76 protein-coding genes and 6 pseudogenes are annotated in these 115,343 nt (G+C 72.7%); 45 read left to right on the top strand and 37 right to left on the bottom strand.

Annotated elements, in window-relative coordinates; translation table 11 throughout:
• Window positions 1-97 precede the first annotated feature (97 nt).
• Entirely contained in the window at window positions 98-958 is an 861-nt protein-coding gene (locus tag AB0399_RS12300; protein ID WP_366411215.1) for an IclR family transcriptional regulator, read from the top strand.
• Entirely contained in the window at window positions 955-2,013 is a 1,059-nt protein-coding gene (locus AB0399_RS12295; RefSeq protein ID WP_366411214.1) for a serine hydrolase domain-containing protein, read from the top strand. The genes AB0399_RS12300 and AB0399_RS12295 overlap by 4 nt, the downstream gene beginning before the upstream one ends.
• A gap of 40 nt (window positions 2,014-2,053) precedes the next feature.
• Here AB0399_RS12295 and AB0399_RS12290 read toward each other — a convergent pair whose 3' ends face one another.
• On the bottom strand, window positions 2,054-3,001 hold the full coding sequence (locus AB0399_RS12290; RefSeq protein WP_329372486.1) for a YhfZ family protein: 948 nt from the start codon (window positions 2,999-3,001) through the stop codon (window positions 2,054-2,056).
• A gap of 199 nt (window positions 3,002-3,200) precedes the next feature.
• Here AB0399_RS12290 and AB0399_RS12285 point away from each other — a divergent pair, with 199 nt between their 5' ends.
• The 4 genes from AB0399_RS12285 (at window position 3,201) to AB0399_RS12270 (ending at window position 8,754) form a co-directional block, all read left to right on the top strand.
• Window positions 3,201-4,109, top strand: coding sequence for a hypothetical protein (locus AB0399_RS12285; protein ID WP_366411213.1), 909 nt, complete (start codon window positions 3,201-3,203; stop codon window positions 4,107-4,109).
• 50 nt (window positions 4,110-4,159) lie between these two features.
• Window positions 4,160-5,557, top strand: a complete 1,398-nt coding sequence (locus AB0399_RS12280) for an FAD-binding oxidoreductase (protein WP_366411212.1) — start codon at window positions 4,160-4,162, stop codon at window positions 5,555-5,557.
• Window positions 5,558-5,626: 69 nt separating this feature from the next.
• Window positions 5,627-7,126 (top strand): glycerol kinase GlpK, encoded by a 1,500-nt coding sequence (gene glpK, locus AB0399_RS12275; RefSeq protein WP_329372492.1) that lies wholly within the window; start codon window positions 5,627-5,629, stop codon window positions 7,124-7,126.
• On the top strand, window positions 7,123-8,754 hold the full coding sequence (locus tag AB0399_RS12270) for a glycerol-3-phosphate dehydrogenase/oxidase (RefSeq protein WP_366411211.1): 1,632 nt from the start codon (window positions 7,123-7,125) through the stop codon (window positions 8,752-8,754). Before glpK ends, AB0399_RS12270 begins: the two co-directional genes overlap by 4 nt.
• Before the next feature lie 7 nt (window positions 8,755-8,761).
• On the opposite strand, the gene AB0399_RS12265 is transcribed toward AB0399_RS12270, so the two are convergent.
• A complete protein-coding gene (locus tag AB0399_RS12265) occupies window positions 8,762-9,724 on the bottom strand; it encodes a LysR family transcriptional regulator (RefSeq protein WP_366411210.1) in 963 nt (320 codons plus the stop codon).
• Window positions 9,725-10,090: 366 nt separating this feature from the next.
• Here AB0399_RS12265 and AB0399_RS12260 point away from each other — a divergent pair, with 366 nt between their 5' ends.
• Together AB0399_RS12260 and AB0399_RS12255 are read left to right on the top strand one after the other, a co-directional pair.
• The gene (locus tag AB0399_RS12260) at window positions 10,091-11,203 is read left to right on the top strand and encodes an ABC transporter substrate-binding protein (protein ID WP_366411209.1); all 1,113 of its coding nucleotides are present in this window, start codon (window positions 10,091-10,093) and stop codon (window positions 11,201-11,203) included.
• Between the two features lie 309 nt (window positions 11,204-11,512).
• Window positions 11,513-12,880: a glycoside hydrolase family 43 protein gene (locus AB0399_RS12255; protein WP_366411221.1), complete on the top strand. Its 1,368-nt coding sequence runs from the start codon at window positions 11,513-11,515 to the stop codon at window positions 12,878-12,880.
• 82 nt (window positions 12,881-12,962) lie between these two features.
• Here the strand turns inward: AB0399_RS12255 and AB0399_RS12250 are convergent, their stop codons facing one another.
• From AB0399_RS12250 to AB0399_RS12230, 5 genes are all read right to left on the bottom strand, one after another.
• Window positions 12,963-13,469: a hypothetical protein gene (locus AB0399_RS12250; RefSeq protein WP_366411208.1), complete on the bottom strand. Its 507-nt coding sequence runs from the start codon at window positions 13,467-13,469 to the stop codon at window positions 12,963-12,965.
• Between the two features lie 50 nt (window positions 13,470-13,519).
• Window positions 13,520-14,350, bottom strand: coding sequence for a heavy metal-binding domain-containing protein (locus tag AB0399_RS12245; RefSeq protein WP_366411207.1), 831 nt, complete (start codon window positions 14,348-14,350; stop codon window positions 13,520-13,522).
• Between the two features lie 130 nt (window positions 14,351-14,480).
• Complete coding sequence (locus tag AB0399_RS12240; RefSeq protein WP_366411206.1) at window positions 14,481-15,491, bottom strand: heavy metal-binding domain-containing protein; 1,011 nt, start codon at window positions 15,489-15,491, stop codon at window positions 14,481-14,483.
• Window positions 15,492-15,622: 131 nt separating this feature from the next.
• A complete protein-coding gene (locus AB0399_RS12235) occupies window positions 15,623-16,966 on the bottom strand; it encodes an MFS transporter (protein ID WP_366411205.1) in 1,344 nt (447 codons plus the stop codon).
• A complete protein-coding gene (locus AB0399_RS12230) occupies window positions 16,963-17,184 on the bottom strand; it encodes a hypothetical protein (protein ID WP_366411204.1) in 222 nt (73 codons plus the stop codon). The genes AB0399_RS12235 and AB0399_RS12230 overlap by 4 nt, the downstream gene beginning before the upstream one ends.
• A gap of 333 nt (window positions 17,185-17,517) precedes the next feature.
• Between AB0399_RS12230 and AB0399_RS12225 the strand changes: the two are divergent.
• A pseudogene (locus AB0399_RS12225) lies at window positions 17,518-17,781 on the top strand (alpha/beta fold hydrolase); the annotation flags it as partial.
• Window positions 17,782-17,819: 38 nt separating this feature from the next.
• On the opposite strand, the pseudogene AB0399_RS12220 reads toward AB0399_RS12225, so the two are convergent.
• The 3 genes and pseudogenes from AB0399_RS12220 to AB0399_RS12210 form a co-directional block, all read right to left on the bottom strand.
• Window positions 17,820-18,032, bottom strand: a pseudogene (locus AB0399_RS12220) (IS1182 family transposase); the annotation flags it as partial.
• 52 nt (window positions 18,033-18,084) lie between these two features.
• Entirely contained in the window at window positions 18,085-18,654 is a 570-nt protein-coding gene (locus AB0399_RS12215; protein ID WP_329372504.1) for a GNAT family N-acetyltransferase, read from the bottom strand.
• 100 nt (window positions 18,655-18,754) lie between these two features.
• Window positions 18,755-19,393 carry a helix-turn-helix domain-containing protein gene (locus AB0399_RS12210; RefSeq protein ID WP_366411203.1) on the bottom strand — a complete coding sequence of 213 codons (639 nt, stop codon included), beginning with the start codon at window positions 19,391-19,393 and terminating at the stop codon, window positions 18,755-18,757.
• A 66-nt stretch (window positions 19,394-19,459) separates the two neighbouring features.
• On the opposite strand from AB0399_RS12210, the gene AB0399_RS12205 reads away from it, so the two are divergent.
• A complete protein-coding gene (locus AB0399_RS12205) occupies window positions 19,460-20,395 on the top strand; it encodes a zinc-binding dehydrogenase (protein WP_366411202.1) in 936 nt (311 codons plus the stop codon).
• Here the strand turns inward: AB0399_RS12205 and AB0399_RS12200 are convergent.
• The 5 genes and pseudogenes from AB0399_RS12200 to AB0399_RS12180 all read right to left on the bottom strand — a co-directional run bounded on the left by AB0399_RS12200 (window position 20,379) and on the right by AB0399_RS12180 (window position 25,034).
• Window positions 20,379-20,903: a hypothetical protein gene (locus tag AB0399_RS12200; RefSeq protein WP_366411201.1), complete on the bottom strand. Its 525-nt coding sequence runs from the start codon at window positions 20,901-20,903 to the stop codon at window positions 20,379-20,381. The two genes, AB0399_RS12205 and AB0399_RS12200, sit on opposite strands and share 17 nt — an antisense overlap.
• Window positions 20,900-21,281, bottom strand: a pseudogene (locus tag AB0399_RS12195) (TetR/AcrR family transcriptional regulator); the annotation flags it as partial. The pseudogene AB0399_RS12195 and the gene AB0399_RS12200, both read right to left, overlap by 4 nt.
• A 94-nt stretch (window positions 21,282-21,375) precedes the next feature.
• The gene (locus tag AB0399_RS12190) at window positions 21,376-21,855 is read right to left on the bottom strand and encodes an FAD-dependent oxidoreductase (protein ID WP_366411200.1); all 480 of its coding nucleotides are present in this window, start codon (window positions 21,853-21,855) and stop codon (window positions 21,376-21,378) included.
• A gap of 19 nt (window positions 21,856-21,874) precedes the next feature.
• Window positions 21,875-22,876 carry an acetylxylan esterase gene (locus AB0399_RS12185; protein WP_366411199.1) on the bottom strand — a complete coding sequence of 334 codons (1,002 nt, stop codon included), beginning with the start codon at window positions 22,874-22,876 and terminating at the stop codon, window positions 21,875-21,877.
• A gap of 196 nt (window positions 22,877-23,072) precedes the next feature.
• On the bottom strand, window positions 23,073-25,034 hold the full coding sequence (locus AB0399_RS12180) for a heparinase II/III family protein (protein ID WP_366411198.1): 1,962 nt from the start codon (window positions 25,032-25,034) through the stop codon (window positions 23,073-23,075).
• Window positions 25,035-26,064: 1,030 nt separating this feature from the next.
• Between AB0399_RS12180 and AB0399_RS12175 the strand changes: the two genes are divergently transcribed.
• The 9 genes and pseudogenes from AB0399_RS12175 to AB0399_RS12135 form a co-directional block, all read left to right on the top strand.
• On the top strand, window positions 26,065-26,763 hold the full coding sequence (locus AB0399_RS12175) for an HAD-IA family hydrolase (RefSeq protein ID WP_366411197.1): 699 nt from the start codon (window positions 26,065-26,067) through the stop codon (window positions 26,761-26,763).
• A gap of 147 nt (window positions 26,764-26,910) precedes the next feature.
• A complete protein-coding gene (locus AB0399_RS12170) occupies window positions 26,911-27,942 on the top strand; it encodes an acetylxylan esterase (RefSeq protein ID WP_366411196.1) in 1,032 nt (343 codons plus the stop codon).
• Window positions 27,939-29,360 (top strand): alkaline phosphatase family protein, encoded by a 1,422-nt coding sequence (locus AB0399_RS12165; protein ID WP_366411195.1) that lies wholly within the window; start codon window positions 27,939-27,941, stop codon window positions 29,358-29,360. The genes AB0399_RS12170 and AB0399_RS12165 overlap by 4 nt, the downstream gene beginning before the upstream one ends.
• A gap of 68 nt (window positions 29,361-29,428) precedes the next feature.
• Window positions 29,429-30,757 (top strand): ABC transporter substrate-binding protein, encoded by a 1,329-nt coding sequence (locus AB0399_RS12160; RefSeq protein ID WP_366411194.1) that lies wholly within the window; start codon window positions 29,429-29,431, stop codon window positions 30,755-30,757.
• Window positions 30,758-30,819: 62 nt separating this feature from the next.
• Complete coding sequence (locus AB0399_RS12155; protein WP_366411193.1) at window positions 30,820-31,812, top strand: sugar ABC transporter permease; 993 nt, start codon at window positions 30,820-30,822, stop codon at window positions 31,810-31,812.
• Window positions 31,813-31,823: 11 nt separating this feature from the next.
• Complete coding sequence (locus tag AB0399_RS12150; RefSeq protein WP_366411192.1) at window positions 31,824-32,732, top strand: carbohydrate ABC transporter permease; 909 nt, start codon at window positions 31,824-31,826, stop codon at window positions 32,730-32,732.
• A 22-nt stretch (window positions 32,733-32,754) separates the two neighbouring features.
• The gene (locus AB0399_RS12145) at window positions 32,755-34,479 is read left to right on the top strand and encodes a glycoside hydrolase family 16 protein (RefSeq protein ID WP_366411191.1); all 1,725 of its coding nucleotides are present in this window, start codon (window positions 32,755-32,757) and stop codon (window positions 34,477-34,479) included.
• Window positions 34,480-34,953: 474 nt separating this feature from the next.
• Window positions 34,954-37,500, top strand: a complete 2,547-nt coding sequence (locus AB0399_RS12140; protein WP_366411190.1) for a CBM35 domain-containing protein — start codon at window positions 34,954-34,956, stop codon at window positions 37,498-37,500.
• A 29-nt stretch (window positions 37,501-37,529) separates the two neighbouring features.
• Window positions 37,530-37,664: pseudogene (locus AB0399_RS12135) on the top strand (RICIN domain-containing protein); the annotation flags it as partial.
• A gap of 37 nt (window positions 37,665-37,701) precedes the next feature.
• Here AB0399_RS12135 and AB0399_RS12130 read toward each other — a convergent pair.
• Both AB0399_RS12130 and AB0399_RS12125 read right to left on the bottom strand, forming a co-directional pair.
• Window positions 37,702-38,139: a hypothetical protein gene (locus AB0399_RS12130; RefSeq protein ID WP_329372531.1), complete on the bottom strand. Its 438-nt coding sequence runs from the start codon at window positions 38,137-38,139 to the stop codon at window positions 37,702-37,704.
• 98 nt (window positions 38,140-38,237) lie between these two features.
• Window positions 38,238-38,813 carry a helix-turn-helix domain-containing protein gene (locus tag AB0399_RS12125; RefSeq protein WP_328460482.1) on the bottom strand — a complete coding sequence of 192 codons (576 nt, stop codon included), beginning with the start codon at window positions 38,811-38,813 and terminating at the stop codon, window positions 38,238-38,240.
• Window positions 38,814-38,883: 70 nt separating this feature from the next.
• On the opposite strand from AB0399_RS12125, the gene AB0399_RS12120 reads away from it, so the two are divergent.
• The 4 genes from AB0399_RS12120 (at window position 38,884) to AB0399_RS12105 (ending at window position 42,788) form a co-directional block, all read left to right on the top strand.
• Window positions 38,884-39,777, top strand: a complete 894-nt coding sequence (locus tag AB0399_RS12120; RefSeq protein ID WP_366411189.1) for an NADP-dependent oxidoreductase — start codon at window positions 38,884-38,886, stop codon at window positions 39,775-39,777.
• A gap of 344 nt (window positions 39,778-40,121) precedes the next feature.
• Window positions 40,122-40,835, top strand: coding sequence for an SDR family NAD(P)-dependent oxidoreductase (locus AB0399_RS12115; RefSeq protein WP_366411188.1), 714 nt, complete (start codon window positions 40,122-40,124; stop codon window positions 40,833-40,835).
• Window positions 40,836-40,954: 119 nt separating this feature from the next.
• Window positions 40,955-41,716 (top strand): isocitrate lyase/phosphoenolpyruvate mutase family protein, encoded by a 762-nt coding sequence (locus AB0399_RS12110; protein ID WP_366411187.1) that lies wholly within the window; start codon window positions 40,955-40,957, stop codon window positions 41,714-41,716.
• 64 nt (window positions 41,717-41,780) lie between these two features.
• Window positions 41,781-42,788 carry an RNA polymerase subunit sigma-70 gene (locus AB0399_RS12105; protein WP_366411186.1) on the top strand — a complete coding sequence of 336 codons (1,008 nt, stop codon included), beginning with the start codon at window positions 41,781-41,783 and terminating at the stop codon, window positions 42,786-42,788.
• Between the two features lie 64 nt (window positions 42,789-42,852).
• Here AB0399_RS12105 and AB0399_RS12100 read toward each other — a convergent pair whose 3' ends face one another.
• A complete protein-coding gene (locus AB0399_RS12100; protein ID WP_329372543.1) occupies window positions 42,853-43,977 on the bottom strand; it encodes a PhlD in 1,125 nt (374 codons plus the stop codon).
• A gap of 413 nt (window positions 43,978-44,390) precedes the next feature.
• Entirely contained in the window at window positions 44,391-45,251 is an 861-nt protein-coding gene (locus AB0399_RS12095; RefSeq protein ID WP_366411185.1) for a hypothetical protein, read from the bottom strand.
• Between the two features lie 503 nt (window positions 45,252-45,754).
• Between AB0399_RS12095 and AB0399_RS12090 the strand changes: the two genes are divergently transcribed.
• The 4 genes and pseudogenes from AB0399_RS12090 to AB0399_RS12075 form a co-directional block, all read left to right on the top strand.
• Complete coding sequence (locus tag AB0399_RS12090; RefSeq protein WP_366411184.1) at window positions 45,755-46,312, top strand: hypothetical protein; 558 nt, start codon at window positions 45,755-45,757, stop codon at window positions 46,310-46,312.
• A gap of 228 nt (window positions 46,313-46,540) precedes the next feature.
• Entirely contained in the window at window positions 46,541-46,837 is a 297-nt protein-coding gene (locus AB0399_RS12085; protein WP_366411183.1) for a CU044_2847 family protein, read from the top strand.
• Window positions 46,834-47,655, top strand: coding sequence for a serine protease (locus AB0399_RS12080; protein WP_366411182.1), 822 nt, complete (start codon window positions 46,834-46,836; stop codon window positions 47,653-47,655). The genes AB0399_RS12085 and AB0399_RS12080 overlap by 4 nt, the downstream gene beginning before the upstream one ends.
• 1,043 nt (window positions 47,656-48,698) lie before the next feature.
• Window positions 48,699-49,454: pseudogene (locus tag AB0399_RS12075) on the top strand (AfsR/SARP family transcriptional regulator); the annotation flags it as partial.
• Between the two features lie 178 nt (window positions 49,455-49,632).
• Here the strand turns inward: AB0399_RS12075 and AB0399_RS12070 are convergent.
• Both AB0399_RS12070 and AB0399_RS12065 read right to left on the bottom strand, forming a co-directional pair.
• Complete coding sequence (locus AB0399_RS12070) at window positions 49,633-51,027, bottom strand: DUF4157 domain-containing protein (RefSeq protein ID WP_366411220.1); 1,395 nt, start codon at window positions 51,025-51,027, stop codon at window positions 49,633-49,635.
• A gap of 417 nt (window positions 51,028-51,444) precedes the next feature.
• On the bottom strand, window positions 51,445-52,113 hold the full coding sequence (locus AB0399_RS12065; protein ID WP_329372553.1) for a TetR/AcrR family transcriptional regulator: 669 nt from the start codon (window positions 52,111-52,113) through the stop codon (window positions 51,445-51,447).
• A gap of 57 nt (window positions 52,114-52,170) precedes the next feature.
• Here AB0399_RS12065 and AB0399_RS12060 point away from each other — a divergent pair, with 57 nt between their 5' ends.
• Window positions 52,171-53,631, top strand: a complete 1,461-nt coding sequence (locus AB0399_RS12060; protein ID WP_366411181.1) for an MFS transporter — start codon at window positions 52,171-52,173, stop codon at window positions 53,629-53,631.
• The gene (locus AB0399_RS12055; protein WP_366411180.1) at window positions 53,628-54,092 is read left to right on the top strand and encodes a cupin; all 465 of its coding nucleotides are present in this window, start codon (window positions 53,628-53,630) and stop codon (window positions 54,090-54,092) included. The genes AB0399_RS12060 and AB0399_RS12055 overlap by 4 nt, the downstream gene beginning before the upstream one ends.
• Window positions 54,093-54,156: 64 nt before the next feature.
• Here the strand turns inward: AB0399_RS12055 and AB0399_RS12050 are convergent.
• Window positions 54,157-55,077, bottom strand: a pseudogene (locus tag AB0399_RS12050) (hypothetical protein); the annotation flags it as partial.
• 1,549 nt (window positions 55,078-56,626) lie between these two features.
• Here AB0399_RS12050 and AB0399_RS12045 point away from each other — a divergent pair.
• Window positions 56,627-57,382, top strand: coding sequence for a GntR family transcriptional regulator (locus AB0399_RS12045; RefSeq protein ID WP_366411179.1), 756 nt, complete (start codon window positions 56,627-56,629; stop codon window positions 57,380-57,382).
• A 364-nt stretch (window positions 57,383-57,746) separates the two neighbouring features.
• On the top strand, window positions 57,747-59,207 hold the full coding sequence (locus tag AB0399_RS12040; RefSeq protein ID WP_366411178.1) for an MFS transporter: 1,461 nt from the start codon (window positions 57,747-57,749) through the stop codon (window positions 59,205-59,207).
• Between the two features lie 19 nt (window positions 59,208-59,226).
• On the opposite strand, the gene AB0399_RS12035 is transcribed toward AB0399_RS12040, so the two are convergent.
• The 5 genes from AB0399_RS12035 to AB0399_RS12015 all read right to left on the bottom strand — a co-directional run bounded on the left by AB0399_RS12035 (window position 59,227) and on the right by AB0399_RS12015 (window position 65,151).
• A complete protein-coding gene (locus AB0399_RS12035; RefSeq protein WP_366411177.1) occupies window positions 59,227-60,519 on the bottom strand; it encodes a cytochrome P450 in 1,293 nt (430 codons plus the stop codon).
• Window positions 60,506-61,549, bottom strand: coding sequence for a cytochrome P450 (locus AB0399_RS12030; RefSeq protein WP_366411176.1), 1,044 nt, complete (start codon window positions 61,547-61,549; stop codon window positions 60,506-60,508). The genes AB0399_RS12035 and AB0399_RS12030 overlap by 14 nt, the downstream gene beginning before the upstream one ends.
• Window positions 61,550-61,620: 71 nt before the next feature.
• Complete coding sequence (locus AB0399_RS12025) at window positions 61,621-61,701, bottom strand: tryptorubin family RiPP precursor (RefSeq protein WP_218161885.1); 81 nt, start codon at window positions 61,699-61,701, stop codon at window positions 61,621-61,623.
• A gap of 515 nt (window positions 61,702-62,216) precedes the next feature.
• Window positions 62,217-63,722, bottom strand: coding sequence for an alpha-N-arabinofuranosidase (locus AB0399_RS12020; protein WP_366411219.1), 1,506 nt, complete (start codon window positions 63,720-63,722; stop codon window positions 62,217-62,219).
• A gap of 238 nt (window positions 63,723-63,960) precedes the next feature.
• The gene (locus tag AB0399_RS12015) at window positions 63,961-65,151 is read right to left on the bottom strand and encodes a LacI family DNA-binding transcriptional regulator (protein ID WP_366411175.1); all 1,191 of its coding nucleotides are present in this window, start codon (window positions 65,149-65,151) and stop codon (window positions 63,961-63,963) included.
• Window positions 65,152-65,462: 311 nt separating this feature from the next.
• Here AB0399_RS12015 and AB0399_RS12010 point away from each other — a divergent pair, with 311 nt between their 5' ends.
• The gene (locus AB0399_RS12010) at window positions 65,463-67,319 is read left to right on the top strand and encodes an arabinofuranosidase catalytic domain-containing protein (protein WP_366411174.1); all 1,857 of its coding nucleotides are present in this window, start codon (window positions 65,463-65,465) and stop codon (window positions 67,317-67,319) included.
• A 73-nt stretch (window positions 67,320-67,392) separates the two neighbouring features.
• On the opposite strand, the gene AB0399_RS12005 is transcribed toward AB0399_RS12010, so the two are convergent.
• The gene (locus AB0399_RS12005) at window positions 67,393-69,153 is read right to left on the bottom strand and encodes a hypothetical protein (RefSeq protein WP_366411173.1); all 1,761 of its coding nucleotides are present in this window, start codon (window positions 69,151-69,153) and stop codon (window positions 67,393-67,395) included.
• A 381-nt stretch (window positions 69,154-69,534) separates the two neighbouring features.
• Between AB0399_RS12005 and AB0399_RS12000 the strand changes: the two genes are divergently transcribed.
• Together AB0399_RS12000 and AB0399_RS11995 are read left to right on the top strand one after the other, a co-directional pair.
• The gene (locus AB0399_RS12000; protein ID WP_329372572.1) at window positions 69,535-70,383 is read left to right on the top strand and encodes an oxidoreductase; all 849 of its coding nucleotides are present in this window, start codon (window positions 69,535-69,537) and stop codon (window positions 70,381-70,383) included.
• Window positions 70,380-70,997 (top strand): TetR/AcrR family transcriptional regulator, encoded by a 618-nt coding sequence (locus AB0399_RS11995; RefSeq protein WP_366411172.1) that lies wholly within the window; start codon window positions 70,380-70,382, stop codon window positions 70,995-70,997. The genes AB0399_RS12000 and AB0399_RS11995 overlap by 4 nt, the downstream gene beginning before the upstream one ends.
• Window positions 70,998-71,094: 97 nt before the next feature.
• Here AB0399_RS11995 and AB0399_RS11990 read toward each other — a convergent pair whose 3' ends face one another.
• A complete protein-coding gene (locus tag AB0399_RS11990; protein WP_366411171.1) occupies window positions 71,095-72,006 on the bottom strand; it encodes a helix-turn-helix transcriptional regulator in 912 nt (303 codons plus the stop codon).
• 194 nt (window positions 72,007-72,200) lie between these two features.
• Between AB0399_RS11990 and AB0399_RS11985 the strand changes: the two genes are divergently transcribed.
• Both AB0399_RS11985 and AB0399_RS11980 read left to right on the top strand, forming a co-directional pair.
• Window positions 72,201-73,181, top strand: coding sequence for an aldo/keto reductase (locus AB0399_RS11985; RefSeq protein WP_366411170.1), 981 nt, complete (start codon window positions 72,201-72,203; stop codon window positions 73,179-73,181).
• A gap of 397 nt (window positions 73,182-73,578) precedes the next feature.
• On the top strand, window positions 73,579-77,049 hold the full coding sequence (locus AB0399_RS11980; RefSeq protein ID WP_366411169.1) for a phosphodiester glycosidase family protein: 3,471 nt from the start codon (window positions 73,579-73,581) through the stop codon (window positions 77,047-77,049).
• Window positions 77,050-77,295: 246 nt separating this feature from the next.
• Here AB0399_RS11980 and AB0399_RS11975 read toward each other — a convergent pair whose 3' ends face one another.
• Window positions 77,296-77,778: a MarR family transcriptional regulator gene (locus tag AB0399_RS11975; RefSeq protein ID WP_366411168.1), complete on the bottom strand. Its 483-nt coding sequence runs from the start codon at window positions 77,776-77,778 to the stop codon at window positions 77,296-77,298.
• A 62-nt stretch (window positions 77,779-77,840) separates the two neighbouring features.
• On the opposite strand from AB0399_RS11975, the gene AB0399_RS11970 reads away from it, so the two are divergent.
• Complete coding sequence (locus tag AB0399_RS11970) at window positions 77,841-78,752, top strand: alpha/beta hydrolase (protein WP_366411167.1); 912 nt, start codon at window positions 77,841-77,843, stop codon at window positions 78,750-78,752.
• Between the two features lie 18 nt (window positions 78,753-78,770).
• On the opposite strand, the gene AB0399_RS11965 is transcribed toward AB0399_RS11970, so the two are convergent.
• From AB0399_RS11965 to AB0399_RS11955, 3 genes are all read right to left on the bottom strand, one after another.
• Window positions 78,771-79,760, bottom strand: coding sequence for a hypothetical protein (locus tag AB0399_RS11965; RefSeq protein ID WP_366411166.1), 990 nt, complete (start codon window positions 79,758-79,760; stop codon window positions 78,771-78,773).
• A gap of 99 nt (window positions 79,761-79,859) precedes the next feature.
• Window positions 79,860-80,765, bottom strand: a complete 906-nt coding sequence (locus AB0399_RS11960; RefSeq protein WP_366411165.1) for a helix-turn-helix transcriptional regulator — start codon at window positions 80,763-80,765, stop codon at window positions 79,860-79,862.
• A gap of 118 nt (window positions 80,766-80,883) precedes the next feature.
• Window positions 80,884-81,108 (bottom strand): helix-turn-helix transcriptional regulator, encoded by a 225-nt coding sequence (locus AB0399_RS11955; protein ID WP_366411164.1) that lies wholly within the window; start codon window positions 81,106-81,108, stop codon window positions 80,884-80,886.
• A gap of 29 nt (window positions 81,109-81,137) precedes the next feature.
• On the opposite strand from AB0399_RS11955, the gene AB0399_RS11950 reads away from it, so the two are divergent.
• Window positions 81,138-81,686: a GNAT family N-acetyltransferase gene (locus tag AB0399_RS11950; RefSeq protein WP_366411163.1), complete on the top strand. Its 549-nt coding sequence runs from the start codon at window positions 81,138-81,140 to the stop codon at window positions 81,684-81,686.
• Window positions 81,687-81,781: 95 nt separating this feature from the next.
• Here the strand turns inward: AB0399_RS11950 and AB0399_RS11945 are convergent, their stop codons facing one another.
• Together AB0399_RS11945 and AB0399_RS11940 are read right to left on the bottom strand one after the other, a co-directional pair.
• Window positions 81,782-82,219: a nuclear transport factor 2 family protein gene (locus AB0399_RS11945; protein ID WP_329372591.1), complete on the bottom strand. Its 438-nt coding sequence runs from the start codon at window positions 82,217-82,219 to the stop codon at window positions 81,782-81,784.
• Between the two features lie 48 nt (window positions 82,220-82,267).
• Complete coding sequence (locus tag AB0399_RS11940; RefSeq protein ID WP_366411162.1) at window positions 82,268-83,212, bottom strand: zinc-binding dehydrogenase; 945 nt, start codon at window positions 83,210-83,212, stop codon at window positions 82,268-82,270.
• Window positions 83,213-83,325: 113 nt separating this feature from the next.
• Here AB0399_RS11940 and AB0399_RS11935 point away from each other — a divergent pair, with 113 nt between their 5' ends.
• Window positions 83,326-84,285: a LysR family transcriptional regulator gene (locus tag AB0399_RS11935; RefSeq protein WP_366411161.1), complete on the top strand. Its 960-nt coding sequence runs from the start codon at window positions 83,326-83,328 to the stop codon at window positions 84,283-84,285.
• A gap of 697 nt (window positions 84,286-84,982) precedes the next feature.
• On the opposite strand, the gene AB0399_RS11930 is transcribed toward AB0399_RS11935, so the two are convergent.
• Window positions 84,983-85,537 (bottom strand): cysteine hydrolase, encoded by a 555-nt coding sequence (locus AB0399_RS11930; RefSeq protein ID WP_366411160.1) that lies wholly within the window; start codon window positions 85,535-85,537, stop codon window positions 84,983-84,985.
• A 182-nt stretch (window positions 85,538-85,719) separates the two neighbouring features.
• On the opposite strand from AB0399_RS11930, the gene AB0399_RS11925 reads away from it, so the two are divergent.
• Complete coding sequence (locus AB0399_RS11925) at window positions 85,720-87,318, top strand: hypothetical protein (protein ID WP_366411159.1); 1,599 nt, start codon at window positions 85,720-85,722, stop codon at window positions 87,316-87,318.
• Here AB0399_RS11925 and AB0399_RS11920 read toward each other — a convergent pair.
• Complete coding sequence (locus AB0399_RS11920; protein WP_366411158.1) at window positions 87,254-88,030, bottom strand: hypothetical protein; 777 nt, start codon at window positions 88,028-88,030, stop codon at window positions 87,254-87,256. The two genes, AB0399_RS11925 and AB0399_RS11920, sit on opposite strands and share 65 nt — an antisense overlap.
• A gap of 268 nt (window positions 88,031-88,298) precedes the next feature.
• Here AB0399_RS11920 and AB0399_RS11915 point away from each other — a divergent pair, with 268 nt between their 5' ends.
• From AB0399_RS11915 to AB0399_RS11895, 5 genes are all read left to right on the top strand, one after another.
• Complete coding sequence (locus AB0399_RS11915; protein ID WP_329372603.1) at window positions 88,299-88,952, top strand: response regulator transcription factor; 654 nt, start codon at window positions 88,299-88,301, stop codon at window positions 88,950-88,952.
• Between the two features lie 174 nt (window positions 88,953-89,126).
• Window positions 89,127-89,780 (top strand): response regulator transcription factor, encoded by a 654-nt coding sequence (locus AB0399_RS11910; protein WP_366411157.1) that lies wholly within the window; start codon window positions 89,127-89,129, stop codon window positions 89,778-89,780.
• 1 nt (window position 89,781) lies between these two features.
• On the top strand, window positions 89,782-91,125 hold the full coding sequence (locus AB0399_RS11905; protein ID WP_366411156.1) for a HAMP domain-containing sensor histidine kinase: 1,344 nt from the start codon (window positions 89,782-89,784) through the stop codon (window positions 91,123-91,125).
• A gap of 220 nt (window positions 91,126-91,345) precedes the next feature.
• On the top strand, window positions 91,346-100,459 hold the full coding sequence (locus AB0399_RS11900; protein WP_366411155.1) for an amino acid adenylation domain-containing protein: 9,114 nt from the start codon (window positions 91,346-91,348) through the stop codon (window positions 100,457-100,459).
• Between the two features lie 260 nt (window positions 100,460-100,719).
• Window positions 100,720-115,343 (top strand): amino acid adenylation domain-containing protein (locus AB0399_RS11895; protein ID WP_366411154.1); only part of this gene is annotated, 14,624 nt, incomplete at its 3' end.

Below are 115,343 nucleotides of genomic sequence, written 5' to 3'. Positions count from 1 at the left end.
CCGGGCGATTGCGGTCCACGTTCCTCCCTTGACGATGTCGTTCCATTGGGCAGCACATCCGTTCCGGCAGATGGAATGATGGGCTAAGCTAGGCGACATGGCGAAGATGGTCAACACTCGGATCGGCGAGCAGGGCCGCGCGAAGGGGCCGATCGACAAGGCGATGGAAGTGCTGGAAGCGCTCGTCGAACCCGGTGGGCCGCACCGGTTGGGCGATCTCGCCCGGCGCACCGGCCTGACGAAACCGACCGTCCACCGCCATCTGCAGACCATGGCCGAGTTCGGCTTCGCCCAGCCCGTCGACGGCGGCCGCTACCGCGCCGGGCCGCGCCTGCTCGGCCTCGCCGCCGCCGCCCTGCACGACGGCCAGGACCTGCGGTCGGCCCGCCCGGTGCTCGCCGAACTGCACCGCCGCACCGGCCAGCTCGCCTGCTACGCCGTACGGCACGGGGACGACGCGGTCCACCTGGAGCACTCCGACGCGCCGCCTGAGTTCCGGATGGGCGTGCGGCCCGGCGGCCGTACGCCGCTGTACCGCAGCGGACCCGGCCTGGCGATGCTCGCCGCGCTGCCGCCGGGGGAGTGCGCCGACGTGCTCGACGGCGTACCGCCGCAGGAATGGGCCGCGCACCCGCTCGGCGGCGCCGACGCGCTGCGCGCGGTGCTGCGGGAGGCCGCCGAGCGCGGCTACGCCGTCGACGACGGATACGGCGAACCCGACGTGCGCTCGGTCGCCGCGCCCGTGCTCGACGAGACCGGGCAGGTGGTCGGCGCGGTCGGCGTCAGCGGGCTGACCTTCACCCTCGACGAGGAGAGCGTGCGGCTGTTCGGCCCGATGGTGCGTGCCGCCGCCCGCGCCGTCTCCGCCGGCCTCGGCGGACGCGCGCCGTCGCTCGGCGTGGTGGGCCGGGGCGCGGAGGACGAGCGGGACCGGGGCGCGGAAGGGGAGCGGGTATGAGCTCCCTGCGCGATCTGCTCGCCGCCGGCCGGGAGCGCGAGGTCTACTCCGCGGCGGCGTGGTCCGTCGGCGACGCGGCCGGAACCCGGGACCGGGGCTGGACCGGCACCAGGAGCTGGGGCGGCGAACCGCTGGACGGCACCGACCTGTGGGACCTCGCCTCCGTCACCAAGCCCGTGGTGGGGCTCGCGGTGATGGCCCTGGTCGACACGGGCGCGCTACGGCTGGCCGACACCATCGGCGACCACCTGCCGGAGTACCGGGACGGCGACAAGGCGGAGTTGACGGTCGGTCAGCTGCTCGCGCACACCTCGGGCATCCCCGGCCAGGTCCCCCTCTACCGCGAACACCCCACCCGCGCCTCACTCCTGGAGGCGATACGCCTGCTGCCGCTCACGGCCGCACCCGGGACGCGCGTGCAGTACTCCTCGCAAGGCTTCATCATCCTGGGCCTCATCGCCGAGGCCGCCGCGGGGGAGACCCTGGACGTCCTGGTGGAGCGGCTGGTGTGCGGCCCGCTCGGGATGACCGGCACCTGCTTCCGCCCGGCCGCCGAGGCCCGGCGGCGCGCGGTGGCCACCGAGGACTGCCCGTGGCGCGGCCGGGTCGTGGTCGGCGAGGTGCACGACGAGAACGCGGTGGTGCTCGGCGGCGTCGGCGGGCATGCCGGCCTGTTCGCCCCGCTCGCCGACATGGAACGGCTCGCCCTGTCCCTCGCCGGCGGCGCCCGGGAACTGCTGCGCCCCGACACCTTCCGGCAGATGACGTCCGTCCACTCCGAGGGCCTGGCGCTGCGGCGCTGCCTCGCCTGGCAGGGTCAGGACCCCGTGGACTCGCCCGTCGGCCGGTCCTTCGGCCCCCGCTCCTACGGCCACACCGGCTTCACTGGCACCAGCGTCTGGATCGACCCGGACACCACCCGCTACGCCGTCCTCCTCACCAACCGGGTGCACCCCTCCCGCACCACCGACGGCATCGTGGCGACCCGCCGCGCCTTCCACGACGCGGCGAGCCGACGAGCAGAGGCGACGCGGCAACCTGAGACGGCAACCTGACGCGGCGAGCTGATGCCGCGTCAGCTCACGTCAGCTCACGTCAGCTCGACTCGTCGCGCAGCCACTGCTGCTGCGCGCTGAAGAGGTTCGGCAGCCGGATCGAGGCGAGCACGGAGCGCAGTTCGCCGCGCTGCGTCCCGCCGACCAGGACGGCCGCCGACACCTCCCGCCAGTCCGTGACGGTGTCCAGCCGCTCCATGTCCGCGCAGCTCAGTCCGGCGAGGTCGAGGGGGATGACGGTATGGCTGAGGTGCCAGATGCCGACGTCGACCTGGCGCCGCAGCACCGCTGTCGGGACTTCCGGGAACCGGCAGTTGACGTAGGTGTACCCGCGGTCGGGGGGGAAGGCCGACTGCGTGAGGAGCACGTGGTCCGGTGAGTCGTCGTCGATCGCGACGCGGGCGCCGGGGCCGGGCGGGTCGTCGCCGGTGCGGGTGACCGCGACGAGGCGGTGGGGCGCGTAGTACGTGCCCGGCGCCAGCGTCAGCGAGGGCGCCGCGTCGGAGGCCTGGGTCGCACCGCGAAACGCTCCCGACGAGACGACGGCGAGGTCGTACGCGCCCGCGTGCAGGGCGGCGAGGCGCCGGGTGCCGCCTCGCTGGTGGCGGATGGTGTGGGGCACGCCCAGTTCGGTGAGTTCGCCGGCGAGGGCCTCGGTGAGGGCGTCGATCTCGGCCGGGCCGCTGGGCGGGAAGAGCAGCCGCAGCGGGGACAGTCCGGCGATGTGCCAGGCCGCGCCGACATGGAGCGACCCCACGGTGCGGCCCTGGTGGCCGTGTGACGCGGTGACGAGTGCTTCCTGGTCGGCGAGCGTCTTGATGGCCCGCTGGACCGTGCCCGCGCTGGCTCCCACGGTGCGCAGGTAGTGGCTGTTGGTGGGGAGCGTCTCGCCGACGCCGACCCGCAGCGCGTCCACCACGATCGCGCGCAGCACCTGGTCCAGCGGCCGACGGGCGGCCGGCGCGGGCAACTGGTTCGTGCCGTGCACCTGGGAACTCCCGCTTCTCTCGCTCGCGCGACAGGACCGCGCGGTACGGCCCCCGACTGGTCACGTTACAGCGGGCCCGTGATCACGCTCCAGCGCACACAGCGTTGACACCTCGGCTCCTCGCCCGTACCTTTGCTCCGAAATTCGAGTACTCCAAATATGGAGTACTGTGGAACGGTCATCGGCCGAGGGAGTCCGGATGCATCTCACACTGGAGGCGGTGGCGGCCGCCGCCGCGGGCGGCCTGTTCGCCGCCGCTGTCGGAGCCCTGGCGGCATTCGTGCTGTGCGGGCTGATGATCCTGGTCGGTGTCGCCGCCGTGATCGGCGCGGGGAACCCCTGGTTCCTGGAGCACGTCGCGCTCGGGGAGTGGTTCGGACCGCACATCGCCTTCGCCGGCGCGGTCGGCGCGCTCGCCTACGCGGCGCGGCGCGGCAAGGCCGCCACCGGTCGGGACATCGTGCCCGGGCTGCTCGGCCTCGCGGACCCGGGCACCCTGCTTGCGGGCGCGGCCTTCGGGGTACTCGGCCTGGTCGTGCAGAGCGCCCTGAACGCGAGCGACTGGATGACGCAGTACGCCAACACCACCGCCCTCACCGTGGTCGCCTCGGCGTTCGTCGCGCGGCTGGTGTTCGGCCGGACCGGGCTGTTCGGCCACGCGGAGGTCAGCCGGCTCAGGGACCGCTTCCGCACCACGCGGACCGCGGCCTGGCTGCCGGCGCAGGAGAAGCCGGTGATGGCCGCGCTGCTCGGCCTCGCCGTCGGGTTCCTGGCGTCCTGGTCGGCGGTCGAACTGGTCCGGACCGAGCCGTCGCTGAGCCTGGCCGCCGGCGTCCTCGCCTTCGGCGTCTCCGCGCTGTCCCTGGTCTTCCTGGCCACGCCGGTGACCGTCCCGGCCACCCACCACATCACGTCCGTCGCCGCCGCGACCGGCCTGGCGTTCTCCTCCGTATGGGTGGGCGCGCTGGCCGGCTTGGCCACAGCCCTGGTCGGCGAGGGAGCCTCGCGGGTCTTCTTGATCCACGGCGACACGCACATCGATCCCCCGGCCGTGGCGATAGCCGTCATGACGCCGGCCTGCCTGACGCTGGCCACCGTGCTCACCTGACGGCGCCTGCCCGCCACCGCTCCGCACCAACAGAAGGAACAAGGAACACCGTGCCTGACATCTCGCCCCTCCTGGACCAGCTCGCCGACGACCTCGGGATCGATGCGATCAGTACCGACCCGGCGGCCCTCGCCGCCACCAGCCACGACACCTGGCCGGTCGCCACCAAGTGGAACCGGCAGGACAAGCACCCGTACCAGGCGCAGGCCGTGGTCAGGGCGGCGACCGAGCAGGACGTCGTGACGGTGCTGCGCGCCGCCGGCGCCACCGGCACACCGGTGACGACCCGGGCGCTGGGCTCGTCCGTCACCGGGCAGCCGCTGCCGACCCGCGGCGGCGTCGTGCTGGACGTCTCCGGCCTGGTCGGGCCCCCTGTCGTCGACGAGATCGACATGACGGTGACCGTGCCGGCCGGCAACAACGGCGGCGAACTCGAGGACGCGCTCAACGCGGCCGGATGGACCATGCGCTTCTCCCCGCAGTCGCTGTACCGCTCGTCGGTCGGCGGGTGGCTGGCCACGCTGGCCACCGGCCAGTTCTCCTCCCGCTACGGCGGGGTCGAGGACCTGGTCGTCGGCTACCGCGTGGTGCTGGCCACCGGCGAGGCGGTGGAACTCAAGGCGTCCCCGAGGGCGGCCATGGGGCCGGACCTGCGTCAGCTCTTCCTCGGCTCGGAGGGCACCCTCGGCGTGGTCACCCGGGTGACCTGCAAGATCGTCCCGCTGCCGAAGGAGCGCCTGCTGCAGACCTTCCGGCTGCCCGACCTGGCGGCGGGCCTGGACGTCATGCGCGGACAGGCCGCGCTCGGCCTGAAGCCCTTCCTGCTCCGGCTCTACGACGTCGACGAGGCCCGGCACGCGCTGGACGACGAGCACATCGACCGCCCCGTGCTGTTCGCCGGCACCGAAGGGGAGCCGGCCGTCGCGGCCGCGGAACTGGAGGTCCTGACCGGTCTGGCCACCGCGCGCGGCGCCGACCTGCTCGGCCCGGAGCCGGCCGCGGCGTGGATGGCGCGCCGGTTCGACTTCTCCACCGTGGAGAGGCAGCTCGACACACCCGGCGGCTTCGCCGAGACCATCGAGGTCGCCCACACCTGGCGGCACGTCCTGGAACTCCACGCGGCGCTGAAGGAGGCCCTGAAGCCCTTCGCGGACGAGGTGCTCGCGCACTTCTCCCACGTGTACACGCAAGGGACCTCGATGTACCTCATCCTGCTCGGCCACGCGCCCGACGACGCCGCGGCCACGGAGCGGCTGGAGACGATCTGGGCGACCGCGATGGAGGTCTGCCTCCAGCACGGCGCCGAGCTGTCCCACCACCACGGCGGCGGACTCGCCCGCTCGCCCTACTCGCGCCGCTCGCTGGGATCGGCCCACCTCGTGCTGCGCAAGCTCAAGCACGCGCTGGACCCCGACGCCCTGCTCAACCCCGGCAAGCTCGGTCTGTGACCGGCCGGGCCACCCCCCCTCCCGGCGCCGCCCCGACAGCGGCGCCCTCCCAGGACATGGAGCTCGACGATGAGTGACCCATCCCGCCTTCTCGTCATCGACGAGGGCACCACAGGAACCCGCGCCCTGGTGTTCGACGGCGCGGGCGCCGTGCGCGGCCGCGCCTACAGCGAGTTCACCCAGTTCCACCCGGCCGCCGACCGGGTGGAACACGACCCCGAGGAGATCTGGCGGCTCACCTCCGCCCGTATCGCCGACGCCCTGCGCGAGAGCGGCACCCGGGCCGGGGAACTGTCCGGCATCGGCATCACCAACCAGCGCGCCACCACGGTGCTGTGGGACCGCGGCACCGGCCGGGCCGTCGCCCCGGCCATCGTCTGGCAGGACCTGCGGACCGCGGCGACGGCGGACCGGCTGCGGCCCGAGTGGGGGGCGGCCGTCCAGGCCCGCACCGGCTGGACGCTTGCGCCGGTCTACTCGTCGCTGTCGCTGTGCTGGATGCTGGAGCACGACAAGGACCTGGCCCGGCGCGCCGAGGCCGGCGAACTGGCCTTCGGCACCATGGACTCCTGGCTCATCCACCGGCTGTCCGGCGGCGCCGTCCACGCGATCAGCGCGTCGAACGCCGCGGTCACCGGCTCCTACGACCTGCTCACGGACTCCTGGTACCGCGACTGGCTCGGCGCGCTCGGCCTGCCGATGAACCTGTTCCCGCAGGTCGTCGACGACTCCGGCCACATCGCCACGACCGACCCGGCCGTCCTCGGGGCCGAGGTGCCGATCACCGCCGCGGTCGCCGACCAGTCGGCGGCACTGTTCGGACAGGGGTGCGTCCACCCCGGCGACGCCAAGACCACCCACGGCACCGGGACCTTCCTCGACGTCAACACCGGCAGCACCCCGGTGATCTCCCGGCACGGGCTCAGCACCATCATCGCCTGGCGCCGCGACGGCTCGACCACCTACGGCCTGGAGGGGTACGCCCCGGTCACCGGCGCCGCCGTGCAGTGGCTGCGCGACGGGGCCGAACTGCTCGGCAGCGCCGGGGAGACGGAGGAACTGGCCCGCGGCGTCGACGACAACAACGGCGTGTACTTCGTGCCGGCCCTGACCGGCCTCGGCGCCCCGTCCTGGGACGCCGGCGCGCGGGGCCTGCTCATCGGCATCTCGCCGGGCACCACCCGCGGCCACCTGGCGCGCGCCGCGCTGGAGGGAATCGTCTACTCCATCAAGGACTTCATCGAGCTGATGTCCGAGGAGTCCGGACGCGCCGTCACCTCGATGCGGGCCGACGGCGGCGCCTCCGCCAACGACTTCCTGCTCCAGTTCCAGGCCGACATGCTCGGCGCGGTGATCCACCGGCCCTCCAACGTCGAAGCGACCGCGTCGGGGGCCGCCTACCTGGCCGGGCTCGCCGTCGGCACCTGGTCCGACCCCGAGGACTGCTTCCGGGCCACCGGCGACGACGCGGTCTTCGTTCCGGCACTGGACGACGCCTCCCGCGACGCCCAGTACACGCAATGGAAGCGCGCGGTCGAGCGCGCGAAAGGATGGGTCGTCCAGCAATGAAGCGATTCTCGCCGTCAGAACTGCCCACCGAGGCCGACCTCCTCGTCATCGGCGGGGGCATCACCGGGGCCTCGGTCGCACGGGACGCCGCGCTGCGCGGGCTGTCCGTGGTCCTGGTCGACCGCGACGACTTCGCCGGCGGCACCTCCAGCCGGTCCTCGAAACTCATCCACGGCGGCCTGCGGTACCTCCAGACGTACCAGTTCAGGATGGTCCACGAGTCGGTCCGCGAGCGCGAGGTCATGATGCGCATCGCGCCCCACCTCGCCGACCTCCAGCCGTTCATGTACCTGGTCTACGACGGCTACCCCGAAGGACGCGCGCTGCTCAACCTCGGCCTGACCTTCTACGACGCCTTCTCCCGGGCGCCGTTGAAGCGGTGGCACCGCATGCTGGGCCGCGACGCGGTGCTGCGCCGCGAGCCGCACCTCAACGCCACCGGCCTCAAGGGCGCCGGGCTCTACCACGACGCCCTCACCGACGACGCCCGCCTCGTCATCGACGTGCTGGAGTCCGCGTCCCGGGCCGGCGCGCTGCTGGGCAACCACCGCGAGGTCACCGGCTTCCTCCGGGACGGCGGCCGGATCGCGGGCGCCGAGATCGTCGACCGGCTCACCGGCGAGCACATCACCGTACGGGCCAGGACCGTGGTGAACGCCGCCGGTCCCTGGGTGGACCGGGTGCTCGGGCTGGAACGCGCACCCGAACACCCCACGCTGCGCCCCACCAAGGGGGTGCACATCGTGCTGCGCACCGAGGACTTCCCGCTGCGCACCGCCGTGTTCCTGCGCTCCCCCTCGGACTCCCGCGTGGTGTGGCCGACCCCGGCGGGCGACGGCCGGCATGTGTATGTCGGCACCACCGACACCGACTTCACCGGCTCCCTGGACGAAGTCGTCGGCGACGAGGAGGACTTCACGTACCTGCTCGAAGCGGCCAACCACGCGCTGCCCGGCGCGCACGTCGACAGCAGCCACATCGTCGCCTCCTGGGCGGGCCTGCGCCCCCTGATCGCACCCCTGCCGGGAACGTCGAACTCGGCCGCGTCCCGAGAGCACAGCATCACCGTCGGCGACTCGGGCCTGATCACCGCCGCCGGCGGAAAGCTGACCACCGCCCGCCTCATGGCGGCCCAGATCGTCGACACGGCCGCCGGGCATCTCGCCGACCGGTGGGGGCAGCGGGGCCTGCCGCCGTCCACCACCGGCAAGGTCCCGATCTCCGGCGGCGACCCCGGCGAACTCGCCGATGCCCGGCAGGCGTTGACCACGGCACCCGTCGCGGAGGCCACCCGGCAGCGATGGCTGCGCCGGTACGGCGGCAACGCGGCGCTGCTGGCCCGCGCGGCCACCCGGCACGCGGCGGACGGCGAACCGATCGGTGACAGCGTGCTCACCCCGGCCGAGATCCGGCACGCCGTCGTCCACGACATGGCCATGACCGTGTCGGACGTCCTCGTCCGCAGGACCGGCTCCTTCTTCTGGTCGGCCGACGGCGACGCCGCCGCCGTCGAGCAGGTCTCCGACGCCCTGGAAGCCGCACACGGCTACTCGCCGCACGACCGGGCCCGCCAGCAGGCCGACTACGCGCACTGGGTCGCCCGCAACCGGGGAACCCGGCCGCGCTGAGCGACGATCACGGCCCCGGGGACACCGACGGGGAGCGGTGCGGGGGGACCCACGGGGGAATCCAGGTGCCCGGGGCGCCGGGGGTGGGGGCGGTGGCCGCGAGGTGGGTGCGGAGGGTGGCGAGCGCCGGGTGGGGGTTGTCGCGGTGCCAGAGGAGCGAGTGGGGGTAGACGGGGGTCGGGTCGGTGATCGGGATGCGGCGCAGGTCGTAGCCGGCCGGCCAGACGAGGCGGGCCCGGGTGCCCATGAAGGTGGCCAGGGCCGGAGTGTCGGCGATGGTGTCGAGGAGCGCGTCGGAGCCGAAGTTGGGGCCGGTGGCCTCGATGGTGAGGTCGTACGCGGCGAGGAGGTCGTCGTAGTAGGCGGCCCACTCGGTGCCGGGGGTGATACCGGGCATCCAGATCCGGTGCCCGGCGAGCTGGGCGACGGTCACCGACCGGGCGTTCGCCAGGGCGTGGGCGGGGCCGGTGAGGAGCTGGAGCGGCTCGTCGAGCACCCGGACGGACTCGATGCCCTCGGGAAGGGGCCGCCCGGGGGCGGCGACGGCGCGGAAGGACGCGTCGATCGCGCCGGACCGGATGGAGGCGACGGCCGTCTCGATGTCGAACAGCATCAGCACGTCGAGTTCGATCTCGGGGTACGCGCGGTGGAAGTCGCGCATCAGGCCGGACGCCGCGCCGCGCGAGGAGATGACGTCGACCCGTAGTTGCCGTCGGCCGGTGCCCACGGACGCGACGGCCCGCTCGGCGACGCGCAGCAGTTCGCGCGCGTGGGGCAGGAACGCCTGCCCGTCGATGGTGAGTTCGGCGCCGCGCGCGGTCCGGGTGAACAGCCGCACGCCGAGGGTGCGCTCCAGCGCGGCGATGCGCTTGGAGACGGCCTGCTGGGTGACCGCCAGTTCCGCGGCGGCCTCCTGGAACTGCCCCGCGTCGGCGGCGGCGACGAAGGTCCGGACGGCGGCGAGATCCATGGCGACAACCCTAGCCCCACAACCAGTGGTTGTGGGACGGCGATCCTTCGGCGGCGCTCGGCGGTCCTACGGCGGCGCTCGGCGGTCCTACGGCGGTGCTCGGCGGTGCTCGGCGGCGGCAACCGCGTTCCCGGTGACGCCTCCGGTCGCGCCTCGGTTGTGCGGGCCGGCGGCGACGCCACGACCCGCCCTTCGGCGATCGGATAATCGGTTGCCCGCCGGCGCCGGCGGCGGATGCAATGTCCGCCATGGCCATCCAGGTGCGCCCGCCTGGTGACAGCGGCGGCGCGCCACCCGGCCCCGCCGAACCGCGCTCCGCGACCCGGGCGCACCGCACCCGACTCGTCACACGGGAGACGCCGGCGCATGAACACCTCACCACCGCAGCCCGAAGCGGCCCGGACCGACGGATCACCGGTCCGGATCGGCGCCCTCGTCCCGCTGACCCCGCCCGGCTGGGTCGAGGCGGGCCGGCACCTGCTCGCCGGGCTGGAACTGGCCGCCCGCGAGGTCAACGACGCCGGAGGGATCGCCGGACGGCCCCTCGAACTGCTGGTCCGGGACACCGCGGCCGATCCGCGGCGGGCCGAAGCGGCCATCGACGAGCTGGCCGGCCTGGGGGCGGTCGCCGTCGCGGGGGAGTACCACAGCGTCGTCGCCCGCGCCGCCGCCACCAGGGCCGACGCCCTCGGCCTGCCGTTCCTCTGCTCCTCGGCGGTCCTCGACGCGCTCACCGAGCAGCCGACGCGATGGGTCGCCCGGCTCGCCCCGGCGCAGTCCCACGGCTGGCGGACCTACGCCGACTTCCTGCTCGCCGCGGGCCACCGCCGGATCGCCGTGGCGACCCAGCCGAGCGTCTACTGGGCGGCCGGCACCCGCATCCTGCGGGACCACCTCGCGCCACGCGGCGGCACCGTCCTCGAACTCGACGCCGCCGCGCTCGACCCCGCCGCCCTGTGCGACGGTCTCGCCGCCGGCCGTGCGACCGCCCTCCTCCTGCTGGTCGGCCACCCGGAACCGGCGGTGCCGATCGTCAGGGCGGTCCGCCGCGACCCGCGCCTCGCCGGGATGCTGATCGGCGCCCCGGCCGGGCAACCGGAGTTCGCCGGATGGGAGACGGTGCTGGGCGCCGACGGCGCCGCGGTCCCGTTCCTGCGTTACCTGCCGGAGCAACCCGGCCCGCTCGGCGTACGCGTCGGGGCCGCGCTGCGCGAACGGCTCGGCGAAGCGCCCTCCTTCGTCGCGTTCGAGGGCTACGACACGGTCACCGTCCTCGCCGACCTGCTGCGCGCGCACGGCACGGACCGGGCAGGTATCGCCGAGTCCTGGCCGCACGTCGCGGTCGAGGGCACCCGCGGGCTGATCCGGTTCACCCGCACGCCCGGGATCGGCGTATGGCAGTGGGCGTGGCCGCCGGTCCGCGTCGTCGACCGGGACCCGTCGGCACCCGACCGCTTCCGCGTCCGCCACGCCGGCTGAGGAGGTCCCGCCGGAGGAGAGCGGGCGGCGCTGCCCGCGCGCCAGGGCCGACACCCCGGTAGGCACATGCGGCGCATCCGCCTCGTAAACCTCGCACACCTCCCGCACCTCGGCGGAGCAAGTGCGGCACAGAGGTGTCGCGGGCCGTGTGCAACGTTGTAATCTCGGCTCGGCTCGAACGTGATCAGACGTGTTCACCCCCCTCAACCGTCTATCAAGGAGGCGGTCATGCCCCGCACAGCATCCAGCCGTCCGCTGCGAACCGCCGGGAACGTCGCGCTCGTCCTGCTGCTCACCGTCCTGTGCTGCATGGGCCTGAGACCGTCGAGCGCGCACGCGGCCGGCGGCACCTTCCGCAACCCGCTGGGCACCAGCCCCGACCCCTACATGACCTACTACCAGGGCAACTACTACCTGGCCGCCACCGAGGGCGACGCCGTGCGCGTCGCCGTCGCGCCCACCCTCGGCGACCTGCTCACCGCGCCGCGCGTGACCGTCTGGCAGGACCCCGACGCCTCCCGCAACCAGCAGGTGTGGGCGCCGTCGTTCTATCTGATCGACGGGCACTGGTACATCTACTACACCGCCGACAACGGGGTGGACGACAACCACCGCCTGTACGTCGTCGAGTCCGAGGGCACCGACCCGCTCGGCCCGTACCACTTCAAGGCCGAGCTGCAACCGCCGAACGCCCCCGACGAGTGGGCCATCGACCCGGTGCTGCTGCGGCAGAGCGACGGCAGCCTCTACCTGCTGTGGTCCGGCGCCGGCACCGAGGGCCACAACCTGATCTACATCGCCCCGATGTCCGACCCCTGGACGGTCTCCGGCGACCGCGTGTACCTGCCCTCCGACGGCGGCTGCTCCACCATCCGCGAGGCCCCCTCGATCCTGCAGCACGACGGCACCACGTACCTCGTCTACTCCACCTGCGACACGGGCCTGCCGGACTACCAGCTGTGGATGAAGTCCATTCCCAGCAGCGCCGATCCGCTCCAGCCCGGCAACTGGACCCAGCACGCGGGAGCGGTCTTCTCCCGCGACGACGCGACGGGCGTGTGGGGCCCCGGCTCCAACGGCTTCTTCAAGAGCCCGGACGGCACCGAGGACTGGATCGTCTACCACGGCAAGAACACCTCGGACTACACCTACGACGGCCGCACCACCCGTGCGCAGAAGATCGGTTGGAACGCCGACGGCACCCCGGACTTCGGCGCGCCGCTCGCCGCCGGCGCCACCCAGGACCTGCCGTCCGGCGACCCCGGCGGCGGCTCGTACTGGATCAACGACACCGGCAGCAGCAGCGGTTCGGGTTCGATCGCCTACACCGGCGACTGGAACTCCGGCAGCGGCTGCGGCGTCCAGTGCTTCTGGGGCGACGACCACTGGAGTGCCGAGCCCGGCGCCACCGCCACCTGGACGTTCACCGGCACCCGGATCGCCCTGCTGTCGGTGCGCGACACCGGCAACGGCATCGCGGCCTTCTCCGTCGACGGCGGCCCGGAGACGACCGCCGACTACTACGGCGCGATCCGGATGGGGGAGCAGCTGAACTACGTGAGCCCCCAACTCACCTACGGGCAGCACACGTTGCGGGTGCGGGTCACCGGCGACAAGAACGCCTCCTCCGGTGCCGCGTACATCTCCATCGACCGTGCCGAGGTCTACTCCAACTGACCTGCTTGCCGGGGCTGTTGAGCGGCGCCAGGTCCGTTGGACCGGCCGCGGGTCCTGACGGCATGTCAGGACCCGCGAGCGGTCAGTCGCCCAGCACCAGCCGTTCGAGCGCCGCGCGGGCCCGCGCGTCGGCCTCGGCCCGCTGCGCCAGCGCCGCGGCCAGCTCGGCGGCCCACGCGTCCAGCGCCACCGGAGTGCGCGACAGCACCACACCGCGTACCACCGTGGCCACCTCGCCCTGCGGCCGTCCGTGCGCCAGGGTCAGGATCAACCGCCGGTCGTCCAGGGCGACTTCGAGCCGCTCGACCCGTCCCTCGCGTCCCGCGAGCCGGTCGCTCATGGTGCGCTTGCGCTCGGACGTCACCGAGCCGGCCGGCAGCGCGTCCGCCAGCGACCCGGTCAGCACCTTGGCGTAGATCTCCAGGTCGGCCGAGTCACGGCGCAGCGCGGCGGCCACCATGTCGATCGACGCGCCGGAGGCCGGCTCCCCGCCGTCGCGCGTGCCGCCTTCGCCCGTACCGCCGGTCCCGCCTTCGCCCGTACCGCCTTCGTTGCCCGCCCGCCCCTGGAACGGGTCCTGCTCGCTCATCGTCGTCCCCATGCTCGTGAAGTCGTCCTGTCCCGCGGATGCCGAGCCTGTCACCCGTCGAGACTGAGCACCATCGTGGGCCGCTCGATCTCGTGGTCGGGCCGCAGCGGCCGGACCGCCGTGCCGATCGAGAAGAACTCCGTGGTGTGGCCGCCCCACCGGTGGTTGTGCGCGTTGAGCTGCACCCCGACCACCCCTTCCGCCTGGAGCGCCTCCGCCTCCGCCTGCATCCGCGCCATGGCCAGCTCGCGGGCGTCGTACAGCGCCTGCGTGAACTGCTCGATCTCCACGTTCCGGCCCATGTTGGACATCACCGAACCCATCTTCTGGTGCGCGATGTGGTAGACGCAGCTGCCCATCACCATGCCGAGCGGCGCGTAGCCGGCCCGGATCAGCGTCCAGAAGTCCTGTCCCGACAGGTCCGAGGTGAACGGCTGCCCCTTGTTGTTGCGCCAGGTGCCGCCACCGGGAGGAGCGGCGTCGCCCTTGACGGCGGTGCCGATCGCGATGAACTCCGCGACGTCCTTGCCGAACTCCCGCGCCTCCACGGTCAGCCGGACCCCGACGATGCCGTCCGCGCCCAGCGCCGCTGCCTCCGCCTCCATCCGGGTCATGGCCAACTCCCGGGCGTGGTACATCGCCTGGCTGAGGGTGTCCAGCTCCTGGTTCTTGCCCCAGCGGCCGAACTGGATGCCGACGTGGTAGATCGAGCTGCCCAGGACCAGGCCGATCGGCTTGAAGCCCGCCTCCCGCACCAGCAGGAACTCGTTCACCGACAGGTCGCTGGTGAAGATCGACCCGGCGCGGCCGGGCGCCAGCTCGGACAACCGACGCATCGCGTCCGCGGGAACGCCCTCGGCGCTCGGCTGTTCGTTCGTCATGTCAGTACCCCTCGTCAACCGTGCGATGGTGCGATGCGAAAGCGGTCAGGGATGGTGGCGGCTCCGCGGCCGGCCGTCCGTCCCGGTCGTTCTGGTCGTCCTCGTCCTCGTCGTTCTCGTCCTCGTCGTCCTAGTCGTTCAGCTCGCTGATCTCCTGGACCAGCCGCCGGTACTCCGCGCGGTCCGCGTACGGACTGGACGCGACCGTCGCCAGCCGCTTGCGCAGCCGGACCCCGCGGTCGCCCAGCGGCATCACCGACAGCGTGCGCGGCGGCTCCTTGCGGACGTGGAAGCGTGCGACGCTGGTGCCGATCATCGTCGCCTCCGCGACGTGGTCCTCCTGGTCGGAACTGCCGGACCGCAGACAGCTCTCCGCCCACACGCGCAGCTCGCTGTCGGCCATGATGACCCCGTCGCCGCCCCGCCGGGTGCTCTGCGCCCTGAGCTGCTGCCGGGCGTCGGAGCGGACCGCGTGGACCAGGTCGCTCCACCCGCTCACCTCGATGTTGGACCAGGAGAACGTCTGCGACGCGGTCCGGTAGTCGTCGTGCCGGACCCCGATGGACATGCCCACCAGCAGCTCGACCGGCACCCACCCGGCACCGATCAGCTTCGCGAAGCCCTGCCCGTCCAGATGCGAGGTGAAGGGCTGCTCGACGTGCCGGCTGCCCCGCGCCCGCACCGCCGTGCCGATCACCTTGAACTCCAGGCAGTTGGCCTGGCCGATGAACGGGGCCATGGTCAGCGCGGCGGCCACCACGCCGTCGCCCCCGAGCGCCCGGCACTCCGCGGACATGCGACCGAGCGCGGTGCGCCGGGCCTCGTCGAAGACGCCGACCAGCGCCTGCGACGGGGCGCCGCCCCCCGACAGCGCGACCGGGGCGCCGGTCCTCGAACCGAAGGCATAGCTGTACCGGGCGCCCGGGTACTGGCAGTCGTGATAGCCCCAGTACCTGCCGCTGCGCCCGATGTGGAACACCGCGGAACCCATCACCTGGCCGACCGGTTCGAAGCCCACGGAGCGGATCGCCGCGAACTCCCCGGTGGACAGCGCGGACGTCCACGTCCCGCTGCCCCCGGCCGAGGCCAGCCGCTCGGCCGCGGCGGGCGGAAGGCCCTGCCCGCTCCATGACACCGACATCGGTCCCCCGTCTCCCACTGGGCGTAGCAGCGATGCTCTGCCCTGAACCTTAGAGGCTCCCACCCCCACCCCGCCCAAGGACGCGCTCCACCACGACGACGGACCTCGCTGCGGCATGGTCGGGGATACCGTCAGGGATTCGCCCCAGGTGCCCGGGACGCGGACCGCACGCCCGAGAACGGCTCGCCCGCCGGGGCCGGTACGGCTCCAGGACCGGCGGTCGGCGGCCGCGACGTCGGAAAGTCGCGACTTCGCCGGATCGGTGAGAACAGCAGGATCAGGCCGGCGAGCGGCACCCCCGCTGTCGTGACGGCCATGGCGGTGCGCAGAGCGAACACGGTTCCCAGTACCCCGCCGAGCAGCGCGCCGAGCGGGATCGCCCCGTAGTTGAGGAACGCGGCGCTCGCGGTGAGGCGGCCGAGGAGTTCCGGCGGGCAGTACCGCTGCTGGAAGCTCGCCTTGATGACGTTGCCGGCCACGACGCCCGCGGACACGGAGCAGCCGCCTGCCAGGTACAGCAGGACTCCGGCTCCACCGACGGTCAGCGGGATGAGCAGGGCCAGGGTGGAGAGGCCGAGTTCGAACACCAGCAGCGCGCGGGCCGTGCCGATCCGGCGCGCGACCCCGCGCGCCACGAAGGCCCCGACGACGCCGCCCGCGCCGGCGGCCGCGATGAGCACACCGACGCCCCCGGAGGCCAGGCCGACGCCCCGGACCAGGAAGACCACCTGGATCGACTGATACCCCATCAGCGCCACGTTGCTGGTGGCGCCGAAGAGCGTCAGCGTGCGGAGCCAGGGATCGCCCGCGACCAGTCGCAGACCCTCGCCGACCTCGCCGACCAGAGCCCTGGGGCGACGTTCGGGTCCGGTCACCCGGGACTCGCGGTGCCGGATGCCCGACAGGCACAGGAACGAGATGAGGAAGGTCGCGGCGTTGACGAACATGCCGTTCACGGCACCCGCCACCTGGGCGATCAGGCCGCCGGAGCCGAGCCCGGCGATCTGGGCGGCGGACGCGCTGCCTTGCAGTTTGGCGTTGCCCTCGGGCTGGTCGACGGGCTCCAGGATGCTGGGGAGATACGCGGTGTACGCGGTCTGGAAGAACACCGCCGCCGTGCCCGTCAGCAGGGCGACGGCCAGCAGCAGTCCGACGCTCAGCCAGCCGAAGCGTGCGGCGATCGGGACACCGGCGAAGGGCGGAACGGAGAGGGCGGCGGCTGTCAGCATGATCGGCCTGCGGCGCAGCCGGTCCACCCAGACGCCCACGGGCAGACCGATGACGAGCCAGGGCAGCCAGGCGGCCGCGGTCAGCACGCCGACCTCGAACGTGCTGGCGTGCAGCGTGGAGACGGCTGCCAGGGGAGTGGCCACCCCGGTGAGGGACGCGCCGAACTTGCCGGCGGTCTCGCTGCACCACAGCAGGCGGAAGTCGCGATGGCGACGAAGCAGGCCGCCGCGTACGGCCTCGCTCATACGGTGCCGCGCTTCTTCCGCGACTGGAGTTGCACCACGACGGGGAGCGCGTCCGGGGTGGGCTCCGGCTTCGGGTCAGGGACAGGGCGGGCGATCCCGGCCGTCAACTCCGGCTTGAGCGCCTTCAGTTGACTCGGTGTCATCCGCAGGTCGCCGCTGTCCGAGAGGGTGCCGGCGTCGCGCCGCCGGTCGTCCCGGTCCTCACTGATGGCGTTCACGACCCAGCCGACCTCTTCCTCGATGAAACCGTGCTCGGCGAGATGACGCAGCTGCCAGCTGACGGTACCGGCGTTCTCCCCGAGGCGTCCGGCTGCGCGCGTCGATCTGCCGAGTGGGCTTGGCGGGGCGGGGCGCGGCAGTGGACGTGGAGGGGGTCGATTCCTCGGCGGACAGGGAAGCACCGCCCTGGTGCGGCTGTTCGTCCCGACGCCCACGCCCGCCGAGGACATCGGCCGGGTGCGCACCGCCACGGCGGACGGCGGCGCGGAGCTGCGCGTGTGGTGCCCGGCTACGGTGCCTCCGCGAAGTTCGACGCGCAGGACGTCTCGCTGGCCGGCCAGCCGGCCTTCTACCGCCAGATCGCCCAGGCCGACCAGCGCTTCACCGACGAGATCCAACCGCGCTACGGCTCCCTCGCCCTCCCCGTCCTGGTGTGCTGGGGCGAGGACGACACCTGGATTCCCGTCGCCAAGGCCCACGAGCTGGCATCGCGCATCCCCGCGGCCGGGTTGCACCTGCTCCCGGGCGCCGGCCACCTGGTCCCGGAGGACGCCCCGGCCGAACTCACCGCGGCCCTCCTGCACTTCCTCGCCTGACCGGCCCCCCGGCGCGTCCGTCGGACCCCGCGCCCGGTCGCCCGCTGCGAGCGCACCCCTGTCGTGCAGCCGTGGACCGGCAGCCGGACCAGCAGACGCCGGCCGTACGGCGGGGACCCGCGCTTGTCGGCGCGGGCCGCCGGAATCGGGGCCGGGTCCAGGACCTCGTCGACCAACTCGGCGACGAACCGCGCCGGATGGTCCCGCGGCAGCCACTCATCCCGCGACGGCGGCAGCAACGGCTCCACCACCGCCGCGGTATCCACCGCGAACATCCACCACGAACAGGGGGCGGTGGCAGCCTCAACTGCCTGATCGACCGCGCAGGTCCGCGGCCAGCGCCGCGTAGATGTACTCGCTGCCCCAGCGGTCCCCGTCGAGGTCGTTCTCGACCAGGTGCGCCTCCCGACGCATCCCGAGGCGCTCGCAGACCCCCACGGACCCGGCGTTCTCCACATCCAGCCGTGCGTAGAGCCGGTGCACGCCCAGCCGGTCGAAGGCGAACCCGGCCAGCGCCGCGGCCGCCTCGGTCGCGTAGCCGTGCCCCTCGTGACGCGGGTCGAGGGTCCAGCCGATCTCGGCCTGGGCGGCGCGGGCGTCGGCCAGTTTGAGCGTCACCTCGCCAAGGACCCCGGGCTCGTCGTGCCGGCACACGGCAAGCGCCAGCTTGTCCCCGTCGGCGCGCCACACGACGCCCGCCGCGCGCTCGGCCACGACCTGCTCGCTGCGCTCCCGGGTGTGCGCCGGCCGGTACAGGTAACGCGCCACGCTCGGCAGGCTCTGGTAGGCGTACAGGTCGTCCACGTCGCCGGGAGTGAACAGACGCAGCGACAACCGGGGCGTGGTCATCGGCAGCAGCGGGGCGATGTCCATGCGGACCTCCGGAACGCGGATGTGGATCAAGATGCGGACCGATTGTCACATCACGACTGGCGTGCGGCCACGCCTTTTCCCCAGCGGCGCCCGGCACGCACTAGCTGTCCCGTGCCGCCAGCGCGGCGACCGTGGGGATCGCCGCGAACGCTTCGTGCGTGTGGCGGACGAGGGCCGCGCGGTCCTGGCGGCCGGTGGGCGAGGTGGTCCAGGTCTCCAGGGCGCGGTGCCAGGCGGCCAGCATGAGGTCGAGCAGCAGGCGGAGTTCGGTCGGGCCGGGGGCGTGGCCGGCGAGGCGGTCCGCCACGATCCGGACGACGTCCGCGGAGACCTCCGAGCAGTGGCGCAGGCTGTGCGCGGTCAGTGCGGGGGTGCGGTCGGCCAGGTTGCGGCTGGCCAGGAAGCGCCGTTCCCAGCCGTCGGCCATCTGCTCCAGCGCGGCGAACAGCGCGTCCTTGTACGCGCGGAACAGGTGCGCGCCGGTGAGGGGACGGGTCGCGATGTCCGCGCGGTAGGCGGCCCACAGCTCCTTCTCCGGGGCCAGCGCCACGTCTTCCTTCGAGGTGAACGTGCGGAAGAAGGTGCGCTTGGAGATCTCCACCGCGTCGACGATCTCGTCCAGGGTGACCGCGGTGAAGTCCCGCCGGGAGAACAGTTCGAGGGCCGTGTCGACCAGCGCTTGGCGGGTGCGCAGCTTCTTTCGCTCGCGTAGCGGCAGCTGCCTCAGGTCTCTCTCCACGGGTGCAGCGTACCCGTCGCATGTGCCCCTTGAACGCTTATGCCACTCAGTGGCAGTATCGCGGTCATGAAGGCTCTGACGATCGACCACTCGGCTCCGGGGCACCTCGCGCTCGCCACGGTTCCCGACCCCGAACCCGCCGCCCACCAGGCCCTGGTGCGGGTGCACTCCTTCTCCCTCAACGCCGGCGAGGTCCACCATGTGGTCCCCGGAGGTGACCCCGGCGCGGTGCCCGGCTGGGACGCCGCGGGCGTGGTGGTCCAGCCGGCCGCCGACGGTTCCGGCCCCGCGGCCGGCACCCCCGTCGTCACGCTCGGGGCCGACGGCGCCTGGGCCGAACTGCGCGCCGTGGAAACCGCGTTGATCGGCACCGTGCCCGAGGGGGCCGACCTGGGCCCGATGAGCGCGCTGCCGGTCGCGGCGGGTACGGCGCTGCGCGCCCTGCACCGGATCGGCCCGATCCTGGGACGGCGCGTCCTGGTGACCGGCGCGGGCGGCGGCGTCGGCCGCTTCACCCTGCAACTCGCCGCCCGGGGCGGCGCGCACGTCATCGCGCTGACCGGCGACCCGGCGAAGGAAGAGGCGCTGCGCGGGCTCGGCGCCCACGAGGTCGTCACCGACCCGGCCGCGCTCCAGCGGCTCGAACCGGTGCACGGCGTGGTCGAACTGGTCGGCGGCGCCCACCTGGTCGCCGCGCACGGCGCCCTGGCCGGGAGCGGCGTGCTGGTGGCCGCGGGGCACGTCTCCGGTGCGGGCGAGCAGTTCCCTCACGGCGCCCTCTTCGGTGACGGCGGGCGCCACAACCGCCAGATGGCGACGTACTTCCTGCTGGACGACGCCGCAGGACTGGGCGCCGACCTCAGCTGGCTCGCCGCGCTCACCGCCCGCGGCGAGCTGGACCCGCAGGTCGCCCTGCGCACCGACTGGACACAGGTGGCGTCGGCAGCCGCCGAACTGGCGGGTCGCCGCGTGCCGGGCAAAGCCGTCATCGACGTCCGGTAGACCGACCCGGCCGATCCGCCCGATCAGGCTGAGGGTCCCGGGGTGCCGAGGCGAGGCGCCTGATGCGCTTGGTGCGGCCCGCCCGCGCGAGCCGGTGCAGTACGGCCGGCTCGGTGGAACGTTCCGCGAGGAGCAACTGCAACCAGTCGGACCAGGTGTCCTGGACGTTCTCGTCGACGAGCAGCGGTGTCACGTCACGGCTCTGGTGGATGCCGATCTCCCGCGCGCGGCGGGTCGCGTAGTCGCGGTTGTCCTGGAGCGGGAGCCGCGCGATCCAGGAGGGGCGGGCGGCCTCGGGGAGCGTCCCCAGCACGTGGAGGACGATCCCCAGCGCGACGCTCGGCACCGGTTCGAGGGCCACGGCGCTGAAGAGCAGGTCGAGGCACTCGCCCTTCCCGCACGCTGCCATGTACAGCGGCCACCGTTCGTGCTCGTCGCCGGTGTCGGCTATCGGCGTACCGGTGCAGCGCACCAACGCGGCGAGCACGTCGTCGAGTCGGGCGCTCACGGGCGGGCCTTGAGGCCGTCCAGGGTGAGTTCGAGGAGGCGTTCTGCGCGCTGCCGCCGCTGCGGGCTCGCCGAGGTGAGGGCGATGCCTTCGAGGTCGGCGCCCAGCTCGGCGGGGCCGATGCCGGTGCGGATCGCCCCCGCGGCCACGCACGCGTCCATCAGGGCGGCGATGGCGCGCAAGGCGGCGGCCATGCCGTACTTCGCGGTGGCGTGGTCGAGGAAGAGCCGGGTCCGGGCGCGCAGCGCCTCGCGGGGCGGGTGCGCCGCGAGCAAGTCGGGTACGGCGTCGCGGAGTGGGGCCACCTCATTACGGTAGACCCGCCTCGATCGGGACTTCCCGGGTGGGGAAGTCGCGGTACGGGGTCGCGCTGTTCACGCAAGGGAGCGGCGGACCCGCGGGCGGTGGCGGAGGCGGTCCGGCTGCGCGCCGAGATCGCCGTACCGCCCTCCTCGATCGTCTCCGCCCTCGGTTACGCGATCGAGCAGCCCGACGGCATCGACATCAGCGAGATCGTCGTCCGTCCCCCCGTCCAGGCCCGAACCCGGCCCAGCCTGTCGCGGCGTGGCTCCGGGCCGGGTGCGTACCGCCGCCGTCCCACAGGGTCCGGCCCGCGCCGGCGGTGGCTTCCGGCGCGGGCATCGCTACGTGGCTCCTCCCGACGGCGCCGGGCCACGGCCGGCGGGCCCGGACGGCGATTTGGGCGTGCGGCGCGCCGGCGCGCACCCGGGCACGGCGTGGACGGGGCGGACGTCGTCCGGACCGGTGGCATCCACCTCGCGCGCGGGGCGCCGCACACCGTGTCCGGTCGCCCCGCACACCCGGACCCGTATACCTGGCTGCGGGAACTGCCGCCCGGCACGGGCCGGTTGTGCACCAGCGCGACCGTACGGCCCGGCCGCGGCGCGGCCACCGCCGCGCACACCCCGGCCGGGCTCCCGCCGACCGCCATGGCGTCGTGGCGGCGCTCCTCAGCGAGTGCGGCCGGTCTCCGTTCCGGTGGTGGGCGCGAACCGCGAGGGCAGCCAGTGGAGTTGGCGCAGCGACTGGAAGGGGCCGCCGCCCTCGTGGTCGTTGAAGGGGTAGACCTCGATGGACTTGTCGGTGCCGCGGTAGGCGTTGAAGGCCGCGAAGACCGTCGAGGGCGGGCAGGTCTGGTCCTCCAGGCCGACGGAGAACAGCGCCGGGGCGGTGGCGCGCGCGGCGAAGTGGACCCCGTCGAAGTACGACAGGGTGCGGAAGACCTGGTCGGTGTGGTCGCGGTGGGCGCGCAGGTAGCGGGCCACCTCGCGGTAGGGGTCGCGGTCGGTGAGGCTGACGGCCCGCTGGAAGTGGCACAGGAACGGCACGTCCACGGCGACCGCCGCCAGGTCGGGGACGAGTCCCGCGACGGCCAGGGTGATGCCGCCGCCCTGGCTGCCGCCGGCCACCGCGACCCGCGAGGCGTCCACCCGCGGGTGGCTGCGCGCGGCCTCCACCGCGCGGACGGCGTCGGTGAAGACCCGCCGGTAGTAGTAGCCGTGCCGGTCGCCGATCCCGCGGGTCATCTGGCCGGGCTGGGCGGGGGTGCTGCCCACCGGGTCGGGGGTGTCGCCGACCGACCCGCCGCTGCCCTGGCCGCGGGTGTCCATCACGAAGCAGGCGAACCCGGCCGCGGCCCACAGCAGATGCTCGTGCGGCAGGCCGCGCCCGCCGTTGTACCCGATGTACTTCACCACCGTCGGCAGCGGTTCGCCGCCGCCGGCCGGCAGTATCAGCCAGCCCTTCACCGGGTGGCCGCAGAACCCGGCGAACGTCGCGTCGAGCACCTCAACGCCCGGCAGCGGAAGGTCGACCGGCGTGAAGCTCGCGTCGATCGCGGACGCGCGGGCCTCTCGCAGCGTGCCGTCCCAGAACGCGTCGAAGTCGTCGGGCGCGGGCAGGTCGGGCCGGTAGCTTCGGAGTTCTTCCAGGGGCAGGTCGAATCGCGACATCAGTGGCTCTCTGTGGTGGGTGGGTGGGTGCGCTGTCGGTCGGCGGAGCAGGGTGCCAGGGCGGTACGTGGTGGCAGGTGGCAGGTGGCAGGTGGCAGGTGGCAGGTGGCAGGTGGCAGTTGGCGGCTGGGCGGCGCGGCGCAGGCGGGAGCCGGGCGCGTGGGGGCGGGCGGACACGGGTGCGCGGGGCGGCGGATCAGGGCCGGTCGGGCAGGCGGAAGCGGGCCTTGATCCGGGCTCGTCGGGCGCGGCCGCGCAGCAGCACCACGCCGAGCGGCAGCCCGGTCGGGTTGCCGTCGGCGACGGCCGCGTACGCCACGAAGCCCTCCGGTACGTCGAGTTCGAGCACGGGCGACCCGGCGGCGTCCCACGCACCGGTCAATCGGCGGTCGGCAGGAACGGGCAGCCGGCGGACCTCGCGCAGCCAGCCGTGGCCGGTGTCGTGCTCCGGGTCCCGGGGGCTGCCCCCGGCGGCGGTGGCTGCCGAGCCGGCGTCCTGGTCCAGGGCGTCCCGGTCCGAAGCGTCCTGGTCCGGGCCGTCGTCGGTGAGCATGGCGGGGTGGCCGGCGCCGGGGGCGAACGCGCCGTCGCCGTGGAAGACCCACTCCAGCAGGCCGGTGGCGGGTGCCTCGGCCTCGAAGACGTCCGTCCAGCCGTCGTCGGCCAGTTGGAGGGTGCGGCGCAGGGTGTGGCCGTCCCAGGCGGACTGCGCCGACACCCGGTGCTCGGAGGCGTGCAGCAGCCGGCCGGTGTGGGCCGGCTGGCGCCGCCCGTCGCAGATCATCAGGTTGTGGGCGACGGGGGAGCGCATCCAGGCGGTGAAGCGCGCACCGTAGCCGCTGGTGCCCAGGTCCAGGCTCTGCCAGCCGCCCGCGGTCTCGGCGTCGACGGCGAGCTTGTCGCGGTGGTCGTGCCACCCGCCGTCCGGGCCGAACCGCAGGGTGAGCCGGGCGCGGTCCGAGCGCAGCACCGCCACCCCGGCCTCAGGCCAGACCAGGGACCGCTCGTCGTCGCCGGGCGGGGAGACCAGCTCGTCCGGTCCGAAGACCAGGGCCGCCACCGAGCGGCGCGGGCCGAGCACGCCGACGCCACCGGGCAGGTCGGCGCCGCCCCACAACCGCACCGGCCCCGGCCGCGGCACGCGGTAGTACGGCGCGGGGTCCACCGGCCGCTCGGGCAGCAGCGTCCAGGCGGCTTCCGCGTGCGGGGCGAAGTCCGCGGTCCAGCAGTCGGGCCACCCGTCGCCGTAGGCCGGCAACCGGGTGTCGGAGTACGCCAGTCGGGGCGGGGCGCTGACGGCGCGGGACAGGCGGGCGGCGGAGTCCTGGTCCAGGCCGTCGGGGCCGGTCGCCTCGCGATACGACAGCAGCGCCGCGACGGCGTAGTAGTGGTAATGGGCGTTCGACTCGAACCACAGGCCCTCGGCGTGGAAGCCCCGGGCGATCTGGGCCCGGGCGCCGAACTCGCCGTCCCGGCACCAGTCGAGCAGTTCGCGGTCCGCCAGCAGCGCCGCGCACTCGGCCACCGCGGCCAGCAGCCAGCAGTGGATGTTGTGGATCGCGGAGATCTGGGGACGCAGCAGGTCCGCCACCGCCCGGGCGAACCGCGGCAGCGCGGCGCGGGTGCCCGCGCTGAGCGCGTCCGGCCCGGCCCAGCGCAGCGCGCGCAGCAGCAGGACCGCCCAGACCGCCTCGTCCAGCGACTGCGGCTGCACCCGCCCCCGGCCGGCGTGCACGCCGTGCGGCTGGTAGGCGAGGTAGTCGCGGGTGTACGTCGCGAAGATCCGCTCCAGTGCGGCCCGGGCCCGCTCGCGCTGGGCGGGTTCGGGTGACAGGCGCAGCACCAGTGCGGCGCGCTGGGCCTGCGCCGCCACGCAGTTGTGCACGGTGGTCCGCCAGGCGCCGTCCCACGGTTCGCCGCGGTAGACCCGCCCGCACGTGGCACAGACGTGCCGGTGCGGGGAGTCTGGGGCGAAGGTGAGGGCGGAGCCGTCGTCGTCGCAGAAGTAGTGGTGGGTCCAGGCCGTCGGGGTGGCGGGACCGGGGATGACGAGGCCGGGCTGCCAGCGGTCGAAGTCCGCACGGACGTGGTCGGTGATGTCGCGCGCCCATGCGTGGTCGTCGACACGTCGGACGACCTCGGGCCAGTCGGGGGTCATGGAGTCTCCTCGCCCCGGAACGCTAGGAGAAAGCGGTTTCTTGTGTCAATGGCCCAGCACGGAAACGGTCTACGGCGAGCGGCGGGTGCGCATGTTCCGAGAGCGCTTTCTGCGCATCGAGGCGCCGGCCTCGCCGACACCACTGGACCCGGCCGTCGGCATCCGTCACCTCGACCTCGTGCTATTTGTACGTACAAGTGGTTGATTCCTGCCCCTCGCTTATAACAAGTTCGGGGCCATGTGTGCTTCGGAGGAGACGTCCCGGTAGGTGCGCGCGGGGAGGCGCCGGCCCCGAGCCTGGCCCGACTCCGTTCGCGGAGCGAGGAGTTGGCGCTCGGAAGCCGGGAGCCGGGAGCCGGGAGCGAGGGGCTGGAGCCGCCTCGCCGACCGCGCCGCGCGGGTGTTGTTGACGGTCGCCGTGGCCACGTCCGACCGGTTGCGGTCCTCGGACCACTCGATCGGCACGTCCGGCGCGTCGACGGTCAGGCGTTGTTCCCTCGGCGGGGGTGTCCCCGGCGCGAGGTCGAGAACTCCGTGCGCAGGTCGGCCTCCGACGGCAGACGATCGCCGACCTGGACCTCGCCGCTTCGGGTGCGCCGGCGCGACCGGGCCGCGATGGCGCTGCGCAAGGGCTCCTGCACGCACCTGACGGTACAGGTGCGTTCGCGTGGTCGTGCGTGCGGGCGGCGGGGCCTCGGAGCCGGTCGGGGTGTCATGACACAGCGGGCCGCAGGTCGCCGAGCGCGGGTGGATTCGCCCGGATCGCGAGCCGGTGTCCGCTCGCCGAAGGGGCCGCCGAGGTGAACGATCGATGTCTTGTACGTACAAGTCATTGACGCGTTCCCGAGTGGGCTGGGAGAGTTTCGCCAAGCTCGACATGAGAAGGCCGAGCGGACTCCCCGGGTTGTCCCGGCCCTCGCTCGCGTACCGGATCGGAGCGCGCACGGCAGGTCGGCGCGGGCACGCGGGGAGCCCGGCGGCCGTGACCGAAGTCCGGTCACCTCAGCACCATCCCTAGCGAAGGACAACCATGCCCGAATCCGTACAGCTGGTCTGCCTCGACATGGCCGGCACGACCGTCGAGGACGGCGGCGCTGTGCTCGCGGCCTTCCACGAAGCGCTGCCCGTGGCCGGGTTCACCCCGGGGAGCCCCGAGCACGCCGCCGCGGTCGCCTACGCGCTGGAGACCATGGGCCAGTCGAAGATCGCGGTCTTCCGGGTGCTGACCCGGGGCGACGAGGACCGCGCCGCCCGGGCGAACCAGGCGTTCGAGCAGGCGTACGCGCGCTCCGTGGCCGAGAACGGCGTCGCTCCGCTGCCGGGCGCGGCCGACGCCATCGAGCGGATGCGCGCCGCCGGCCGCCAGGTCGTCCTCACCACCGGCTTCTCCCCGGCCACCCGCGACCAGATCCTCGACGAGCTGGGCTGGCGCGACCTGGTCACCCTCGCCCTGTCGCCGGTCGACGCCGGCCGCGGCCGCCCCTACCCGGACATGCTGCTCACCGCGCTCCTGCGCACCGGCACCGAGTCCGTCACCCGACTCGCCGCCGTCGGCGACACGACCAGCGACCTGCTGGCCGGGCACCGCGCGGGTGCGGCAGTGGTGGCGGCGGTGCGGACCGGCACCCACACCGACACGGACTTCGCGACCGTGCCCCACACGCACATTCTCGACAGCGTGGCGGACCTGCCCGACCTCCTCAACGCCTACGACGGGGCCCTCGTGTGACCGCTGCCCCGCGGTGGTCCTCGGCGCGGCGCACCCCTCACCCCTCCTCAGCTCCCCTCCCCAGTACCGACAGTACGGACAGTACCGACAGTACCGACGTTCCCGGCGCCGCCCGAGACGTGCTCAGCCCGGTGAAAGGCCCCTCCCGTGCCGCTCTTCGACCTCCCACCGTCCGAACTCGCCGGCTACCTCGGCGACCTCCCCGAGCCCGAGGACTTCGACGCCTTCTGGGAGCGGACCATCGCGGCCACCCGCGCGTTTCCGCTGGACCTCGCCCTCGCCAAGGTGGAGACGCCGTGGCGGCTCGTCGACACCTATGACGTCTCCTTCGCGGGATTCGGCGGCGCCCCGATCAAGGCGTGGCTGACCGTGCCGGCCGGGGCGACGGGCCCGCTGCCGGCGGTCGTGCAGTACCACGGGCACACGCGCGGCCGGGGCTTCCCGCACACCGACCTGCTGTGGGCCACGGCCGGATACGCGCACTTCTCGATGGACAACCGGGGCCAGGGCAGCGGCTCCGGCGGGCCCGGCGCCGGCACCCCCGACCCGGACGCGGCGGCGGGACTGCCGCACGCCCCGGGCTACCTGACGCTCGGGATCACCGACCCGGAGACCTTCTTCTACCGCCGCCTCTACACCGACGCCGCCCGCCTGCTCCAGGCCGCCGCGGCCACCGAACTGGTGGACCCGGCCCGGATCATCGTGACCGGCGCCAGCCAGGGCGGCGGGATCGCCCTCGCCGCGGCAGCGCTGGCCGCGCACGTCGACGTGGACCTGCTGGGCGTCGCGGCCGACGTGCCGTACCTGTGCGCCTTCCCCCGCGCGGTCGCCCTGGCCGACCGGCGGCCCTACGACGAGGTGACCGCGTACCTCGCGGCGTGGCGGGACCGGACCGAGACCGTCTACCGCACCCTGTCCTACTTCGACGGCGCGCTGCTCGGCCGGCGCGCGAGCGCCCCCGCCCTGTTCTCGGTCGGGCTGATGGACCGCACCTGCCCGCCCTCCTCGGTGTACGCCGCGTTCAACCGCTACGGCGCGCACTCCGCGCGTCCGGTCGAGAAGTCGATCAACGTCTACGGACACAACGGCCACGAGGGCGGCGGGGACTACCAGACCGCGGCCCAGGCGGAGTTCTTCGCCCGGCTCGTCCACCAAGCCGCGAGGAGATCCCACGGATGAGCACCCCCCGACCCATGGCGGACCCGACCACCGCGGGCCGGCGCCCGAAGGCGCTGCTGATCGTCGTGGACGGCACCCGCTACGACCGGCTGACGGCCGCCGGCACCCCGGCGATCGACTCGGTCGGTCAGGCCGGCGTGCTGGCCCCCTCCCACATCACCGACACCGCCCTCACGCTGCCGGTGTCCGGCCCCGGCCACGCGAGCCTGCACACCGGGGTCTGGCCGGACAAGCACCTGGTGTTCGAGAACGAGTTCGCCGGCCACGACCTCACCCGGTACCCGCCGCTGTTCACGCGGATCGGCGAACTGCGGCCGGACCTGGTGACGTTCAGCAGCGCGGACTGGGCGCCGATCAACGACTTCCTGATCGCGTCGGCCACCACCAGGCTCCAGCCGGAGGAGGGCGACCCGGTCCGCAACGACGCCGCCACCACCCGGGACCTCGTGCACGCCCTGAAGGACCGGGAACTCGACCTGGCCTACGCCTACTTCCACCAGGTCGACGCCACCGGTCACGCCGTCGGGTCCGACTCGGACGCGTACGGCGCCGCGATCGAGCGGGTCGACGGCCACATCGGCGACATCCTCTCCGCCGTGCGGGCCCGCCCGACCCACGCCGAGGAGGACTGGCTGGTCCTGGTCGCCACCGACCACGGCCAGACCGGGGATCTGCACGGCGGCGACGAGGAGACCACCAGGACCGCGTGGATCGCGGCGAGCGCCTCCTGGATCGATCCCGGCACCGCCCGCGCCCGCACCTGGCGGCAGGTGGACGTCGTCCCCTCGATCCTGCGGCACTTCGCGATCCCGGTGGACCCCGCGTGGGGGCTGGACGGCGTCCCGATCGGCACCCCCGGCCAGGACCCCTTCGACACCGTCGCCGTCCCGGACGGCGCGACCTCGACCGGGCAACTGCCGGCCGGCTGGTCCCGGCTGGAGCGCACCCCGGACTCCGGCGATCCCGGATACCGCGGCTGGCGGCTGATCCGGCAGCAGGACTGGGCACGCGAGGACGGCGGCCGGGGCCGGGGCTCCTTCGTCCGCAGCCGGGACATGATCGCCGTCGCCGACTCCCGGCGCTGGGGCGGCACCGGCGACTTCGACTCCACCCTCCGCTCGCCGTGGACCCCGGTCACCCCCGGGGCGCGGTTCACGGTGTCGTTCCTGAGCCACTACCGCCTGTGGAACGCCATCCCCGAGTTCGGCGCCACCGTGCACGCCGAGTTCGACGACGGCAGCACCCACCGGCTCTGGCTGCGGCTGCGGCCCGAGTCGCAGCTCAGCACGCCGCTGACGCTCACCGGACACTGCCCCGACAGCGCGGGCCAGGTCCGGATCGCCTGGCGGCTGGTCGACCCCGGCACCCGCGGCTACTGGGCGATCAGCGCGCCCGAGATCGCCGTGGCCACCGCCTGAGGCGGCCCCGGCCCCGGCATCTTCCGCACCACCCACTCACACGCCCCATTTCCCCTTGAGGACAGCTCATGCCTGAAACATCTCGACGCGCCTTCGCCGCCGCGGTCACCGCGCTCGCCGCGGGCCCGCTGCTGGCCGGTTGCGGCCGCGTGGTCGGCGGCAGAAAATCCTCCGGCGGCTCCGCCAAGGGCTCCTTCACCTTCTGGTCGAGCTGGAGCGAGGGCGAGCCGCAGCAGAAGGTCCTGGCCCGGCAGATCGCCGCGTTCACCCAGGACACCGGCATCAAGGTCGACGTGCAGTGGGGCGGCCGCGACGTCTTCGCCAAGATCTCGCCGACCCTCAACGCCGGCACCACCCCGTTCGACCTGATCGACGGCGCCCAGCGCAACGTGCGCTCGGTACTGGTCAGCACGGGCAACGCGCTGTCGCTGAACGACGTGCTCGGCAAGCCCGCCGAGGGTGAGACCCAGCCGCTGTCCGCAGCCGTCAAGCCCGCCTACACCGACCTGGTCACCACCGGCGGCGACACCTGGATGATCCCCTACGAGGTGGCCTCCTCCGGGTTCTGGTTCAACGCCGCCGCCCACCCCGACATCGCCGCCGACCCGCCGAAGACCTGGGACGAGCTGACCGCCCTGTTCCAGAAGGCCAAGGCGGCCGGCCGCGCGCCGATCGCCCAGGACGGCGACATCGCCCTGTACAACCTCTACTACTTCGCCGAACTGGTGGTGAACCAGCTTGGCCCCGGCAAGCTGCGTGCCGCGGCCGGCGACAAGACCGGCGACGCGCTCAAGGACCCGGCGATCCTCGCCGCCGCCCAGCGGATCGAGGAACTGGTCACCCGGCACTACTTCGCGCCCGGCTACAGCAGCAGCAAGTTCCCCGCCCTCCAGCAGAAGTGGGCCGCGGGCAAGGCCGACTTCCTCTACTGCGGCTCCTGGATTCCCTCCGAGACCGCCTCCTACCTGGCACGCGGCTTCAAGCCCGGCTTCTTCCCGATGCCGAACGTCGCCGCGGGCGACGGCGGCAGCCCCGAGGCGTACCTGATCGGCTTCACGGTGCCGAAGAAGGCGGCCCGCGCCACCGAGGCCAAGCAGTTCATCAGCTACTTCATGAACAAGCAGCGGCTGGCCGCCATCGCGACCGACACCGCCAACCTGACCCCGCGCTCGGACATCGCCGCCCCCGCGGTGCTGGCCGGCGTGCAGAAGAACCTGGACGCCGCGACCAAGCCGCTGCACGGGCAGTACGACGGCCTCGTGGACTACCAGAGCGACTGGACCACCAAGGTGCTCGAACCGCTGGTGAACAGCCTCCTGTTCGGCAAGACCTCCGCCAAGGACTTCGCGGCCAAGCTGCCCGAGCGGAGCGCGGCGTACTGGTCCAACAACGGCTGATCCGGCCCCACCGCAGCGGCCGTACGTGCTGCGGGCTCGAACCCCCTTCCGGAGGTACCCCAGTGACAACGACCATCCGCGGCGCCGAGGACCGCCACCGCACCGTCCGGAAGGGGACGGCCGGGAACACCGACCAGGACACCCCGCGCGGACGCTCGGCACCCACGAACCCGCTCGAACGCTCCAAGCGGCGCCTGTTCGGCTGGTTCGTCGTCCCCGCCGCCCTGCTCTACGCCGGGTTCCTGGTCGTCCCGGGCCTGATCACGGTGGGTCTCGCCTTCACCAGGTGGTCCGGCTCCGGGCCGGTCAAGCCGGTCGGCTTCCAGAACTTCCGCATGCTCTTCCACGACCCGACCTTCCGCTCGTCCTTCACCCACACCCTGATCATCCTGTTCGGCGTCGGCGCGGCGACCTTCGTGCTGGCCTTCATGATGATGCTCGCCCTGCGGGACATGCGGGGCCGCAAGTTCATCCGCATGGTGGTGTTCTTCCCGAACATCGCGCCGGGCGTGCTGCTCGCCATCGTGTGGGGATTCCTCTTCCAGCACGACGGCATGATCAACCAGATCCTCGGCTGGAGCGGATTCCACCACCCGCCCCAGTGGCTCGCCGAGGACAACCTGTTCGCCGTCGTCCTGGTCGGCCTGATCTGGATCAACACCGGCTTCTACACCACGATCCTGATGGCCGCCGCGGACCGTATCCCGCCCTACCTGTTCGAGGAGTGCGAGATCAGCGGGGCCAACGCCTGGCAGCGGTTCCGCTATGTCATCCTCCCGCTGACCTGGGACGCGGTCGGGGTCGCGGCGATCCTGTGGGCGATCAGCTCCGTCAAGATCTTCGAGTTCCTCTACGCCTTCGCCGGCGGTGGCGGCTACCTGCCGCCGCTGAAGATCTGGAACACCGCCGTCTACTCCTATTCCGAGGCGTTCGCCTCGGTCGGCACCCCCCGGTACGGAACCGCGGCAGCCTCCTCCGTGGTGACGATGCTGCTCGCCGCCTGTGCCGTCGTCCTGCTCAGCCGCGTCTTCCGCCGTGAGTCGGTGGAACTGTGAGGTCCACCGCCGTGACACCCCGCGAGCCCGCCCGCGCCCGCTTCTCCCGCTCCGCCCGGTCCCCCCGCCCTTCCCGCTCCTTCCCCGCGCTGGTCGGCAGCACCGTCACCACCGCGGTGCGCGCCGCCACCTGGATCATCGCCGGATTCAGCATCTTCGTGGTCCTCTGGATTCTGCTCGCCTCGCTGAAGACCACCGACGAGATCTTCAGCAACCCGCTGTCGCTGCCCCACACCTGGCGATGGGGCAACTTCGCCGACGCCTGGCAGGAGAGCAACTTCGGCGTGGCGCTGGTGAACACCGTCGGGCTGGTCACCGCCACCGCCCTGGGCACCGTACTGTTCGCCGCGCCGGCCGCGTACGCGCTCGCCCGGTTCAAGGTGCGCGGCACCCGGGCCATCTCCCTCGGCTTCGCCCTGGGCCTGGGCGTCCCGGCCCAGATGGTGGTGCTGCCGCTGTACGCGGCGATGAACCAGGCCGGCCTGGTGGACAGCTTCCTCGGGCTGTGGCTGATCTACGTCGGCACCTCGCTGCCGTTCGCCGTGTTCTTCCTGACCAGCTTCTTCGCCTCGCTGCCGCGCGAACTGGAGGAGGCGGCGTCCCTCGACGGCGCCTCACCGCTGCGCACCTTCCGCTCGATCATGTTCCCGCTGGCGCGATCCGGGATCGTCACCCTGCTGATCCTCAACGTCGTCGCCCACTGGAGCGAGACCACCTTCGCGCTGGTCTTCCTGCAGAGCTCGATCAACGACACCCTCCCGCTGGCGCTCATCCAGTTCATGCAGCGCCTCCAGTACACCGGCGCGGACTGGGGCCAGCTCTTCGCCGGGATCGTGATCGTGCTCCTCCCGCTGCTCCTCATCTACATCTGGCTCGGCCGGCGAATCATCGAGGGACTCACCCTCGGCGCCGGAAAGTAACGGAAGGGAGCACCACCCCTCCATGAGATCACCGCTGCGCACCCTCACCACGCGCGCCCTCGCCTTCGCGCTGCTCGGCACCGGCCTCATACCCCTCACCGTCGCCGGCGGCGCCACGCCCGCCACCGCCGCCGACCCGCTGCCCGTCTCCGACCCGACCGGGTCCGGCAACTGGGTCTACTCACCGGCCTACTCCGACGACTTCGGTGCGACCAGCGTGGACACCGCCAAGTGGCAGCCGATGCCGCTCACCTACAGCGACGTGTGGCGCTGGGACGCCGGCGACATCGCCGAGTCCGGCGGCAACCTCTCGCTCAACTCCGAGTACGCGCCGAACGACTCCTTCAACGAGACGCCCGCCGGCTGGCAGACCGTCAGCGCCGACTCGTGGTCGCCGCTCGCCGACTACGTCACCACCACCCAGCACCGCTCGGGCTCCTCGGCGCTGGTGCACTACAACTACTGGAGCTACGACGTCACCACCCGGCAGAAGGTGAGCAGCCTCGCGGACGGCACCTACACCTTCTCGGCCTGGGTGTGGACCGGCGGGGCGAACGACCAGACCCAGTCCCTGGTCGCCGACAACTGCGGCTCCACCAACACCGCGACCTCGCTGTCCATCCCCAGGTCCAACGGCGCGTACACGCTCTACACCCTCAGCGGCATCAAGGTGACCGGCGGGTCGTGCAGCGTCGGGCTCAAGAGCGCCTCAAACCAGAAGGGCTGGACCCGGCTGGACGACGCGAGCTTCACCGCGGACGGCGGCAGCACCAACCTGCTCACCAACCCCGGCTTCGAGACCCGGGTGAACACCCCTTACCAGTCGGGCGGGGTGATCAGCCTCGACACGATCAAGTACGGCTACGTGGAGGCGAGCATCAAGGCGTCCGCCACGGCGTTCCCCGGCACCTGCCCGGCGTTCTGGCTGGAGCACATCGACCCGGTCTGGGGCAACGAGATCGACATCGAGGAGATCGGCCAGAGCACCAGCTCGCCGAAGTGGGTCAGCATGACCGACCACAACTGGAAGTCGCCGACCTCCACGACGCTGACCAGCCACACCGGTGACCACACCGCCGGCAGCAGCCTCAACGGCTCCTTCCACACCTACGGCCTGGAGTGGGGGCCGGGCTACCTCAAGTTCTACGTCGACGGGGTGCTCGCCCGCACGTACGACAACACCGACTACAACCAGACCGGCATGAACATCATCCTGTCCCAGGGCATCCGCTCGCCGTACACATCCAGCCCCACGGCGACCGGGTTCCCCGCCACCAGCCAGATCGGCTACGTGCACGTGTGGAAGAAGGCGGACATGGAGGTGGACGACGCCGACATGGTCCGCGGCGCCACCGCCACCCCGCAGGTGCCCGGCGACGGCCAGGGCGAGGACCTCTTCCGCTACGGCGGGACGTGGGCGCAGAACAGCGACAGTTCGGCCTACACCTCCACCACCCACACCTCCTCCTCGGCCGGGGCGACCTCGACCGTCGAGTTCTACGGCACCGGCGTCTCGCTGGTCGGGGCCACCGGCCCCGCGCAGGGGCAGGCCGAGGTCTCCGTCGACGGCGGAACTCCCGTCGGCATCGACGAGTACGCCGCCACCGCCGCGGCGCAGCAGACCGTCTTCAGCAGCACCGGCCTGAGCGCAGGGCACCACACGCTGACCCTCACGGTCAGCGGCACCTCCCAGTCGGCCTCGACCGGGACCGCGGTCAGCGTCGACGCGGCGCACGTGCTCAACTGACCTTCGGAGCACGCCTCCCGGCCACCACCGGGGAGGTGCGCCAGGGCCGCCCCTTCCCGTCGGAGAGGGCGGCCCTGTTCCGTGGCGGCTGAGGCAGCGGTTCCATACATGAATTCAGGTCGGTTCATTGAACATCGAATCGCCAGGTGGTCGCCCTGGGCTGCGAGTTGAGGTCACTCCCTGATCCGTGCTTCACATGAGTGAACCGATGTGGGGAAGTGTTTCCTCGTCTTGAGTCTTGACCTCAAAAGCGACACCACTGCACACTGAGCGTCATCCCCTCACCGGGCGCACCGCATCTTCACGCAGCGGACGGGCCGTTGCCGCGCTCCGGTGCCGCGTTCACGGCGTACGACCTTCGCGTGACCTTCACGCGCGTCTTCCTCAGCACCTCACCAGCACCTCAGCGAAACACGGCCGCCTGCCCCCACCGCGCGCGTTCCGCTGCCCGCAACGAGACGAGGAGCACCCCCCATGACCGGTTTCAGTCGTCGCGTCTTCCTCAGGGCCACCGGTGTCGGCTCCGCCGCGCTGGCCCTTCCCCTGGCGGGAGCGGTCGGGCGGGCGAGCGCGAGCAGCGCGGCACCGTCGAGGCCGGCGGTGCTGCGCGGAACCGTGAACGCGTCCGGCACGTGGCAGGTGACGGCGAGCGTGCTGGGGTGGACGTTCAGCGGTTCGCTCGGCTCGGCGGCGACCGGGATCGCCACCCACTCGGGGTCGGACGCGCTGGGCGGCTACACGGAGACGACGTTCACGTTCCGCTCGGGTGCGCGGAAGGGCGGTATCCGGGTCTACGACGGTGCGTCGGCGGTGGTCTTCACGGACACCTACGTGACGGCCGCGGCGAACGCGGGGCCGTTTCCGACGTTCACCGGATACCCGCGGCTGGCCCACCAGTTGAGCCACCGTGACTGCTTCGGGCGGGCGCAGTTCAACACGTTCGAGGGCGCGTCGGACAGTCCCTGGGTGTTCTTCGACGACGCGGGCGACACGTTCGTGGTCTCGGCCGCGAACCACTTCCAGGAGGCGCAGACCTCGCAGGGCGCGGACGGGTCGATCGCGGCGGGGGTGCTCGGCTCGATCGGGACGCTGCCGGCCGGGTACTCGCGGCAGACGGTCCTGTCGGTGAAGGCGGGGGTGGGGGCGGCGTACCGGGCGTGGGGCTCCGCGGTGCGGACCCTCGCGGGCAAGTCCGTGCCGGCCAGTGACACCGGGGTGGTGCTGAGCACGCTGGGGTACTGGACGGACAACGGCGCGGACTACTACTACACGTTCGACCAGGCCAAGGGGTACACGGGCACGCTGCTGGCGGTGCGGGACGAGTGGGCGGCGCAGAACATCCCGATGGGCTACATGCAGTTGGACAGCTGGTGGTATCCCAAGGGCCCGGACGGGAAGTGGGACGACCTGCCGGACGGCACGTCGCTGTACGAGGCGGACCAGGAGCTGTTCCCGGACGGACTGGCCGCGTTCCAGCAGGAGTTGGGGATGCCGTTGGTGACGCACGCGCGGTGGATGGACCAGTCCAGCCCGTACCACGGCCAGTACCGGTTCTCCGACAACGTCGTCATCGATCCGGCGTACTGGCAGAGCGTCATGGCCTACCTGCGGGAGGGGGGAGTGGTCGTCTACGAGCAGGACTGGCTGTGCAACAACGCCAAGCCCGCGGAGAACCTCACCGACGCCGACGCCTTCTTCGACAACATGGCGCACCAGGCGGCCGGGAACGGGATGGACCTGCAGTACTGCATGGCCCTGCCGCGCGACTACCTGCAGAGCGTCCGCTACCAGAACCTGACCACGATCCGGGTCTCGGACGACCGGTTCGACCGGCCGAAGTGGGACGAGTTCCTGTACGACTCGCAGTTCGCGGGGGCGTTGGGGATCTGGCCGTGGGCGGATGTCTTCCTCAGCGGGGAGATCGACAACCTGCTGCTGGCGAACCTGTCGGCCGGGCCGGTCGGTGTCGGCGACGCGCTGGGCAAGGTCGACGCCGGCCACCTGCGCCAGGTCGCCCGCGCGGACGGGATCATCGTCAAGCCCGACACGCCGATCGTGCCCACCGACGCCACCTACGTCGCCGAAGCGGCCGGGAAACTCCCCCCGATGGTCGCGGCGACCCACGTCCAGCACGCCGGCGGCCTGGGGTACGGATACGTCTTCGCCTACGCCCGCCAGACCCCCACCCCCCAGCAGCTCTACCAGGCCGAGGACGCCACGCTGTCGGGGGCGGTCGTCGGCAGCGACGAGGACGGCTACACCGGCACCGGCTACGCCGACTACCAGAACGCCGCCGGCGACTACGTCCAGTGGACCGTCCAAGCCGCCGCGGCCGGCACCTACACCCTCCAGTTCCGCTACGCCAACGCCTCGTTCACCGACCGCCCGCTGGCGATCAGCGTCAACGGGGGTGCGTCGCGGGCGCTGTCGTTCCCCTCGACGGAGTGGTGGACGAACTGGACCGTGGTCGGGCTGGCCGTGACCCTGGCCAAGGGCGCCAACACCGTACGGGCGACCGCGACCGGCGCCAGCGGGGGGAACATCGACTGGCTCGGCGTCACCCCCGGCACGATCCCCACCGGCCCCGTCCAGACTGCGTCCTTCACCCTCGCCGAACTCGGCATCTCCACGGCCGCGTACGCCTACGACTACTACGCCGGCACCGGCGCGCTCATCTCCGCGGGTGGCAAGGTGAGTTCCACGGTGACCAGCGGAACGTACTGGGTGGTGGCCCCGGTCGGCCGGTCCGGGATCGCGTTCCTGGGCGACGCGGGGAAGTTCGTCGCGCACGGCGACAAGCGCATCCCGCACCTGAGCGACGACGGAAGCGTCCACACCACGGTCGCCTTCGCCGCGGGCGAGGGGCCGGTCACCCTGCACGGCCACGCGTCCCGCAAGCCCACCGCCACCGCCACGACCGGAAGCGTCGGCACCGTCACCTACACGGCGTCGACCGGCATCTTCACGGTCACCGTCACCGCGGGCGCGGGCAACCAGGCCGTCGTCACCCTCGCCCCCTGACCGCCGCCGGCCTCTCGGACGCGCCGCACCCGAACGACGGCGGCTACCGCAACCCGCACTCCGGCCGCTGCCTGGACGACCCCGGCTCGTCCACCGTGGACAACACCCGGCTCCAGCTGTGGAAGTGCAACGGAGCCGGCGCGCAGAAGCGGACCACGCTGTAGGCGATCTGATCGCGCGTCACCCCGGCACCGGTCCAGGTCAGTAGGGATTCCCGATGTGCCAGCCCGCGGCGATCAGCTCCGCCACGGGCGGGTACTCCGTCGGCTCCTTCCTCGGATGGCGCCACATGATCAGCCGCGCCGGGACCAGGACGACCAGCAGCGCGGCGGCCATGAACCCGGCGACGACCAGCGCGCTGTAGTGATGGACGACCAGCGCGGCGATGGCGCCTGCCGCCGCGAGGAACCCGACGAACCCGCCGCCGATCCTCAGCACCGAGTGGTACGTCGCGTAGGCGAGGTTGATCCGCCGGCAGCGCGGGCAGCGGGGCACCGACACCTCCCGGGACCGCCACTCGTAGTGGTGCCCCACGACGACCCAGCTCCTGCGCACGTCACGGCTCAGGCGCACCCGGTGCGCGGCAAGCGGGTGCGCGGGCCTGGCCCGGCAGTTCCAGCACACCGACGCGTCACTCATCGCCCCTCCGAAGCCGCCACCGCGGTAGGCGCGGTACCCCGATTGTGCCGCCGGCCCGCGGGAGGGGTCCCGCCCGCGCGGCCCGTTCTGGGGGGAGGCTACGGGCTGGTGACCTTCCAGGCCGCCTCGATCATCCGGAAGATCTCGTCCACCGCGGCCTGCGGGTCGGCCTCCTCGCGGGCCACCGCGTAGGCGTCGATCGCGAACCGTGCGAGCGTCCGGCAGGCCGTCGTGCTCTGCGGCAGGTCGGGGTCGGCGGCGATGGCCGTCGCCAGCGCCTCCGCGTGGCGCAGCCGCATCGACTCCTCGTACTCCCGCAGGGCGGGGGTCTCGTCGATCATCCGCCAGATCGGGGCGGCGCTGTCCGCCGTGCAGTGCCGGACCATGGCCTGGATCTCGCGGTGCAGTGCGGGGATCAGCGGCTCGTCCGGCGCGCGGCCGGTGACCGCCTGGGCCAGGCGCTGCTCGAAGTTCTCGTCCTGCTCGAAGACCAGGGCCTCCTTCGATGCGAAGTGGGAGAAGAGCGTGGTGACGGCGACGTCGGCCTCGGCGGCCACGTCGCGGATGCCCACCGCGTCGTATCCGCGATCCAGGAAGAGCCGCAGGGCGGTGTCGGCGATCTTCCGGCGGGTCGCGGCCTTCTTGCGTGCACGGCGTCCGGGCTCCACGGTCATGCGCTCACGCTACCAGATACGAAACTGAAGCTGTTTCTAAAAGCTAACGGTTAGTGTTACGGTCGCCGGCATGAAGAAAGTGAGCTTCGCCGAGTTCGGCGGTCCGGACGTCCTGCACCTCATCGACGCCGAGGAGCCCCACGCGGGCCCCGGCCGGATACGCGTCGCCGTACGGGCGGCGGGCGTGAACCCCGTCGACTGGCGGCTCCGGGAAGGCCAGGTCCTGGGGGCCCATCCGATCCGGTTGCCCGCCGGAGTCGGGCTGGACGCCGCCGGGGTGGTGGACGAGGTCGGCGCGGGCGTCGAAGGGGTCGAGGTCGGCGACCGGGTGTTCGGCGAAGGCACCGACACCTACGCCGAGTTCACCGTGCTGTCGGCCTGGGCCCGGATGCCCGAGGGCCTGACGTTCGAGGAGGCGGCCGGGTACCCCTCCGTGGTGGAGACCGCGCTGCGCATCCTCCGCGAGGTCGGGGTGCGGTCCGGGCAGACGCTGCTGGCCAGCGGCGCGGCCGGGGGAGTCGGATCGGCGGTGCTGCAGATCGCCCGCGACCGCGGCGTCACGGTGATCGGCACGGCCGGCGCCACGAACCAGGAGTACCTGCGGAGTCTGGGCGCCCTCGCCACGACCTACGGTGAGAGCTGGGTCGAGCGGGTGCGCCGGCTCGGCCGGGTCGACGCGGCGCTCGACCTGGCCGGCTCGGGCGTGATCCGCGAACTCGTCGAGCTGACCGGCGATCCGCGGAAGGTGGTCTCCATCGCGGACCTCGGTGCGCCGGAGTTCGGCGTGCGCTTCTCCGGCGTGGCCGGGAGCGTGCCGGACGCGCTCGCCGTGGCCGCCGACCTCATCACGCGGGGCAGGCTGCACATCCCCGTCGAGAGGGCCTACCCGCTCGCCGAGGCCGCGGCCGCCCACGTCGACAGCCAGGCGGGCCACACCCGCGGGCGCCGCGTCCTGGTCGTCTGAGCCGCTGCCCGCGCGGGTCGGAGCGCAGCGGTGGCAGTCGGCATCACCACGGACGGGCGCCCCACCCCCAGTGGCCCCGCCTCGAAGCAGGGCACCGCGACGACCTCGGCGGCGCCTGACGGCCACGGCACCCCTCGCTCCGCCCCGGACGAGGGGTGCCGCACACCGGTGACCAGGTGGAACGCCCCACGCGAGCCGGACTCTCCCGCCGACCGATCACCGGGTGCCGCGCGGCGCGTCATACAAGTGACGCCGACGTCGTACGCGAGCGAGCATCGCGACGGCTGACCGGCGCCGCTCAGCCGTGAACACCACGGAGCCGTGCACACCACAGAGAGCTGGCCATGTCACTCACAGGCAAGACCGTCCTGATCACCGGCGCCAATCGCGGTATCGGCGAGGCCCTGGTCCGCGAGGCCCTCCGCCGCGACGCCCAGCACGTGTACGCGGGCACCCGCCGACCGCTCACCCCTCCCGACAGCCGGGTCACGCCGCTGACGCTCGACGTGACCGACACCGAGCAGGTGCGGGCCGCCGCCCGGAGCGTCGACTCCCTCGACCTCCTCGTCAACAACGCCGGCCTGGCACTGCACGACGACCTGACCGATCCCGACCTCCTGGAACGGCACTTCGCCGTGAACCTCTTCGGCACCCACCGAGTGACCCAGGAGTTCCTGCCGTCGCTGGTCACCTCCGGTGGATCGGTGGTCAACGTGCTCTCGGTGGCGGTGCTGGCCGCACTGCCGGTGCTCCCTTCCTACTCCGTCTCCAAGGCCGCCGCGTTCTCCATGACCCAGTCCCTGCGCGCCCTGCTGGCGAGTCGTGGGGTCAGCGTGCACGCGGTGCTCACCGGTCCGGTGGACACCGACATGTCGCGGGACCTGCCGATCGCCAAGGCGTCGCCCGCCGCCGTCGCGCGCGCGATCTTCGACGGAGTGGCCGCAGGAGAGGAGGAGATCTTCCCCGATCCCCTGACCGAGCCGCTCGCCGCGGGCTGGCGCTCCGGCGCCGTCAAGGAACTCGAACGGGCGAACGCCGCACTGCTGGGCGCGCCGTAGGGACGCGACTCCCCGGTGGGGGCACGCAGTTGGACCTGTGTGCGCCGGTTCGTCCCGGCGCGCCCGCGAGGAGCTCACCGCCTTCGCGACGTGATGTGCTGTGAAAGAGGAGGAAGTTGATGACAATTCAGGTGGCGACGCTGAAAGCCCGCGCGGAAAGGCTGCGCGCGCTGCACACGGGCGAGCTTCTGGTACTGCCCAACGTGTGGGACGCGGGGAGCGCCGCGGTCGTGGCGGAGGCGGGCTTCCCCGCGGTGGCCACCGCCAGCGCGGCCGTCTCGGCGACGCTCGGCCATCCCGATGGCGAGCGCGCGCCGTGGCAGGAGATGTTCGCCGCGGCCGGGCGGATCAGCCGCGCGGTGGAGGTCCCCGTGACGGTGGACGCGGAGGCGGGATACGGCATGCGGCCACGGGAGTTGGTGGACCGGCTGCTGGACACCGGCGCGGTCGGCTGCAACCTGGAGGACACCGACCACCGGCAGGGCGGCCTCGCCGATGCCGGTGCCCAGGCGCAGTGGCTCGCGGATGTCCGCGCCGCCGCCGACGACGCGGGGGTCCCGATCGTCATCAACGCCCGCGTCGACACGTTCCTGCCCGTGAGCAAGCTGACCGGGCAGGCGCGAGTCACCGAGGCCGTACGACGCGGCCGGCTCTACCTGGAAGCCGGCGCCGACTGCGTCTACCCCATCGGGGTGCGCGACAGGGACGACATCGCCGCCCTCGTCAGCGGGCTCCCGGGCCCGGTCAACGGCAACACCGGTGAGGGCCTCGACCTGGCGGCGCTGCGCGAACTGGGCGTGGCACGGGTGTCGTACGGCCCCCGCTTCTACCGCGCGGCCCTGGCCGATCTGAAGACCGCGGTGGAGAAGCTGCTGGTGTGACCGCGCGCCGCGGGGAGGTGCGGACCCACCGATGAGTCCGCACCTCCCCGCGCGTCATACCTGTGTGGAGCAACCAGATGTCGACGCCGCGCGCGCCGGGAGCGCAGACGCCTTCGAGCGGCTGGCCGAACCGTACCGCCGCGAGCTGCAGGTGCACTGCTACCGCATGCTCGGCACCATCGAGGACGCCGAGGACGCCGTCCAGGAGACCTACCTGCGCGCGTGGCGGCGGCTGGACAGCTATGCCGGGAGCGCGCCGTTCCGGGCCTGGCTGTACGGCATCGCCACCCACGCGTGCCTGGACGCGCTCCGCCGGCGGAAGGCGCGGGTCTGGCCCACCGACGTCTCCCCGCCGGGCGATCCGCGCCGGGGGCCGGCCCCGCCGGTCGAACTGCCGTGGCTGCAGCCCTATCCCGACCGGCTGCTCGAAGCGGCCGCGCCCGCCGAGGACGAGCCGGAAGCGTTCGTGACCGCGAAGGAGACGATCGAGCTGGCGTTTCTGGCGGCGATCCAACGCCTTCCGCCGCGCCAGCGAGCCGTCCTGGTGCTGCGTGACGTCCTGGACTGGTCGGCCAAGGACACCGCGCTCGTGCTCGGCTTCACCCGGGCAGCGGTGAACAGCGCGCTGGCGCGGGCGCGCGCGACCCTGGCCGACCACCTGCCCGCCGGCCGCGGCGAATGGACCCGGCGCTCCAGCGCGGCCGAGGAAGGCATGCTCCGGCGACTCGTCGCCGCATGGGAGTCGTCGGACGTCACCGCGCTGGTGGCACTCCTGCGCGCCGACGCGCGACTGGTCATGCCGCCGAGGCTGTCGTGGTTCTCCGGGCGGCCGGACATCGAAGTGTTCCTGCGCGAGCACGTGTTCGGCGTGATGGGCGACGGATGGCGGGTCCGGCCCACCAGGGCGAACCGTCAACCGGCGTTCGCGCTCTACTGGCGGGCGCCGGGCGAGGTGGAACACCGGCCCTTCGGCATCGGCGTGCTCTCCGTCGAGGACCGGCACATCACCGAACTCGCCGTGTTCATCCAGCCGGACCCGTTCCGGCACTTCGCGCTCCCGGCCCGGCCCTGACGGACGACGCGGGGGAGGGGGACGCGCGGGGAGGGGTGGGGCCTGCCCCGCGCGTCGTGCCGGCTCAGACCGCCGGGGACTCGTCGGGGACGTCGAGGAATATCGCGTCGGCGACGAAACCGGGGCCGTAGCTCACCAGCGCGCCCGGGCCCCGCGCCGGGCCCTCCTCCAGGGTGCGGCGCAGGACGTCGAGCACGGCGCCGCCGCCGAGGTTGCCGCCGGTGAGGGAGTCCACGGAGTGCCGGCCGGCCTCCGGCGGGAGGCCGAGGGCGTCGACGGTGTCGGTGATGATCCCCGGTCCGCCCGGGTGCACCACCGCCCACTCCACGCGCCTGCCGTCCAGCCACTTCACCAGGTGGGGCATGGACTCGCGGGCGCCCTTGGTGGCGTCCCGGTTGGACTCGAACGTGATCCGTCCCGCGCCGGGCACCCCGGCGGGGTGCAGCTCGCCCCAGTAGGGACTCTCGCCGGGCTGCAGCCACTCCCAGCTGTCGACGTCCGCGATCAGGCCGCCGCCCGCGGCGACCAGCCGGCGCGCGGATTCCTCCTGCCCGGGCCCGGCGCCGGCCATGACGGTGGCGGCGGCGGAGTCCCCGAACAGCGCCCCGTAGAGCACCCCGGTCCTGGTCGGCTCGCGCCAGGGCATGTGCAGGATCGACAGTGCCTCGCCCGCGACGACCAGGACCACGCCGTCGGGCCGGTCGGCCAGATACCGCTTGGCCTGGATCAGGCTGTGCGCGCCGCCCGCGCAGGCCAGGGTGGCGGCCGGCACCCGCGCCACGTCCCGGCGCAGGCCGAGCCGGTTGACCAGGGCGACGTCGAGCTGCGGAATCGTCCAGCTCGTGGTGTGGGTCGTCACCACGCAGTCGACGTCCTCCGGCGCCAGCCCGGCCGCCTCCAGCGCCTGGAGCGAGGCCGTCGCCGCCATGTCCACCACCGCGGCGAACGCCTCTGCGTAGACCGTGCGGGAATCGCGCTCCCCGTCGCCGACGACGTCCAGCGGCGCCACCCACGGCCGCGACGTGACGCCCGTCGAGCGCACCATCCGCAAGGCGGCGGCGAGCCGCCGGCGCCGCTCCGGCGGCTGGGTCTCCAGCGGCCACCTCTCCAGCCAGTCCGCCTCGATGGCATCGGTCGACACCTCGTACGGCGCCCGCACCACCACCGGCTTGGTCACTGCCACTCGCATGCCGCCCCCTGCTTCCTCGGTCGAAAGGTCCGGTAAGGCCCGGTATGACCGGGTTGGATTCATCGTGCCGGACGTCCGGGTCCTGGAGGCCAGGATGCCGCAGTGAGGGCCGCCACATCCCGGATCGCCCGCAGGAACTCGGGGCGGTGGCCCGCACTGTGACGAACGCCTCCCGGCGAGGGGAGTCCTGACGGTGGGCTCGCCGGCGGTGGGCTCCGCGACGAACGGCTCCCGACGAACGGCTCCACGGCGTACGGCTTCGCGGTGTGCGGCTCCCCGGCGTATGGCTTGTGGGCTTACGGCTCCGCGACGAGCGCGCCTGGACGAACGGCTCCCCGGCGTGCGGCTCCTGGCAAGCGGCTTCCCGGCGAAGGAGATCGGCGCGAACCCGCCGCCCTTCTCCCGCCCCGCCGCTATCCGGCCTTGCGCGTCCCCGGCTCCGGCAGGTCCGGCAGTTCCGGCAGTTGCGGGGTGACGTCGGGGGCCGGGACCCCGACCACCAGCCGGAGGTCCGGCCTGCTGACGGGCACCAGCGCCGTGACGGTGATCTCGACGGCGCCGTCGGTGTACGGCCGCCACGGCGGCATGACCATGGGGCGGGTGGTCCCGTAGGCGCGCGGCTGGCTCTCCGCGGTGGCGCGCCAGATGCGGTCGACCACCGGGTCACCGGTCACCAGCCGGTCGACGAGCCCGTGCAGCGCCGCGTTGTCGGGGGACTGGATCAACTCCCGTCTCAGCTGGGCCAGCAGCAGCGGGGCCCATCGGGTCTCCCAGTCGGCGCACTGCGCGCGGCCGGGGCCCCGCAGCAGCGAGACCATGACGTTGGTGCCCGTGTCGGCCATCCACGGCCAGTTGCCCAGGGCGCGCCGGTTGGCGGCGAGCACCTCGTAGTCGGCGGAGCACCAGTAGGCGCCGTGCTCCTCGCGGTCGAGCACCGACAGCAGGTCCGGCGGCACCCCGGCGTCACTGGGGGGCGTGCGCGGCGGGGGTTTGCGGCACCACAGGTACAGCAGCTCCGTCTCGTCCGCGGACAGGTGCAGTACCTGGGCGATGGCCTCGATCAGCGCGGCGCTCACACCGTGCGCGGTGCCGCGCTCGATCCGGCGGTAGTGGCGCTCGTCGGTGTGGACCAGGCGGGACATGAGGGCCACCGTCAACCGTTCCGGAAGCGGCTTCAGTCCGGCCGCCTCGGGCAGGTCGCGAGGGTGGATACGTGCCCGCCAGGTCGGCAGCAGGTCCGTGCCGAGCCGCGGACGCTGACCCGGGTCCGCCATCCGGCACCCCCTGACGTCGCTGGCCCGTGACACGCCTGTTCGCCACCATAAATGACATTCCGTGCCGGTGCCTGGTGGCGGCCCGACCCGGGTCGGCAGTGGACCCGGGTCGGCCGCCGACCCGGGTCACGTTCGACCCTTCCGGCCGCCGCCCGCAGGGTCTCCCCTGGAAGCATGGACACCACGACGCATACCGGGCACAGCCGGCGGGACACGGTCCCGTACGAGGCGCACGTCCCGGGCATCGGCGGCCCGCCGCCGGCCCGCCGGGCGTGCGACGGCATGCGGCGGCCCGGAGCCGGACCCGCCCGGCGGCCGGCACCCTTCGGCGGCGCCCCCCGGTCCCTCCGATCCGCCCGGTCCCTCCGATCTCCCCGGTCCCTCCGATCTCCCCGGTCCCTCCGATCTCCCCGGTCCGTCCCGTCGGCCCGGTCGGTCCCGTCGGCGGGGGAGTCCGTGCCCGCCCCGCCGCCCGGCCCGGCGCCGCGCACGGAGGTCCTGAGGTGACCCTCCCGACCCCCTGCTGGCAGACACCCATCCGCCCCGCCCCCACCCGCGACGCCGTCGTGCTCACCGATCCGGACACGACGCTGCCGATCGCCCCGACCCTGCGAGCGGCGGGCATGACCGTGGCCGCCGCCACGGTGCCCGCCCTCCGCGGCGACCCCTACCGCGAGGCGATGGCCGCGCTCGACCGCGCGCCGCTGATCATCTCCGCGTGGTCGCATCCCGCCGTGAACCGCGCCACCAGCGCGCTGGTCGCGGCCCACGTCGCCGAGCGGTCCGCCACTCCCGGGACCGGGCCGGTGTGGATACGCCTGTCCCGCAACCCCCTCACGCCGGCCCCGCCCTCCACCGTCCACATCCCGCTGGACCGGTGCGGCGCGCTGGCGCCCGAGGCCCACGACGCGCTCCTGGACCTCGCCGCGAGCGACCTCGCCCGGCAGGTGCCCGGCGCGGCGCTTGCCGCCAGGCACCTGCTCACCGCCTTCGCCCGCACCCGCCGCGGCACCCTCACCCCGCCCCTGGCGATCCCCACAGCGGCGGAGCCCCTGTTCTGAGGCGGGGGCGGGCCACTGCCCCAGAACAGGGGCTCCCCTCTCCGGGCCGATCGGGCTCCGCGCTCCGGCCTGACCGGCTTCACAAGGAGCGGTACGAGTCCCTGCCCGGTGGCACCCCTTGGGCCTGTGCCGAAGTGGTCGCGCTCCGGTGCTTCGCTGACTACGCTTTCGGCGGGGCCAACCGTGTGGCTCCTGATCCCGGGGTGGGGGCAGATGGCTGAAGTCCGTGTGGAGACCGTCGCGTTGGAAGGGACGGGCAACCGTCAGATCGCCAGCCGCACACGATCCAGCGCCGCATTGGAGGACCGCGCCGCGGAGGTGGAGGAAGCCATCGTGCAGGCGTCGGCCATCGCTCAGCAGTCGATGTCCCGGGTGCCGCCGCACGCCGGATGGCAGGTGTCGGGCATGGCGGTCAAATTCGGGCTGACCTTGGCGGCGGAGGCCGGGATCATCGTGTCCAAAGCGTCGGCCGAAGCGTCCTTCGAGGTCACGCTCACCATGGAGCGGGTCCCGGAGGCGCCGTGACCAGCGCGGGTTGCTGGGTCGAGCTCCACCAGGCCGAGCGGCGTCTCGGCGGTGGGTTTCTGCTGACCCGGCGGTACGTCCTCACGGCGCTGCACTGCCTGCGGGAACTCACCTCGCTCGACGATTCCGTCGACATCGTCCTCGCCGACGGCCGCCGTGTCCTGGGCAGGGTCTGCCAGCGGGACAAGGACGCCGATCTGGCACTGGTCATGATCTCCACGGCGTACGACGTGAAGCTGCCCGTACTGCGGGCCGGCATCGCCCATGGTGGTGACGACTGGCACGGGCCGTACCGGCCGGCCGCCGTGGAGGCACATCTCAGGGGGCAGGTGGACCGCGGCACGGCCGACTACCTCTGCGAGGGAGGAGCCGTCATCCAGGCACTCCAGTTGACGGCCCACCAACTCCTGGGCGACTACTCGGGCTACTCCGGCGGCCCGGTGGTGAAAGGCACTCCGGACGACCGGGAGCCCCTGGTCGTCGGCATCCTGCTGGAGCAGGCTCCCGACCGGGCCACCCCTCGTCGCGCGGCCAACGTGCTGTTCGCCGCGACGATCGGGGAGGCGATGCGCCGCTTCGACCAGTTCGACGTGGAGCACCTGATGGACGCGGTTCATCCGGCGAGTTCCACGTCCCCGCGCGACGGCAAGGGCGACGAGTCGAACATCGACGAGGCAGCCGAAACGGCCGAGGCGTGGTTCGCCCGCATCGAGGAATGGTCGCAGCGCGGCGTTCTCGATCCCTCCCGGATCGCCGAGCTCAAATTCGTGGCGGCCAAGACGGCCATCGAGCGCCGACCGCACGGAGACCGGCTGTGACAGATCACTGGGCGGCGGCCATCGCCAGTGCCGAAGCGGCGTTACGCGGAGACGCGTCGGCCCGCGCCCGGGCGTCAACTTCCGTGCTGCGTCTCACCGCTGACGCGCAGCCACCTCTGCGGCCCGGCCTCGGCAGGGATGTGGCCCGTCTGACGGCGATGCTGGAAGCGCTCGGACTCGCCGAAGAGTCACAGGCCCTCCTGCGTCACGTCGTCTCACGGCTGGTGTGGGACCCGAGGTCGATCTCCCTGTCCACCGACGTACGGAACGAACTGGCGGTCTCGCTCGCGGATCGCGGGCACATTCCGGCCGCGGGGACACTGCTGGCGACGGCTGCCGCCTTCAGCGCGCGGGAGGAAGGAGAAGGGGTCGCCGGCGCCCGCACCCTGGCCAACCTCGCGGCCGTCAAGTTCCGCCTCGGAGACCTCGACGGAGCGCAGGTCGACGCCGGACGCGCGCTCGGCGCCGGCGCCACGGACGGTTCGCTCCTGCACCGTCTGGAGATCCGGCTGCTGGCGCACGCGGTCCTCGCGGAGGTGGCCCGTCACCACGGCCGCGACACCGAGGCGGACGAACTGGTGCACAAGATCGCGGACTCCGGCCGGCAGTTGGTTCGGCTGCTCGGCGGTGACCATCCGGCGTCGCTCTCCGCCCTGGTCACCTTGGCCCGGGCCGAGTTCGGGTCCGCGCGTGCGGCCGCCGACCACGAGCGGCAGGAACGGGCCGTCGACGTCCTCGCCGTCGCGGCGCAGAAGACAGCCGCGACACTCGGGTCACGGCACCCGCTGTCGCACTCCGCTCTGGTCAACCTCGCGACCAGCGAGTTCGAAGCGGCACAGGCGTCCGGCGACGAGGCTCGCCTCGACGGGGCGCGGGCGATGATGCTGGCCGTGTCGCAGCGGCCCGAGGGGGAGCCCCGGATCGTTGCGGAGCCCTCCCCGGCGGCCGTCCCCTCGCCGTACGACGCGGACGCGGAGCGGCAAGCCACGGACGTCCGCCTTCTGGACCGGCCGTCGTCGACCGTCGCGCCCGGGCCGGAACCGGTGGACGAGGCCGCGTCGTTGCGGTTCGGCGTTCTCGGACCCGTGAGGATCTGGCGGGCGGAGGAGCCGCCGGCGGGACCTCTTGCCGCGGGCTCACCCCAGCAGCGCGCCTTGCTGGCCGTCCTGCTCCTGCGCGGCGGACGAACCGCCGGCGTGGCCGAACTCCTCGATGCGATCTGGGGCGAGAGCCCACCTGCTCGGCCGGTCGCGACGATTCGCACCTACGCCGCGCGTCTGCGGCGCGTGCTCGCGCGGGGCATGCTCGTCACCGAGTCCGGTGGTTACGCACTGCATGTCCCGCACGGCCACCTTGACCTGCACGTCGCCACGGATCTCGCAGAAGCGGCGCGGTGGGCCCGCACCCGGGGAGAGCTCGCCGCCGCGCGGCGGTTGCTCGACGACTGCCTGGACCTGTGGGACGGCGAGGCGCTCGCCGGAATTCCCGGTCCGTTCGCCGCGTCCGAGCGCGTCCGTCTGTCGGAGTGGCGGCTGCGACTCCTGGAGGACCGCATCGACGTGGACCTGAGCATGGGTCGACATGCCGAGAGCGTCGCCGAACTGACCGGGCTCACCGCCGCCCATCCGCTGCGCGAGAGGCCCCGGGAACTGCTCATACGCGCGCTCCACCGCAGTGGACACCAGGCCGAGGCGCTTGCCGTGTACGCGGAGACCCGTCGTCTCCTCGTCGCGGCCTACGGCACCGACCCCGGCCCCGAACTGGTCGCGCTGCACCGGCAGATCCTCGACGCCGGCCCCGCGCCGGACCAGCAGTAGGAGGGCACTGCTCGCCTCACCCTGCTGCGTGCGACCGCCTCGCGTCCGCGAGCCTGGGGTGCGCCTGCCGGGGCCGCGGGCGTAACCGCCGGGGAAGCCCCCGGAATGGCCCCGGTCGCGGCGTGACCGGACCGGGGACCGGCGAGGGCGGCGGATTTCGTCAGGCCGTCGTCGCCTTCGGGTTGACGTTCTGGGCGAGGAGTTCGTTCATCTCCTTGTGCGCCATCGAGGCCTTGCTGTTGCTCTCGTCGTGGAACCGCAGCAGGTAGTGGTACATCACGGCGACGCACTTGTCGCGGCTCTTGTACTCCGCGTTGTCGGTGAGCTCCAGGCGCTCGGAGATCTCCTTGATCTTCCCGTCGGGCGTGGTGTAGAGCGGGTGCCACATGAGGGTCACGGCGGGGTTGAGCCGCTGGATCATGCGCAGTTGGGGGATCTCCTGCGCGATCAGGACGCTGTCGGGGTTGTACGCCCGCAGGAACACGTGCACCGGGCCCGTCGCGCGCTCGACGAACGCGGTGGACAGGACGTTCCACAAAGGCGCCTGGAGCTTCCAGTCGGCGTGCAGCTCCAACTGGTCCACGACCTTGCCGAGCCGGGTGAACTCCAGCGAGGTGTGGCCCTTGCCGTGGGCGTAGACGCTCACGTCGAAGCCGCCCGACCAGAGCGCCAACGTCGGGGTGGTGATCCGCAGATGCTCGCCGACGAGGTTGACGAGCTCGCGGAACCAGGTGTTCGAGGCCCGGATCTTGCGCCGCTCCGCGGAGTCGATCGACGGGTCCGAGGACTTCTGGTTCAGGACCGCCTGCTCGGCGATCCCGCCCAGCAGCAGTTGCCAGGCGCTCTCGATCACGTCCGCCGGGAACCCGCCGGCCTTCATCATCTTCTGGAACACGGCCCACTCGGGGTGGTCCTGCGCCTTGGCCGCGTAGTGCTCCTTGGGAGCGTCCGCCGACGGCTTGCGGCGCTGCACGGCGTGCGCGGGCCCCGCGCCGGCCGCCGTATCGGTCACGGTGCCGTCCACCGCGTCGGCCACCGCCCGCTGGGCGGTCCGCCCGGTGGCGGGGGCACTCCCGGACATGACCCGCCGGGCGTTCTCCTCCGCGGCGACCTCGAACCGGTCGGACGGGTCGGAGACCTTCATCCCGTTGCCGTTGTCCGTGCCCGCGACGGGGCCCCGCCGCTGCTGGAGGACGTGGGTGAGCTCGTGGGCGAGCGTGTGGCGGTCGCCGCCGCCCTCGCCGATCACGATGTGGCTGCCGGAGGTGTAGGCGCGGGCGCCGATCTCCTGCGCCGACTTCTTCGCGGCGGCGTCGTTGTGGATGCGCACGTCGCTGAAGTCGGCGCCGCCGAACCGCGCCTGCATGTCGTGCAGTTCCGGCTCGGGCAGCGGCCGGCCGGGACGGCTCAGCACGTCGTGCGCGGCCATCCTGCGCTGCACCGGGCCCTCTTCCGGCGCGCCCTGCTGATGGCCGCAGGACGACCCGTGGACGTGGCGCCGCGTCTCCAGCAGGTGGGCGACCGTGGCGTTGCCGACCGAACGCTGCAACGCGATGACCGACGCCGGTGAGTGCCCGCCCGGCGCCGGCCCGGCGGAAGCGGCCGCAGGGCCGAGCCCCTCGGTACGCGGCGGTGCGGCGGGCTTGCGCGGCACCGTTCCCGGCCGCTGCGCAGCGCTCACATCCTGCTTCCGCTCCTGCACGTACTCACTCCTTCGGTGCTGCACGCCGCGAGCCGGTCGTCCGTCCCGCGGGTTGCTCGTCGAGCCGGCCCCCGCGTCCAGCCGGCCCCCGGGTCGGCCGGCTCTCCGTCGAGCCTGCTCCCTGTCTAGACGGGATCGACGGCGCGCGGCAAGAAGCGGAAGGGCACGCCCGTACGTTCGCGCGGGTACCGTCCGTGCCCCCGCCGGGCAGGTGGTGCGCGCCGCCCGCGCCCTCGGCGTCGCCGGCCGGGGCAGCGCGGCCCCGAGGAGTCAACGCGGCGTCAGAAGGCCGTCCACCAGGGCCCGGAGCCCGTCCCGGTAGGTGTCCTCGGCGGTCAGCGGCGCCCAGCGGTCCGCGACCTTCGCCAGGCGGGGCAGCTCGCCCGGGTCCAGAGCGGCGAAGACCTGCTCCCGGTAGGTGGGACGGTCGTCGTCGGTGCGCCGCCGGGCCGCCGACGTCCGGACCACGATCTCGCCGGCGGTGTAGTACCAGATCGCGCGGTACCCGTGCACGGCCCGCTCGGGGGAGAGGCCGCATACGACCAGGCCGTCGACGATCTGCTCGACGAACCACAGGGCGGCGGTGGACATCAGGTCGTCGGCGGTAAGCACCTCCACGATCCAGGGGCAGGCGGCGAGCGCCTCGTGGATCGTGGAGGCGGCGACGACGATCCGCTCGCGGGGCTCGGCGGGCAGTTCGGGGCGGCGCAGCGTCCGCTCGGTGTAGTCGTCCAGCAGCAGGACGAGCAGTTCCTCCTTGTTGCGGACGTGGTGGTAGAGCGCCATCGGCGTGCTGCCGATCTCCGTGGCCAGCCGCCGCATGGTCAGCCGGTCCACGCCTTCCTCGGCGACGATCCGGCGGGCCGCTTCGATGACCTCCTCGCGGGAGATACGGGGAGGTCGGCCAGGGGCTCTGCGCGGTGCGGACGGCTGCGGCATGACCCCATCATCCCCCGGGCATCGACAGAGGCGCCCTCGGGAGGCTAGTTTCCTTACATGTACAAAAACTCACGGGGGCGGCCCGGAGTGGTGCTGGCGGCCGCGGCCGTCGCCCAGTTCGCCATCGCCCTGGACATGTCGGTGGTCAACGTCGCGCTGCCCGCGATCCGCACCGCCCTGGGATTCACGCCGCTCGGACTGTCGTGGGTCGTGCAGGCCTACGCGCTCGCGCTCGGCGGATTCCTGCTGCTCGGCGGCCGCGCCTGCGACCTCTACGGCCGGCGCCGGATGTTCGTGCTCGGCCTGGCCGTCTTCGGGGTGTGCTCGCTGGCGGGCGGGCTGGCCCAGGCGCCCTGGCAGCTGATCGCCGCCCGCGCCGGGCAGGGCCTGGGCGCCGCCGCGGCCGCCCCGGCCGCGCTGGCGATGCTCACGACCACCTTCACCGAGGGCCCGGGGCGCGTGCGCGCGCTCGGCGTGTGGAGCGGGGTGAACGCCGCCGGGGGAGCACTGGGTGTGCTGGCGGGCGGGCTGCTGACCGAGTACGCCGGCTGGCGCTGGGTGATGCTCATCAACCTGCCCATCGTGGCGATCGCGCTCGCCCTGGTGCGCACCGGTGTGCCCGCCGAGGAACGCCCCGCCCGGCGCGAGCGGTTGGACGTGCTCGGCGCCGTCCTGGCCACCGGCGGAGTCGGGCTGCTGGTGTTCGCGGACCTGCGCACCGACGTCGAAGGGTGGAGCTCGCCGGTCACGTTGACCATGCTCGCCGCCGCGGCCGTGCTGCTGGTCGCCTTCGGGTACGCCGAATCCCGTTCCCCCGCACCGCTGTTGCGCCTCGGCCTGCTGCGCGGCCGCTGGGTGGCGGGTGCCAACGCGCTGGTGTTCCTCGCCGCGGCCGGGCAGTTCGCGGCGTTCTACTTCGTGTCCCTGTACATGCAGCAGGTGCTGGGCATGGGCCCCGCGGCGACCGGCGCCGCGTTCCTGCCCTTCTCCGCGGGCCTGATCGCGGGCACCCTCGTCGCGACCCGCGTCACCGCGGCACGAACCCCCCGGGCGTGCCTGGTACCCGGAGCCCTGCTCGCCGCCGCCGGCCTGGCGTGGTTCGCGTGCATCAGCCCCGACGGCGGATTTCTCACCGACGTACTCGGCCCGTCCCTGATGACCAGCGTCGGCACCGGACTCGTGCTGGCCCCGGTCGCCACCGCCGCGACCAACGGCGTCGCCGCCCGCGAGGCCGGCATGGCCTCCGGCCTGTTCAACAGCTCCCGCCAACTCGGCGGCTGCATCGGCCTGGCCGCGCTGGCCACCGTCGCCGCGCATCGCACCGGCGCGGCATCCGGCCCCGCGGCGCTCAACGACGGGTACGCCCTGAGCCTGACCGTCGCCGCCGCGCTCTTCGCGCTCGCGGCCGTCGTGGCGTTCGTCGCGCTGCCGCGCCGCGGAGCCGGAACCGGAACCGGAACCGCCCGACCGCGACCCACCGCTCCAGCAGAGAACCGACTGGAAGGAACACCCTCATGACGACGAACCCCGCCTCGTCCCCCTCGTCCCCCTCGTCCCCCTCGTCCTCCTCCACCGACGCCACCGACTCCATCGACGCCATCGACCTGTTCGCCTTGGCGCTGACCTTCCACCCCGACGGCGACGTCCGGGCCGGCGAACGGCGGATGGACGGCAGCGACTCCGATGCCTGGCAGATCGCGACGTTCCACGTGGAGACCGACGCCGACGTCCACGCCGACCACTGGGAGATGCACCCGTCGGCCGAGGAGGGGGTGTGCTGCCTGACCGGCGGCGCTCGCATCCACTTCCGCGCCACCGGGCCCGGCGGCGCGGAGGACATGGTGCGGTTGCCGGCGGGCACCGCCGTGATCGTTCCCCGCGGACGCTGGCACCGGCTGGAACTGGACGCCCCCAGCGACCTGATGTCGATCACCCGCCGCCACGGCACCCGCCTGGAGAAGCGCACCGACACCCCCTGACCGCGGTGCGGCCCGGCAGCACCCCGCTGCCGGGCCACCCCACCGGAGGAACCGGGCGGCGCGGTCAGCAGGTGACGCTGCCCTTGCGGATCGCGTGGTCGTCGTCGTCGGAGTCGTCGGCCCAGTACACGGGCTTGGAGCCGCTCACGCACTCGTCGGCACCGGCCAGGGAGAAGCCCTCGTTGTTGTAGTCGGGCATGCCGGTGGGGCGGTTGTAGACGGCGCTGAGGGCGAAGGTGCCCGAAGAGCCGATCGTGAAGGTGCGGTGCCGGCCGTCGCAGGTGTCGTCGCAGACGACCCACAGGCGCGACGCCTGCGGCTCCCACTGCAGTTCCATCACGCCGTCCATGCCGCTGCTGAAGGAGGCGACCCGGGTGAACGCGCCGGAGTCCTGGAGGACGTAGCCGTAGACCGTGCCGGAGCCCTCGACGCCCACGAAGAACACGCCGCCGGTGTGGGAGCCGTAGTTCGCGGGGTCGTAGGCGGCGCCGGTCGAGGAGTCCTGGAAGCCGGCGCCGGTCAGGTAGCTGTCGGGGACCCAGGTGATGCCCTCGAAGCCGAGGTTCGCGCCGGTGGAGGGCAGGTCCGCGGTGAGGTTCCACTCGTCGGTGGCCGTCAGCGAGCTGCCCGTACCGGAGACGTCGTAGCGCAGCACCGACAGCCGGCTGGTGCCGGAGTGGTCGCCGTCGCGTTCACTCGCCAGGTAGACCCCGCCCGCCGCACCGGAACCGGTCAGGGTGACGCCCTCGTCGTCGGGGGTGCCCGAACCGCCGGGGTAGTGGACCTTCTTGCCGGAGGTCCAGCCGCCGGACGTGTCGGGCTGCCAGCCGCCGGAGCCGTCCGGGAGCAGACGCCACAGCTTGCCGCTGTTCTGCGCCCCCCACATCACACCGCCCTCCTGGTAGAGGCCGCTGAGGTCCTCGCCGAAGACGCCCGAGCCGTCGGCAGTGGTGACCGAGCTGCTGCCGGGCCAGGCCACGGGCGTGCCCGGGTCGCTGGGGGGAGTGGTCGGTGGGGTCGTCGGCGGGGTGGTGGTGCCGCCGGTGCCGGGAGCGAGGGCGACGCCGCGGAAGGCCTCCTTGGCGGGAGCCGTGGCCAACGTGGTCACGGAGCCGTTCATGGCGGCGGCCGGGCCGCTGGTGTCGGTCACCGTGGAGAGCGTGCCGCCGGTGCCCGAGGAGCCGCTGCCGGTGGCGTACAGCACGGCCTGCCCGCCGCTGACCGAGCCGGTCAGGCCGGTCACACCGGAGACGCTCTTGCTGCCCTCCGCCTTCCAAGTGCCGCCGACCAGGCTGAACTTGTTGATCTTCCCGGCGCTGGAGTCCGCTGCGTACAGGGTGTCGGGGCCGGCGCCGCCGGAGAGGTCGAGCAGCGCGTAGCCGTAGGGGTCGCCGCTGCTCTCGGGGCTGCCGGGCAGGTTGGTCAGCGTCTGCCCGGAGGTGGTCGGGGTGCCGCTGCCCACGGTGGAGATGCCGGTGCCGTTCTTGTCGGAGGAGGCGTACAGCCGGCCGTCGGCGATCTGCACCGCGCGGACGTTCTTCGACGTGAGCTGGGTGAAGCTGCCGGAGCCGAGGGTGGTGTAGCCGATGCCCCCGGCGGCACCGGAGACCCAGATGCCGGTGCCGTCGGTGCTGGCCGCGCCCCGGACGTTGTTGTCGGCGGCGAACTCGTCGAGCATCGTGCTGGTGTCCACGGTGCCGTCGGCGCCGACGCGGGCGATCGTCACGTCGTCGGTGGTGGCGACGGCACTGGTGCCGACCGCCTTGTGGTAGCCGGGAGCCAGCAGGTAGCGGCCGTCGGCGGAGAGCGTGAGCTGTCCCTCCGACGAGGCGGTGCCCGAGGCGGTCAGCTCGTGCGTGCTGCCGCTGTCGGCGGTGGGCAGCGCGACGGAACGCACCAGCGCCCCGGCGGGGGTGTACTCGTCGAGGAACACCGGGGCGGCCTTGTCGCTCAGGGAGCTGCCGCCGTCACCGACGCGGTAGACCACGACGTCGCCGGTGCCGAACGCGGTGGTGGCGGCGCCGGTGATCGTCGCATGGGCGACGACCGGGGCGGCGACGGCGCCGAGCGTCATCAGGCCGGCGACGACGCTGCCGATCAGGGTCCTGCGGCCGGCGCGAACCGACACGCGGCGCACGGGTGGGGGGACTTTGCCGTTCACAGGCGGACTGCCTTTCGACGGTGGACCGACGCCAGGTCCAAAGGACCCGCGCAGCAGGGGAGTTGACCGGTCGGAGTGCAAACGGCGCAACTGTGCCGCCGGAGGATGGCGCCGCGGTGAACCGCTGACGTCGCCCGGCCGTCCCCACGCCGTACACATCGGGTGCGAAGGGACCCGGGGGTCGCCGGGTGGCGGAGCTCGGGGGCGGCTCGCCGATTGCGCTGGTGAGAGCATATTCGCAGGTCAAAATGGGTGGCGTAACATCGGCGTCATCAGCGGACCCTAGATTGGGACCAGTGCGGGAGCGTTTCCCGCCCGGGGATTCCGGGACTAGACCGGGCCCGCGCGCAGCGACAGAGAGGCGGTGCCCTTGATGCCCCCCGTGTCCAGGACCGGCTCCCCTCCGGGCACTCCGGCTCGCGCCGACCGAGCCCGGCAGGTCGCCGACGTGCTGCGGCAGCAGGCCGCCGCGGGCCTGTTCCGCACCGGATTCCTGCCCGAAGAGCGGCTTCTGGTGGCGGACTTCGGGGTCTCGCGCAACACCGTCCGCGAGGCGTTGCGCATCCTGGCCGACGAGGGACTGGTCCGACGCCGGCGCGGGGTCGGCACCGTGCTGGTGGGCCGCAAAGTCGAGCATCCGCTGGGCCGGATGACCGGGCTCGCCGAGACCCTGCACCAACTGGGCACGGTGGACAACCACTTGCGTGCCGCGGGCAGCGTGCTGCCGCCCGCCGCCGTCGCCCGCCGACTCGGCACACCCCGGGGACAGCCGGTCGTACGGCTGGAGCGGCTGCGCCACCTCGACGGTGTTCCGCTGTCGCTGGACCTGACGTATCTGCCGGCCGACATCGGGACGCCGTTGCTGGAACTCGACCTGGCCGGACGGGACGTGTTCGCGCTCATCGAGGAGACCGCGGGCGTGCGGCTGAGCACCGCGACGCTGACGGTGCAGGCAGTGAACGCCGACCCTCGCACCGCCGAGGTCCTGGACACCGCGCCGGGTGCGGCGCTGTTCGCGGTGGAGCGCCTGAGCACGCTGGCGGGCGGCCGCCCGGTGGATCTGGAGTTCCTGTCCATCCGCGGTGACCGGCTCGTGCTGCGTGCCGACCTGGCCCGTCACACCGGCTGACCCCTTCATCACCCTCCCCTCTTCCGCCACTCCCGCCCCTACCCTTCCGGCCGCCGCCGCAGGCCCGTTCTCTCGACCCGGTCCCCGCCGGGGCGCGACGCGCGAGGAGCCGTCGCGCCCAACGGCCCTGCCGCCATGCCGTCTTCCTGCCCCCTGCCCTGTCGCCCCGCCGCCCCGCCGCTGTGCCGCGCCGCATCGCCGAGCCGCCTCGCCGTGATGCCGCCAAGGTGCCGTGCCCGGGCCCGACCGCCGGAGGTTCCCCGTGCCCGGTCCCCGACCCGTTCCGCCACCCGTGGCCCGCCCGCCGTCCCCGCGCCGGCCCCGACCGCGCCGGCGCCGCCGTCCGGACACCCTGACCGCGGCCATGGGACTGTGCGTGACCCTCGTGGTGGGAATGGTCTCCGCGGTCAACCTCGCCATCCCCTCGCTGTCCCGCAGCGCCCTGCACCCGTCGGCGGCCGCCGTGCTGTGGGTGGTCGACGGCTATGTCGCAGTCTTCGCCTGCCTCCTCGTGCCGGCCGGGGCGCTGGCCGACCGGCTCGGCCGCAAGGGCGTCCTGCTGGCCGGAACGGCGGTCTTCGCGGCGGGCTGCCTGCTCGCGGGAACCGCCACGGACGTGGGTGTGCTGATCGCGGGGCGGATGGTCAGCGGGGTGGGGGCGGCGGCCGTCCTGCCCACCACGCTGGCGCTCATGGTGGCCGGCACGCCGCCCGCGGGCCGCGCCGGTCGGATCGCCGTCTGGGCGGCCATGACCGGACTCGCCGCCGTCCTGGGCAACGTCGGCGGCGGCGCCGCCATCCAGGCCGGCTCCTGGCGCGCGCTGTTCCTGGCCGCCGTCCCGCTGTCCCTGGTGGCCCTGGCGCTGGCCGCCGCTGTCGCCCCGAAGACGCCCCGGTACGACCGCCCGGTCGCCCCGCTCGGCGTCCTGCTGCTGACCTGCTCCTTCTTCGTCCTGCTGTTCGCCCTCGTCTCCGGCCCGCAACAGGGCTGGAGCAGCCGTACGGTCCTCGGATCGTTCGCCGCGGCGGCCGGCGCGCTGGCCTGGTGGGTCCGGCGCGAACTGCGCAGCGCGCACCCGTTGCTCGATCCCCGGCTGCTGGCATCGCCCCCGGTACGGGCCGGCGCGCTCGGCATGACGGTCGTCTTCACCGGCATGTTCGGCCTGTTCTACCTCAACGGCCAGTACCTCCAGTACGCGAAGGGCTACTCCCCCCTCGGCTCCGGAATCCGGCTGCTGCCCATGGCCGCCGCCCTGCTGCTGGCCCCGCGGTGCGCGGTCGGCCTGCGCCGACGCCTCGGCGAGCGGCGCGTCGTGGGGCTGGGCCTGCTCCTGCTGGCGACGGGCCTCGGCACCGTCTCCCTGGTCGGCGCGCGGACCCCGTATCCCTTCTACGCCCTCGGCGCCGTACTCACCGCCGCGGGCTGCGGGCTGGCCACGCCGGTCCTCTCGCACGCCATGATGTCCGCGCTGCCTCCCGAACAGGCGGGCACCGGATCGGCGTTGCAGAGCCTGACGCGCGAACTGGGCAGCGCGTTGGGGGTCGCCCTCAACGGCACCGTGATCGCCGACCGGTTCGCCGCGAACCTGCCGCGCGCCCTGCGTGGACCGCACGCCCCGAGCACCGTCGCCCAGGCACAGCGCTTCTCCGTCGACCCCTCCCTCCGGCACGCGGTCCTCCAGGACTTCACCGGCGCGCTCGACACCGGCATGCGGGTCCTCTCCGCGATCGTCCTGACCGGTGGAGCCCTCGTGCTCCACTGGTTCTCCCGCCCCGGCCCGGTGGCGGAGCAGGCCGGCTCGGAGCGGACGAGGCAGAAGCGGTGACGCGGGAGCGGCGGGGACGTCAGCGCAGCCGGACCGGGAGGGAGAGCAGCCCCCGGTGGCGGGGGTTGTCCTGCCAGGCGGGGGCGCGGTCGGGGTCCGCCAGGCGGAGCGCGGGAAAGCGCCGCAGCACCTGGCCGAAGGCGATCTCGGCCTGGAGCCGGGCCAGCGGTGCGCCCAGGCAGCGGTGGATGCCGTGGCCGAACGCCAGGTGCCCGGCGGCGTCACGGGTGACGTCGAACCGGTCGGGGTCCGGGAAGACCTCAGGGTCGCGGTTGGCGGCCAGCAGCGCGATCTGCACGAACTCCCCGGCCGGGATCGTGGTGCCCTCGATCTCCACCGGCTGCGTGGCGTAGCGCAGGCTCGCGATGCTGAACGGGCTCTCGTGGCGCAGGACTTCCTCGGTCAGGCCGGGCAGCAGTGACGGGTCGGCGCGGACGGCGGCGAGCTGATCGGGGTGGGCGAGCAGGGCGTGCAGGCCGTTGGCGATGAGGTTGGCGGTGGTCTGGTGGCCCGCGATCACCAGCAGGAACGCCATCGAGGTGACCTCTTCCTCGGTGAGGCGGTCACCGCCGTCGCGGGCGGCGACGAGGGCGGACAGCAGGTCGTCGCCCGGGTGCGCCCGCTTCTGCTCGATCAGGGCGCGCAGCCGGTCCAGCATCGCCTCGGCCGTCGGGACGGACACCTCGCCGTCGCCCTCGTCCCCGGTCACCGTGTGGCCACGGACCTGGAGGACCCCGGGATCACCCGGGTCCGCGCCGAGCAGGTCGAAGATCACCGCCAGCGGCAGCGGGAGCGCGAACCGGCCGATCAGGTCGACCTCGTCGCTCCCGTCCAGGGCGTCGAGCAGCGCGGTGGCCCTGGCCTCGATCCGGGGGCGCAGCATCGCCACCCGCCGTTGCGTGAACGCCTGTTGGACCAGCCGGCGCAGCCGGGTGTGGCGCGGCGGGTCCGAGTTGAGCAGGTGGGTGGTGAGCGCCCCGCCCGGGCCGCTCGCGGGCAGCCCCTCGTGCCGGGCGAACGCCTCGGTCGCGCCGTCCTTGCTCAGCCGCGGGTCCACCAGGGCCGCCCGGCAGGCCGCGTGCCCGGTGACGACCCAGCCGGCCAGCGGCACCGGACCGGAGAAGCGGACCTGGCGGACCTCGCGCGTCTCACGCCAGCGCCGGTACGACTCGTGCGGGTGGCGGGCGAAGGACCCGTCCACGGTCTCGGCCCCGCCGGGCGGCCCGGGCGGCTCGTCCGCCTCCGACGGCGGCTCGGGTATCCCGCACGGTACGGACCCGTCGGCCTCCTCGCTCCCCTCAGGCAGCCGCACCGCGCACCGCCGTCACCTTGACGTCCTCCACGCCGAGCAGCCCGACCAGGGGCACCTTGGCGGAGGTCTGCCCGGGGTCCACCGCCAGGCCGGAGCCGCGGAGGAGGTCCAGGAGCAGCTCGGCCAGGGGCATCACCATGTGCCGGCCCCAGCAGCGCTCGGAGGAGTGGCCGAAGGGCAGGTAGCCGGGGGCGGTGTCGGGATCGAGGGTCTCCCAGCGCTCCGGCCGGAACGTGTCCGGGTCCTCCCACAGCTTCGGGTCCCGGTGCGAGAGGAGCGGCAGCAGCAGGACGTCGTCGCCCGCGCCGATGCGCTCGTCGATCCCGGGGTACTCGGGAGAGGCGTTGCGCAGGATGTTCCAGGACGGCGGCAGCAGCCGCATGGCCTCGTACAGGATGTGCCTGTTCGGCGTCTCGGGGTCGAACGGCGAGCCGAGCCACAGCGCGTTCGCGACGAGGGTGGAGACCGTGAAGCACACCGGGGCCGCCGCTCGCCGGTACATGCCCATCGCGTAGCGGCGATCCTGGTACCCCTTCGCGTCGGCGGTCAGGCCCGCGATCGCGGTCAGCGGGGCTCCCCGCCGCCCGACCCGCCCCGGGAGCGCGGCGCCCGCCGCGATGACGGTCCAGGTGAGCTTCGGCGTCAGTTCGAGGTTGCGGCTCATCAGGACCCGCAGGCGGTACGGGTCCTGGCCGAGGATCAGGTCCCGCAGGAACAGGTGTCCTCGCAGCGGCCAGACCCCCGACAGATCGACGTCCTCGGGGCGGGGGCGGGTCCGCTTCAGGGCCTCGCGCACATCGGCGCCGATGGTGCGGATCACCGAACCGGCCTCGCCGCGCGGGATCGAGCGCCCGTGCAGCGGCTTGAACGTGGGCCGCTCCACCTCGGTGGCCCGGCGGGCGGCGAGAATCCGGTCGGCCACGTCGTGTCCGGCGATCCCGATGGTGTCGGGTTCGAGCCGGAAGACGTCCTGGCCGAGGTGGTCCCGGAACAGGGCGGCGAGTCGTGGGTGGAACACCGTGGCGCGCATGCGGGTCTCCAGGAAGGCCGAGCGGGGCAGGCGGCATCGTCCCCGCCTCGCGGCGGGGACGACCTGGCGGCCTAGTACCAGAAGTACCAGGCGCTGGCCTTCAGGCTCTTCTGCGCGGACACCTTGTTACGAATGGCGAAGAGAAGCTTCATCATTGCACCCCCTTTCCGGGTGGAGATGTCACGCACTTCCTCTCGTGAAGGTCGTGCGTGGTTCGCCCGACGAAAGTACACGAGAAAGAGGGGTGAATGGTAGGGGCACCTTCCGGCCCAGGCGAATCACCCCTTCCGGCCCCCGGCCACACCGGCCGATGGCCCGAACGCATCCTCTATCAGGACCGGTTGGGGATGCCGGCCGCCCGGCGCGCCCGCGCTCCGCGGATCGCGTAAAGCGCCTGTTCGGAGCCGGTGATTTCATTTCGGTGACGAGCGGAGGTGTAAGGGAATTTCCAGCGGGGTAGAACCAGAATTTCACCCCGTCACTTTCTCCCCGGCCGAAGAACGCCTTCCCCGGACGTCGTTCACTTCGCGTTCGCCGCGGATACGGATATGTCGGGGCGGCCGGATTTCCGCGTGTCGCGGCGCCGGGGAGCGCCTCGGGGGAGCACTTCGGGGGAGCGCCGCCGAGCGCCCGGGGCGGGGGCTCGTGGCCCGGCGCGCCCGCGGGATCACCCGGCCACCGGGGCCGTCCGGACCATCGTCCAGGACACCGGCGGGAGTTCCACGGACAGCCCCTTCGGGTCGGCCGAGTGCCGGGTGCTGGAGCGCGGCTCCACCCGGCGCGGCGCCGCCTTGGAGTTGGTCGCCAGCAGGTCCCGGCCGCCCAGCACGACGTGTTCCACGACGGCGTGCTCCTCGCCGGCCATCGCCAACCGCAAGGTGGCGGCCTGGCTCTCGTCCCGGTTCACGGCGAAGACCGTCGTCTCGCCGGTCTCGGCGTCCCGGGTCGCGGTCACGTCGACCGCCGCCACGTCGCCGAGGGTCTCGGAGTGCAGCACCGGCGAGTTCGGCTCCACGCGCAGCACCTCGCCACGCGCGTGCCGGGCGGTGAGGGCGAAGGGGTGGAAGATGGTCTGCCGCCAGGCGCCGCTGTCGGGTTCGGTGCGGATCGGCGCGATGACGTTGACGAGTTGGGCGAGGCAGGCGATGGTCACCCGGTCGCTGTGCCGGAGCAGGCTCATCAGCAGGTTGCCCAGGACGACGGCGTCCTCGACGGTGTACTCGTCCTCGATCAGCCGGGGTGCCCGCGCCCAGTCGAGATGGTCCTGGCCGGCGAACCGGCTCTCGTGCCAGAGGTTCCACTCGTCGAAGGAGAGCTTCAGCCTGCGCCGGGAGCGCTTCTTGGCCGCGATGTGGTCGCAGGTGGCGACGACGCCGTCGATGAAGTCGTCCATCACCTGCGCGGAGGCCAGGAAGCCGACCCGGTCCTCGCCGTGCTGCTCGAAGTAGGCGTGCAGCGAGATGGAGTCGACGACGTCGAACGCCTCGTCCAGGACGTCGGCCTCCCAGGACCCGAAGGTCGGCATCCGCTCGTTGGAGCTGCCGCAGGCGACGAGTTCGATGGACGGGTCGATCCGCCGCATGGCCTTGCCGGTCTCGGCGGCCAGCCGGCCGTACTCGGTGCCGGTCTTCCGGCCGATCTGCCAGGGGCCGTCCATCTCGTTGCCCAGGCACCAGGTCCTGATGCGGTGCGGGTCGCGCACGCCGTGCGCCACGCGCAGGTCGGAGTAGCGGGTGCCGGCCGGGAAGTTGGCGTATTCGAGCAGGTTGCAGGCGTCCTCGACGCCGCGGGTGCCGAGGTTGACGGCCATGATCGGCTCGACGCCGGCCTGCCTCGCCCACGACATGAACTCGTTGAGCCCGAAGGTGTTGGGCTCCAGCGAGCGCCAGGCCAGGTCGAGGGCGACCGGGCGGTCCTCGCGGGGGCCGACGCCGTCCTCCCAGCGGTAGCCGGAGACGAAGTTGCCGCCGGGGTAGCGGACGGCGCTCACGCCGAGTTCGCGGGTGAGCTCGATGACGTCGGCCCGCAGGCCCTCGGCATCGGCTTCGGGGTGGCCGGGCTCGTACACGCCGCCGTAGACGCAGCGGCCCATGTGTTCGACGAACGACCCGAACAGCCGCGGGGGCACCGGCGCGATGACGAAGGCGGGGTCGAGGGTGGCAGTGCAGGTCAGCACACCGGTCTCCGGTTTCTCTGCGAACGGTCTGAAGGCGAGCGGGGGGAGTCGGGCGCCCTGGGATGCGGGCGCCTCGGGATGCGGGCGCCTGGGCGTCGGGGACCCGGGCGTCGGGGACCTGGGATTCGGGCACTTGAGATCGGGCGCCTCGGGATGCGGGGACCCGGGCGTCGGGCACTTGGGCGGGAGCCGCTTGATGCCGGCGGACGCCACGCCCTGAGCCGGTGCCGCCCGCTCAGCCGGGATGGCTTCCGCAGGACTCGCGGATCACGAGTTCGAAGGGCAGCACCGTGTGGACCGGGTCGGGCGCCGTCCCGTCCACGAGGTCGAAGAGGATCGCCGCAGCCTTGCGGCCCAGCGACTCGGCCGGGACGCGCACGGTGGTGATCCCGGGTGTGGTGAGCCGGGAGACGCCGAAGTCGTCGTATCCGGCCAGGGCGATGTCCTCGGGGATGCGCAGCCCGCGGGAGCGGATCTCCAGCATCGCGCCGTAGGCCATCTCGTCGTTGGCGGCGAAGATCGCCTGGACGTCGGACATGCTGTCCAGCACCTGCCGCGCGGCGAGCGTCCCCGACTCCTCGCTGAAGTCGCCCACGGCGAGGGTGTGGGTGCACGGCCGCCGCGACGCGGCGAGCGTGGCGCGGAAGCCCTCGTAGCGGTCCACCGCGGTCTGGTGGTCGAGCGGGCCGCTGATGTAGCCGATCCGGGTCAGCCCGTGGTCCTCCACCAGGTGGTGGGCGACCGCCGCGGCGCCCGCGATCTCGTCGATGCCGACGCTCGCCGCGTGCGGCAGGTGCACGAACCGCCCGATCAGCACCACCGGCAACGCGGCGTCCACCATGCGGTTGACGTTGGGGTCGCCGATCGAGGCCGAGGCGACGATCGCGCCCGACGCCGCCTGCGAGCGCAGCACCCGCTCGTAGGCCGCGACGCCGTGGGACTCGTCGGGGTTGGTCGACACCATCAGGGCGGCGTCGTGGGCGTTGGCCTCGGCGGTGACCCCCACCAGCAGATGCATGAAGTAGGGGTGGCCGAAGACATGCCGGCCGGTCTGGGGCACGACGACCGCGATCGAGGTCGAACGGCCCGCGCGCAGCGCCCGCCCCGCGGAGTTCGGGACGTAGCCGAGCTTCGCCGCGGCGGCCCTGACGGCCTCCTTGGTCGCCGCGCTGATCCGCGGATGGTCCGCGAGCGCCATGGACGCGGCGCTCTGCGAGATCCCGACGGCCGTCGCGACGTCCTTGAGCGTGACGGTGCCGCGCCTGCCGGCCGGCGCCGCGCGTCTGCGGCTCCGGCCGCCGCCGTCACCACCACCGGCCGGCGGGTCGGCGTCGCCCCTCTCCTCCGGGCCGCCCCGCCCCGGCGGGACGACCTCGCCGTCCTCGCGTCGGTCACCGCGGCTGCGGTCGCGTTCGGCCGCCGTCATCCCGCCACCCCTGAGGGGTCAATGCGGTTGAAGCGCGTCATGCGGTGCTCCCAGGGATGTGCTTCAACGATTCAGCACCCCGGACGCTAAGTGGCCGTGAACACCGCGTCAAGAGTCGTCCGCGAGATCATCGGGCAACAGGGGCGCCTGGCCCAGGGGTTGACGGGCTCGACGCGCCACCTCTAGCTTCGACTGCGCTGAATCGTATGAGCATCGCGCACGGGGTATCCGCACCAGGTGACGCACGGCGCCTCCCACCGGGCGCCCGCGCACCGCCATCCGCGACATCACCCGACGGAGAAAGGTCGACGATGACCGCTCACGCTCACCGACCACATCTGCGGCACGCGCTGAGACGCCTGCGCGGCGTCCTTCTCTCGATGGGCGCGACCATGGTCCTGGCCCTCGGCCTGCTGGTCGGCGTCACCGGTCCCGCGCACGCCGCCACGGACCAGCCCTGCGACATCTACGGCAACGCCGGAACCCCCTGCGTCGGCGCCTTCAGCACCGTCCGCGCGCTCTACGGCTCCTACAGCGGCAACCTCTACCAGGTCACCCGGGTGCATGACGGGGCGACGCTCGACATCGGCCTGCTCGCCCCCGGCGGCATCGCCGACGCCGGACCGCAGAACGTCTTCTGCGCCGCCGGCCCGTGCGTCATCTCCAAGATCTACGACCAGTCGCCGCGGCACAACGACCTGACCATCGCGGGCGCCGGCACCGCGGGCGCCGCCGACTCCGGTGCGATGGCGGACGCGTTGCACGTCACCGTGGGCGGCCACTCGGTGTACGGCGTCTACGTGCCGCCGGGCGTCGGGTACCGCCACGCCGTCGGGTCGGGGGTCGCCACCGGCGGCCAGCCCGAGGGCATGTACATGGTGGCCAGCGGCACCCACACCATCCACGACTGCTGCTTCGACTTCGGCAATGTCGAGGCGGCCGAGGACGACACCGGCGCCGGCCACATGGACGCGCTCAACATCTCCCCGGCGAGGGCCTGCGACCCGTGCCGGGGCAACGGGCCCTGGGTGCAGGCCGACCTGGAGAACGGCATCTACCAGGCCGACACCAACGCCCACAGCGTCAACGGCGGCAACTCCAGCGCGTTCGTCACGGCCGTGCTGAAGAACAACGGCCAGACGAGCTTCGCGCTCAAGGGCGGCGACTCCCGGTCGGGCGCCCTCACCACCTGGTGGAACGGTGCCCTGCCACCCGGCTACGCGCCCATGCAGCAGGAGGGCTCCATCGTCATGGGCACCGGCGGCGACAACAGCAACCGCGCCGGCGGCTCCTTCTTCGAAGGCGTGATGACCTCCGGCTACCCGTCGGACGCCGCGGACGACGCCGTGCAGGCGAACATCGTCTCGGCCGGCTACGCGGGCGACACCGCCGGGGTGGCACCGGCCACGATCGCCGGACCCGGCGGCACCTGCGTGGACGTCACCGGCGATGACGTCGCGGGCCGGTCCGCGGCCGTCCAGCTCTGGGGTTGCCAGAGCGCCGCCGCCGACCAGCACTGGACCCACGACGCCGACGGCTCGCTGCGCACGCTCGGCCGCTGCCTGGACATCGTCGGCAACAGCACCGCCCAGAACGCCCAGGTCCAGCTCTACGACTGCAACGGGGTCGGCGGGCAGAAGTGGGTTCAGCGCGCCGACGGCTCGCTCTTCAACCCGCAGTCCGGCCGCTGCCTGGACTCCCCGAACGACGCCACCGCCAACGGCACCCGCCTGCAGATCCACGACTGCAACGGCACCGACGCCCAGCGGTTCACGGTCAACGGCGGAGCGCCGGTCAACGCCCCCGGCGGAAAGTGCGTGGACATCGACGGCGACGACAACGGCGGCAACCTCAGCGCCGCGCAACTGTGGGACTGCCAGCCCTACGCGCTGGACCAGCACTGGGTGCACGCCGCCGACGGCTCGCTGCGCACCCTCGGCCGCTGCCTGGACATCGACGGCAACGGCACCGCCCAGGACACCCAGGTGGAGCTCTACGACTGCGACGGCGTCGGCGGCCAGGTCTGGCAGCAGCAGTCCGACGGCTCGCTGCTCAACCCGCAGTCCGGCCGCTGCCTGGACGACCCGAACGGTGCCGGCGCCAACGGCACCCGCCTGCAGATCCACGACTGCAACGGCACCGCCGCCCAGAAGTTCGCGCTGAACTGACCCGCTCCGGCCGACCCCGGTGGTGCGGAGGCGACAGGCCCTCCGCACCACCGGGGTCGGCGCCCCCGGCGCGTCAGCCGTTGCCGGTGAGACCGCGGAGATCGGCCCGGTCGCGGGTGTTGAAGTTCTCCACCGACGCCTTCGCGGTCGCGGGGTCCTTGAGCCACTCGTTGTAGGCGCGCCGCTGTCCCGCGGTGGCGTTCGCGACGAGGTGGCCGTCGCCGGTGAGGAACGGCTTGCCGTGGCTGTACTCGTTCGCGTACTTCCCGGGGTCGCCGACGTGGGGGTTGTCCACGTAGGCGTGGTGGGCGGCGTCCTGCCAGTCGTCCTGCCAGGTGGTGCTCGTCGGCGGCGAGCCGATGTCCGCGTGCTTGCCCGTGGTCGTGATCAGTTTGATGAATTCGTCCTCGCCCTTGCTCAGCGCCGCCTTGCCGATCGTGGCGGCCGCCTGGCCGGGGTCCAGCGCGACGTCGACCCCGGTGTGCACGGCGAAGGCGAAGGCGTCGTCCAGGTGATCCGCCCACGCCTTCTTCTTCGCCGTCTCGTCGGCGGACAGCTGTTTGCTGACCGCCCGGGCTTCGTAGTCGAAGACGCCGTCGATGGTGCCGGCGCCGTTCTCGTGAATCGGGTTGTCCGGGTCGTTGTCGGCCATCTCCTGTGCCCGCTTCCGGCCGAACGCGAGCACCCGTCCGGCGCAGGTGCCGTCCTGCATGGCCTGGTCGATGAAGGCCGCCCACGCGGCACCGTCGGCGTCGACGTGCCCTGGACCCAGGACCGGCGCCGGGTCGGTCAGGCTCGCCTGGAGGTCCGGCCAGTACGCCTCGATGATGTCGGCGTAGACCGCGCAGTACTCCGATGACGGGTGGGCGTCGGGGTGACGGGCGTAGTAGGTGACGAACGCCGTGGTGTTGGCCGCGGAGGTCTTCGGGTCCACGCCGGGCGCGGGCAGCGTGCCGGCGCGCAGCACCGCGGCGAACGCCTTGGACTCCGCCGGGTTGATGGTGGCGTTGCCCTGGCCGCTCGGCCCGATGAGCCCGGGCAGTTCCTTGGCGTGGTCGTGCACGAACGCGGTGGCCGCGACGGGGTCGGCGGCGAGCGCGGGCCACACGTACCTGCCCAGTTGCCCGGAGTTGTCGCTCAGCGCGTCGTCGCCGAGGCTGACCAGCACCGCGGGCGGGAAGTTCGCGAAGCGGAGCAGCGGCGCCAGCTCGGACGGAATCGCGCCGAGCTCGTTCTTCAGCGACGCGCCACTGCGCAGGGCGGTGGCCAGGAAGTCGGCCATCAGGGCCTGCCCGGCGTCGGGGTTGCCCTCTTCGTAGAGGTGGTCCTCGGTGACGAGTTTCATGGCGGCCTTCGTGCCGAGCACGCCCAACGCGGCTTTGCAGTAGTCCGGGTCCGTGTCGTGCGCCCGCACGAGTTCGAGGTACCGCGCGGCGCTGATCTTCCCGTCCTTGTACGCCTTGGCGTCCTTCCTCGCCGCGTTCACCGCCGCGGCCTGCGTGCCGAACCCGTCGAGGTCGGCGCCGGCGGCGGTCGCCGCCAGCCCCTTCCCGCCGCCCAGCTCCTTCGCCTGCCTGGCGGCATCCGCGGCCAGGCTGTGCCGGCGCCGCAGCATCGGCAACTGCCCCCGGGCCCAGGACAGATGGCGGTTGATCGCGGTCAGCCGGGACGTGTCGAGGCTCATGCCCCGCGCCGTCGTCATCCACTTGTCCACCAGCGGCTGCGCGCTGCTGTGGCCGCCGGTGGCCGTACGGCGGTCGATCGAGTTGATCAGGTCCCACAGCCGCGCGGGGTCGAGTCCGCTGAAGTCCCCGTCCGGATCTTGGTGGCCCATGGCCGTGCCCCCGTGTGCTCGTCGTCCGCCGCCGCGCGTTTCCCGCGGTCGTGCGCTCCGGTGTGTGCACGAGGATGGGCGCCTGCGTTCACGGGCGAACAGGGATTTTCCGCACAGGGAAAACGGCACGTGGTTCGCGCGGGCCGGAGCGGGCCGGCCGGGCGCCGGCGTCAGCGTGGGCGTGGGCGGTGCGGAGTCGCACACGTTCGCCGACCGGTGAGGGCCGACCTGCGGCAGCGCGCTGGACCCGGCCGGGCCGCCGAACCCACCGGGCCCGCCGAGCCCGCCAGAATCAACGCATCGGCGATAAAAATCGACGGAGTGTAGACTTTTTGGGTGGGGGAGCGATCCGGCTCCCCGCGAACCCTTCCTGGAGAAGCGATGCAGCAGCGGAACTGGCTCATCACCGGCGTCAGTACGGGCCTGGGGCGGTCCTTCGCCCAGGCCGCCCTGGCTGCCGGGCACACCGTCGTCGGCACGGTCCGCTCGGAGCAGGACCTGCGGGCTTTCGAAGCGCTCGACCCCGAGCGCGCGCACGGCCGCGTCCTGGACGTGACGGACGACGAGGCCGTCCCGCGCGTCATCACGGAGGTGGAGCAGGCCGTCGGCCCCCTGGACGTCGTCATCGCCAACGCGGGCTACGGCCTGGAAGGCACCTTGGAGGAGACCCCGCTGCCCGAGGTGCGGCGGCAGTTCGAGGTCAACGTGTTCGGAGCGGTGGCCACCTTGCGGGCGGCGCTGCCCCACATGCGCCGGCGCCGCCGCGGGCACCTGATGGCCGTCACCTCCATGGGCGGGCTGATGGCGGTGCCCGGCATGTCCGCCTACTGCGGCAGCAAGTTCGCCCTGGAGGGCATCCTCGAAGCACTGGGCAAGGAGGTCGCACAGTTCGGCATCCACGTGACGGCGATCGAGCCCGGCTCCTTCCGCACCGACTGGGCCGGGCGCTCCATGACCCGCGTCGCGCGCTCCATCGAGGACTACGACGAACTGTTCGCCCCCATCCGCGCGGCACGGCAGAAGGCCAGCGGGAACCAGCTGGGCGATCCGGCCAAGGCCGGGGACGCCGTCGTGCACATCACGTCGGTGGAGCATCCGCCGGCCCACCTCGTGCTGGGCTCGGACGCGCTGCGCCTGGTGGCCGCCGCGCGCACGGCCGTGGACGAGGACATCCGTACCTGGGAGACCCTCTCCCGTACGACCGACTTCGCCGAGGGCGCTCAGCTGTGACCCCCGGGCACGACCCCGCGCGAGGCCGGCGCACCGCCGAACGCAAGGGCGACCTGCGGGAGCGGGCCATCCTGGACACCTGCGAGGCGCTGCTGGCGAGCAAGGGCTACGACGCCATGACCGTCGGCGACATCGCCCAGGGCGCCGGGATCACCCGCGGCGCCCTGTACTTCTACTTCGGCTCCAAGCAGGAAGTGGTCACCGCGCTGGTGGCCCGGACCGTGGAGCACCTGTGGGAACGCTCCCGGGCCACCGCGAAGGCCGACGACCCGCGCCGGGCCGTCGACGCCGCCATGCGGCGCACCGTCGAGCTGTGGAACGAGCACGGCCTGGTGATGCGCACGGCGATCGACCTGTCGCTGACCGTCCCGGAGATCGGCGAACTGTGGAGCCGTACCGCCGACTTGTTCATCGCGGCCATCACCGCGGTCCTGGAACGCGCCGGCGTCCAGACCGGCAGCGGACCGGAACAGGCACCGGCGATGGCACGCGCCCTGTGCTGGATGATCGAGCGGACCTTCTACCACGCCTCGCAGGAGTCCCGCGGGGCATTGGGCGAGGCATCCGCGACCTGCGCGCACATCTGGCTGACCAGCGCCGGTCTGCCCGGCTGAGACCCGGTCTGCCCGGCTGAGGCCCGGCCGCCCCGGCTGAGACCCGGCCGCGCGGCTCCGCCTCGGCCAGGAGGAATCCGGCGGCCCCGAGGGAGCGTCAGGCGGAAATGCCGGGCCCCGGCGCGGAGGTGGGGCGGGTTCCCGCGTCGGGGTCGCCGTCCTCCTCGAAGGACGCGGCCCAACCGGCCAGCAGGTTCAGGGCGTCGCGTGCGGGCGTGGCGGGTTCGGTGCTGTAGGCCATCATGGTCAGCCCGGTGTCGGCGGGCAGTTCCAGGGCCTCGTACTCCAGGGTCAGCTCGCCGACGACGGGGTGGCGCAGGCGTTTGACGCCACCGCGGTGCAGGTGGACGTTGTGGGTGGCCCAGCGGGTGCGGAACAGGTCGCTCCTGGTGGAGAGTTCGCCGACCAGGTCGGTGAGGGCCTTGTCATGGGGGTCGCGGCCGGCTTCGGCGCGCAGGATCGCGACGGTGCCGGCGGCCATCCGCTCCCAGTCGACGTAGTAGTCGGCGGCCGCCGGGTCCAGGAACATGAAGCGGGCCACGTTGGGCGGCCGGCACGGGGAGGTGAGGATCGGGCGGATCAGGGCCCGGCCGAGCCGGTTGGTGGCCAGGATGTCCAGCCGGCGGTTGCGTACGTAGGCCGGCGTGGCGGACATGGAGTCCAGGATGCGCTGGATGCTGGGGCGCACACGGGGTCGGGGCGTGCGCGGGGGCGTGCGCGTGCCGGAGTTGGCGGCGCGGGCCAGGTCGAACAGGTGCGCGCGCTCGGCCTCGTCGAGGTGGAGAGCGCGGGCGAGGGCTTCCAGGACGCTGCCGGACACGCCGCGGGCGTTGCCGCGTTCGAGCTTGATGTAGTAGTCGGCGCTGACGCCGGCCAGGAGCGCGACCTCCTCGCGGCGCAGACCGGTCACCCGGCGGTTCCCGCCGCTGACGGGCAGGCCGGCCTGCGCGGGGGTGATCCTGGCGCGGCGGGAGGTGAGGAAGTCGCGGAACTCGGTGCGGGCGTCCATACCCGCAACGGTACGTCCGCATCCGCCGGTGAGAGGGGCCCTGGCCGTACCCGCAGAGGGGGCCTGTCAGTACCTGCCACGGCAGGAACCCCCTGATGGGAGGCCGTGGGCGGCGGTTCGTGCCACGGTGGGGAGTGAAGGCGGCCGCCTTCAGCAGCGAGGGCACAGCCCACACCACCGAGCAGGAGTGCGCCATGGAGTACACGCGACTGGGAACGTCGGGGCTCAGGATCAGCCGGATCGCCCTGGGCTGTATGAGCTTCGGCGATCCCGCCAAGCGGACGAGCTGGGCGCTCGACGACGACGCGGCCGAGCCGGTCTTCCGCCAGGCCGTCGAGCTCGGCATCACGTTCTGGGACACCGCGAACATCTACGGCCTGGGCAGCTCGGAGGAGGTCGTCGGGCGGGCGCTGCGCAAGTACACCCGGCGTGAGGACGTCGTGCTGGCCACCAAGTTGTGGGCGCCGATGCACGAGGGCCCGGGCGGGGCGGGCCTGTCCCGCAAGGCGATCATGGAGCAGATCGACGCGTCGCTGCGGCGGCTGGGCACCGACTTCGTCGACCTCTACCAGATCCACCGCTTCGACCCGAAGACGCCGGTCGAGGAGACGATGGAGGCGCTGCACGACGTGGTCAAGGCCGGCAAGGTCCGCTACATCGGTGCCTCGTCGATGTGGGCCTGGCAGTTCGCCACCATGCAGCACGCCGCGCAGACCCACGGGTGGACCCGGTTCGTGTCCATGCAGGACCAGTACAGCCTGATCCACCGCGAGGAGGAGCGCGAGATGCTCGGCCTGCTCGCCTACCAGGGCGTGGGAAGCATCCCGTGGAGCCCGCTGGCCGGGGGACTGGTCACCCGGCCCTGGGGCGAGCGCGTCACGCAGCGCGCGGCGGAGCACCGGACCGTCGACCAGCAGGGCCGGCCGATCTTCCTCGACAGCGACCAGGCCATCGTCGAGGCCGTCCAGCGCATCGCCCAGGCCCGCGGCGTGTCGATGGCGCAGGTCGCGTTGGCCTGGGTGCTGAAGAACCCGGTGGTCTCCGCGCCGATCGTGGGCGCGACCAAGCCGCACCACCTCGCCGACGCCGCCGCCGCGCTCGACATCGAACTCACCGCCGAGGAGATCGACGCCCTCGAAGAGCCCTACGCCCCGCGCGTTCCCACGTTCTTCTGAGGCGAACGGAGGGCCGGCCGGCGGCTTTGGAGCCGGCCGACCGGCGGGCGGGACCGCCTGACCGGCGGCCGGCCAGCGGCCCGGGGGCCGGCGACCGGCGGTCGGAGGCGGCCTTCGCGCGGGCGGGGGCGACCCGGTGGGGTCGTTCACGGCGGGCCGTCCCGGCACCGGCCACGTGCCGGGCCGCGGGCGGCAGGTGCGTTAATCTCGGCCGGTCCAACGTTGTGGGTGAGTTGGACGGGCCGGCAGCCCGCACGCCCTGAACGCGCCGCGGCACACTCCGTCGTGGCAGCGGGCGGGCGGCCACGGGGGCCGGTGGGTGACGGGCGGTCGCCGGACGACCCGGCTCACCTGGGGTTCACCTGGGCGTCGGTCGGAGCCGTTACCGTCACCCGCCATGGACAACCAGCGCAATGGCATGACGGCGGACATCACGCGCCGCGGACTCATCGTGGGCGCGGTGGCCGCCGGGCTCGCCGCGACCGGCGGTACGGCGGTCGCCGACGCCGGGCGGCGGACAGGGGGCGGGCCGGTCGGGACGGTGCCCGGCCACCCGGCCCCGGCCGCGGACCTCACGAAGTTCACAGCACCCGCTTACCAGTTGACGGTGGACGGGGAGTCGGTCGTGAGCGACCGGGTGGACCGGCCGGTCGCACCCGGGATCGTACTCACCTCCTTCGACACCTTCGGCCGTACCGGCTGGCTGCGGGTGCACGTGCTCAACGCCGACCTGGGCGAGGCGTCCGTCGGCGTGGACCTGATCGCGGGCGAGGTGAGCCAGGCGCGCCCGCTGGGCCAGGCGACCGACGCGCAGCACGCCGTCGCCGCGGTCAACGGCGACTACTTCGACATCACCGAGACCTACGCGGCCGAGGGCCCGGAGATCCAGAACGGACAGCTGCGCAAGGGCACTTCGCAGGCGTCGACGGTCGCCACGGTCGGCGCCGACCGGGTCGCACGGCTCGCCGACCTGATGATCACCGGCACCGCCACGGTGGCCGGCGTCCGGCGCCCGCTGGCCGCGCTCAACTCCGCGGGCGTGCCCGCCGACGGCATCTGCGTGTTCACCCCGCTGTGGGGGAGCGCGGACCGCACGCTGATCCAGGGCGCCGGTCCGTACACCGAACTCGTGGTGGCCGGCGGCAAGGTGACCGCGGTCCACCCGCAGATCACCGCGACGGCGGTGCCGGACGGCGGGTTGATCGTGCTCGGCCGCGGCGCCGCGGCCACCGCGCTCGCCGCGACCCGGATCGGGGACAGCGTCGACGTGGCGTTCGCGCCGCAGAGCGACGCGCCCGGCGCGCTGCACATGGCGCTGGGCAGCGGGGCGGTGCTGGCGACCGGCGGCAAGCCGGTCGACTTCCCGCCGAGCACCGGCAACGACGAGGCCAAGCCGCGTACCGCCGTCGGCTGGCCGGAAGGCGGCCACCGCCTGCTGCTGGTCGCCGTCGACGGCTCCGCCAACTTCTCCGCCGGGCTCAGCTTCGACGACATGGCCGCGCTGATGGTACGGCTCGGCGCCCACGAGGCGTTCATGCTGGACGGCGGCGGCTCCACCGAACTGGTCGCCCGCCGCCCTGGCGACGGCACCGTCAGCGTCGTCAACACCCCGTCGGACGGCAGCGAGCGGCCGGTGCCCGACGGCGTCGGCCTGTTCGGCCGCAAGGGTTCGGGCCGGCTGCGGGGGCTGGACGTGCGTCCGCGGGCCGACCGGGTGGTGCCGGGCCTGACCCTGGACGTCGCCGTCGCCGGCTACGACGAGAGCTGGGCGCCGGCGGCGGCCGACGCGCACCGGGTGTCCTGGAGCGCGCGACCGGGTTCGCTGGGCAAGGCGGACGACGGGGTGTTCCGCGCCCGGCAGCCCGGCGCCGGGGTGCTGCGGGCCCGCTCCGCCTCCGCAGAGGGCGAGGTGGAGCTACGGGTGGTCGGCGAGCTGCACCGGCTGGCGTTCAGCCGCAGCAGCGTCACCCTCGACGCCGGTGCGACGGTGAACGTGCAGCTCACCGGCGTGGACGCGGACGGCTTCGACGCCCCGGTGGCGCCGCGGGACGCGACCTTCGACTACGACCGGAGCCTGCTCACCGTGGCAGCGGGCGCGGGCGGCGGCCTCGACATCACCGGCAGCAAGGACGCGGCCGGCACGTCCACCACGCTCACCGCCACCGTGCAGGGCGTCACCGCGAAACTGCCCGTCACCGTCGGTCTGGTCAACGTGTCGCTGGCGGAGTTCGAGCCGGGCGAGACGTGGACCGCGACCGCGGCACGCGGCACCGCGTCGGTCTCCACCGTCGCCGCCCCCGACCGGCCCGGAGCCGCGGCCGGCAACCACGCGCTGCGGCTGACCTACGACTTCACCGGCCAGAGCGGCACCTCGGCGGCGTACGCGGTGGCCGGCGACGGCCCGCTCACGCTGCCCGCGGGCACCAAGAAGCTCGCGCTGTGGGTGAACGGCGACGGCGGCAACCACTGGCTGCGGGCGATGATCACCTCGCAGGGCACCACGAACGTGCCCTTCACCTTCGCCACCACCGTCGACTGGACCGGCTGGCGGCTGGTGACCGGCGACATGCCCGACGGCTTCTCCGACCCCGTCACCTTGCAGCGGCTCTACCTCGCCGAGACGCTGCAGACCAACAAGAACGCCGGGCAACTCGACTTCGACGTGCTGGACGCCCAGATCGGGCAGCAGCCGGACCGGACGGACCCGCCCCGGCCCGACCCGTACGTGGTCGAGCAGGGCGGGCTGCCGGACCGTCGCTGGACCTTCGCGATCCTGTCCGACCTGCACATCAGCGCGGCGGCCGGGCTCGACTCGTTCTCCGGGCGGCAGGCGGTCGCGGCCCTGGGCCAGGTCGTGGCGAGCAAGCCGGACTTCATCCTGATCAACGGCGACTTCGTCGACGACAACAACGTGGCCGACTTCGAACTCGCCGTCGGGCTGCTGAAGGACCACGTGCCCGGCGATCTCCCGGTGTACTGGACCCCCGGCAACCACGAGGCCGGCCTGTCGGCGACCGGCGGCCTGGACGCCTTCCTGTCGGTGACCGGCCGGCCCAACCGGCAGGTCATGGACCACAAGGGCACCCGCTTCATCCTGCTGGACTCGCACACCGGCGACATGCGCACCTCCGACTGGGACCAGGTGCCGCTGCTACAGGCCGAGTTGGCGAAGGCCGCGAAGGACCCGTCGGTCAGGAGCGTCGTGCTCTCCTTCCACCACCCGCTCAAGGACCCGTCGGGGGCCGGCGCCTCGCAGCTGTCCGACCAGTTGGAGGCCGACCTGCTGCAGCGCTGGCTCGCGGACTTCCGCGAGCGGTCGGGCAAGCCGGTCGCCCTGTTCACCGGCCACGCGCACACCGCCGCGGTCACCCGCACCGACGGGGTGCTCGAAGTCACCACCCCGGCGGTCGGCAAGACCCCGTACAGCTCGCCCGACCAGGGCGGGTTCTTCGGCTGGATGCACATCGGCGTCGACCCGAGACCGGCCCGGGTCCGAGCCGGGCAGCCCAGCCCGGAGACCCGCGAGTGGCTGCGGGCCGAGAGCAGGCCGCTGATCGACGGCATCGAGCTGACCGCGCCGCCGCGGATCGCGGTGGGCGACTCGGCGGTGCTCGCCGCGACCGGCGTCACCAGCGAGTTCGGCCTGCGGTTCCCGCTGCGCTTCCCCGCCAGCGTCACCTGGAGCGGCGGCCGCGGGCTGGTGATCGCCGGCTCCGCGGCCGACGCGAAGGCCGCCCGGCGGCGCGCGGGGACCGTCGCGGTGCTCGACCTGTCGTCGGCGACGCTCAGCGCGGTGCGCGCCGGCAAGGTCACCGTCACGGTGGCCTCGGGCGGTCTGACCGCCTCCTCGACGGTCACGCTCGGCTGAGCACCGGCTCCTCCGGCGTGCCGCGGTGCGCGGCACGCCGGAGGAGTCACCGTCCACGCACGCGAGTCGGGCCCTCTGCGGGTCACGGCCGCGCGGGTCACGGCCGCGCGGGGCGCCGGCGCTTCCCGTCCCGTGGGCGGCCGGCGCCGTCCGGCGATCGGTGCCGTCGGGCGATCGGTGCCGTCGGGAGGTCGATGCGGTCCGTTGGTCGATGCGGTCCGGTGGTCGGCCGTCCTCAGGCGCTCCTCAAGTGACCTCGCCGAGATCGTCGTTGAGCCGAGCCGCGGCCTCGACGCTCGACGGCCGGCCCGCGACAACCCGGGCCAAGTGCGCTTCGACGAGCTCCAGTTGCCCGGGTCCCAGCCGCGCCGCCCAGCGCTCGCGCACCTCGTCGAAGAGCGAGGCGCCGAGCGTCATCATGGCGTGGCCGCGGTCGGTGACCCGCAGCCGTTTGAGGCGGCCGTCGCTCGGGTCGGGCTCGCGCGCGAGGTATCCGAGCTTCTCCAGCGCGCCGATCGTCCTGGCGGCGCCCTGCTTGGAGACCGAGAGCCGCCGGCCGAGTGCCGAGGCCGTGTCCGCGCCCTCGTCGACGGCGCGCAGGGCGAACTCGTGCGAGGCGCGCACGCCCGGGTGCCCGCGGCGCGCCAGTTCGCCGTGCACGTCGTCCACCATCGACTGGAAGCCGCCGAGAAGCAGCAGCGCGAGGTCAGCGCCGGGTGAACGTGCCATGCGGGGAAGCATACGAGAAACGGAGGTCGACAACCGTGTTGTCGACCGGTAGATTGACAACCATGTTGTCGATCCGATCCAGGAGAACGATGGACTCCCTCGCCGGCGGCGCCACCATCCCGGGCGTCGCACACCACCACGTCAGCCTCAACGGAACCGAACTGCACTACGTCTCGGCCGGCACGACCGGCTCTCCGGTCCTGCTGGTCCACGGCTTCCCCGAGACCTGGTGGGTCTTCCGCAAGCTGATCCCCCTGCTCGGCGCGCACCACCGGGTGTTCGCCCCCGACCTTCGCGGCTTCGGCGACTCCGCCCCCGCGACCACGGCGCACGACAGTACGACCGCGGCCCAGGACCTCGGCGAACTCATCACCCGGCTCGACGTGGGCCCCGTCCATCTCACGGGCCAGGACGTCAGCGGCGCCACCACGTTCCGCGTCGCCGCCACACGCCCCGACCTCGTGCGCAGCTACGCCGCGATCGAGACCGGGCTGCCCGGGTACGGTGTCGAGAAGCTCGCCGACGTCGCCCACGGCGGCGCCTGGCACATCGGGGTGCTCGCCGCCCCGGGCATCCCCGACCTGCTGCTCGCCGGACGGGAACGGGCGTTCCTCGCGCAGTACGCGATCCCGTCGCTCTGCGGGACCCCCGACGCCTTCACCGACGGCGACATCGACGAACTCGCCCGCTCCTATGCGCGACCCGACGGGTTCAACGGCGCGGCCGGACTGTACCGCTCGATGCTCCGCGAAGGCGACGAGATCCGCCGGCTGGCGGCCCGGAAGCTCACCGTGCCCGTGCTCGCCGCCGGCGGCGGATCGGGCGACTTCACCCCGGCGACCCTGCGTCAGGTCGCCGAGGACGTCAGCGCCCTCTCCCTCGACGGGATCGGCCACTACGCGGCGATGGAGGCCCCCGACCGGCTCGCCGAGGGCCTCCTGTCCTTCTACGGGAAACTCGACCGCCTCGGGTGACGCGCGAACCGGCCGGGGTCAGCGGTGGTCGTCGAGCCGGGCGCGGAGCAGGTTGGGGTCGGTCTTGGTGGTGTAGGCGGCGCTGAACACGTCGACCTGGTGGCCGTGCAGGGCGATCGAGGTGGGGTTCTGGAGTCCGTCGGCGGCGTCCAGCAGGACGGTGTGGGTGCCGTCGGGCTCGATGCGGACGACCTGGTCGGGCCCGTTGAGTGCGGCGAGGGTCCGGTCGCCGTGGCCGGTGAAGGTGAAGTCGTCGATGCCGACCAGGCCGGACGCCCTGACCTGCGGTGCTCCCGCGCGGTTGCCGGGCAGGATCGGGATGCGCAGCAGGGTGCCCTGGTCGAGGTTGGTCACCCACAGGGCGCCGTCGTGCACCTTCGCGCCGTTGGCGCCGAGGAAGTCGATCGGGGCGAGCGCGGGGTCGGTGGACCACGGGGTGGGGGTGCCGCCGCTGGTCGGGACGGTCCACACGGTGCCGAGCGCCGAGTCGGTGATGTAGAGCCGGTTGCTGCGGGGGTCCAGGGCCAGCCCGTTGGGCAGGCCGTCGGCGGGCAGCGCGGCGATGCGCTGCGGCGCGTGGCCGGGGCGTATCCGCCACAGCCCGGTCAGGTCGGCGGTGCCGGTCGCGTACAGCACGTAGAGGGTGCCGTCGGAGGTGCGGACGATGCCGGTGGTCAGGGGGAAGCCGAGGACGGGCGTGCCGGTTCCGCCGTCGGCGGGTGCGGGCAGCGTCGCCAGGACGCGGGTGGTGCCCCGGGGGCTGATCTGCGCGACCTGGCGGGCGCCGGCGAAGGTGACGTCCGCGGTGCCGTCGGGCAGCAGGGCGACGTTCTCGGGCATCTGGCCCGCGGTCAGGTCGAAGTGGGTGGCGATCCGCACGTCGCTGAGCGGCTTCGCGGCCGGCGGTGTCGCGCCCGCCGGCCCGGCGCCGGTCAGGACGGTCGCGGCAAGGGCGGTCGCGGCCGTCACGACGGCGGACACGGTGATCCTGGTGCTTCGCTGGGACATGGTTCCTTCACTCGTTCTGCGTGCTGAGAGGTGTTTTTGGGCATGCGGGGGCCGCGGCTCGGCGCCGTGGCCAGGACGGGGGTTGCGGGAGGGGTCGGGTCAGGTGGCGGGGGTGCCGGCGTCGCGCACCGGCCGGGCCGGGCGGTGTCCCTCGGGTGCGGTGGCGTGGGCGAGCAGGGTCAGGGCCGTGGCGGAGGGGGAGCCCGGGGCGGCGGTGGCCACCACGAGGGCCGGGCCTTCGCCTTGCGGGCTCTGCAGGGTCTGCTGGGTGACGGTCAGCGTTCCGACCAGGGGGTGGCGCATCGCGTAGTCGGCGACATCGCAGGCCACGATCCGGTGGTCGGCCCACATGGTGGCGAACTCCGCGCTGTGCACGGTCAGTTCGCCGATCAGCGCGGCCAGCAGCGGATCGTCGGGGTGGCGGCCGGCGGCCAGCCGCAGGTTGCCGACCACGGCCTTCGCCTTGGCGGGCCAGTCGGCGTACAGGTCGCGGATGTGCGCGTCGAGGAAGACCAGCCGGGCCATGTTCGGCCGCTGCCGCGGATCATCGGGGGCGGCCGGGTCGAGATGCCCGGCGAACAGCGCGTGGCCCTGGGCGTTCCAGGCCAGCACGTCGCTGCGGCGGCCGATGACGATGGCGGGGGTGTCCGCGATCGCCGCCAGCAGGGCGCGGGTCGCGCCGCTGACACGTTCGGGCCGGGGCCGGGTCGCGGCCCGGCTCTTCCTGGGTGCGCGGGCCAGCGCGTGCAGATGGGCCCGCTCGGACGCGTCCAGCCGCAGGGCGCCCGCCAGCGCGTCCAGCACCTCGGGCGAGGCGTTGTGCGACTGGCCCTGCTCCAGCCGCGCGTAGTAGGGCGCGCTGATGCCCGCGAGCATCGCCAGTTCCTCGCGCCGCAGGCCCGGCACCCGGCGCCGTTCGCCGTAGGTCCGCAACCCGACGTCCTCGGGCTGCAACTGGCCCCGGCGTGCCTGCAGGAAGTCCGCGAGCTGCCCGTACTTGTCCATGCCCCGAGTATGCGCACCGCCGGGCAACCGTGCCTCACCCTGCTGGGGTGCGGATTCGCGGGGTCGGGCGGAGGTCGGCGCCGCGCCCCGGGAGGAGCCGATCGACCGTGCCCGGGGCTCAGGTCCGCCGGTGGGCCAGGACGGCCGGCGCCCTCGGGTTGTCCTCCTCGGACTGCTGGAGCCCGAGCTTGCCGAAGACGCTGTTGCCGTGCTTGCTCACGGCCTTCCCGGTCACGAACTTGCGCGCGGCGATGGCGGCGCTGGAGCGGCCCTCGGCCATCAAGGACAGCACCTCGCGCTCGCGGGGGGCCGGCGCGCGCAGCGGTTCGTCCGCCTTGATCATCGGCGAGGCTGCTGGCCAGGTTGGCCGGCATGACCGACCTCAGAGCCCTGCCCTGGCCGACCGCCCCGATCACCACCGAGCGGCTGGTGCTCCGCCAGACCGAGGCGCGCGACCGTGCGGGCGTCATCGAGCTGAACGCCTCGCCGGAGGTGGGCACTTACCTCGGCGGGCCGCAGCCGCGTGACGAGCTCGAACGCATGGTGCCCGAGGTGCCCGGGCAGCGCCCCGGCTTCTTCGTGGTCGAACTCGACGGCGCGCTGATCGGCACGGTCCAGCTCGACCCGCACGACCGCGAGCGGGTGGGCGAGCGACGTGCGGAGGCCGGCGGGACCGAGCTCGGTTACCTGTTCCTGCCGGCGGCGTGGGGACGCGGATACGCCACCGAGGCGTGCACCGCGGCGCTCGGCTGGTTCGCGGGCGCGCTGCCCGGTGAGCCGGTGGTGCTCTACACCCAGACCGCCAACGCCCGCTCGATGCGCCTGGCCGCGAAGCTGGGGTTCACCGAGCGGGAGCGGTTCGAGAAGTACGACGCCGAGCAGTGGCTCGGCGTGTGGTCCCCGGTCGCGCCGCCCGCGTGAGCCGATGCCCGGCGGCACGGCCGAGCGACGAGGAGATCCGTCGCCGGCCGTGCTCCGGTACTCCGGTACTCCGGCGCTCCGGTCGGGAGTCGGGCTCACACGGCGCCGGCGGGCTCGGGGTCGCGGTGGTCCGGGAAGAGGGTCGCCGCCACGTGCCGGGTGTCCGCGTACTCGACGACGGAGGTGATCCGGCCGTCGCGGACCGTGTAGATGCCGATGCAGCGGTTGTCGTAGGCGCCGCCGTACACGGTCTGCGCCTTCGCGGTCCACTCGGCGACCACGCGGTCGCCCTCGGCGATCGTGCCGACCAGCTCGATCCGCATCGTGCCGGGAACGAAGACCGTCCCCATGCCGCCCAGGAAGTCGTCGACGATCGCGTCGCGGCCCTGCCACACCTTCGAGGTCGGCAGATCGCCCGGGTAGTGCCAGGTCGCGTCCTCGGCGAAGCTCTCGCGGATGACGTCGGCGTCGCCGTCGCGGACGGCCTCCACGTAGCGGATGACGACGGCCCTGGGCTCGGTGCTGGCGTTCATGAGGGGACTCCTTCGGCTGGTGGTACCGGACGTTGGGGATGCGGATGTTCAGGAGAGGGTGAGCACGGCCTTGCCGCGGATGCGGCGGTCGCGCAGGTCGGTGAGGGTGGTCGCGGTGTCGGTCCAGTCCGCGACGCGGCCGATCTCGGGGTGCAGTCGGCCCTCGGCGGTCAGCCGGACGAGCGCCGCCAGGTCGTCGCCGAGGGCGGTGTCCGCGTCGAGGTAGTGGAAGTGGCGGATGACGGCCGACTCGGGACCGTCGAAGAAGGCGAAGAAGTCGAGCGTCACCGGGGTCCGGCTGGCCTGCCCGAACCAGATGAGCGTGCCCCGCCTCGCGAGCCGCGCGAGGGCGACGGGAAGGGCCGCACCGCCGGTCGACTCCAGCACGAGGTCGTACGGTCCGCGTGCGTCGGCCGGGTGGTGGACGATCTCGGCCGCACCGAGTGCGGTGAGCCTGGCCCCGCGTTCCGCGTCCCGGGTCACTGCGGTGACTTCCGCCCCGGCGGCGGCGGCGAGTTCGGTCACGTAGTGCCCGACGCCCCCCGACGCGCCGGTCAGCAGCACGCGCCGCCCCAGCACGGGCCCGGCCGTACGCAGCAGCCGCAGCGCGGTGAGCCCGGCGAGCGGCAGCGCCGCGCCCTGGAGCGCGGAGACGCCGTCCGGCAGGACCGCGAGGGCGTGGGTCGGCACCGCGGCGAACTCCGCCCAGCCGCCCGCCATGGGGTGGCCGACGACGCGCGTGATGCCGGCCGGCCCGCTCCCGTCGGCGGCCGGCTGGACCACGAGCCCGGCGATGTCCTTGCCGGGCCGATCGGCGGGCCGTGCGCCGGGCCGTTCGGCGTCCACGGGCGCTTCGAGCTTGAACGTCTCACCCCGGTTGACCGAGAACGCCTCCACCCGCACCAGCGCCTCGTCGGCGCGCGGCGTGGGCTCGGGGACGTCGGCGAGCACGACCGGTTCGGCCGGATCTCCGGTCGGTACGAGCGCTTTCATGGTGTCTGCCTCCTTGGCTGCGGCTGAACACATCTCACCGCTCGCGCCGTGGGCCGGGCCAACAACGCGGCGCCCCGACCGACAACGCGCGGTTGTCGGATAAGGTCAGCGGCATGGACCTTGACCTCGCCCTGGTCCGTGCGTTCGTCGCGACCGCCGAGACGCTGCACTTCGGGCGCGCTGCCGAGCAGCTGAACACCAGCCAGCAGGCGCTGTCGAAACGCGTCGCGCGCCTGGAGTCGCTGCTCGCCGTCCGCCTCTTCGAACGGCAGGGCGGCACGCGGTTGACCGAAGCCGGCGAGCGGTTCGCGCCCGCAGCGCGGGAGGCCCTCGCGGCGGGGGAGCGCGCGGTCGCGGCGGCGCTGGGCGCCGGGCCGGTGGTACGGATCGACGTGTGGGGCCATCTCTTCGCGCCGATGCGCACCGTCGCGCAGGCCGTGGAAGCGCTCGGCTCGGTGCGTTTGGAGCCCGGCCCGGCCCGTGACTGGCCGTCGGTCGCGGAGGCGCTCCTGCGCGGTGACACCGACCTGGGTTTCGGCCGGGTGCACCCGCTGCCCGGCGGCCGCGACAAGGGACTGGCCCAGCGGCTCGTCCGCCTGGAGCCGGTCGACGCGGTGGTCAGCGCGGACCACGCGCTGGCCGGCGCGGCCGAACTGCGCCCGGCCGACCTGCGCGACAGCACCCTGTGGTGCCCGGCCGAGCTGACCCGTCTGGACTTCCTGCGGCGCTTCGCCGACGAGTTCGGGCTCACCCGGCGCCAGGACGGTCCCAACCTGGGCCTGGACCACCTCGTCCAGCACGTACGCGGCGACGCCACATGCTTCACGCTCTTCCCCAGCGACGCGCCGCTTCCCGACCACGCGGATCTGCGCTCGATCCCGCTCACCGCACCGACCCCGCTCTACGCGTGGTCGCTCGCCTGGCGCGAGTCCCACCGCCACGCGCGGCTCGACGCCCTGCTGCGCGGTTTCACCGAGGCGGGCCGCGCCCGGCGCTGGCTGGACTACGCCCCCGAGCGGGACTGGCTGCCGGACGCCGACCACGCGAAACTCGCGGTTCCGGTCGGGGACTGACCCGGGCGGCCCGCCTCTGGAAGCCCGCGGCGAGCCGCGCGACGAACGCGCCCAAGTGCCCGCCGATCGCGGGCGTTCCCCGCCCGACGATCATCCCGCGGCGGGTTCCCGGCGTATCGGGATCGGCGCAACGCTCGTGCCGCGCAGCGGCGTCGCTACGGCGCCGGGAACCTCGCGCCCCAGGGCTCCTCCTCGATGAGCAACCCGTTGGCCAGGTAGCTGATGGTTCGGTACCAGCCGGTGAGCACGAGGAGTTCGAGCAGTTGGGCGTCCTCGTAGTGGACGCGCAGAGCGTCCCACGCGGGCTGCGAGAGCCGGGCCGTGTCGTGCAGTTCGTCGACGGCGTGGAGGAGTGCCGCGTGGCGCGGCTGCCACGCGGAAGACAGCGGCGTACGGCGCTCGGCGGTCGCCCGGAGCTGTTCCGGGCTGAGGCCGGCCCGCTGCGCGAGGGTCGCGGCGTGCCCGCCCCACTCGTAGGCGCCGCCACGTCAGGTGAGTCTGGGCCGAAGTGATCGCGGAACGGCCGGTGCGAGCGCGGTGCGGCGTCGGCGCCATCCTGGCAAGTCCCGCTCGCCGGCCGGCCGCCACTGTGGACGGCGGTGCGGGCGGGAACGCCCGGGCCCTGCGGCCTTCAACGCGCCACCGCCCACCGTGCGCGAACTCGTCTGGCCTGTCCGGCACTTGGCGCCGTACGGGCTCAGCCTCGCGGTCCGCTCCACTCGGCGCAGGAGACGACCTCGAACCCCCGGCTCGGAAAGACGGCGTCCATGAAGAAGTCGTGCATCGCCGTGTCGCCGTCGGCGCAACCGTCGCGCAGCACGGTCACGCCGTAGCCGCGGTCCGCCGCGTCGTAGCAGGTCGCGGCCACCATCGCGCTGGTCGCGACGCCGGCGATCGCGAGCGTGTCGACGCCGCCGGCGCGGAGGACGAGGTCGAGGTCCGTGCCGGCGAACGCGCTGGCGCGCCGTTTCACCACGACGACGTCCTGCTCGGAGACCGGCAGGGCGATCGCGGTCCCGGCCGATCCCTCGTGGAAGGTGTCGCCGGCTTCGTGGAACGACCTGAACAGCGCGTTGCCCGGCGGCAGATCGGCCCCGTTGGCGCGGATGGCGAAGTGCACGAACACCACGAGGGCGCCGGCCGCGCGGGCGCGCGGGATCAGTTCGGTGAGCGGCGGCACGACGCGTCGGGCGAACGGGTAACTGCCGGTGATGCCCTGCTGGACGTCGCCGATGATCAGTGCGGTGGCCATGGCAGGCTCTCGTCCAGCCCTTCCGGGTAGCGCTCCGTGGTCAGCACGACGGCCGTGCCGGTGCGGCCCGATCATACGATGGCCGGCGGCGGCTGGGTGGAATGTTTTCCCGCTGCTCCTTCTCCGTTCGTCTTGCCCGGCTACTCTCCCCACGCCCCGTCAGGCACACGAGAGGCACGTCGATGAGCACCCCGGTCCACCGCACACCAGCACGTCCGCCCGGGGTGGGCCTGACGGCGAGCCGGCAGCGCCAGGATCGGAGCCGGGCGGGGAGCCTGTCCGGCAACCCGGCGGAACGCGCCCTGCTCGCGGTGCAGTCCAGCGCGGGCAACCGGGCCGCGGCCGCGATGGTGCAGCGCGCCAGGGGCACGGCGCAGGGGGAGGCGCCGGAGCGGGCGCCGGCGCGGGCGCCGGAGAACCGCAACGCGTCGGCCGGAGCGCAGAGTTATCGCGACCGGATCGCCGCCGTCCTCGACCGCCTGAAGAAGAACTTCGAACTCGTCGACACCTTCGTCAAGGGCGTCCAGGTCCCCGCCAACGCGGGCTTCTCCCAGCACGCCTCCGCCACGGTCAACGACAGCCTCAAACACGCCGCCGCCTCCTCGGGGGGCGCCGCCGGCTCGGAAAGCCTGGTCGCGGAGACCGTCGGGGCCATGCTCGGCGGCGTGGAGGCGGCCAAGGCCAAGAAGGACGCCGACAAGCACAAGAGCGGGGCCGCCTTCCACGGGGCGCACAAGAAGTTCACCTCCAAGACGGCCGAGGCGGTCGTCAGCGCCACCAGCGCGGGGACCAACGCCCTCAGTGTCGCCAAGGAGTTGACCAAGGCCGCGAAGGCGGCACACGTCATGGAAGCGGGCGAGGCGAGCGGGATCGGCTCCAGCGTCACCGGCGCGGTGAAGGGAGCGCGCGCCGCGCGCCGCTTCGGGCTGACGGCCCGCAAGTACCGTGCCCTGGACGGCCTGGAGAAGCCCGACCGCACCGACGAGGGGGCGCTGGCCCGGCTGAACCAGGCGAAGCAGAACGCCGAATGGGCCGCGGCCGAGGCGTACGTCGCGCTGGATGCCCACTGGGACCATGAAGGCGAGGACCGGCTGGAGCGGGTCTCCGACGCCATCGACGCGGCCTGGGCGGCGATGGGCCAGGCCCGGGACGCCGCCAGGGACGTCCGGCGGGCCGAAGACGTGAACACGATGAACACGGTGCTCACGTACGCGCTCGGCAAGCAGCGCAACAAGATGGGCAAGCAGGCGCTCACCGCCGTCGGCGAGTCCACCAAGGCCGCGGGCGGCGTGGTGACGGCGATCGCCGCCACCGCGGGAGGCGCCGGACTGGCGAGCAACCCGGTCGGCTGGGGCCTTGCCGCGGGCGCCGCCGGCCTCATCCTCGGCGTCACCGCCTACAAGGCCGGCCGCGCGGGCAAGAAGCGCTACGACGGGGCCCGCCACCCCGAACGCTGGGCGGCGGAGGGCGAGACCACCGCGGAGCCCGCCACCCGCGAGGACGCGCTGAAGGAGGCCCTGAAGTTCTGGAAGAAGGTGGCGAACGGCGAACGCCAGGCCATGGCGCGCAAGATCCACGCGTTGGCGGCGGGGCCGGACATCAAGGGGAGCGGCGACACCACGGCCGAGATGCGGGACTCGGCCAGGGCACTCCTCATCGCCCTCAAGGCGGGCCCGACCCACCAACGGCTGACTCCCGAGGAATGGACGAACTCCCTCAACGACCCGACGAAGACGGCCGCGTGGGTGAAGGAGATAGCGGAACAACTCTCCTCGGCGTGACCGGCGTGACCGGCGTGCTCGGGGTGCTCGGGGTGCTCGGCGTGCTCGGGGTGCCCGGCGTGACCGGGGTGGTCAACGCGCCCACCTCTCCCACGAAGTGCCCCGACGGCCCGCCCGCGCACCGCCAGCGCGCGCTGCCGTCCGCCGCTGCCGGGCGTACGCCCAGGCCGTGTTCGCGGCAGACCGGCCAGACCAGCCGGAACCGGGCGGCCACCTCGTCCTGTACCTCCGCCGCGACCTCGACCAGGGCGTGGACCGGATCGTCTCCCGCCGAAGGGGCCAGGCCGTTGCCCGTGCTCAGCAGCGTGCCGTCGCCCAGCGCGAGCAGCGCGCGCGGGCCGGCCTCGTCCACCTGCACGAGGTGCAGGCCGTCGACGACCGTGCAGCCGGCGAAGTCCGCCGCCACTTTCTCCACCGCCCGTTCCAGGACGGGCAGCCGCTCGGGGGCGAGCGCGAACCCCGGGTCGAAGCCGCAGACCCGGAGCAGCTCCGCCGCCAGCCGGGCCATCTCCGGCGCGGGGACCTGCGCCGGATCGCGCGTGACGAGCTCGCGGACGACGTCGGCGTCGTGCCCCCAGTCGAGCAGCAGGCAGGCCAGTCGCACGGCCTCGGCGTCCACCCGGCTGCCGGACCGCAGGCCGCGGTGAATCCGGGCACTCCATTCCTCGACGCTCCGCAGGGCCGCCGCCGAGGAGTCGCCTTCTCCGACCACAGGTGGGCCCCCTTCGATGTGTTGCCGCCGCCGTGAGAGCACTCCGGACCCATCATCGGTCGCGCCACGCACGAGTGTTCGCTCTTCCGTTGCCGGAGACATCCTGGCAGGTCATGCCTGGCCTCGGGCGTCTCGCGTCTCGACGTTGCGGCGCCGCCGGCGGCAGGTCTGCCTCCCACCGCCGTAGGGGCGATGTCCTGCACGCCCCCGGCGGGGCCCCGCGTCGCCTGTTACCGCCGTGTGATGCTCCGCCTGAGAAGGTGGGGATATGCGGGTACTGATCGTGGAAGACCACAGGGATCTCGCGGAGAGCGTCGCGAGGGGGTTGCGCCGGAACGCCATGGACGTGGAGCTGGCGCACGACGGGGAGCTGGGGCTGAGCCGCGCCTCCTCGGGCGCGTACGACGTCATCGTCCTGGACCGCGACCTGCCGCTCGTGCACGGCGACGAGATCTGCCAGGCACTCGTCCGGCAGCGCAGCCCGTCGCGCGTCCTGATGCTCACCGCCTCCGGCTCCATCGCCGACCGCGTCGACGGCCTGGACCTGGGCGCCGACGACTACCTGGCCAAGCCGTTCTCCCTCGCCGAACTCATCGCCCGCGTGCAGTCCCTGGGCAGACGCGACCAGCCCGCCGTGCCCCCGGTCCTCACCCGCGGCGACATCGCACTCGACCCCGCCCGCCGCACGGCGCTGCGCGGCGGGCGCAAGCTGGACCTGTCACCGAAGGAAATGGCCGTACTCGAGGTGCTGCTCGCCGCCGGCGGCTCCGTCGTCTCCGCCGAGGAACTGCTGGAGCGTGCCTGGGACCGGGACGCCGACCCGTTCAGCAACACCGTGAAGGTCACCGTCAGCCGACTGCGCCGCAAGCTCGGGGACCCGCCGGTCATCGAGACGCTGCCGCACGCCGGATACCGCATCTGAGCCGCCCGGCCGGAGAGGAGCCGCCCGGCCGGACCCGGGCCACGCGGCGGGGTCGCGGAGCCGGGTGCTGTTGCCAGGCGCGGGCCGGTGCGCCAGCCTGTGAACGCAGTAACCGGGGTGTGACCCGGGGTGGGGGACCCTGCCGTCGGTGACCCGTGTCTCGTAGGGGGAACGATGAGAGTAATGGTGGTGGAGGACCACACGGAACTCGCGGACTCGATCACCAGAGTGCTCCGCCGCGAGGGCTTCGCCGTCGACACCGCCTACGACGGCAGGACCGCGCTCGACCTCGTCCTGGAGGCCGACTACGACGTCGTCATCCTCGACCGCGACCTCCCCGACGTGCACGGCGACGAGGTCTGCGCCGAACTCGCCGCCGACGGCATCCGTACCAAGGTGCTCATGCTCACCGCCTCCGCCACCATCGCCGACCGTGTCGAGGGCCTCAGCCTGGGCGCCGACGACTACCTCGCCAAGCCCTTCGCCTGGGCCGAACTCCTCGCCCGCACCCGCGCCCTCAGCCGCCGCGCCCACCCCGTACGGCAGCCCGTGCTCGTCCGCGGCCCCCTGCGGCTCGACCCCGCCCGCCGCACCGCCAGCCACGACGGCACTCAACTACCGCTCACCGCGAAGGAGTTCGGGGTCCTGGAATGCCTGCTCGGCGCGCGCGGCCGCACCGTGACCACCGGCGAACTCCTCGCCAAGGTCTGGGACGAGATCGCCGATCCCGGCACCACCACCGTCAAGGCCACGGTCAACCGGCTCCGGACAAAACTCGTCGACCGCTCCGTGATCCGGACCGTTCCGGGAGAGGGCTACCGGATCTGACATGGCGACCACCCTCCTGACCCGCACCCGCGACCGCCTGCGCCGCTCCGCCGCCGCGACTCGGGCACGCGCCCTGATCCGCGTCCTCACGCCCCGCCGGGTCCGGGTCCGCTTCGCCATGCTCTTCGGGCTGCTGTTCATCGCCTCCGGCGCCGTCCTGCTCAGCATCACCTACCTGCTCGTCAACCACCCCATCCACAGCGTGGTCACCGCCTTCCACGGAGCGCCGGGCAGCCTCCCACCGGTCAGCGCCCCGCCAGGGGGCGCTCCGCAACCCCAGACGGTCATCCCGCTCGGCCCGGGCTCCGCGTCCCCGCCGGCCGTCACCAACTGGCTCGACGACCAGATGCGCAGGCAATCCGCCCAGCTGCACCGCGCCCAGATGCACGACCTCCTCGTGCAGTCCGGAACGGCCCTGGCCATCATGGCGGCGATCTCCATCGTGCTCAGCTGGCTCCTGGCCCGGCGGGTGCTCCGGCCCATGCGCACGCTCAACGCCGGCGTCTGCCGGATCTCCGCCAGCAACGTGCACGAGCGCCTCGCCGTCGAGGGCCCCCGCGACGAGATCAGCGAACTCGCCGACAGCGTCGACGGACTCCTCGAAAGGCTCGAAGCCGCCCTGGAGTCCCACAAGCGCTTCGTCGCCAACGCCGCCCACGAGCTGCGCACCCCGCTCACCGTGGAACGCGCCCTCCTGGAGGAGTCACTCCTCGACCCCGACGCCACCGCCCAGTCCTTCCGGGAGAACTTCGAGCGCCTGCTGCGGATCAGCACCCACCAGGGAGCCCTGCTGGAGTCTCTGCTCACCCTGGCCGTCAGCGAGCGGGGCATGGACCGGACCGAGCCCGTCGACCTGGCCGACGTCACCAAGTCCGTGCTGCTCACCCAGCTGACGGAGACCCAGCGGCGCGGCGTGCGGATCGTGGACCGCACCGAGCCGGCGCCGGTCGCCGGCGACACCGCGCTCCTGGAGCGGCTGGTCGCCAACCTGGTGCACAACGCCGCCTACTACAACGTGCCCGACGGCAGCATGGACATCACCGTCCGGCGGCACGACCGGCGCGCCGTCCTCACGGTCTCCAACACCGGCCCCGAAGTCCCGCAGGACCGCGTGGACCAGCTCTTCGAACCGTTCCAGCGCATGCGCCGCACAGCGGGCGACGGCCACCACGGCCTCGGCCTGTCGATCGTCCGGGCCATCGCCGCGGCCCACGACGCCACCCTCAGCGCCCACGCCAGGCCGGGCGGCGGGCTCGTCATCGAGGTCTCCTTTCCCCTTCCCGTCAAGGGAACGGAACGATACGAGCGTTGGCCGCAGGCGCGCGCCGCGACCGCGTCCAAGTGACCAGGACGGCGGGTTGGACGGAGCCGCCCGATAGGTATCGTTCTGTGTGACCGGACCGGCTGTGAACGGGCTTTGTTCGACGTTCCACCGGGATTTTCGGCACACGGGATGAGATTCTCAACGAGCTTCCCGAGCGGAAGCTCTTTGCCTTGCGTTTCCCACGAAATGGTGCTTGGGCAGCCGCATGCCCATGAAGTGGGAATACGGATCGGGGGTAGGCATGAGCGAGCGAATCGATGGCGGTATCTCCCTGTCCGACGGCCAGGAGGGCATCTGGCACGCGCAGCGCCTGGGGGGCCCGCGCGCGCTCTACAGCGTCGGGCAGGCCGTGCAGATCACGGGTGCCCTGGACGTGCCCGCCTTCGAGGCCGCGCTGCGCCGGACGGTCGAGGAGACGGAGATCCTCGGCGTGCGATTCGCCGAGGACGCGGTCGGCGGGGTGCGCGCCGTGCCGCACGCCGCCCGGCCATGGACCTTGCGCATCGAGGAACCGGACGAAGACGGCGACGACCGGCGGGCGTGGACCGAGACCCGGATGCGCCAGGAACTCGCCGGCGTGGAGAACCCGCTCGGAGCGCGCCTTTTCTCTTTCGTGCTCTTCAGAATCGATTCCCACCGGCACTGCTGGTTCCAGGGCTACAACCACCTGCTGCTCGACGGTCACGGGTGCACGCTGATGGCACGCCGGGTCGCCGAGGTGTATTCGGCGTCCGTCGCGGGCGGTGCGTACCAGAATTCCGAAAGCATCTCGTTGAGCAAGGCGCTTGACGAGGAGGCGAGGTATCGGAACTCGGCCGAATTCGAGGACGATCGGCGCTATCTGTACGACCGATTCTCGGATCGGCCGGAGATGGCGGAAAGCTCCCGCCTTTCCGGCGTCTCCGGGTTTCCACGGGGCGGTGAAGCCGGCACCGGAGGCGGGGCAGTACTGCGGGAGACGGGTGGCCTGACCCCCGCCGCGGTCGACGCGCTGCGCGCCGCGGCCGGCGGGTCCGGCCTGCGGACGTCCCGGCTGCTGGTCGCCGCCGCCGGCGCCTACGTCAGCGGCATGGCCGGGTCGGCGGAAGCGTTGCTCAGCCTGCCCCTGACCGGCCGCGTGGGCGAGGCGGATCTGCGCGCCCGCATGACCAGGGCGAACATGCTGCCCCTGCGGTTCCCGGTGCCGGCCGCGGCGAACCTGATCGACCTCGCCCGGACGGCCGACGCGGCCGTCGGCGAACTGCTCCGGCACCAGCGGTACCGCGGCGAGTGGCTGCGCCGGGAGTTGGGCTGGCCGGAAGGCGACCGCTGGCACTTCGGGCCGTACGTGAACATCCTGCCGCGGACCGGGGAACTCGCCTTCGGTGACTGCCGGGGCGTGGCACGGGACGTGTCCACCCGGCTGGTCGAGGACTTCGGGGTGCTGGTCGACCGGACGGGCTCGGGGATCGACATCACCGTAGAGGCGAACGCGGCGCTCTACGACCGGGCGTGGGTGCGGGGGGTCCGTCGATCGCTGGTCGGCTTCGTCGAGCGCGCGGTCGGCGACCCGACGGTGCCGGTGCGGCGGATCGGAGTGCTGGGGGACGACGAGCGTGCCCTGGTGGTGAGCGGATGGAATGCCACGGCGCGGGAGGTGGACGCGTCGACGGTGGTGGAGCGGTTCCGGGGGTGGGCGGTTGAGACTCCGGATGCGGTCGCGGTGTGGTGTGGGGGTCGGGGGTTGTCGTATGCGGAGGTGGATGGGCGGTCCGATGCCTTGGCGCGGGGGTTGGTGGCGCGGGGTGTGGGTGGTGAGTCGCGGGTGGGGCTGTGCCTTCCGCGCGGGGTGGAGATGGTGGTGGCGATGTTGGGGGTGTGGAAGGCGGGTGGGGCGTATGTGCCGTTGGACCCGGAGTATCCGTCGGAGCGGTTGGCGTTCATGGTCGCTGACAGCGGCGCTGAGTTGGTCCTTGTCGCGGATGAGACGGCGGACCGCCTTCCTGGGGATGTCGAGAGGGTCCTGCTCGACGATCTGGAGAGCGGAGTGGGGGAGTTGCCGGTAGTTGCTCCTGACCAGTTGGCGTACGTGATCTATACGTCGGGGTCGACGGGGCGGCCGAAGGGTGTGGGGGTGACGCATGCGTCGGTGGCGAATTTGGCGTCGGCGATGCGTCCTGTTCTTGGCGTGGAGCCGGGTGTGGTGGCGTTGCAGTTCGCGTCGTTCAGTTTTGACGCGGCGGTGCTGGATGTGGCGGTCACCCTGGCCGGGGGTGGGGCGTTGGCGATCGCCTCGTCCGAGGAGCGGCTGGACGCTACGCAGCTGGCGCGGATGGTGGGTGCGTCGGGTGTCGAAGTGGCGAGTGTGGTGCCGTCGTTGTTGGGGGTGTTGGAGCCGGAGGCGGTTCCCGGGGTGGCCAATTGGGTGTTGGGTGCGGAGCGGTTGGAGGCCGGCCTGGCGGCGAGGTGGCGGGCGGGGGGCCGGCTGTGGAACACCTACGGTCCGACCGAGGCCACCGTCATCACCACGGCCGTTTTGTTGGAGGAGGGCATCACCGGTCAGGACCCGGCGCCGGCGATCGGCCGTCCGTTGCCCAACGTCCGTACCTACGTCCTGGATGCCTTCCTCCGGCCCGTTCCCGTAGGCGTGGTGGGCGAGTTGTACATCGCGGGCGAGGGTCTGGCTCGTGGGTACATCGGGCGGACCGATCTGACGGCGGAACGGTTCGTGGCCTGCCCGTTCGACGACATCAGCGGCGGCGACGGCAGCGACGGCGGCCGGATGTACCGCACCGGGGACCTGGCCCGCTGGACCGCGGACGGCCAACTGGCCTTCGTCGGGCGGGCGGACGAGCAGGTGAAGATCCGCGGCTTCCGCGTCGAGCTCGGCGAGGTCGAGGCCGTCCTGGCCGCCCACCCGCGGGTCGAGCAGGCCGTGGTGGTGGTGCGGGACGGGCGGGTGGTCGGCTACACCGTCGGCGATGCGGACGGGCCGGACGTGCGGGCCTTCGCCGCCACGCGGTTGCCGGAGTACATGGTTCCGTCGGTGGTCATCGCGCTGGAAGCGCTCCCGTTGACCGTCAACGGCAAGATCGACCGTCCCGCCCTGCCCGCGCCCGACCTCGGGTCCGCCGATGCGCACGCCCCGTCGAGCGGCGCCGAGCAGACGCTGCGTGCGCTGTTCGCGGAGGTGCTGGGCGTGGAGGCGGCTGCGGTCGGAGCCGGGGACAGCTTCTTCGAGCTGGGCGGCGACTCGATCACCGCGATGCTGGTGGTGTCGCGGGCCCGCCGCGCGGGTCTGGTCGTCGGGGCCCGCCAGGTGCACGAGTTACGGACGCCGGCAAGGCTGGCCGCCGTGGCGACGCCGGTCGACGGGACGGCTGACGGCGCGCGCCCGGCGGACACCGCCGCTGGTGAGGTGCCGCTGACACCGGTGATGCGGGAAGTACTGGACCGGGTCGGTGCCGGCAGCGTGCGCGCCGTCGTGCAGTCGGTGGTGGTGGAGGCCCCTGCGGGACTGGACGAGGCGGCGCTGCGGGCGGCGGTCGCGGCCCTGGTGGAGCGCCATGAGGTGCTGGGAGCACGGTTGGTGGTGGAGCCCGGGCTGCTGATGGTGCCGGAGGCGGGCGACGCGGTGTCGGTCGACGGGCTGGTGGCGCGCGTCGATGCCGCGGGAGCGCACCACCCGGACCCGGCGGCATTGGTGGCCCTGGTGGACGCGGAGATCGACGCGGCGGTGGTACGCCTGGACCCTGCGGCCGGGGTGATGCTGCAGGTGGTGTGGCTGGACGCGGGGCCGGAGGCACCTGGGCGGCTGGTCGTGGTGGCCGACCACCTGGTCGTCGACGCGGTGTCCTGGCAGGTGCTCCTGCCGGACCTGTGGTCCGCGTACCACGCACTCGCCGCTGGACACGCCGTGGAGTTGGACCCCGTACCGGTGCCGTTCCGGGCGTGGGCCCGGGAGTTGGCGGTGGAGGCGGGGCGCCCGGAGCGGGTGGCCGAGCTGGGGGCGTGGCGGGCGGTGCTGGCGGGCGACGGCCCGGACCCGCTGCTGACGGACGCCGCACTGGACCCCGGTGTGGATGTGGGTGCGACAGTTCGCGAGGTGGCCGTGACCGTACCGGCGGAGATCACGGCGGCGCTGCTGACAGCGGTCCCGGCGGCGTACCACGCGGGAGTGGACGAGGTGTTGCTGGCGGGGCTGGCGGGGGCGGTCGGCGAGTGGGCCGGCGTGGGCGGGTTCCTGGTGGACGTCGAGGGACACGGCCGGGTGCCGCTGGCCGAGGGGATGGACCTGTCGCGGACGGTGGGGTGGTTCACCGCCTCGCGTCCGGTACGGCTGAGCACGGACGGCGACACGTCGGTGCGGCGGGCGAAGGAACAGGTGCGGGCCGTCCCGGGTGACGGCCTCGGTTACGGGCTGCTGCGGCACGTCAACCCGGACACGGCCGAAGAACTGGCGGCCCTTCCCTCGGCCCAGGTCGGCTTCAACTACCTGGGCCGAGGAGCGGCGACCGAGGGATTCAGGGCCCGGAGCGCCCCCGATGCCCCGCCGATGCACGCCGTGGAACTGCTGGGGTCGGTACGCGACTCAGCGGGCGGTGCGGTGCTGGAGCTGAGAGCGGCGTGCCCGGAACGGCTGATGGGCGAGGACCGGACGCGCGGACTGCTGGCGGCGTGGGCGCGGGTGCTCGCCGAACTGGTGGCGGATGTCGGGGCCGGGGCGGGTGGTCACTCCCCGTCGGACTTCCCGCTGGTCGCGCTGGACCAGGCCGGTGTGGAGGAGATCGAGTCGGCGGTTCCGGAGCTGGTGGACGTCCTTCCCGTCGCGCCGCTCCAGGAGGGCCTGCTGTTCCACTCGCTCTTCGACGACAAGGGTGCGGACGTATACGTCGAGCAGCTGGTCCTGACACTCGACGGCGACGTGGACGGGCCCCGGCTGCACGCGTCGTGGCAGGCGCTGCTCGATCGGCACGCGGCGCTGCGCGCCGGGTTCGTGCAGGTGGCGGGCGCGGCAGGTCCGGTGCAGGTGGTCGTCGGCCGCGCTGTACTGCCATGGCGCGAGGTCGACCTGACGGGGCTGGGCGAGGACGCCGCGGATCGGGTGGGTGCCGAGGAGCGGTCCGCGCGGTTCGACCTCGGCGCGCCGCCACTGCTGCGGGTGGCCCTGATCCGGACCGGCGCCGACCGGGCCCGGCTGGTGGTGACGCTGCACCACCTGTTGCTGGACGGCTGGTCGCTGCCGTTGATGCTGCGCGAGTTGTGGGTGCTCTACGCGGCCGGTGGCCGGGCGGACGGACTTGCCGCGTCCGTGTCGGCGCGGCCGTACTGGACGTGGCTGGCCGGTCGGGACACGGCGGCGGCGCTGGAGGCGTGGCAGGCCGAACTGGCGCCGATCGAGGAGCCGACGCTGGTCGCGCCGACCGAGCCGAGCGCGGCGGCCGCCGTCGTCCTGGACCGGGTGACCGACCGCGCCGGCGCCGAACTGCTCCGCGACCTGGAGCGGGTCGCCCGTGGCGCCGGCGTGACACTCAACACCGTCATCCAGCTGGCCTGGGGGATGGTGCTGGGCCAGCTGACGAGCCGTCGCGAGGTGGTGTTCGGCGCGACGGTGGCAGGGCGCCCGGCGGAACTTCCGGGCATGGAGACGATGCTCGGCCTGTTCATCAACACGCTGCCGGTGCGTGTCGATCTGGACGCGGCCCGTTCGGTGCGCGAGGCGCTCCAGGCCCTCCAGGCGCGGCAGTCGGCGCTCCTCGACCACCAGCACGTGGGGCTGAGCGCGGCCCAGCGGGCAGCCGGTCCCGGCGCGACCTTCGACACGCTGCTCGCCTTCGAGAACTACCCGGGCGACCTCGATGTCCAGCCGGTCGGTGACGAACTGTCGCTCGCGGGCACCGAACTCCGCGAGTCGACCAACTTCGCGCTGGCGCTGGGGGTCACCCCGGCCGACGCCCTTGCGATCCGTCTCGACTACCGGTCCGACGTGTTCGGTCGTCGCGATGCCCTGCGGATGGTTCGCCGCCTGGTGCGGGTGTTGGAGCAGGTGGCGGCCGATCCGCGGGTGCGGTTGGGCGAGATCGAGTTGCTGGAGGAGTCCGAGCGGTCTGCGGTCGTGGAGGAGTGGAATGCCACGGCGCGGCCGTTTGAGTTCGGCACGGTGCTGGACCGTTTCCGTGGGTGGGTGACCGAGACTCCGGACGCGGTGGCGTTGTGGTCGGGGGGTCGGGCGCTGTCGTATGCGGAGGTGGATGCGCGTTCTGATGCTCTGGCGCGGGGGTTGGTGGCGCGGGGTGTGGGTCGGGAGTCGCGGGTGGGGCTGTGCCTTCCGCGCGGGGCGGAGATGGTCGTGGCGATCCTGGGGGTGTGGAAGGCCGGTGGGGCGTATGTGCCGCTGGACCCGGAGTATCCGTCGGAGCGGCTGGTGTTCATGGTGGCCGACAGCGGCGCCGAGTTGGTGTTGGTGACGCCTGAGACCGCTGGTCGGTTGTCGGCGGATGTCGAGACGGTCCTGCTGGATGAGGTGGGGTGTGATGGGGGCGGTCTGCCTGAGGTTGTCTCTGACCAGTTGGCGTATGTGATCTATACGTCGGGGTCGACGGGGCGGCCGAAGGGTGTGGCGGTCGCTCACGCTTCGGTTGCGAATTTGGCGGCGGCGATGCGTCCTGTTCTTGGCGTGGAGCCGGGGGTGGTGGCGTTGCAGTTCGCGTCGTTCAGTTTTGACGCGGCGGTGCTGGATGTGGCGGTCACCCTGGCCGGGGGTGGGGCCTTGGCGGTGGCGTCGTCCGAAGAGCGGCTGGACGGTACGCAGTTGGCGCGGATGGTGGGGGCGGCGGGTGTCGATGTGGCGAGTGTGGTGCCGTCGTTGTTGGGGGTGTTGGAGCCGGAGGCGGTTCCTGGGGTGGGCAATTGGGTGTTGGGTGCGGAGCGGTTGGAGGCCGGCCTGGCGGCGAGGTGGCGTGAGAACGCGCGGGTGTGGAACACGTACGGTCCGACCGAGGCGACCGTCATCTCTACCGCCGTCCTGTTGGAGGAGGGCATCACCGGTCAGGACCCGGCGCCGGCGATCGGTCGTCCGTTGCCCAACGTCCGTACCTACGTCCTCGACGCCTACCTCCGGCCGGTCCCCGTAGGGATCACCGGTGACCTCTACGTCGCCGGGGCCGGCCTGGCTCGTGGGTACATCGGGCGGACCGACCTGACGGCGGAACGGTTCGTCGCGTGCCCGTTCGACGGCGGCGGCGACGGCCGGATGTATCGCACCGGTGACCTGGCCCGCTGGACCGCGGACGGCCAACTGGCGTTCGTGGGAAGGGCGGACGAACAGGTGAAGATCCGCGGCTTCCGCGTCGAACTCGGCGAGGTCGAGGCCGTCCTAGCCGCCCATCCCGGTGTGGCGCGGGCGGTGGTGCTGGCGCACGGCGGTCGGCTGACCGGGTACGTCGTCGGAGCGGTGGACGCGAACATGGACGCGGACGCCGTACGGGCCCACGCGGCGACGAGACTGCCGGAGTACATGGTCCCGTCGGCGGTGGTGGTGCTGGACGCCTTCCCGCTGACCGTCAACGGCAAGATCGACCGCGCGGCCCTGCCCGTCCCCGACCTCACGTCCGTTGCCACCCGTGCGCCCGCGACCTCCGCCGAGGAGGCGTTCTGCGCCTTGTTCGCCGAGGTGCTGGGCCTGGAGGAGGCAGGGGTCGGGGACGGGTTCTTCGAGCTGGGCGGCGACTCGATCATGTCGATGCTGCTCGCCTCCCGCGCCCGCCGGGCCGGTTGGGTGGTGACGCCCCGCCAGGTCTTCGAGGAGAAGACCCCGGAGCGGCTCGCGTCGGTGGCGGTCGCGACCGCGCACGCGTCGGAGCAGATCGAGGACGGCGGTGTCGGCGAGGTGCCGTGGACGCCGGTGATGCGGGCCGTGGGCGCGGACGCGCTGCGGCCGCGGTTCGCGCAGTGGATGGCCGTGGGCGCGCCCGCCGGGCTGGGGACGGATGTGCTGGCAGCGGGGCTGGGGGCGGTGCTCGCCGCGCACGGCATGCTCCGGGCCCGGGTCGGGGGTGGGCCGGATGACCCGGTGCTCGTGGTGCCGGAACCCGGCACGGTGGATGCGTCCGGGCGCGTCGTGCGCGTGGACGCCGTCGGTGTCCCCGACGACCGTCTGGACGACGTGACCGCCGGCGCGGCCAGGGACGCGATCGACCGACTGGACCCGGTGGCCGGCGTGATGGTGGTCGCGGTGTGGGTGGACGCCGGCCCGGACCGCGTCGGTCGGGTGGCCCTGGTGGCGCACCACCTGGTGGTCGACGGGGTGTCGTGGCGGGTGCTGATACCGGATCTGCGGGCGGCCTGCGAGGCCGTGGCCGCCGGCCGTGAGCCCGAGAGCGTCCTGCGGGCCGGTGGCACCTCGTTCCGTTCCTGGGCACGGCAGTTGGAGCGCTCGGCGCGGAGCGCGGAGCGGTTGGCGGAGCTGGACGGCTGGGTGGGTCTGCTGTCCGGGGCCGACGCGCGGACCGTGGGCGGGGTCCGTTCCCTCGACCCGGCCCGTGACACCGTCCGGACCCTCTCCCGCCGCGAGTGGACGGTCCCCGCCGACCGCAGCGCCGTCCTGGTCGGCCGTACCCCGGCGCTCTTCCACTGCGGCGTGCACGAGGTGCTGCTGGCAACGCTGGCCGGAGCCGTGGCGCGATGGCGTCCGCACCCCGGCGGCGCCGGACTGCTGGTGGAGGTCGAGGCGCACGGCCGCGAGCCGTTGTCGGAGGGCATGGACGTGTCCCGGACGGTGGGCTGGTTCACCGCGGCGCATCCCCTGCGGCTGGAGGTGTCGGGGCTGGACCTGGCGGATGCCGCGGCCGGCGGTGCCTCCGCCGGCGGGCTGGTCAAGCGGGTGAAGGAGCAGGTGCAGGCGGTGCCCGGGGACGGGCTGGGCCACGGCCTGCTCCGCCGTGCGAATCCGGACACGGCACGGGTGCTGGCGGATCTTCCCACCCCGGAGATCGGCTTCAACTACCTGGGCCGGTTCGCCGCCGCCGGAACGCCCGGAAGCCCGGTCCGCGCCTGGCAGCCGGCCGGGGAGACCGCGATGGTCGGAACGGCGGACCCGGACATGCCGGTGCCGCATGTGCTGGCCGCCGGCGCCGTCGTGGCGGACACCCCGGACGGGCCCCTGCTCACGCTCACGCTGAGCTGGCCCGGAACGCTGCTCGGCGAGAGCCGGGCGGAGCGCCTCGGCCAGACCTGGCTGGAACTGCTGGAGGGCCTTGCCGTCCACACCGCCGATCCGTCGGCCGGCGGCCACACACCCTCCGACTTCGCGCTGCTCGATCTCGACCAGGACGAGATCGAGGCCCTGGAGTCCGAGTTCGCCGACGACCTCAACTGATCCCACCCCTCCCGTCTCCCGACCTCAGCCCCCTGATCCCTCCAGCTTCTGATCCCTCCACCCTCTGATGCTCTGCCCCTGCTCTGCCCCTGCTCTGCCCCTGCTCTGCCCCTGCTCTGCCCCTGCTCCGCCCCTGCTCCGCCCCTGCTCCGCCCCTGCTCCGCCCCTGCTCCGCCCCTGCTCCGCCCGTGCTGCCGAACCGAAGCTGTGACCGCCGTGACCGCTGTGACCTCTGTTACCGCTATGAGGAGACGTACGCGATGACCCGGACCCCGATCGCCATCGACGACATCTGGCCGCTGTCCCCGCTCCAGGAGGGGCTGCTGTTCCACGCTTCCTTCGGGGACGGGGCGTCCGACGTGTACACCGGACAGCGAGCCCTGGCCCTCGACGGGCCGCTGGACGCCGATCGGCTCCGCCGCTGCTGGGAGGGCCTGATCGCCCGCCACGGCGCCCTGCGGGCCGGCTTCCGCCGGCGCAGGTCGGGCCAGGCGGTGCAGGTCGTCGTCCGGCACGCGGAACTCCCCTGGCAGGAGGCCGACCTGAGCGGCCTGCCGGCGGCCGAGGCGGAGGCGGAAGCGACCCGGCTGTCCGAGGCGGAGCTGTCGGTGGGCTTCGACCTCGCGCGAGGCCCGCTGCTGCGGGTGCTGCTGATCCGCCTTGGCGAGCGGCGCCACCGGCTGGTGATGACGACCCATCACATCGTGCTCGACGGCTGGTCGCTGCCGATCCTGGTGGACGAACTGTCGACGCTCTACCGGACCGGGGGCGATGTCCGGGCGCTGCCCCCGGCCCGCTCCTACCGCGACTACCTGGCCTGGCTGGGCCGGCAGGACCGGGAAGCGGCGCGGACCGCCTGGCGCGCGGAACTGGCCGGAGCGGACGAGCCCACCCTGGTCGCCCCGGCCGACCCCGCCCGGGCACCCCTGCGTCCCGAGGCGGTGCTCGCCGAGTGCACCGAAGAGCTGACGCGGGCACTGGACGCACTGGCCCGTGAGCTCGGCGTCACCATGGCCACAGTGGTCCAGGGCGCGTGGGCGGTCGTCCTCGCCCGGCTGGCCGGACGGCAGGACGTGGTGTTCGGCACCACGGTCGCCGGCCGCCCCACGGACCTGCCGGGCGCCGACTCGCTCATCGGCCTGTTCATCAACACCCTGCCGGTCCGGGTCGAGTTGGCCGGCGGCCTCACCGTCGCCGACCTGCTCTCCGCGCTTCAGACGCGCCAGGTGGCTCTGCTGGGTCACCAGCACCTCGGGCTCACCGAGATCAGGCAGCTCGCAGGGCCGGGCGCCGAGTTCGACACGCTGGTGGTGTACGAGAACTATCCCCGCTCGGCGGACGCGGTGCCGGACGGCCCTGACTCCCTCACCATCCGTCTCGACGGCAGGACCAGGGACGCCAGCCACTATCCGCTCGGCCTGATCGTCGCACCGGGCGAGCGGATGGAGCTGCAACTCGACCACCGGACCGACCTGTTCGACCGTTCCCACGCCGAGCGGGTGCTCGCCGCGCTGCAACACGTGCTTGAGGGCTTCGTCACGGACCCGCACGCACCGCTGGCACGCATCGGGCTGCTGGACGGCGACGAACTCGCCCGGGTGACCCGGGACTGGCACGACATCCAGCCCGAAGTACCCGCCTCGACGCTGCCCGAACTGCTCGCCGCGCAGGTGCGGCGGACACCGGACGCGGTGGCCCTGGAGTCGGAAGAGCGGACTTTCGGCTACGCCGAGTTGGAGGACGAGGCAGGCCGCCTGGCGCGGCACCTGATCGCCATGGGGGTGGGGCCCGAGCAGCGGGTCGCCGTGGTCGCCGAGCGGTCGGCGGACACCCTGGTGGCACTGCTGGCGGTGTCGATGGCCGGCGGGGCCTTCGTCCCGCTGGACCCCGCGTATCCGGCGGACCGGATTGCTCTGGTGCTGAAGGACGCCGACCCGACCGCGGTGCTGTGCACCGAGGCCGGCCGCGAGGCACTGCCCGAGTCCGTGAGGGCGCGGGCGATCGCCCTGGACGATCCGGAGGTCGCGGCGGCGGTGGCGCGGCGCACGCCAGGCCGCGTGGTCGACGCCGAGCGCACGGCGCCGCTGCGCGCTGCCAATGCGGCGTATGTGATCTACACGTCGGGTTCGTCGGGGCGGCCGAAGGGTGTGGTGGTTTCTCATTCTGGGTTGGCGAATTTGGCGGGGGCGCAGGGTGAGCGTTTTGGGGTGGGTGTGGGGTCGCGGGTGTTGCAGTTTGCGTCGTTGAGTTTTGATGCGGCGGTGTCGGAGTTGTGTGTGGCGTGGGGGTCGGGGGCTGTGTTGGTGGTGGTGGGGGTAGGAGGTTTGCCGCCGGTGGTGTCGATGGGTGAGGTGGTGGGTCGTTGGGGGGTGACGCATGTGACGGTGCCGCCGGGGGTGTTGGCGGTGGAGGAGGGGTTGTTGGACGAGTTGGAGACGTTGGTGGTGGCGGGCGAGGTGTGCGCGCCGGGGTTGGTGGGGCGGTGGTCGGAGGGGCGTCGGATGGTGAATGCGTATGGTCCGACGGAGGTGACGGTGTGTGCGGCGATGAGTTTGCCGTTGGATGCGGATTCGGTGGGTGTGGGTGTTGGGGGGAGTGTTCCGATCGGGCGTCCGTTGCGGAATGCGGGGGTGTTCGTGCTGGATGGGTTTTTGCAGCCGGTGCCGGTAGGTGTGGTGGGTGAGTTGTATGTGTCGGGGGTTGGTTTGGCGCGGGGTTATGCGGGGCGTGCGGATCTGACGGCGGAGCGGTTCGTGGCGTGCCCGTTCGGCGACGGCAGCGACGGAGACGGTGGCGGTGGCGGTCGGATGTATCGGACCGGGGATCTGGTCCGCTGGACCGCGGACGGCCAACTCACCTTCGTCGGGCGGGCGGACGAGCAGGTGAAGATCCGGGGGTTCCGGGTGGAGTTGGGTGAGGTCGAGGCTGCCCTTGCGGCCCATCCGCGGGTCGAGCAGGCCGTGGTGGTGGTGCGGGAGGGTCGGCTGGTCGGTTACGTCGTCGGGGATGCCGACGATGTCGACGGTGGCGAGCTGCGGGCGTTCGCGGCGACCCGGTTGCCGGACTACATGGTGCCGTCGGCCGTGGTGGTGCGGGATGTGTTGCCGTTGACGGTGAACGGGAAGGTGGATCGGGCTGCGCTTCCTGCCCCTGATCTCGGGGCCGGTGGCTCCCGGGGTCCGGTGACGCCTACGGAAGTGGTCCTGTGCGGGTTGTTCGCGGAGGTGCTGGGCCTGGAGCGGGTGGGTGCGGAGGAGGGCTTCTTCGCGTTGGGTGGTGATTCGCTGCTGGTGATGCGGTTGATCGCGCGTGTCCGTTCGGTGCTGGAGGTCTCGGTTGGTGTCCGTGAGGTGTTCGCGGAGCCGACGGTGGCGGGGGTGGCGCGGCTGGTCGACGGTGCTGGGGTGTCGGCGGGTGTGGCGTTGGGGCGGCGGGAGCGTCCGGAGCGGGTGCCGTTGTCGTTCGCGCAGCAGCGGATGTGGTTCCTGAACCGGATGGACGGTGGCGACGTCGAGGGGGCCGGCGCTGCCGCGTACAACCTGCCCTTCGCGCTGCGGCTCTCGGGTCGGCTCGATGTGACGGCGCTCAGGGCGGCGTTGGGTGATGTGGCGGATCGGCACGAGAGTCTGCGGACGGTCTTCCCGGATGTGGAGGGCATGCCGTACCAGCAGGTGCTGGCGGGTGCGAGCGGCCGTCCGGAGTTGGTGCTGGTGGAGGCCGGCGATCGTTGGCGTGACGTGCTCGCCTCGGAGGCCGGGCGTGGATTTGATCTGGCGGTTGAACTGCCTTGGCGGACCACCCTGTTGAGGGTTGCAGAGGCGGAGTGGGTTCTGCTGTTGGTGGCGCATCACATCGCCACGGATGCGTGGTCGATGGGTGTGCTGGCGAACGACCTTGAGGCGGCGTACCGGTCTCGGTTGGCCGGTGAGGTCCCGGGGTGGGAGCCGTTGCCGGTGCAGTACGCGGATTACGCGTTGTGGCAGCGCGAGGTGCTGGGGGATCTGGACGACCCGGAGAGTGCGGGTGCGGGGCAGGTTGCTTTCTGGCGTGGGGAGTTGGCGGGGGCCCCGCAGGAGACCGTGTTGCCGTTCGATCGTCCGCGTCCGGCGGTGCCGTCGTTCCGCAGTGGCGTGGTGCCCGTCGACGTGGATGCGGTGACGCATGCGCGTTTGGTGGAGCTGGCCGCGCAGAGCGGGACGACGATGTTCATGGTGGTCCATGCCGCGTTGGTCGTGTTGTTGGCGCGGATGGGCGCGGGGGAGGACGTGTGCGTCGGCACCCCGGTCGCAGGTCGGTCGGACGCGCAGGTGGAAGATTTGGCCGGGCTCTTCGTCAACACGCTCGTCCTGCGGTCCGACGTTTCCGGTGATCCGTCGTTCGGTGACTTGTTGGCGCGTGTTCGTGAGTCGGATCTGGCGGCGTACGCCCATCAGGACGTGCCGTTCGAACGGCTGGTCGACGAGCTGAATCCGGCCCGTTCGGCGGCGCGCAATCCGTTGTTCCAGGTGATGCTGGCGCTCCAGAACGTGCCCGAGGCGCGCTGGGAGCTGGAGGGGCTGTGGGTGGAGCAGGTTCCGCCGGTGGAGGACCCCGCGGCGCGGTTCGACCTGTCGGTGGACCTCAGCGAGCGGCGGTCCGGTCAGGGTGCCCCGGCTGGTCTGGGTGGCGGGATTCTGTTCGCGGCGGATCTGTTCGACGAGGGGACGGTGCGTCGGCTGGCGGAGCGGTTGGTTCGGGTGTTGGAGCAGGTGGCGGCCGATCCGGAGCTGCGGCTGAGCGGCGTTGCGGTACTGGACGAAGCGGAGCGGTCCGCGGTCGTCGAGCGGTGGAACGACACCGCGAGCGAGGTTGATGCTCCGACCGTGTTGGAGTTGTTCCGCTCCTGGGTGACCGAGACTCCGGATGCTGCTGCCGTGTGGTTCCGGGAGCGTTCGGTGTCGTATGCGGAGGCGGATGCGCGTTCCGATGTGTTGGCGCGGGGGTTGGTGGCGCGGGGTGTGGGTGGTGAGTCGCGGGTGGGGCTGTGCCTTCCGCGCGGGGTCGAGATGGTGGTGGCGATGTTGGGGGTGTGGAAGGCCGGTGGGGCGTATGTGCCGCTGGACCCGGAGTACCCGTCGGAGCGGCTGGTGTTCATGGTGGCCGACAGCGATGCCGAGTTGGTGCTGGTGGCGTCTGAGACCGCTGGTCGGTTGTCGGCGGATGTCGAGACGGTCCTGCTCGATGAGGTGGAGAGTGACGAGGGCGGTCTGCCTGAGGTCGTCCCCGACCAGCTGGCGTATGTGATCTATACGTCGGGGTCGACGGGGCGGCCGAAGGGTGTCGCCGTGGCTCACGCCTCCGTGGCGAACCTTGCCACCGCCATGCGTCCGGTCCTGGGTGTCGAGACGGGCGTGACGGCGTTGCAGTTCGCGTCGTTCAGTTTTGACGCCGCGGTGCTGGATGTTGCGGTGACCTTGGCGGCCGGGGGGACGTTGGCGGTGGCTTCGGCGGAGGAGCGGCTGGATTCTTCGGCGCTGGCGCGGATGGTGGGTGCGTCGGGTGTCGGCGTGGCGAGTGTGGTGCCGTCGTTGTTGGGGGTGTTGGAGCCGGAGGCGGTTTCGGGGATCGGCAATTGGGTGTTGGGTGCGGAGCGGTTGGAGGCCGGCCTGGCGGCGAAGTGGCGGGCGGGTGCCCGGGTGTGGAACACGTACGGTCCGACGGAGGCGACCGTCATCTCTACCGCCGTCCTGTTGGAGGAGGGCATCACCGGTCAGGGCGCGGCGCCGGCGATCGGTCGTCCGCTGCCCAACGTCCGTACCTACGTCCTCGACACCTATCTCCGGCCTGTGCCGGTGGGTGTGACGGGTGAGTTGTATATCGCGGGTGAGGGTCTGGCTCGTGGGTACATCAACCGGGCCGACCTGACGGCGGAGCGGTTCGTGGCCTGCCCGTTCGACGGCGACGGTGGTCGGATGTACCGCACCGGGGACCTGGCCCGCTGGACCCCGGATGGCCAACTGGCGTTCGTGGGACGCGCGGATGAGCAGGTGAAGATCCGCGGCTTCCGCGTCGAACTCGGCGAGGTCGAGGCTGCCCTTGCGGCCCATCCGCGGGTCGAGCAGGCCGTGGTGGTGGTGCGGGAGGGTCATCTGGTCGGTTACGTCGTTGCGGATGTCGAGGGTGTGGAGGGCGCTGAGCTGCGGGCGTTCGCGGCGACCCGTTTGCCCGACTACATGGTGCCCGCTGCCGTCGTCGTGCTCGACGTCTTGCCGCTGACGGCCAACGGGAAGGTGGATCGGGCTGCGCTGCCCGCTCCTGACCTCGCGGTGGGTGGCAGTCGTGGGCCGGAGACTCCGACCGAGGAGACGCTGTCCGTCCTGTTCGCGGAGGTGCTGGGTCTGGAGGGCGTGGGCGCGGAGGAGAGTTTCTTCGAGCTGGGTGGTGACTCGCTGCTGGTGATGCGGTTGATCGCGCGTGTCCGTTCGGTGCTGGACGTGTCGGTCGGTGTTCGTGAGGTGTTCGCGGAGCCGACGGTGGCCGGGGTGGCGCGGCTGGTCGACGGCGCTGGAGCGTCGTCGGTTGTGGCGTTGGCGCGGCGGGAGCGTCCGGAGCGGGTGCCGCTCTCGTTCGAGCAGCAGCGGATGTGGTTCCTCAACCACATGGAAGAGGCCGACATCGACGGCGCGGGCGCCGTCTACAACCTGCCGCTGGTGTTGCGTCTGAGCGGGCAGTTGGATGTGGCTGCGCTGGCTGCGGCACTCGGCGAGATCGCCGATCGGCACGAGAGTCTGCGTACGGTCTTCCCGGATGTGGAGGGCGTGCCGTATCAGGAGATCCGCGTGGGTGCGGAGGGCCGTCCCCCGTTCCAGGTGGTCGAGGCCGGCGATGGTTGGCGTGACGTGCTCGCCTCGGAGGTGGGGCGTGGTTTCGATCTGGCGGCGGAACTGCCGTGGCGGACCACCCTGTTGAGGGTTGCGGAGGCGGAGTGGGTTCTGCTGCTGGTGGCGCATCACATCGCCACGGATGCCTGGTCGATGGGTGTGATTGCGCGCGATCTTCGGGACGCGTACCGCGCGCGTCTCGCCGGGGAGGCCCCGGGGTGGGAGCCGTTGCCGGTGCAGTACGCGGATTACGCGTTGTGGCAGCGGGATGTGTTGGGGGATCTGGAGGACCCGGAGAGTGCGGGTGCGGGGCAGGTTGCTTTCTGGCGCCGCGCTTTGGAGGGGGCGCCGCAGGAGACGGTGTTGCCCTTTGACCGTCCGCGGCCGGCGGTGCCGTCCTTCCGCAGTGGCGTGGTGCCCGTCGACGTGGACGCGGTGACGCATGCGCGGCTGGTGGAGCTGGCCGCGCGGAGCGGGGCGACGATGTTCATGGTGGTCCATGCCGCGTTGGTGGTGTTGTTGGCGCGGATGGGCGCGGGGGAGGACGTGTGCGTCGGTACGCCGGTCGCGGGCCGGTCGGACGCGCAGGTGGAGGAGTTGGCTGGGTTCTTCGTCAACACCCTTGTCCTGCGGGCGGATGTGACGGGGGACCCGTCGTTCGCCGAGGTGCTGCGGCGGGTGCGCGAGGCCGACCTGGCGGCGTATGCGCATCAGGATGTGCCGTTGGAGCGGCTGGTGGACGAGTTGAACCCGGCCCGCTCTGCCGCCCGTAATCCGTTGTTCCAGGTGATGTTGGCGCTGCAGAACGTGCCCGAAGCGCAGTGGGAGCTGGAGGGGCTGGCCGTCGAGCAGATCCAGCCGGAGGTGGCGCCCGCGCGGTTTGACCTGTCGGTGGGCCTCAGCGAGCGGTGGTCTGGTCAGGGCGCCGCGGCCGGTCTGGATGGCGGGATTCTGTTCGCGGCGGATCTGTTCGACGAGGGGACGGTGCGCCGGCTGGCGGAGCGGTTGGTGCGGGTGTTGGAGCAGGTGGCGGCCGATTCGCGGGTGCGGCTTGGCGGGTTCGAGTTGCTGGAGGAGTCCGAGCGGTCCGCGGTCGTGGAGGAGTGGAATGCCACGGCTCGGGAGCTGGACGCGTTGACGGTGCCGGAGCAGTTCGGTGCCTGGGCGATACGGACGCCGGATGCCGCCGCGCTGTGGTCGGGGGGACGGGCGCTGTCGTATGCGGAGGTGGATGCGCGCTCCGATGCCCTGGCGCGGGGGTTGGTGGCGCGGGGTGTGGGCCGTGAATCGCGGGTGGGACTGTGCCTTCCGCGCGGGGCCGAGATGGTCGTGGCGATCCTGGCGGTGTGGAAGGCCGGTGGGGCGTATGTGCCGTTGGACCCGGAGTACCCGTCGGACCGGTTGGCGTTCATGGTGGCCGACAGCGGCGCCGAGCTGGTCCTGGTGACGGAGGAGACAGCGGGCTCGCTCGATGGTGAGGACGCCCTCCTGGATGGGGTCGCGATCGAGTCCGGGAAACCGATCGACGTGTCCGTCGGGTTCGGTGACTTGGCGTATGTGATCTATACGTCGGGTTCGACGGGGCGGCCGAAGGGTGTCGCCGTGGCCCACGCTTCGGTGGCGAATTTGGCGGCGGCGATGCGTCCGGTTCTGGGTGTCGAGGCGGGCGTGGTGGCGTTGCAGTTCGCGTCGTTCAGTTTTGACGCGGCGGTGCTGGATGTGGCGGTGACCTTGGCGGCCGGGGGGACGTTGGCGGTGGCGTCGTCCGAGGAGCGGCTGGATTCTTCGGCGCTGGCGCGGATGGTGGGGGCGTCGGGTGTCGGCGTGGCGAGTGTGGTGCCGTCGTTGTTGGGGGTGTTGGAGCCGGAGGCGGTTTCGGGGATCGGCAATTGGGTGTTGGGTGCGGAGCGGTTGGAGGCGGGTCTGGCGGCGAAGTGGCGGGCGGGGGCCCGGCTGTGGAACACGTACGGGCCGACGGAGGCGACCGTCATCACCACGGCCGTTCTGTTGGAGGAGGGCATCAGCGGTCAGGACCTGGCGCCGGCGATCGGCCGTCCGTTGCCCAACGTCCGTACCTACGTCCTCGACACCTATCTCCGGCCTGTGCCGGTCGGTGTGACGGGTGAGTTGTATATCGCGGGTGAGGGTCTGGCTCGTGGGTACATCAACCGGGCCGGCCTGACGGCGGAACGTTTCGTGGCCTGCCCGTTCGACGGCGACGGTGGTCGGATGTACCGCACCGGTGACCTGGTCCGCTGGACCCCGGATGGCCAACTGGCGTTCGTGGGACGCGCGGACGAGCAGGTGAAGATCCGTGGCTTCCGCGTCGAGCTCGGCGAGGTCGAGGCGGTCCTGGCCGCCCACCCCGGCGTGGACCAGGCCGTGGTGGTGGTGCGGGAGGGCCGGCTGGTCGGTTATGTCGTTGGGGATGTCGACGGTGGCGAGTTGCGGGCGTTCGCTGCGACTCGTTTGCCCGACTACATGGTGCCCGCTGCCGTGGTCGTGCTCGACGTCTTGCCGTTGACGGCCAACGGGAAGGTGGATCGGGCTGCGCTGCCCGCTCCTGACCTCGCGGTGAGCGGCAGTCGTGGGCCGTCGACTCCGACCGAGGAGGCGTTGTGTGTTCTGTTCGCGGAGGTGCTGGGTCTGGAGGGCGTGGGTGCGGAGGAGAGTTTCTTCGAGCTGGGTGGTGATTCGCTGCTGGTGATGCGGTTGATCGCGCGTGTCCGTTCGGTGCTGGACGTGTCGGTCGGGGTCCGGGAGGTGTTCGCGGAGCCGACCGTGGCCGGGGTGGCGCGGCTGGTCGAGAGCAGTGGGGTCTCGGCGGCTGTGGTTCTGGGCCGGCGGGAGCGCCCGGAGCGGGTGCCGTTGTCGTTCGCGCAGCAGCGGATGTGGTTCCTGAACGGGATGGATGGCGCGGACGGCATGGGTGCTGCCGCGTACAACCTGCCCTTCGCGTTGCGGTTGACGGGCAGCCTCGACGTCGAGGCGCTGCGGGCCGGCTTGTGGGACGTCGCCGATCGGCACGAGAGTCTGCGGACGGTCTTCCCGGATGTGGAGGGCGTGCCGTATCAGGAGATCCGTGCGGGCGCGGAGGGCCGTCCCCCGTTCCAGGTGGTCGAGGCCGGCGGCCGCTGGCGGGAGCTGATGCAGGAGGAGGTGGGGCGCGGGTTCGACCTGGCGGTGGAACTGCCGTGGCGGACCACGTTGTTGAGGGTTGCGGAGGCGGAGTGGGTTCTGTTGTTGGTGGCGCATCACATCGCGACGGATGCGTGGTCGATGGGTGTGCTGGCCGATGACCTTCAGGCTGCGTATCGCGCGCGCCTGTCGGGTGTGGCGCCGGAGTGGGAGCCGTTGCCGGTGCAGTACGCGGATTATGCGTTGTGGCAGCGGGAGGTGCTGGGGGAGCTGGACGACCCGGAGAGTGCGGGTGCGGGGCAGGTTGCTTTCTGGCGTGGTGTGTTGGCGGGGGCGCCGCAGGAGACGGTGTTGCCGTTCGATCGTCCGCGGCCCGCGGCGCCGTCGTTCCGCAGCGGGACCGTCCCGGTCGGAGTCGACGCGGTGACGCATGCGCGGTTGGTGGAGTTGGCCGCGCAGGGTGGCGTGACCATGTTCATGGTTCTGCATGCCGCGTTGGCGGTGTTGCTGGCGCGGATGGGCGCCGGGGAGGACGTCTGTGTCGGGACGCCCGTCGCAGGTCGGTCGGACGCGCAGGTGGAGGAGTTGGCCGGGTTCTTCGTCAACACGCTCGTCCTGCGATCCGACACCTCCGGTGACCCTACGTTCAGCGACCTGCTGGCGCGTGTTCGTGAGTCGGATCTGGCGGCGTACGCCCATCAGGATGTGCCGTTCGAGCGGCTGGTGGATGAGCTGAACCCGGCCCGTTCGGCGGCGCGTAATCCGTTGTTCCAGGTGATGCTGGCGCTCCAGAACGTGCCCGAGGCGCGCTGGGACCTCGAAGGGCTGTCCGTCGAGGAGGTCCCGCCGGCGAAGGACCCCGCGGCGCGGTTCGACCTGTCCCTGATGCTCAGCGAGCGCCGCTCGTACGACGGTGCGGCCGACGGTCTGCGGGGTGGGCTCCTCTACGCGGCGGATCTGTTCGACGAGGGGACGGTGCGTCGGCTGGCGGAGCGGTTGGTTCGGGTGTTGGAGCAGGTCGCGGCTGACCCGCGGGTGCGGTTGAGCGAGATCGAGTTGCTGGAGGAGTCCGAGCGGACTGCGGTCGTGGAGGAGTGGAATGCCACGGCGCGGGAGGTGGACGCGGCGACGGTGGTGGAGCGGTTCCGGGGGTGGGTGGTTGAGACTCCGGATGCGGTGGCGGTGTGGTGTGGGGGTCGTGGGTTGTCGTATGCGGAGGTGGATGCGCGGTCCGATGCCCTGGCCCGCGGGCTGATTGCCCGGGGTGTGGGTGGTGAGTCGCGGGTGGGGCTGTGTCTTCCGCGCGGGGTGGAGATGGTGGTGGCGATGTTGGGGGTGTGGAAGGCGGGTGGGGCGTATGTGCCGTTGGACCCGGGGTATCCGTCGGAGCGGTTGGCGTTCATGGCGGCCGACAGCGGCGCTGAGTTGGTCCTGGTCGCGGATGAGACGGTGGATCGCCTTCCTGGGGATGTCGAGAGGGTCCTGCTCGACGATCTGGAGAGCGGAGTGGGGGAGTTGCCGGTAGTTGCTCCTGACCAGTTGGCGTATGTGATCTATACGTCGGGGTCGACGGGGCGGCCGAAGGGTGTGGCGGTGGCTCACACGTCCGTGGCGAACCTGGCCACCGCCATGCGTCCGGTTCTGGGTGTCGAGGCGGGCGTGACGGCGTTGCAGTTCGCGTCGTTCAGCTTTGACGCCGCGGTGCTGGATGTTGCGGTGACCTTGGCCGCGGGTGGGGCGTTGGCGATCGCCTCGTCCGAGGAGCGGCTGGATTCTTCGGCGCTGGCGCGGATGGTCGGGGCGGCGGGTGTCGATGTGGCGAGTGTGGTGCCGTCGTTGTTGGGGGTGTTGGAGCCGGAGGCGGTTCCCGGGGTGGCCAATTGGGTGTTGGGTGCGGAGCGGTTGGAGGCGGGCCTGGCGGCGAAGTGGCGGGTGGGGGCGCGGGTGTGGAACACGTATGGGCCGACCGAGGCGACCGTCATCTCTACCGCCGTCCTGTTGGAGGAGGGCATCAGCGGTCAGGACCCGGCGCCCGCGATCGGCCGTCCGTTGCCCAACGTCCGTACCTACGTCCTGGATGGCTACCTGCGACCGGTTCCTGTCGGTGTGACGGGTGAGTTGTATATCGCGGGCGAGGGTCTGGCTCGTGGGTACATCGGGCGGACCGACCTGACGGCGGAGCGTTTCGTGGCTTGCCCGTTCGGCAACGGCGGTCGGATGTATCGCACCGGGGACCTGGCTCGCTGGACGGCGGACGGCCAACTGGCGTTCGTGGGGCGTGCGGATGAGCAGGTGAAGATCCGCGGCTTCCGCGTCGAGCTCGGCGAGGTCGAGGCCGCCCTGTCCGCTTATCCCGGCGTGGACCAGGCCGTGGCAGTGGTGCGGGAGGGTCTGCTGGCTGCTTACGTCGTCGGGGATGTCGACGGTGCGGACGGTGGCGAGTTGCGGGCGTTCGCGGCGACGCGCTTGCCGGATTACATGGTGCCGTCGGCGGTCGTCGTCCTTGAGGCGCTGCCGTTGACGGTGAACGGAAAGGTGGATCGCGCCGCCCTTCCTGCCCCTGATCTCGGTGCCGGCGGCTCCCGGGGTCCGGTGACGCCTACGGAAGTGGTCCTGTGCGGGTTGTTCGCGGAGGTGCTGGGCGCGGGGAGCGTGGGCGCGGAGGAGAGTTTCTTCGAGCTGGGTGGTGATTCGCTGCTGGTGATGCGGTTGATCGCGCGTGTCCGTTCGGTGCTGGACGTGTCGGTTGGTGTCCGTGAGGTGTTCGCGGAGCCGACGGTGGCCGGGGTGGCGCGGCTGGTCGACGGTGCTGGGGTGTCGGCGGGGGTGGCGTTGAGGCGTTGGGAGCGTCCGGAGCGGGTGCCGCTGTCCTTTGCTCAGCAGCGCATGTGGTTCCTCAACCACATGGAAGAGGCGGACGTCGAGAGCACGGGTGCCGTCTACAACCTCTCGTCGGCGCTGCGGCTTTCGGGTCGGCTGGATGTGGGTGCGCTTGAGGCGGCGTTGGGTGATGTGGCGGATCGGCATGAGAGTTTGCGTACGGTCTTTCCGGATGTGGAGGGTGTGCCGTATCAGGAGATCCGCGAGGGCGCGGAGGGTCGTCCCCCGTTCCAGGTGGTCGAGGCCGGTGATCGTTGGCGTGACGTGCTCGCTTCTGAGGTGGGGCGTGGATTTGACCTGGCGGTTGAACTGCCTTGGCGGACCTCGCTGTTGAAGGTCTCGGCGACGGAGTGGGTTCTGCTGCTGGTGGCGCATCACATCGCGACGGACGGCTGGTCGATGGGTGTGCTGGCCGATGACCTTCAGACGGCGTACGGCGCGCGGCTCTCCGGCGCGACTGCGCAGTGGGAACCGCTTCCTGTCCAGTACGCGGATTACGCGTTGTGGCAGCGGGAGGTGCTGGGGGATCTGGAGGACCCGGAGAGTGCGGGTGCGGGGCAGGTTGCTTTCTGGCGTGGGGAGTTGGCGGGGGCCCCGCAGGAGACCGTGTTGCCGTTCGATCGTCCGCGTCCGGCGGTGCCGTCGTTCCGCAGTGGTGTGGTGCCCGTCGACGTGGATGCGGTGACGCATGCGCGGTTGGTGGAGTTGGCCGCGCGGAGCGGGGCGACGATGTTCATGGTGGTCCATGCCGCGTTGGTCGTGTTGTTGGCGCGGATGGGCGCGGGGGAGGACGTGTGTGTCGGTACGCCGGTCGCCGGCCGGTCGGACGTACAGGTGGAGGGGCTGGCCGGGTTCTTCGTCAACACCCTTGTCCTGCGGGCGGATGTGACGGGGGACCCGTCGTTCGCCGAGGTGCTGCGGCGGGTGCGCGAGGCCGACCTGGCGGCGTACGCCCATCAGGACGTGCCGTTCGAGCGGCTGGTGGATGAGCTGAACCCGGCCCGCTCTGCCGCCCGTAATCCGTTGTTCCAGGTGATGCTGGCGCTCCAGAACGTGCCCGAAGCGCAGTGGGACCTCGAAGGGCTGTCCGTCGAGCAGATCCCGCCGGTGACGGACTTTGCGGCGCGGTTCGACCTGTCACTTTCGTTGAGTGAGCGGCGTCTGGATGACGGTGCTGTGGATGGTCTGCGGGGTGGGCTTCTCTATGCCGCGGATCTGTTTGATGAGGGGACGGTGCGTGGGTTGGTGGAGCGGTTGGTGCGGGTGTTGGAGCAGGTGGCGGCTGACCCGCGGGTGCGGTTGAGCGGTGTTGCGGTGGTGGGTGAGGTGGAGCGGGCGGTGGTTGTGCGGGAGTGGAATGACACTGCGGGTGAGGTGGGTGCTTCGACGGTGTTGGAGTTGTTCCGTGGGTGGGTGGAGCGGACGCCGGATGCGGCGGCGCTGTGTTCGGAGCGGCGGACGTTGTCGTATGCGGAGGTGGATGCGCGTTCGGATGTGTTGGCGCGGGGGTTGGTGGCGCGGGGTGTGGGTCGGGAGTCGCGGGTGGGGCTGTGCTTGCCGCGTGGGGAGGATGCGGTTGTCGCGATTTTGGCGGTGTGGAAGGCGGGTGGGGGGTATGTGCCGTTGGACCCGGGGTATCCGTCGGAGCGGTTGGCGTTCATGGTGGCCGACAGCGGCGCCGAACTGGTGTTGGTGATGCCCGAGACCGCCGGCCGGTTGTCTGCGGACATTGAGACGGTCCTGCTGGACGAGGTGGGGAGCGACTCGGGCGGACTGCCGGAGATCGTCCCTGACCAGTTGGCGTATGTGATTTATACGTCGGGTTCGTCGGGGCGGCCGAAGGGTGTGGTGGTTTCTCATTCGGGGTTGGCGAATTTGGCGGGGGCGCAGGGTGAGCGGTTTGGGGTGGGGGTGGGGTCGCGGGTGTTGCAGTTTGCGTCGTTGAGTTTTGATGCGGCGGTGTCGGAGTTGTGTGTGGCGTGGGGGTCGGGGGCTGTGTTGGTGGT

Source organism: Streptomyces sp. NPDC088194, from assembly GCF_040702025.1.
Classification (GTDB): domain Bacteria; phylum Actinomycetota; class Actinomycetes; order Streptomycetales; family Streptomycetaceae; genus Actinacidiphila.
The sequence above is the reverse complement of the archived record's forward strand: the minus strand, read 5'-3'. Positions and strand labels throughout refer to the sequence as shown.

Bases quoted from the DNA above. Each gene is read 5' to 3' on its own strand.
- AB0399_RS11945 (WP_329372591.1), bottom strand. From the start codon at position 82,219: ATGAACGCCAGCACCGAGCCCAGGGCCGTCGTCATCCGCTACGTGGAG.
- AB0399_RS12120 (WP_366411189.1), top strand. From the start codon at position 38,884: ATGAAGAAAGTGAGCTTCGCCGAGTTCGGCGGTCCGGACGTCCTGCAC.
- AB0399_RS12140 (WP_366411190.1), top strand. From the start codon at position 34,954: ATGACCGGTTTCAGTCGTCGCGTCTTCCTCAGGGCCACCGGTGTCGGC.
- AB0399_RS12045 (WP_366411179.1), top strand. From the start codon at position 56,627: ATGCCCCCCGTGTCCAGGACCGGCTCCCCTCCGGGCACTCCGGCTCGC.
- AB0399_RS12055 (WP_366411180.1), top strand. From the start codon at position 53,628: ATGACGACGAACCCCGCCTCGTCCCCCTCGTCCCCCTCGTCCCCCTCG.
- AB0399_RS11950 (WP_366411163.1), top strand. From the start codon at position 81,138: ATGACCGACCTCAGAGCCCTGCCCTGGCCGACCGCCCCGATCACCACC.
- AB0399_RS12185 (WP_366411199.1), bottom strand. From the start codon at position 22,876: ATGTCGCGATTCGACCTGCCCCTGGAAGAACTCCGAAGCTACCGGCCC.
- glpK (WP_329372492.1), top strand. From the start codon at position 5,627: ATGAGTGACCCATCCCGCCTTCTCGTCATCGACGAGGGCACCACAGGA.
- AB0399_RS11925 (WP_366411159.1), top strand. From the start codon at position 85,720: ATGAGCACCCCGGTCCACCGCACACCAGCACGTCCGCCCGGGGTGGGC.
- AB0399_RS12060 (WP_366411181.1), top strand. From the start codon at position 52,171: ATGTACAAAAACTCACGGGGGCGGCCCGGAGTGGTGCTGGCGGCCGCG.
- AB0399_RS12125 (WP_328460482.1), bottom strand. From the start codon at position 38,813: ATGACCGTGGAGCCCGGACGCCGTGCACGCAAGAAGGCCGCGACCCGC.
- AB0399_RS12265 (WP_366411210.1), bottom strand. From the start codon at position 9,724: ATGGATCTCGCCGCCGTCCGGACCTTCGTCGCCGCCGCCGACGCGGGG.
- AB0399_RS12260 (WP_366411209.1), top strand. From the start codon at position 10,091: ATGAACACCTCACCACCGCAGCCCGAAGCGGCCCGGACCGACGGATCA.
- AB0399_RS12250 (WP_366411208.1), bottom strand. From the start codon at position 13,469: ATGAGCGAGCAGGACCCGTTCCAGGGGCGGGCGGGCAACGAAGGCGGT.
- AB0399_RS11905 (WP_366411156.1), top strand. From the start codon at position 89,782: ATGGCGACCACCCTCCTGACCCGCACCCGCGACCGCCTGCGCCGCTCC.
- AB0399_RS11955 (WP_366411164.1), bottom strand. From the start codon at position 81,108: ATGATCAAGGCGGACGAACCGCTGCGCGCGCCGGCCCCCCGCGAGCGC.
- AB0399_RS12285 (WP_366411213.1), top strand. From the start codon at position 3,201: ATGCATCTCACACTGGAGGCGGTGGCGGCCGCCGCCGCGGGCGGCCTG.
- AB0399_RS11975 (WP_366411168.1), bottom strand. From the start codon at position 77,778: ATGGCACGTTCACCCGGCGCTGACCTCGCGCTGCTGCTTCTCGGCGGC.
- AB0399_RS12235 (WP_366411205.1), bottom strand. From the start codon at position 16,966: ATGAGCGAGGCCGTACGCGGCGGCCTGCTTCGTCGCCATCGCGACTTC.
- AB0399_RS11960 (WP_366411165.1), bottom strand. From the start codon at position 80,765: ATGGACAAGTACGGGCAGCTCGCGGACTTCCTGCAGGCACGCCGGGGC.
- AB0399_RS12010 (WP_366411174.1), top strand. From the start codon at position 65,463: ATGACCGCTCACGCTCACCGACCACATCTGCGGCACGCGCTGAGACGC.
- AB0399_RS12215 (WP_329372504.1), bottom strand. From the start codon at position 18,654: ATGGACATCGCCCCGCTGCTGCCGATGACCACGCCCCGGTTGTCGCTG.
- AB0399_RS11990 (WP_366411171.1), bottom strand. From the start codon at position 72,006: ATGGACGCCCGCACCGAGTTCCGCGACTTCCTCACCTCCCGCCGCGCC.
- AB0399_RS12145 (WP_366411191.1), top strand. From the start codon at position 32,755: ATGAGATCACCGCTGCGCACCCTCACCACGCGCGCCCTCGCCTTCGCG.
- AB0399_RS12110 (WP_366411187.1), top strand. From the start codon at position 40,955: ATGACAATTCAGGTGGCGACGCTGAAAGCCCGCGCGGAAAGGCTGCGC.
- AB0399_RS11900 (WP_366411155.1), top strand. From the start codon at position 91,346: ATGAGCGAGCGAATCGATGGCGGTATCTCCCTGTCCGACGGCCAGGAG.
- AB0399_RS12015 (WP_366411175.1), bottom strand. From the start codon at position 65,151: ATGACGGCGGCCGAACGCGACCGCAGCCGCGGTGACCGACGCGAGGAC.
- AB0399_RS12175 (WP_366411197.1), top strand. From the start codon at position 26,065: ATGCCCGAATCCGTACAGCTGGTCTGCCTCGACATGGCCGGCACGACC.
- AB0399_RS11930 (WP_366411160.1), bottom strand. From the start codon at position 85,537: ATGGCCACCGCACTGATCATCGGCGACGTCCAGCAGGGCATCACCGGC.
- AB0399_RS11965 (WP_366411166.1), bottom strand. From the start codon at position 79,760: ATGTCCCAGCGAAGCACCAGGATCACCGTGTCCGCCGTCGTGACGGCC.
- AB0399_RS12115 (WP_366411188.1), top strand. From the start codon at position 40,122: ATGTCACTCACAGGCAAGACCGTCCTGATCACCGGCGCCAATCGCGGT.
- AB0399_RS11980 (WP_366411169.1), top strand. From the start codon at position 73,579: ATGGACAACCAGCGCAATGGCATGACGGCGGACATCACGCGCCGCGGA.
- AB0399_RS12000 (WP_329372572.1), top strand. From the start codon at position 69,535: ATGCAGCAGCGGAACTGGCTCATCACCGGCGTCAGTACGGGCCTGGGG.
- AB0399_RS12030 (WP_366411176.1), bottom strand. From the start codon at position 61,549: ATGCGCGCCACGGTGTTCCACCCACGACTCGCCGCCCTGTTCCGGGAC.
- AB0399_RS12165 (WP_366411195.1), top strand. From the start codon at position 27,939: ATGAGCACCCCCCGACCCATGGCGGACCCGACCACCGCGGGCCGGCGC.
- AB0399_RS12095 (WP_366411185.1), bottom strand. From the start codon at position 45,251: ATGGCGGACCCGGGTCAGCGTCCGCGGCTCGGCACGGACCTGCTGCCG.
- AB0399_RS12205 (WP_366411202.1), top strand. From the start codon at position 19,460: ATGAAGGCTCTGACGATCGACCACTCGGCTCCGGGGCACCTCGCGCTC.
- AB0399_RS12240 (WP_366411206.1), bottom strand. From the start codon at position 15,491: ATGTCGGTGTCATGGAGCGGGCAGGGCCTTCCGCCCGCCGCGGCCGAG.
- AB0399_RS12130 (WP_329372531.1), bottom strand. From the start codon at position 38,139: ATGAGTGACGCGTCGGTGTGCTGGAACTGCCGGGCCAGGCCCGCGCAC.
- AB0399_RS11985 (WP_366411170.1), top strand. From the start codon at position 72,201: ATGGAGTACACGCGACTGGGAACGTCGGGGCTCAGGATCAGCCGGATC.
- AB0399_RS12300 (WP_366411215.1), top strand. From the start codon at position 98: ATGGCGAAGATGGTCAACACTCGGATCGGCGAGCAGGGCCGCGCGAAG.
- AB0399_RS12190 (WP_366411200.1), bottom strand. From the start codon at position 21,855: ATGGCGGTCGGCGGGAGCCCGGCCGGGGTGTGCGCGGCGGTGGCCGCG.
- AB0399_RS12005 (WP_366411173.1), bottom strand. From the start codon at position 69,153: ATGGGCCACCAAGATCCGGACGGGGACTTCAGCGGACTCGACCCCGCG.
- AB0399_RS12160 (WP_366411194.1), top strand. From the start codon at position 29,429: ATGCCTGAAACATCTCGACGCGCCTTCGCCGCCGCGGTCACCGCGCTC.
- AB0399_RS11970 (WP_366411167.1), top strand. From the start codon at position 77,841: ATGTTGTCGATCCGATCCAGGAGAACGATGGACTCCCTCGCCGGCGGC.
- AB0399_RS12100 (WP_329372543.1), bottom strand. From the start codon at position 43,977: ATGCGAGTGGCAGTGACCAAGCCGGTGGTGGTGCGGGCGCCGTACGAG.
- AB0399_RS12270 (WP_366411211.1), top strand. From the start codon at position 7,123: ATGAAGCGATTCTCGCCGTCAGAACTGCCCACCGAGGCCGACCTCCTC.
- AB0399_RS11915 (WP_329372603.1), top strand. From the start codon at position 88,299: ATGCGGGTACTGATCGTGGAAGACCACAGGGATCTCGCGGAGAGCGTC.
- AB0399_RS12025 (WP_218161885.1), bottom strand. From the start codon at position 61,701: ATGAAGCTTCTCTTCGCCATTCGTAACAAGGTGTCCGCGCAGAAGAGC.
- AB0399_RS12255 (WP_366411221.1), top strand. From the start codon at position 11,513: ATGGGCCTGAGACCGTCGAGCGCGCACGCGGCCGGCGGCACCTTCCGC.
- AB0399_RS12065 (WP_329372553.1), bottom strand. From the start codon at position 52,113: ATGCCGCAGCCGTCCGCACCGCGCAGAGCCCCTGGCCGACCTCCCCGT.
- AB0399_RS11910 (WP_366411157.1), top strand. From the start codon at position 89,127: ATGAGAGTAATGGTGGTGGAGGACCACACGGAACTCGCGGACTCGATC.
- AB0399_RS11940 (WP_366411162.1), bottom strand. From the start codon at position 83,212: ATGAAAGCGCTCGTACCGACCGGAGATCCGGCCGAACCGGTCGTGCTC.
- AB0399_RS12245 (WP_366411207.1), bottom strand. From the start codon at position 14,350: ATGACGAACGAACAGCCGAGCGCCGAGGGCGTTCCCGCGGACGCGATG.
- AB0399_RS12295 (WP_366411214.1), top strand. From the start codon at position 955: ATGAGCTCCCTGCGCGATCTGCTCGCCGCCGGCCGGGAGCGCGAGGTC.
- AB0399_RS11935 (WP_366411161.1), top strand. From the start codon at position 83,326: ATGGACCTTGACCTCGCCCTGGTCCGTGCGTTCGTCGCGACCGCCGAG.
- AB0399_RS12040 (WP_366411178.1), top strand. From the start codon at position 57,747: ATGGGACTGTGCGTGACCCTCGTGGTGGGAATGGTCTCCGCGGTCAAC.
- AB0399_RS12180 (WP_366411198.1), bottom strand. From the start codon at position 25,034: ATGACCCCCGACTGGCCCGAGGTCGTCCGACGTGTCGACGACCACGCA.